This window comes from Methylomonas sp. LW13 (genome assembly GCF_016865255.1).
GTDB lineage: Bacteria > Pseudomonadota > Gammaproteobacteria > Methylococcales > Methylomonadaceae > Methylomonas.
In genome coordinates, this window is sequence record NZ_CP033381.1 from 1,614,187 (window position 1) to 1,729,529 (window position 115,343).

105 protein-coding genes, 3 tRNA genes and 3 rRNA genes (2 of these 111 only partly in view) are annotated in these 115,343 nt (G+C 51.2%); 68 read left to right on the forward strand and 43 right to left on the reverse strand.

The genetic code is table 11. From position 1 onward, the window contains the following. On the reverse strand, window positions 1-1,073 hold the 5' portion of the coding sequence (gene queG, locus JL719_RS07235) for a tRNA epoxyqueuosine(34) reductase QueG (protein ID WP_033158942.1). It extends 28 nt beyond the left edge of the window; 1,073 of the gene's 1,101 nt are visible here — the first part of the coding sequence; its start codon is at window positions 1,071-1,073; the stop codon falls past the left edge of the window. A 238-nt stretch (window positions 1,074-1,311) separates the two neighbouring features. Here queG and JL719_RS07240 point away from each other — a divergent pair, with 238 nt between their 5' ends. The 6 genes from JL719_RS07240 to JL719_RS07265 all read left to right on the forward strand — a co-directional run bounded on the left by JL719_RS07240 (window position 1,312) and on the right by JL719_RS07265 (window position 7,090). Beyond that, entirely contained in the window at window positions 1,312-2,007 is a 696-nt protein-coding gene (locus JL719_RS07240) for a DUF3047 domain-containing protein (RefSeq protein WP_084153484.1), read from the forward strand. A gap of 2 nt (window positions 2,008-2,009) precedes the next feature. After that, window positions 2,010-2,972 (forward strand): arsenosugar biosynthesis radical SAM (seleno)protein ArsS, encoded by a 963-nt coding sequence (arsS, locus tag JL719_RS07245; protein ID WP_033158943.1) that lies wholly within the window; start codon window positions 2,010-2,012, stop codon window positions 2,970-2,972. Between the two features lie 22 nt (window positions 2,973-2,994). After that, window positions 2,995-5,145 carry a dihydrolipoyl dehydrogenase family protein gene (locus JL719_RS07250; protein WP_033158944.1) on the forward strand — a complete coding sequence of 717 codons (2,151 nt, stop codon included), beginning with the start codon at window positions 2,995-2,997 and terminating at the stop codon, window positions 5,143-5,145. A gap of 3 nt (window positions 5,146-5,148) precedes the next feature. Beyond that, window positions 5,149-5,766, forward strand: a complete 618-nt coding sequence (locus tag JL719_RS07255) for a TIGR04282 family arsenosugar biosynthesis glycosyltransferase (RefSeq protein ID WP_033158945.1) — start codon at window positions 5,149-5,151, stop codon at window positions 5,764-5,766. Window positions 5,767-6,080: 314 nt separating this feature from the next. Next, entirely contained in the window at window positions 6,081-6,416 is a 336-nt protein-coding gene (locus tag JL719_RS07260) for a DUF1508 domain-containing protein (protein ID WP_033158946.1), read from the forward strand. 56 nt (window positions 6,417-6,472) lie between these two features. Then, window positions 6,473-7,090 carry a hypothetical protein gene (locus tag JL719_RS07265; RefSeq protein WP_033158947.1) on the forward strand — a complete coding sequence of 206 codons (618 nt, stop codon included), beginning with the start codon at window positions 6,473-6,475 and terminating at the stop codon, window positions 7,088-7,090. 57 nt (window positions 7,091-7,147) lie between these two features. Here JL719_RS07265 and JL719_RS07270 read toward each other — a convergent pair whose 3' ends face one another. Beyond that, the gene (locus JL719_RS07270) at window positions 7,148-7,660 is read right to left on the reverse strand and encodes a YgjV family protein (protein WP_033158948.1); all 513 of its coding nucleotides are present in this window, start codon (window positions 7,658-7,660) and stop codon (window positions 7,148-7,150) included. Between the two features lie 43 nt (window positions 7,661-7,703). Beyond that, the gene (locus JL719_RS07275; protein ID WP_033158949.1) at window positions 7,704-9,446 is read right to left on the reverse strand and encodes an NAD-dependent malic enzyme; all 1,743 of its coding nucleotides are present in this window, start codon (window positions 9,444-9,446) and stop codon (window positions 7,704-7,706) included. Window positions 9,447-9,714: 268 nt separating this feature from the next. On the opposite strand from JL719_RS07275, the gene JL719_RS07280 reads away from it, so the two are divergent. Further along, a complete protein-coding gene (locus JL719_RS07280; RefSeq protein WP_033158950.1) occupies window positions 9,715-11,061 on the forward strand; it encodes a peptide MFS transporter in 1,347 nt (448 codons plus the stop codon). Between the two features lie 223 nt (window positions 11,062-11,284). On the opposite strand, the gene JL719_RS07285 is transcribed toward JL719_RS07280, so the two are convergent. The 3 genes from JL719_RS07285 to JL719_RS07295 all read right to left on the reverse strand — a co-directional run bounded on the left by JL719_RS07285 (window position 11,285) and on the right by JL719_RS07295 (window position 13,560). Beyond that, on the reverse strand, window positions 11,285-12,328 hold the full coding sequence (locus JL719_RS07285; protein WP_033158951.1) for a methyltransferase domain-containing protein: 1,044 nt from the start codon (window positions 12,326-12,328) through the stop codon (window positions 11,285-11,287). A 35-nt stretch (window positions 12,329-12,363) separates the two neighbouring features. Next, complete coding sequence (locus JL719_RS07290) at window positions 12,364-12,633, reverse strand: hypothetical protein (protein ID WP_033158952.1); 270 nt, start codon at window positions 12,631-12,633, stop codon at window positions 12,364-12,366. A gap of 486 nt (window positions 12,634-13,119) precedes the next feature. After that, a complete protein-coding gene (locus JL719_RS07295) occupies window positions 13,120-13,560 on the reverse strand; it encodes a cupin domain-containing protein (RefSeq protein ID WP_033158953.1) in 441 nt (146 codons plus the stop codon). A gap of 349 nt (window positions 13,561-13,909) precedes the next feature. Between JL719_RS07295 and JL719_RS07300 the strand changes: the two genes are divergently transcribed. Beyond that, a complete protein-coding gene (locus JL719_RS07300) occupies window positions 13,910-14,566 on the forward strand; it encodes a methyltransferase (protein ID WP_051670434.1) in 657 nt (218 codons plus the stop codon). Window positions 14,567-14,617: 51 nt separating this feature from the next. On the opposite strand, the gene ylqF is transcribed toward JL719_RS07300, so the two are convergent. Beyond that, window positions 14,618-15,538: a ribosome biogenesis GTPase YlqF gene (gene ylqF / locus JL719_RS07305; protein WP_033158954.1), complete on the reverse strand. Its 921-nt coding sequence runs from the start codon at window positions 15,536-15,538 to the stop codon at window positions 14,618-14,620. A gap of 277 nt (window positions 15,539-15,815) precedes the next feature. On the opposite strand from ylqF, the gene gap reads away from it, so the two are divergent. Both gap and pyk read left to right on the forward strand, forming a co-directional pair. Further along, the gene (gene gap / locus JL719_RS07310; RefSeq protein WP_033158955.1) at window positions 15,816-16,829 is read left to right on the forward strand and encodes a type I glyceraldehyde-3-phosphate dehydrogenase; all 1,014 of its coding nucleotides are present in this window, start codon (window positions 15,816-15,818) and stop codon (window positions 16,827-16,829) included. Window positions 16,830-16,837: 8 nt separating this feature from the next. Further along, entirely contained in the window at window positions 16,838-18,271 is a 1,434-nt protein-coding gene (pyk, locus tag JL719_RS07315; RefSeq protein ID WP_033158956.1) for a pyruvate kinase, read from the forward strand. Window positions 18,272-18,338: 67 nt separating this feature from the next. On the opposite strand, the gene uvrD is transcribed toward pyk, so the two are convergent. Then, the gene (gene uvrD, locus JL719_RS07320; protein ID WP_033158957.1) at window positions 18,339-20,504 is read right to left on the reverse strand and encodes a DNA helicase II; all 2,166 of its coding nucleotides are present in this window, start codon (window positions 20,502-20,504) and stop codon (window positions 18,339-18,341) included. Between the two features lie 101 nt (window positions 20,505-20,605). Here uvrD and JL719_RS07325 point away from each other — a divergent pair, with 101 nt between their 5' ends. Further along, window positions 20,606-20,842, forward strand: a complete 237-nt coding sequence (locus JL719_RS07325) for a YgaP family membrane protein (protein ID WP_033158958.1) — start codon at window positions 20,606-20,608, stop codon at window positions 20,840-20,842. Window positions 20,843-20,903: 61 nt separating this feature from the next. Here the strand turns inward: JL719_RS07325 and JL719_RS07330 are convergent, their stop codons facing one another. Further along, window positions 20,904-21,344, reverse strand: coding sequence for an FxsA family protein (locus JL719_RS07330; RefSeq protein WP_033158959.1), 441 nt, complete (start codon window positions 21,342-21,344; stop codon window positions 20,904-20,906). 72 nt (window positions 21,345-21,416) lie between these two features. Between JL719_RS07330 and cutA the strand changes: the two genes are divergently transcribed. From cutA to JL719_RS07375, 9 genes are all read left to right on the forward strand, one after another. Further along, the gene (gene cutA, locus JL719_RS07335; RefSeq protein WP_033158960.1) at window positions 21,417-21,734 is read left to right on the forward strand and encodes a divalent-cation tolerance protein CutA; all 318 of its coding nucleotides are present in this window, start codon (window positions 21,417-21,419) and stop codon (window positions 21,732-21,734) included. Then, window positions 21,716-23,935: a protein-disulfide reductase DsbD gene (locus JL719_RS07340; RefSeq protein WP_033158961.1), complete on the forward strand. Its 2,220-nt coding sequence runs from the start codon at window positions 21,716-21,718 to the stop codon at window positions 23,933-23,935. The genes cutA and JL719_RS07340 overlap by 19 nt, the downstream gene beginning before the upstream one ends. Next, window positions 23,932-24,459: a TlpA family protein disulfide reductase gene (locus JL719_RS07345; RefSeq protein ID WP_033158962.1), complete on the forward strand. Its 528-nt coding sequence runs from the start codon at window positions 23,932-23,934 to the stop codon at window positions 24,457-24,459. The genes JL719_RS07340 and JL719_RS07345 overlap by 4 nt, the downstream gene beginning before the upstream one ends. A 112-nt stretch (window positions 24,460-24,571) precedes the next feature. Next, entirely contained in the window at window positions 24,572-25,033 is a 462-nt protein-coding gene (aroQ, locus tag JL719_RS07350; RefSeq protein WP_033158963.1) for a type II 3-dehydroquinate dehydratase, read from the forward strand. Next, entirely contained in the window at window positions 25,023-25,457 is a 435-nt protein-coding gene (gene accB, locus JL719_RS07355) for an acetyl-CoA carboxylase biotin carboxyl carrier protein (RefSeq protein WP_033158964.1), read from the forward strand. The genes aroQ and accB overlap by 11 nt, the downstream gene beginning before the upstream one ends. A gap of 20 nt (window positions 25,458-25,477) precedes the next feature. Continuing rightward, the gene (gene accC, locus JL719_RS07360) at window positions 25,478-26,821 is read left to right on the forward strand and encodes an acetyl-CoA carboxylase biotin carboxylase subunit (RefSeq protein WP_020482567.1); all 1,344 of its coding nucleotides are present in this window, start codon (window positions 25,478-25,480) and stop codon (window positions 26,819-26,821) included. 64 nt (window positions 26,822-26,885) lie between these two features. Further along, window positions 26,886-27,770, forward strand: coding sequence for a 50S ribosomal protein L11 methyltransferase (gene prmA / locus JL719_RS07365; protein ID WP_033158965.1), 885 nt, complete (start codon window positions 26,886-26,888; stop codon window positions 27,768-27,770). 4 nt (window positions 27,771-27,774) lie between these two features. Next, window positions 27,775-28,419: a zinc-ribbon and DUF3426 domain-containing protein gene (locus tag JL719_RS07370; protein ID WP_084153477.1), complete on the forward strand. Its 645-nt coding sequence runs from the start codon at window positions 27,775-27,777 to the stop codon at window positions 28,417-28,419. A 6-nt stretch (window positions 28,420-28,425) separates the two neighbouring features. Then, window positions 28,426-29,622 (forward strand): class I SAM-dependent rRNA methyltransferase, encoded by a 1,197-nt coding sequence (locus JL719_RS07375; RefSeq protein WP_033158966.1) that lies wholly within the window; start codon window positions 28,426-28,428, stop codon window positions 29,620-29,622. Here JL719_RS07375 and JL719_RS07380 read toward each other — a convergent pair whose 3' ends face one another. Beyond that, window positions 29,623-29,760, reverse strand: coding sequence for a hypothetical protein (locus JL719_RS07380; RefSeq protein WP_165385935.1), 138 nt, complete (start codon window positions 29,758-29,760; stop codon window positions 29,623-29,625). Window positions 29,761-29,801: 41 nt separating this feature from the next. Here JL719_RS07380 and JL719_RS07385 point away from each other — a divergent pair, with 41 nt between their 5' ends. The 4 genes from JL719_RS07385 to fcl all read left to right on the forward strand — a co-directional run bounded on the left by JL719_RS07385 (window position 29,802) and on the right by fcl (window position 34,297). Next, entirely contained in the window at window positions 29,802-30,329 is a 528-nt protein-coding gene (locus JL719_RS07385; RefSeq protein ID WP_033158967.1) for a hypothetical protein, read from the forward strand. A 185-nt stretch (window positions 30,330-30,514) separates the two neighbouring features. Beyond that, the gene (xrtD, locus tag JL719_RS07390) at window positions 30,515-32,116 is read left to right on the forward strand and encodes a VPLPA-CTERM-specific exosortase XrtD (RefSeq protein ID WP_033158968.1); all 1,602 of its coding nucleotides are present in this window, start codon (window positions 30,515-30,517) and stop codon (window positions 32,114-32,116) included. An 80-nt stretch (window positions 32,117-32,196) separates the two neighbouring features. Continuing rightward, window positions 32,197-33,318 (forward strand): GDP-mannose 4,6-dehydratase, encoded by a 1,122-nt coding sequence (gene gmd, locus JL719_RS07395; RefSeq protein ID WP_033158969.1) that lies wholly within the window; start codon window positions 32,197-32,199, stop codon window positions 33,316-33,318. Between the two features lie 4 nt (window positions 33,319-33,322). Further along, complete coding sequence (gene fcl / locus JL719_RS07400) at window positions 33,323-34,297, forward strand: GDP-L-fucose synthase (protein ID WP_033158970.1); 975 nt, start codon at window positions 33,323-33,325, stop codon at window positions 34,295-34,297. Here the strand turns inward: fcl and JL719_RS07405 are convergent. Continuing rightward, on the reverse strand, window positions 34,284-34,547 hold the full coding sequence (locus tag JL719_RS07405; RefSeq protein ID WP_129871368.1) for a hypothetical protein: 264 nt from the start codon (window positions 34,545-34,547) through the stop codon (window positions 34,284-34,286). The genes fcl and JL719_RS07405 overlap by 14 nt on opposite strands. A 207-nt stretch (window positions 34,548-34,754) precedes the next feature. Here JL719_RS07405 and JL719_RS07410 point away from each other — a divergent pair. The 6 genes from JL719_RS07410 to grxD all read left to right on the forward strand — a co-directional run bounded on the left by JL719_RS07410 (window position 34,755) and on the right by grxD (window position 40,604). Then, a 16S ribosomal RNA gene (locus JL719_RS07410) occupies window positions 34,755-36,288 on the forward strand. Between the two features lie 60 nt (window positions 36,289-36,348). Next, a tRNA-Ile gene (locus JL719_RS07415) sits at window positions 36,349-36,425 on the forward strand. A gap of 116 nt (window positions 36,426-36,541) precedes the next feature. Beyond that, window positions 36,542-36,617: transfer RNA gene (locus JL719_RS07420), tRNA-Ala, on the forward strand. Window positions 36,618-36,940: 323 nt separating this feature from the next. Then, a 23S ribosomal RNA gene (locus JL719_RS07425) occupies window positions 36,941-39,835 on the forward strand. A 201-nt stretch (window positions 39,836-40,036) separates the two neighbouring features. Further along, window positions 40,037-40,152: ribosomal RNA gene (gene rrf, locus JL719_RS07430) — 5S ribosomal RNA — on the forward strand. The 16S, 23S and 5S rRNA genes sit together here with 2 tRNA genes alongside, the layout of an rRNA operon. 131 nt (window positions 40,153-40,283) lie before the next feature. Further along, on the forward strand, window positions 40,284-40,604 hold the full coding sequence (gene grxD, locus JL719_RS07435) for a Grx4 family monothiol glutaredoxin (RefSeq protein WP_033157254.1): 321 nt from the start codon (window positions 40,284-40,286) through the stop codon (window positions 40,602-40,604). Between the two features lie 122 nt (window positions 40,605-40,726). Here the strand turns inward: grxD and rnt are convergent, their stop codons facing one another. Then, on the reverse strand, window positions 40,727-41,353 hold the full coding sequence (gene rnt, locus JL719_RS07440) for a ribonuclease T (protein WP_033157255.1): 627 nt from the start codon (window positions 41,351-41,353) through the stop codon (window positions 40,727-40,729). Window positions 41,354-41,443: 90 nt separating this feature from the next. Between rnt and JL719_RS07445 the strand changes: the two genes are divergently transcribed. Continuing rightward, window positions 41,444-42,226, forward strand: coding sequence for an MlaA family lipoprotein (locus JL719_RS07445; RefSeq protein ID WP_033157256.1), 783 nt, complete (start codon window positions 41,444-41,446; stop codon window positions 42,224-42,226). Between the two features lie 65 nt (window positions 42,227-42,291). Here the strand turns inward: JL719_RS07445 and mtaB are convergent, their stop codons facing one another. The 7 genes from mtaB to JL719_RS07480 all read right to left on the reverse strand — a co-directional run bounded on the left by mtaB (window position 42,292) and on the right by JL719_RS07480 (window position 49,839). Continuing rightward, the gene (gene mtaB / locus JL719_RS07450) at window positions 42,292-43,578 is read right to left on the reverse strand and encodes a tRNA (N(6)-L-threonylcarbamoyladenosine(37)-C(2))-methylthiotransferase MtaB (RefSeq protein WP_033157457.1); all 1,287 of its coding nucleotides are present in this window, start codon (window positions 43,576-43,578) and stop codon (window positions 42,292-42,294) included. 62 nt (window positions 43,579-43,640) lie between these two features. After that, a complete protein-coding gene (locus JL719_RS07455; RefSeq protein ID WP_033157458.1) occupies window positions 43,641-44,870 on the reverse strand; it encodes a spore maturation protein in 1,230 nt (409 codons plus the stop codon). A 15-nt stretch (window positions 44,871-44,885) separates the two neighbouring features. Continuing rightward, entirely contained in the window at window positions 44,886-46,244 is a 1,359-nt protein-coding gene (gene purB, locus JL719_RS07460; protein ID WP_033157257.1) for an adenylosuccinate lyase, read from the reverse strand. Between the two features lie 50 nt (window positions 46,245-46,294). Then, window positions 46,295-46,987, reverse strand: a complete 693-nt coding sequence (locus JL719_RS07465) for an HNH endonuclease (protein WP_033157258.1) — start codon at window positions 46,985-46,987, stop codon at window positions 46,295-46,297. A 2-nt stretch (window positions 46,988-46,989) separates the two neighbouring features. Beyond that, window positions 46,990-48,300, reverse strand: a complete 1,311-nt coding sequence (locus JL719_RS07470) for an AAA family ATPase (RefSeq protein ID WP_033157259.1) — start codon at window positions 48,298-48,300, stop codon at window positions 46,990-46,992. Continuing rightward, the gene (gene mnmA / locus JL719_RS07475; RefSeq protein WP_033157260.1) at window positions 48,290-49,387 is read right to left on the reverse strand and encodes a tRNA 2-thiouridine(34) synthase MnmA; all 1,098 of its coding nucleotides are present in this window, start codon (window positions 49,385-49,387) and stop codon (window positions 48,290-48,292) included. The genes JL719_RS07470 and mnmA overlap by 11 nt, the downstream gene beginning before the upstream one ends. Further along, on the reverse strand, window positions 49,384-49,839 hold the full coding sequence (locus tag JL719_RS07480) for an NUDIX hydrolase (protein ID WP_033157261.1): 456 nt from the start codon (window positions 49,837-49,839) through the stop codon (window positions 49,384-49,386). The genes mnmA and JL719_RS07480 overlap by 4 nt, the downstream gene beginning before the upstream one ends. A gap of 125 nt (window positions 49,840-49,964) precedes the next feature. Here JL719_RS07480 and clpS point away from each other — a divergent pair, with 125 nt between their 5' ends. Beyond that, window positions 49,965-50,288 carry an ATP-dependent Clp protease adapter ClpS gene (gene clpS / locus JL719_RS07485; RefSeq protein ID WP_020482550.1) on the forward strand — a complete coding sequence of 108 codons (324 nt, stop codon included), beginning with the start codon at window positions 49,965-49,967 and terminating at the stop codon, window positions 50,286-50,288. A 9-nt stretch (window positions 50,289-50,297) separates the two neighbouring features. Further along, the gene (gene clpA / locus JL719_RS07490; RefSeq protein WP_033157262.1) at window positions 50,298-52,574 is read left to right on the forward strand and encodes an ATP-dependent Clp protease ATP-binding subunit ClpA; all 2,277 of its coding nucleotides are present in this window, start codon (window positions 50,298-50,300) and stop codon (window positions 52,572-52,574) included. A gap of 34 nt (window positions 52,575-52,608) precedes the next feature. Here the strand turns inward: clpA and infA are convergent, their stop codons facing one another. From infA to JL719_RS07505, 3 genes are all read right to left on the reverse strand, one after another. Further along, window positions 52,609-52,827 carry a translation initiation factor IF-1 gene (gene infA / locus JL719_RS07495; RefSeq protein ID WP_013819653.1) on the reverse strand — a complete coding sequence of 73 codons (219 nt, stop codon included), beginning with the start codon at window positions 52,825-52,827 and terminating at the stop codon, window positions 52,609-52,611. A 102-nt stretch (window positions 52,828-52,929) separates the two neighbouring features. After that, window positions 52,930-55,044 (reverse strand): RelA/SpoT family protein, encoded by a 2,115-nt coding sequence (locus JL719_RS07500; RefSeq protein ID WP_033157263.1) that lies wholly within the window; start codon window positions 55,042-55,044, stop codon window positions 52,930-52,932. 365 nt (window positions 55,045-55,409) lie between these two features. After that, window positions 55,410-55,883, reverse strand: a complete 474-nt coding sequence (locus JL719_RS07505; protein ID WP_033157264.1) for a hypothetical protein — start codon at window positions 55,881-55,883, stop codon at window positions 55,410-55,412. Window positions 55,884-56,243: 360 nt separating this feature from the next. Here JL719_RS07505 and JL719_RS07510 point away from each other — a divergent pair, with 360 nt between their 5' ends. The 21 genes from JL719_RS07510 (at window position 56,244) to JL719_RS07610 (ending at window position 74,113) form a co-directional block, all read left to right on the forward strand. Next, the gene (locus JL719_RS07510) at window positions 56,244-56,966 is read left to right on the forward strand and encodes an Aq_1264-related membrane protein (protein ID WP_033157266.1); all 723 of its coding nucleotides are present in this window, start codon (window positions 56,244-56,246) and stop codon (window positions 56,964-56,966) included. A gap of 4 nt (window positions 56,967-56,970) precedes the next feature. Next, on the forward strand, window positions 56,971-58,287 hold the full coding sequence (locus tag JL719_RS07515; protein WP_308441631.1) for a cobyrinic acid a,c-diamide synthase CobB: 1,317 nt from the start codon (window positions 56,971-56,973) through the stop codon (window positions 58,285-58,287). A gap of 88 nt (window positions 58,288-58,375) precedes the next feature. Continuing rightward, complete coding sequence (gene recA, locus JL719_RS07520) at window positions 58,376-59,428, forward strand: recombinase RecA (RefSeq protein ID WP_033157268.1); 1,053 nt, start codon at window positions 58,376-58,378, stop codon at window positions 59,426-59,428. Then, window positions 59,391-59,888 (forward strand): regulatory protein RecX, encoded by a 498-nt coding sequence (locus JL719_RS07525; RefSeq protein ID WP_084153322.1) that lies wholly within the window; start codon window positions 59,391-59,393, stop codon window positions 59,886-59,888. The genes recA and JL719_RS07525 overlap by 38 nt, the downstream gene beginning before the upstream one ends. A gap of 37 nt (window positions 59,889-59,925) precedes the next feature. Beyond that, a complete protein-coding gene (locus tag JL719_RS07530) occupies window positions 59,926-60,255 on the forward strand; it encodes a hypothetical protein (protein WP_033157269.1) in 330 nt (109 codons plus the stop codon). A 40-nt stretch (window positions 60,256-60,295) separates the two neighbouring features. Then, on the forward strand, window positions 60,296-60,607 hold the full coding sequence (locus JL719_RS07535; RefSeq protein ID WP_033157270.1) for a nucleotidyltransferase family protein: 312 nt from the start codon (window positions 60,296-60,298) through the stop codon (window positions 60,605-60,607). Continuing rightward, window positions 60,597-60,935 carry a HepT-like ribonuclease domain-containing protein gene (locus tag JL719_RS07540; protein ID WP_033157271.1) on the forward strand — a complete coding sequence of 113 codons (339 nt, stop codon included), beginning with the start codon at window positions 60,597-60,599 and terminating at the stop codon, window positions 60,933-60,935. Before JL719_RS07535 ends, JL719_RS07540 begins: the two co-directional genes overlap by 11 nt. A gap of 83 nt (window positions 60,936-61,018) precedes the next feature. Beyond that, window positions 61,019-63,631: an alanine--tRNA ligase gene (gene alaS / locus JL719_RS07545; protein ID WP_174843448.1), complete on the forward strand. Its 2,613-nt coding sequence runs from the start codon at window positions 61,019-61,021 to the stop codon at window positions 63,629-63,631. A gap of 693 nt (window positions 63,632-64,324) precedes the next feature. Beyond that, window positions 64,325-65,101 (forward strand): hypothetical protein, encoded by a 777-nt coding sequence (locus tag JL719_RS07550; protein ID WP_033157273.1) that lies wholly within the window; start codon window positions 64,325-64,327, stop codon window positions 65,099-65,101. Continuing rightward, window positions 65,098-65,607, forward strand: coding sequence for a type II toxin-antitoxin system VapC family toxin (locus tag JL719_RS07555; protein ID WP_033157274.1), 510 nt, complete (start codon window positions 65,098-65,100; stop codon window positions 65,605-65,607). Before JL719_RS07550 ends, JL719_RS07555 begins: the two co-directional genes overlap by 4 nt. Window positions 65,608-66,029: 422 nt before the next feature. Next, window positions 66,030-66,248 (forward strand): hypothetical protein, encoded by a 219-nt coding sequence (locus JL719_RS07560; protein WP_033157276.1) that lies wholly within the window; start codon window positions 66,030-66,032, stop codon window positions 66,246-66,248. Then, entirely contained in the window at window positions 66,245-66,667 is a 423-nt protein-coding gene (locus JL719_RS07565) for a PIN domain-containing protein (protein ID WP_033157277.1), read from the forward strand. The genes JL719_RS07560 and JL719_RS07565 overlap by 4 nt, the downstream gene beginning before the upstream one ends. Before the next feature lie 176 nt (window positions 66,668-66,843). Continuing rightward, window positions 66,844-68,064 carry an aspartate kinase gene (locus JL719_RS07570; protein WP_033157278.1) on the forward strand — a complete coding sequence of 407 codons (1,221 nt, stop codon included), beginning with the start codon at window positions 66,844-66,846 and terminating at the stop codon, window positions 68,062-68,064. 278 nt (window positions 68,065-68,342) lie between these two features. Then, window positions 68,343-68,552 (forward strand): hypothetical protein, encoded by a 210-nt coding sequence (locus JL719_RS07575; RefSeq protein ID WP_026601374.1) that lies wholly within the window; start codon window positions 68,343-68,345, stop codon window positions 68,550-68,552. Window positions 68,553-68,730: 178 nt separating this feature from the next. Next, window positions 68,731-68,916, forward strand: coding sequence for a heavy metal translocating P-type ATPase metal-binding domain-containing protein (locus JL719_RS07580; protein ID WP_033157280.1), 186 nt, complete (start codon window positions 68,731-68,733; stop codon window positions 68,914-68,916). Between the two features lie 63 nt (window positions 68,917-68,979). Then, window positions 68,980-69,231 carry a hypothetical protein gene (locus tag JL719_RS07585; RefSeq protein WP_225587427.1) on the forward strand — a complete coding sequence of 84 codons (252 nt, stop codon included), beginning with the start codon at window positions 68,980-68,982 and terminating at the stop codon, window positions 69,229-69,231. Window positions 69,232-69,321: 90 nt separating this feature from the next. Beyond that, window positions 69,322-69,936 carry a hypothetical protein gene (locus JL719_RS07590; protein ID WP_033157282.1) on the forward strand — a complete coding sequence of 205 codons (615 nt, stop codon included), beginning with the start codon at window positions 69,322-69,324 and terminating at the stop codon, window positions 69,934-69,936. Between the two features lie 69 nt (window positions 69,937-70,005). Further along, a complete protein-coding gene (locus JL719_RS07595) occupies window positions 70,006-72,456 on the forward strand; it encodes a heavy metal translocating P-type ATPase (protein WP_033157283.1) in 2,451 nt (816 codons plus the stop codon). Continuing rightward, the gene (locus tag JL719_RS07600; protein WP_225893052.1) at window positions 72,457-73,299 is read left to right on the forward strand and encodes a sulfite exporter TauE/SafE family protein; all 843 of its coding nucleotides are present in this window, start codon (window positions 72,457-72,459) and stop codon (window positions 73,297-73,299) included. It abuts the gene before it with no gap. A gap of 73 nt (window positions 73,300-73,372) precedes the next feature. Beyond that, a tRNA-Thr gene (locus tag JL719_RS07605) sits at window positions 73,373-73,448 on the forward strand. A gap of 194 nt (window positions 73,449-73,642) precedes the next feature. Next, a complete protein-coding gene (locus JL719_RS07610) occupies window positions 73,643-74,113 on the forward strand; it encodes an SHOCT domain-containing protein (protein WP_084153323.1) in 471 nt (156 codons plus the stop codon). A 56-nt stretch (window positions 74,114-74,169) separates the two neighbouring features. Here the strand turns inward: JL719_RS07610 and JL719_RS07615 are convergent, their stop codons facing one another. The 9 genes from JL719_RS07615 to JL719_RS07655 form a co-directional block, all read right to left on the reverse strand. Then, the gene (locus JL719_RS07615) at window positions 74,170-74,349 is read right to left on the reverse strand and encodes a hypothetical protein (protein ID WP_033157285.1); all 180 of its coding nucleotides are present in this window, start codon (window positions 74,347-74,349) and stop codon (window positions 74,170-74,172) included. Continuing rightward, window positions 74,346-74,564 (reverse strand): hypothetical protein, encoded by a 219-nt coding sequence (locus tag JL719_RS07620; protein ID WP_033157286.1) that lies wholly within the window; start codon window positions 74,562-74,564, stop codon window positions 74,346-74,348. Before JL719_RS07620 ends, JL719_RS07615 begins: the two co-directional genes overlap by 4 nt. Next, a complete protein-coding gene (locus JL719_RS07625) occupies window positions 74,561-74,827 on the reverse strand; it encodes a hypothetical protein (RefSeq protein WP_033157287.1) in 267 nt (88 codons plus the stop codon). Before JL719_RS07625 ends, JL719_RS07620 begins: the two co-directional genes overlap by 4 nt. Then, complete coding sequence (locus tag JL719_RS07630; protein WP_165385936.1) at window positions 74,824-75,375, reverse strand: hypothetical protein; 552 nt, start codon at window positions 75,373-75,375, stop codon at window positions 74,824-74,826. Before JL719_RS07630 ends, JL719_RS07625 begins: the two co-directional genes overlap by 4 nt. Before the next feature lie 50 nt (window positions 75,376-75,425). After that, window positions 75,426-77,855 carry a DUF3987 domain-containing protein gene (locus JL719_RS07635; RefSeq protein ID WP_033157289.1) on the reverse strand — a complete coding sequence of 810 codons (2,430 nt, stop codon included), beginning with the start codon at window positions 77,853-77,855 and terminating at the stop codon, window positions 75,426-75,428. Then, window positions 77,848-78,003, reverse strand: a complete 156-nt coding sequence (locus JL719_RS07640) for a hypothetical protein (protein WP_165385937.1) — start codon at window positions 78,001-78,003, stop codon at window positions 77,848-77,850. Before JL719_RS07640 ends, JL719_RS07635 begins: the two co-directional genes overlap by 8 nt. 4 nt (window positions 78,004-78,007) lie before the next feature. After that, the gene (locus JL719_RS07645; protein ID WP_033157290.1) at window positions 78,008-78,220 is read right to left on the reverse strand and encodes a helix-turn-helix domain-containing protein; all 213 of its coding nucleotides are present in this window, start codon (window positions 78,218-78,220) and stop codon (window positions 78,008-78,010) included. Window positions 78,221-78,289: 69 nt separating this feature from the next. Beyond that, the gene (locus JL719_RS07650) at window positions 78,290-78,958 is read right to left on the reverse strand and encodes a hypothetical protein (protein WP_033157291.1); all 669 of its coding nucleotides are present in this window, start codon (window positions 78,956-78,958) and stop codon (window positions 78,290-78,292) included. 102 nt (window positions 78,959-79,060) lie between these two features. Then, complete coding sequence (locus tag JL719_RS07655) at window positions 79,061-80,269, reverse strand: tyrosine-type recombinase/integrase (protein ID WP_033157292.1); 1,209 nt, start codon at window positions 80,267-80,269, stop codon at window positions 79,061-79,063. A gap of 912 nt (window positions 80,270-81,181) precedes the next feature. Here JL719_RS07655 and JL719_RS07660 point away from each other — a divergent pair. Then, entirely contained in the window at window positions 81,182-82,624 is a 1,443-nt protein-coding gene (locus JL719_RS07660) for an alkaline phosphatase PhoX (RefSeq protein ID WP_033157293.1), read from the forward strand. A 145-nt stretch (window positions 82,625-82,769) separates the two neighbouring features. Beyond that, complete coding sequence (locus tag JL719_RS07665) at window positions 82,770-83,495, forward strand: PEP-CTERM sorting domain-containing protein (RefSeq protein WP_033157294.1); 726 nt, start codon at window positions 82,770-82,772, stop codon at window positions 83,493-83,495. 185 nt (window positions 83,496-83,680) lie between these two features. Here the strand turns inward: JL719_RS07665 and purM are convergent, their stop codons facing one another. Then, window positions 83,681-84,724: a phosphoribosylformylglycinamidine cyclo-ligase gene (purM, locus tag JL719_RS07670; protein WP_033157295.1), complete on the reverse strand. Its 1,044-nt coding sequence runs from the start codon at window positions 84,722-84,724 to the stop codon at window positions 83,681-83,683. Between the two features lie 96 nt (window positions 84,725-84,820). On the opposite strand from purM, the gene JL719_RS07675 reads away from it, so the two are divergent. After that, window positions 84,821-85,636, forward strand: coding sequence for a DUF2066 domain-containing protein (locus JL719_RS07675; RefSeq protein WP_225893054.1), 816 nt, complete (start codon window positions 84,821-84,823; stop codon window positions 85,634-85,636). Here the strand turns inward: JL719_RS07675 and JL719_RS07680 are convergent. From JL719_RS07680 to putA, 9 genes are all read right to left on the reverse strand, one after another. Beyond that, window positions 85,622-86,122 (reverse strand): hypothetical protein, encoded by a 501-nt coding sequence (locus JL719_RS07680; protein WP_033157297.1) that lies wholly within the window; start codon window positions 86,120-86,122, stop codon window positions 85,622-85,624. The genes JL719_RS07675 and JL719_RS07680 overlap by 15 nt on opposite strands. 19 nt (window positions 86,123-86,141) lie before the next feature. Then, the gene (locus tag JL719_RS07685) at window positions 86,142-87,509 is read right to left on the reverse strand and encodes a P-loop NTPase family protein (protein WP_033157298.1); all 1,368 of its coding nucleotides are present in this window, start codon (window positions 87,507-87,509) and stop codon (window positions 86,142-86,144) included. Between the two features lie 170 nt (window positions 87,510-87,679). Next, window positions 87,680-89,101 carry a nitrogen regulation protein NR(I) gene (gene ntrC / locus JL719_RS07690; RefSeq protein ID WP_033157299.1) on the reverse strand — a complete coding sequence of 474 codons (1,422 nt, stop codon included), beginning with the start codon at window positions 89,099-89,101 and terminating at the stop codon, window positions 87,680-87,682. Beyond that, a complete protein-coding gene (glnL, locus tag JL719_RS07695; RefSeq protein ID WP_033157300.1) occupies window positions 89,088-90,143 on the reverse strand; it encodes a nitrogen regulation protein NR(II) in 1,056 nt (351 codons plus the stop codon). The genes ntrC and glnL overlap by 14 nt, the downstream gene beginning before the upstream one ends. Window positions 90,144-90,704: 561 nt before the next feature. After that, window positions 90,705-91,481 (reverse strand): exodeoxyribonuclease III, encoded by a 777-nt coding sequence (locus tag JL719_RS07700; protein WP_033157302.1) that lies wholly within the window; start codon window positions 91,479-91,481, stop codon window positions 90,705-90,707. 122 nt (window positions 91,482-91,603) lie between these two features. Then, entirely contained in the window at window positions 91,604-92,596 is a 993-nt protein-coding gene (locus JL719_RS07705) for an alpha/beta hydrolase (protein ID WP_033157462.1), read from the reverse strand. Window positions 92,597-92,799: 203 nt separating this feature from the next. Then, window positions 92,800-93,594 carry a ParB/RepB/Spo0J family partition protein gene (locus JL719_RS07710; protein WP_033157303.1) on the reverse strand — a complete coding sequence of 265 codons (795 nt, stop codon included), beginning with the start codon at window positions 93,592-93,594 and terminating at the stop codon, window positions 92,800-92,802. 165 nt (window positions 93,595-93,759) lie between these two features. Next, window positions 93,760-96,825: a hypothetical protein gene (locus tag JL719_RS07715; RefSeq protein ID WP_033157304.1), complete on the reverse strand. Its 3,066-nt coding sequence runs from the start codon at window positions 96,823-96,825 to the stop codon at window positions 93,760-93,762. A 176-nt stretch (window positions 96,826-97,001) separates the two neighbouring features. Next, window positions 97,002-100,082 (reverse strand): bifunctional proline dehydrogenase/L-glutamate gamma-semialdehyde dehydrogenase PutA, encoded by a 3,081-nt coding sequence (gene putA / locus JL719_RS07720; protein ID WP_033157305.1) that lies wholly within the window; start codon window positions 100,080-100,082, stop codon window positions 97,002-97,004. Window positions 100,083-100,205: 123 nt separating this feature from the next. On the opposite strand from putA, the gene JL719_RS07725 reads away from it, so the two are divergent. Continuing rightward, entirely contained in the window at window positions 100,206-101,561 is a 1,356-nt protein-coding gene (locus JL719_RS07725) for a type VI secretion system contractile sheath domain-containing protein (protein ID WP_033157306.1), read from the forward strand. On the opposite strand, the gene JL719_RS07730 is transcribed toward JL719_RS07725, so the two are convergent. Then, entirely contained in the window at window positions 101,544-102,854 is a 1,311-nt protein-coding gene (locus tag JL719_RS07730; RefSeq protein ID WP_033157307.1) for a C4-dicarboxylate transporter DctA, read from the reverse strand. The genes JL719_RS07725 and JL719_RS07730 overlap by 18 nt on opposite strands. Window positions 102,855-103,080: 226 nt before the next feature. After that, window positions 103,081-103,662, reverse strand: coding sequence for a hypothetical protein (locus JL719_RS07735; protein WP_033157308.1), 582 nt, complete (start codon window positions 103,660-103,662; stop codon window positions 103,081-103,083). Window positions 103,663-104,043: 381 nt separating this feature from the next. Between JL719_RS07735 and JL719_RS07740 the strand changes: the two genes are divergently transcribed. From JL719_RS07740 to JL719_RS07785, 10 genes are all read left to right on the forward strand, one after another. After that, the gene (locus JL719_RS07740) at window positions 104,044-105,330 is read left to right on the forward strand and encodes an ankyrin repeat domain-containing protein (RefSeq protein WP_033157309.1); all 1,287 of its coding nucleotides are present in this window, start codon (window positions 104,044-104,046) and stop codon (window positions 105,328-105,330) included. 217 nt (window positions 105,331-105,547) lie between these two features. Then, window positions 105,548-106,894: a S8 family peptidase gene (locus JL719_RS07745; protein WP_051670087.1), complete on the forward strand. Its 1,347-nt coding sequence runs from the start codon at window positions 105,548-105,550 to the stop codon at window positions 106,892-106,894. Between the two features lie 51 nt (window positions 106,895-106,945). Next, complete coding sequence (locus JL719_RS07750; RefSeq protein WP_051670089.1) at window positions 106,946-107,992, forward strand: hypothetical protein; 1,047 nt, start codon at window positions 106,946-106,948, stop codon at window positions 107,990-107,992. A 255-nt stretch (window positions 107,993-108,247) separates the two neighbouring features. Continuing rightward, window positions 108,248-109,711, forward strand: a complete 1,464-nt coding sequence (locus JL719_RS07755) for an NAD(P)H-hydrate dehydratase (protein ID WP_033157310.1) — start codon at window positions 108,248-108,250, stop codon at window positions 109,709-109,711. Beyond that, complete coding sequence (gene tsaE / locus JL719_RS07760; RefSeq protein WP_033157311.1) at window positions 109,711-110,181, forward strand: tRNA (adenosine(37)-N6)-threonylcarbamoyltransferase complex ATPase subunit type 1 TsaE; 471 nt, start codon at window positions 109,711-109,713, stop codon at window positions 110,179-110,181. Before JL719_RS07755 ends, tsaE begins: the two co-directional genes overlap by 1 nt. Before the next feature lie 44 nt (window positions 110,182-110,225). Further along, window positions 110,226-111,776 (forward strand): N-acetylmuramoyl-L-alanine amidase, encoded by a 1,551-nt coding sequence (locus JL719_RS07765; protein ID WP_225893056.1) that lies wholly within the window; start codon window positions 110,226-110,228, stop codon window positions 111,774-111,776. Between the two features lie 85 nt (window positions 111,777-111,861). Beyond that, a complete protein-coding gene (gene mutL / locus JL719_RS07770; RefSeq protein ID WP_033157313.1) occupies window positions 111,862-113,742 on the forward strand; it encodes a DNA mismatch repair endonuclease MutL in 1,881 nt (626 codons plus the stop codon). Continuing rightward, a complete protein-coding gene (gene miaA, locus JL719_RS07775) occupies window positions 113,743-114,681 on the forward strand; it encodes a tRNA (adenosine(37)-N6)-dimethylallyltransferase MiaA (RefSeq protein ID WP_033157314.1) in 939 nt (312 codons plus the stop codon). After that, the gene (locus JL719_RS07780; RefSeq protein ID WP_033157315.1) at window positions 114,674-115,273 is read left to right on the forward strand and encodes a 5-formyltetrahydrofolate cyclo-ligase; all 600 of its coding nucleotides are present in this window, start codon (window positions 114,674-114,676) and stop codon (window positions 115,271-115,273) included. Before miaA ends, JL719_RS07780 begins: the two co-directional genes overlap by 8 nt. Further along, window positions 115,270-115,343 carry the beginning of a type III PLP-dependent enzyme domain-containing protein gene (locus JL719_RS07785; protein ID WP_033157316.1) on the forward strand. Its footprint extends 1,066 nt past the window's final position, so the window shows 74 of its 1,140 coding nt (coding positions 1-74); its start codon is at window positions 115,270-115,272; the stop codon falls past the right edge of the window. The genes JL719_RS07780 and JL719_RS07785 overlap by 4 nt, the downstream gene beginning before the upstream one ends.

Below are 115,343 nucleotides of genomic sequence, written 5' to 3' on the forward strand. Positions count from 1 at the left end.
TGCAAACTGTCCAATTTCTGCAAAGCCCATTGTGCATGCTCGCGCACCATCTCCGATTCATCACTCAATCTGCCGGCCAATGCCGTCTTAGCCGCATCAGTGGCTTTGCCATTACCCAGCGCCACAGCGATATTGCGCAGCCAACGCTGATGACCGATGCGGCGAATCGCCGAGCCTTCGGTTTTTTGCAGAAACTCCGTTTCGGTCCAATTGAACAATTCAAGCAAAGTCGCCTGGTCCAAGCGATGGCGGGGTTTAAAATCGCTTTCCGCGCTAAGTTTGGCGAAACGGTTCCACGGGCACACCAATTGGCAATCATCGCAACCGTAAATCCGATTGCCCAGCAAGGGGCGCAATGCCACTGGAATGCTGCCGTGCAATTCGATAGTTAAATACGAGACGCAACGGCGGGCATCAACCTGATAGGGGCCGACGATGGCTTGGGTCGGGCAAATATCCAAACAAGCCCGGCATTGTCCGCAGTGGTTGCTGACGGGCTGATCGCTGGGTAAGGCCAAGTCGGTATAAATTTCCCCGAGAAAAAACCAGGAACCGGACCGGCGATTGATCAGGTTGCTGTGCTTGCCTATCCAGCCCAAGCCGGCTTTCTCGGCGATGGCTTTTTCCAAAACCGGCGCGCTGTCGACAAACGCCCGATAACCGAACGGGCCAATCTCCTCGGCGATTTTGTCCGCGAGCTTTTGCAAACGATTGCGTAACAGTTTGTGGTAATCACGTCCTAAGGCATACCGCGATACGAAGGCGGCGGCCGGGTCGTCTAATAATTGCTTGCTGATTGCCGATGGTTCCGGCAAATAATCCATCCGTGCCGAGATAATGCTGCGTGTGCCCTCCTGCAATAACGCCGGTCGGCTGCGTTTTAAACCGTGTGCGGCCATGTATTGCATCTCGCCGTTAAAGCCCTTGTCCAACCAGTCGTGCAGATGCCGTTCGGCGGCAGTTAAATCCGTGTCGCTGATACCTATCTGCTGAAAGCCCAATTCTTCGCCCCAATGCTTGATGCGTTGGACAAGTGCGTTAAGATCTTCGGCTTGGGTTAAAGGCGTGTGCAATTTACGGAACCTTGGGAAATAGTAGGGGAGATCGTCGTGGCCTAGTAAGGAATGGCTCGCGAATAGCTGGATAAGCTAACCGTATCAAACATGAAGATCAACCGTTAAGCTGTTCAAGTCACTGGTAAGAAATCCCTGCCAGTCACGAAGGATTACGTAGAAAAGCTAAGCGGGGCGTTTTATGATCGACGGCAAAAAAGCGCGACATCCTTATCAAGCAAAACTTGGACGACCGATTATGACAATTCCGCTGTATCCGGCGCATACCAGTGCCACATGGACAATAGTGAAGCATAAACTATTGCTGTGCCTGGCTATGTGGTTGCCGCATCACCCAGTGCTTGCTGATAACAAACTGCCTATCGGCGAGTTTAGGCAGAATCGTCTAGACGGTTGGGAACATAAAAGCTTCAAAGGCGAAACCCAATACCGATTGCAAGCAATCGACGGCGTGACAGCACTGGTAGCCGATAGCCGAGCAACCGGTTCCGGTCTGTTTAAGGAACAACGCATCGATCTAACCCAAACGCCATTCCTGAACTGGTCGTGGCGCATCGGCAATCGTTTATCCGGCTTGAACGAACAAAGCAAGGCTGGCGATGATTACGCGGCGAGGGTTTATGTGGTGGTCAAAGGCGGGCTGGCGTTTTGGCAAACCAAGGCTGTTAATTATGTCTGGGCCGGGAACAGCAAACGGGATAGCGTCTGGCCGAATGCTTTTGCCGGCGATCATGCGATGATGATGGCTTTACGCGATCAGGAAGCACCGTTGAATGTCTGGGAACACGAAAAACGCAATATTAGGGCCGACTTCAAGCAACTATTCGGTGAAGACATCATCGCTATCGATGCCGTCGCCATCATGACCGATACCGACAACAGCGGCGGCCAAGTTTTTGCTGTGTATGGCGATATCTGGTTTTCCAAGGATTAAGCATGCACGACACCAAACCTCTGCTGGCCAACAGCGACTTTCCGGCCATTTTTCGCAAGCCGTTGGAGATTTTGCAAATCAATCTGGGCTATCGGTGCAACTTGAGTTGTGTGCATTGCCATGTCAACGCCGGCCCCAAACGCACTGAAATGATGAGTCGGGAGACTATCGATGAAATATTGGCGCTGGCCGACACCGCCAACATTCACACGCTGGATCTGACCGGGGGCGCGCCGGAAATGCATCCGGATTTTCGCTATTTGGTGCGAGCCGCGCGGAATCGTGGCATCGAGGTGATCGACCGTTGCAATCTGACCATTTTGGAAGAACCTGAATACGCCGATCTCGCGGAATTTCTGGCCGCGCAGCAGGTGAACATCGTCGCTTCCCTGCCGTGTTATCTGGAAGAAAATGTCGACAAACAACGCGGCAAGGGCGTGTTCAAGGATAGCCTGGCGGCCTTGCAGCGTTTGAATCGGTTGGGTTATGGCCGGCCGGACAGCGGACTGGAATTGAATCTGGTGTTCAACCCGCAAGACGCGGTGTTGCCGCCCGATCAACATAATCTGGAACGGGCTTATAAGCAGCACTTGCAGCAACATTACGGCATCGTCTTCAACCGCCTGTTTGCTATCGCCAATATGCCGATTCAGCGTTTCGGCAGCACCTTGGTCAGTCACGGCTGTTTCGAATCCTATCTGGCATTACTGAAAGACAGTTTTCGCGCCGACAACCTTGAAAACCTGATGTGCCTGAATACCCTCAGTATCGACTGGCAAGGCTATGTCTACGATTGCGATTTCAATCAGATGCTTAATTTGCCCTTGGGCGCTGCAGCCAACCCCCAAACCCATATCAGCGAGTTGCGACTGGACCAACTGCAAGGCGCCCCCATCGCCACCGCCGCCCATTGTTACGGTTGCACAGCCGGCCAAGGCAGCAGTTGCGGCGGGGCTTTAGGGTAAATCAAAGGGCATGCCCCCTCGCATGAAACCGTCAAGAATCATCTTACTACTGATAATGGCGGGATTGATCGGGCTGTTTTTCAGCTTTGATCTCGAGCAGTACCTGAGTCTGGAAAACCTAAAATTACAGCAAGCAGAGATAGCTGACTATCGCCAAAGCAATCCGCTAATGGCGCTTGCTCTGTATGCCGCGTTGTATATCGCGGTCACTGCATTGTCGCTGCCAGGGGCGACGATATTGACGCTGGCCGGCGGTGCGGTGTTCGGTTTGCTCTGGGGGACGCTGATCGTCTCGTTTGCTTCCAGCATTGGTGCAACGCTGGCGTTTTTGGCTGCACGGTTTTTGTTCCGAGACTGGGTCAAATCCCGCCTCGGCAGTCGTTTGCAAACCATCGACGACGGCGTGAGACGCGACGGTGCTGTTTATTTGTTTACCTTGCGCCTGGTGCCGTTGTTCCCGTTCTTCATGATCAATCTGGCGATGGGTTTGACGCCCATCAAGACCAGGACTTTTTACTGGGTTAGCCAGTTAGGCATGCTGGCCGGCACACTGGTTTATGTTAATGCCGGCACCCAGTTGGCGAAAATCGACTCCCTATCCGCTATTCTCTCACCTGCTTTGTTGGTTTCGTTTGCCTTGCTCGGTGTATTTCCACTAGCGGCGAAGAAAATGCTCGAAGTCATTCAACAGCATAAAGTCTACGCGCGCTGGACCAAACCAGCCCGTTTCGACAACAACCTGATCGTCATCGGCGCGGGTGCCGGCGGCTTGGTGTCGGCTTATATCGCCGCAGCCGTCAAAGCTAAAGTCACGCTGATCGAAAAGCATAAAATGGGCGGCGACTGCCTGAACACCGGTTGCGTGCCGTCGAAGGCGTTGATCCGTTCGGCCAAGCTGTTGTCGCACATCAAACGCGCGCCCGAGTTCGGCATTGCCAAAGCCGAAGCCGAGTTTGATTTTGCGGAGGTGATGCAGCGAGTACAACAGGTGATCAAAACCGTAGCGCCGCACGATTCCATAGCGCGTTATGGCGAGTTGGGCGTGGATGTGATGCAAGGTAGCGCCAAAATCGTTTCGCCCTGGGCGGTGGAAGTCACCACAGCCGACGGCGTTAAAACCCTCACCAGCCGCGCCATTGTTATCGCCGCCGGTGCTAGCCCCCTAGTGCCGCCGATACCAGGACTGGAAAACATCGATTATCTGACCTCGGATAACGTCTGGGACTTGCGTGAATTACCCAAACGCCTGTTGGTGTTGGGCGGCGGTCCAATAGGCTGCGAACTGACGCAAACCTTCGCTCGCTTGGGTAGTCAGGTTACGCAGGTGGAAATGGCCCCGCGCATCATGGTACGGGAAGATCCAGTGGTATCGGACATAGTCCAGGCTCGTTTCCAGGCGGAGGGCGTGGAGGTCAAAGTTCAGCATACAGCCAAGGAATTTATCGTCGAAAACGGCGAACACATTCTGCTGGCCGAACATGTCGGCCAGATGGTCAGGATTGCCTTTGATAAGGTGCTGGTGGCGCTTGGCCGCTCGGCCAATGTGCAGGGTTACGGCGTGGAAGAAATGGGCATCGCCCTGTCGCCGCGCCGTACCTTGGACGCCAATCCATTTCAGCAAACCAATTATCCCAACATCTATGCGGTCGGCGACGTGGCCGGACCGTATCAGTTTACCCACACCGCGGCGCATCAAGCCTGGTATGCGACGGTGAATGCGCTGTTTGGCCCCTTCAAAAAGTTTCGCACCGATTACGCCGTCATCCCTTGGTCGACCTTTACCGATCCGGAAGTGGCCCGCGTGGGTTTGAACGAGCAGGAGTCGCAAGCACAGAACATCGCGTATGAAGTCTCTACCTATGGCATTGATGACCTGGATAGAGCAATAGCCGACGGCGAGGCACACGGCTTCGTCAAAGTACTGACCGTGCCCGGTAAGGACAAAATCCTCGGCGTCACCCTCGTTGGCGAACATGCCGGCGACTTACTGGCTGAATTTGTGTTGGCGATGAAATACGGTATCGGCTTGAATAAAATTCTGGGCACTATTCATATCTATCCCACCCTGGCGGAAGCCAATAAGCATGTGGCGGGCGTCTGGAAGCGCAATCATGCCCCGCAAGGTCTGCTGAAATGGCTGGGCCGTTATCACGCTTGGCGGCGCAAGGTTTAAGCCATGCCAGCGATCTATCCCGACAGTGTGCTTATGATTTTTTGCAAAGCGCCGATTCCCGGCCAAGTCAAAACCCGGCTGCAACCAGCCTTAAATGCCGAACAGGCGGCCGCAGCGCACCGGCAATTAACTTACATGACCCTGGAACGCGCCTTCCAGCAGCCCTTGTGTGCGGTTGAATTGCATTGCGCGCCAGACGCCGGCCATAGCTTTTTTCAGGATTGTGCGCGGCGTTATCCGTTGACGCTTAAAGGGCAATACGGCGCCGACTTGGGTGAACGCATGCACCACGCCTTGACTGATGCCTTAGGCCGTTACCGCCATGCCTTGCTGATGGGGTGCGATTGCCCCAGTCTGTCGAGTGACGATCTGCTTCGCGCATTAGCGGTGTTACGCGAAGGCCACGATGCGGTTATCGCACCAGCCGACGATGGCGGGTATGTGCTGATCGGCTTAAACAAAACGCAATCCGGACTGTTCAGCGACATGAGTTGGGGCCATGATCAGGTCATGGCCACCACGCGCAGTCGGGCAAATGAAATGGGTTTGAACCTTTACGAACTGGACAGCCAATGGGATGTGGACACTTACTCCGACTGGCTGCGTTATTCGGCTATGTAAACATTATGGGCAGAACCTAGCTTGATTCGCGTTATTGCCGGGAGGGGGGGCAGGCATAGGCTGGAAAGCGAGAGCCCATGATTGAAGAGAACAGTTCACTGGCGATCGGCTCGTCGTCAATGTTGTGTAGCAAACCCGACAATTGAATAGCTGTCGAGCTGTTTCTGGCTGATTCTTAAGGATTTTTTATTGGCATAACGCTTGCTTTTGGATTTATAGCCTCTGCCGGTCACGTTTTGGCTCTTCTGTAGTCGGGAGATTGAAATTTGATCGGCGATGAACTTCCATTCAACTGTTAACTTCCGGGACAGAATATGCCAGCCACTTTTCAACTTAAAACCAATGACGACAATCAATATTCCTTTTCGTTTGTGAACAGTAAGGGCGAGCTGATTCTGATCAGCGGCGATTACGACAACAAAGAAGAAGCTCTGCAGGGCATTAAAGAAGTGCGAACCGGCTCCTTAATGAGCAACCAGATTGCCGCCAGCAAGGTTCCTGAAGGCGATACTTTTTTTGTGATTAAAGATGCGGCCGGCGCCATCATTGTAAAAAGCGTTTTATTCAACTCGAACATGGTATTCGACAATGCGCTACACACGGTTAAAGACAATGCCTGCGTTGCCGAAATCGTCGATCTGACACTGTAAACTTGGGCTGAAAGCGCTGCTTTAATTTTTACATAGCGAAAATAGGTAAAGACAATATGGGTGTCGAGCTAAAAATTGTTCGAGAGTTGGCCACGGTATGCGTGACTGCAAGCGAACTGGTGGCGATTGAAAATCTGCTTAAAGGCGAACTGACCAAGCCGGCATTCATCGAGCAATTCGACAAAATGGCAAATTCCATCAAGGAATGTTACGGCATAAGCATCGAGAGTCTAGAGACTTGGCTGGCGATGACCACCGAAACCGAGTTTTGCGAACAATTCGATGCCGCCTATGCCCACCACAAAGCCACTTACCTGAGTATTACCAACCGGCCACGGGTGGCATCGGAGCGGGCTTACCTAGATTACATGCTGCTCCGGGAATTTAAGGAGACCCAAACTGCTTATCCGCTGCTAAAACTGACCTTCGCACGCCTGGATGAGTTTATCGATAAATGGATTACCAACGATGCCTGGCTGGCGATGTCCATCGAGAATTTGGTAAAAATGCTGTATCGGTTTCTGACCGAGGTATCCGAGCTTAAGCAAAAAGACCCAACCGATGCATTCACTATTTATCAAACGCTGATGGCCGCACTACGCCCGTATTGCGCCTTGCTTGAAAATAACTGGATAGTCCTGGAAGAACCCGTTGGGCAGACTGAAACGGCATAAAGCCATTTCAGAAACGCCGTTATGGGGTAGGGGACGGCATATTTAAGGGGCGCGTTGTTATTGGGCAAACAGCTTGCGTATCGTCCGCAGATTAATGCCCATCGCCACGGTCTCGGCCACCAATGCCGGCCAGGCCTGCCAGATGTAATCGTTGCTTATCCATGCAAGACTGGAAGCCAACAGCGCAACGCGCATGTGACGATTGTTCAGGTAAAACAGAGCCAGTGTGGTGTTGATCACCGCAAAGGCCGGCAATAAAGAGACCGGGCCTTGCCAAGAGCATGCCGTAAGCCCGCTAAACAAAGCCACGAAACCCGCCGCCGCCCAGTGCTTGTGCACACCTTTTTCCAAACGGCTGGACAGCAGGGTGCGCAGGGCGGTGCTGGCCATGGTCAAGCCGGCGGTCCAGGCATCCAGCAACAGGTATTGCGCGGCCCACAGCACGGCCCCGGCTGCGGACCAACGCCGAAACGCTAAGCCATCCGGCAAACAATAAGCCCGCCATTCCACCAGAATACCAATCCCGCCAATCAGGTAGGCGAGGTGCAGCAGATTCAAAGCCAATTGCAAGCGTTAAGCCTTACCGCTGAGCTTTGTAAGCGGGGAAATTCGATTAATGCGTTGCCGTTGCCCCGGCATATTTGAACGGCAGGTACTCGGCTTTCCAGAGATTGGCTTTAACGTAAGCTTCCAGATCGATACCCACTAAATCCTGCCGGGTCGCGGAGCCGTCTTCCAGCGCTTTAGCCAATACCCGATTAGCCACAAATAAACTGACTTGCTTCAGATCGCCCACCGGCGGGAAAATCAGATCGGCAGCCGAGCATTTCTCCACAATGTAATCTGCCAAGGCGTAGGCAGACTCCAAGACCATTGCGTCGCTAATTCGGCTGCACTCGCCCAACACCGCGGCAAAGCCCAAGCCCGGAAAAATAAAGGCATTATTGCCCTGACCAATCGGATAACGCCGGCCTTGATACTCGACGTCGGCGAATGGGCTGCCGGTTGCGACCATAGCCGAGCCTTGCGTCCACGCCAAGATGTCTTCCGGCGTGGCTTCGCAATTGGCGGTGGGGTTGGATAAAGGGAAAATAATGGGCTGGGCGTGGTTTGCCGCCATGGTTTTAATCACAGTCTCGGTGAACAAACCCGCTACACCGGTTAGTCCGAGCAATACCGTTGGCTTGGCGTGAGTGACCACCTCCAGTAGGTTGGGCACCCTATCATCGGGAATATCCCAGTCGTGGTAACTTTCCTGAGTATGCGATAGCGGTAATTTGTAGGCCTCGGTCGTAGCTTCCTTGACCACCAGGCCATGCGCATCCACCACGAAAATCCGCTGCAGAATTTGCTCCATGGTTAAACCTTCGCGCAGCATGCCTTTTTTAATGGTACTGGCTACGCCGAATCCGCCGGCACCGGCGCCCACCACCACCACGGTTTGTTCTGCGAGGGTTTCGCCTTTTTTATGGCAAGCCGAGAGCAGACCTGCCAAGGCCATCGCCCCGGTACCCTGGATGTCGTCGTTAAAACAGGGCAGCAGATCTTTGTATTTGGCCAACAAATCGAAGGCGATGTTTTTCGCAAAATCTTCCCATTGGATAATGGCTTTGGGCCAGACTGTTTGTACCGCGTTAACAAATTTATCGACCAATTCGAAATAAGGCTGGTCGTGCAAGCGCTTGCTATGCGCGCCCAAATAGAACGGATCGTCCAACAATTCACTGCGGTTGGTGCCCACATCCAGATTGACCGGCAAGGTTTGAAACGGGCACATGCCGCCGCCGACGGTATACAGCCCCAGTTTGCCGATGCAAATCGCCAAACCGCCCATACCTTGGTCGCCGATACCCAAAATCGACGAAGAATCGGTCACCACAATCATGCGAATATCGTGTAACGGGTAGTTTTGTAAAATCGTTTCGGCCCGATCGATATTGGCTGCGGAAAAAGTCAAACCGCGCGTGCTGGTGAAGTTGGAACTGAATTGTTGCACCGCCAAGCCTATGGTTGGGGTGTAGACAACGGGCACCATTTCCTCAAGATGCCGTTCTAACAGCGCGTAAAACAACACCTCGTTGCGGTCCTGCAGAGCTCTGAGAAATTGATACTTGGAAATATCGTTCGCTTGTTTTTGATAATTGACATACAAGCGGTCGAGTTGCTGCGCCATATCCGTGACTTGCGGCGGCAGCATGCCATCCAAGCCCAGTTCGATACGTTCCTGCACACTAAACGCGGTGCCTTTATTGGTGGCCGGTAGCCTGAGTAAGGTCACGCCCCGAATCGAAACCTCTACATATTTATTACCGTCGGCATCTAGCCGGTAGTCGAAATAATCGCTTAGCGTTGTCATTAAGTTTCCTTGAAAATATTTAATCGAAATCCAGGGGCAAACCAGGAGCTCGAATAGCACAAACGATGGCGCGTGTTCCCTTTATAACAGCCTAATCGGCGATGCGGTAGCCGAAAACACGCTGAATCGGCACTTTTTTTGTCGCTTATAGTTGCCGTGTTTCAAGGCGGTGCAATTACTGAGTGTTTACCGCAAAAATGCCCCAGATTGGCGCTTGTGAGATGATGTTCAGCAGGCTTTGCAAAGACACTTAACAAGACTTTCCCTCGTGAATCAAAAAACTCTGTTTGGTCATCCCATCGGCTTATTCGTGCTGTTTTTCACTGAAATGTGGGAGCGCTTTTCCTATTACGGCATGCGCGCTTTGCTGGTGTTGTATATGACCCAGTATTTAATTCAAGCCGCGCAAACCGATACCTTGGTATTCGGATTTGCGATGCTACGGACTGGTTTGGAAGCCTTTTTCGGGCCTTTATCCACGCAAGCCCTGGCCTCGCAGATTTACGGTTTATATACCGGCTTGGTGTACTTCACCCCGCTGTTCGGCGGCATTTTGGCCGACCGAGTGTTGGGGCCGCGCAAATGCGTGATAGTCGGCTGCGTGTTGATGGCTATCGGCCATTTTTTGATGGTTGCCGAAGCGTTTTTCTTGTTGGCGCTGTTGTTTTTGATTTTAGGTAACGGCTGTTTCAAGCCCAACATTTCGACACAGGTGGGCAATTTATATCCCCCCGGCGATCCGCGCCGCGACGGCGCGTTTACGATTTTTTATATGGGCATCAACCTGGGCGCGTTTTTCTCGCCGTTGATCTGCGGCACCTTGGGGCAACGCTACGGCTGGCATTACGGCTTCGGCGCCGCCGGCGTCGGGATGTTGCTGGGTTTGCTGGTCTATCTGTTTGGGCAGAAATATCTGGGTGCGGATCAATTTGTTAAACCTGCGGCTGAGGTGATAAAGCCCGAACCGCTGACTACTAAAGAATGGCAGGCACTAGGCGGCTTAACGGCTTTAGCAGTGCTGAATATTTTGTTCTGGGCAGTTTACGAGCAACAAGGCAACACGCTGCAACTGTTCGCCGAGCACAACACCGATTGGCATATCTTCGGCTGGGAAATGCCCTCCACCTGGTTTCAATCCCTGAATCCGGCCTTTATATTCTTGTTGGTACCGTTGCTCGACCGTGTTTCTCGCTACCGCGCCGGCCAGGGCCGGCAAAGTTCGAGTGTCGGCAAAATGGCATTCGGCTCGATATTGTTGGGTGCGTCGTTTTTGGTACTGATTTTCGCGGTCAGCGGTGTGCAATCCACCGACAGAATCAGCTTTCTATGGCTGGCATTGTGTACCTTGATTTACACGCTCGGCGAACTTTATCTGTCGCCGGTTGGCTTGTCGCTGGTCAGTAAAGTCTCGCCGCCGCGCTTGGTAGGCGTGCTAATGGGCATGTGGTTTCTGTCGACGTTTTTTGGCAATTATTTGTCTGGTTACATCGGCAGTTTTTACGAGCAAATGCCCAGACAGGATTTCTTTCTGTTATTGGCAGCGATGGGCGGCGCTACCGGCTTAGCTATATGGGCGTTCAAACCGCTATTAAAGAGGGCGGTCGGGTCGGATTAGCCATCATGTATCAGTGTAGACCGACCACTTGCGATTGACAGGTTTGGGGACTGGCTGCGTTTAGCCGCTACCTGGCAATTTTTTGATTCTTCTCAGGATTCTTTATCCAATCGGTTTTGCAGTTGTCGGTATGGCGATGCGTGGCTTTATTGCGGCAACGCGAGCGTATCACCACATGAACAACATCGCCTGTCGTTCGCCCAATTTACCGGATCAGTCCATCTCAGCAGCAGGCGCTGTCAGCCTTGGCTGATTCGCTGCCGGGTCCGGGCGAGCAGTCGAATAAGCCGAAATGCCGGGTTTTGTCTCCTAGTATTTGGAAGTGTTCGCCATAGCGGCTACCCGCCAGCATGTCGGCGGTGTTTCCGCAGACTCTTAACGGCCGGCCGGTTTCGAAATGATGATGATCGTCCAAATCAAAGCTGTGCGGGTGCTGCTCAATAGTGCCCAAATACGTTGCGACCTGGCCGAAGTCCTCGCAACGGTCTTCCAGGGGCATTTTAAAGGCGCGCACCGTCACCGAATCGAACTTGACCATGCCGATTTTGGCGAACACGTCCGGGTCGTCGATGCTGATGGCGTTTTGTTTGACCTTGCGGACATCGGGGCAGCCTAAGTCGTGCAATATGCGTCGGAAGTCTTCCCAATACAATGCGCCGCCCAGACATTCGCCTAATAGCACCGGGTCCTGGCGCAGTTTGAACGGGATGCGGCGATCGGCAAAAACATCGGAAAAATACAGCTCGCCGCCGGGCTTCAACACCCGGAATATTTCCGCCAGCACGCTGGGTTTTTCCGGCGACAGGTTGATCACGCAATTGGAGACCACCACGTCGACACTGTTGTCGGCGATACCTACGGTGTGCAGGTTTTCGATGTGACCGTGCAAAAACTCAACATTGGCAAATCCAAAGCGCTCGGCATGCCAGTTGCGATGACGCACGGCCACTTCTAGTTGCTCGGGAGTCATGTCTACGCCGATTACCCGTCCTGACGCGCCGACCAGCTTCGACAACAGATAGCAATCGCGGCCGGTGCCGCAGCCCAAATCCAGCACGGTTTTACCCGTTAATGCGGGGGGTAAGGGGGAGCCGCAGCCGTAAAACCGTTCCAACACTTCGGGATGCAGGTTGGTCAGCAAGGCTTTTAAATAGCTTGGCATGGCGTCGATGCTGCAACAGGCGCTGGTTTTCAGATCGTTGCTGGATTGCAAGACCTGACCATAATAATGGCGGACCGATTCGCTGATTTCGATACTGGTAGTCATGAAAAGCCTCGTGTTTTTATTATTGAAGATAAGTGCTAAGGGCGTTTTAAATGGCTGCGGCACAGATAGCCGCGCAGGGTAAGGCACGCAGCCAGGATAAGGCAATCGATGCAATCACTCCAGTATTGGCCTAGCCGCTGCCAAGTCGATACCGAATTGGTTTGTGTGTCCGGAAAGCTGTGACGGGGGGTCAGAATCACCGGCATTCCGGCATAAGCTCTGAAGGCAATTCTGAACGGTAATGTACGTATCAACTCGTCCGGGAAATTGGCGGTACTGCTGCTGAATAGAATACGGGAGAGCATCGGAAATTTCCTTAATCGGATCGGTCACACGCTCTAAGTTGTAAGGGTTGGCTTAAACCTTACAACAATATTCCACAATAGATAAATCGCTGCTTGGTTCTGATGATAAACGCAATGCCATTAAGTTCCGCTTGGGCATTGTTCATGCCGTATAAGCCCCATCGATCCTCTTTTTAAAAGGGGAAGAGCTTAAATTTGATGTTATTGATGATGACGCCCCTGTGAACGGAAAGACTGATTCTTCCAGGCACTGCTTGACAAATAATCATAGAATCTCAGCCCCAACGGCATACCCACGATAAATAGGGTTGGGTTAATAAATAGTTAAAGCCCTAGTCATGAATAGACGGCCGAGCTGAGATGATAGTAGTAAAGTCTGGCGCTACTGGATAGTGCCGTTACAGCTCAATTCCTGAGCAAATAGTAACGGAGCGGAGAGCGAGGTTTTCATTGCACCCGTTCAAAATGACCGGGATTGCGTGATTTTTATCCGGTTTGCCCGGACTGCGCTTGGTGTAGTGCCACGAAGTCGGACATTGCCAGGCTACCAATAACGTTGGTATCGTTGTCCAGTATGTCGTAAAGCACCCCCGTGCTGCGGATGCTGAATAACAGGATGACGTCAATGTCGCCGCCGCCTTCCCGGTGCGGCACCTCGCTGGCTGGGCTGACGGTGTAGCTGCCGACTGGTCTGATCTCCTTCAAGGTGCCGTCGGCGTGGTAGATTCTATGTTCGCCTTGAATGACGAAAATGTGGTTTGGCGCTTTGTGTCGGTGCAGCACTATTTGTTGGCCGGCGGCAAATTTGAACAAGACGTCGACAATGTTGGCGTCGGTGTCAATGTTCAAAATGAAATAGCGTAAATGCTCGAACCCCTCCAGGGTTTGCCAATCGATACGGCGGTCGTCGAAAAGATATGTGTTCATGGTGTGTTCTCTGCTTGATGGTGGCTAGGTATGCAGGCTGATGTTTGGGCTCTGAATATCGCGGACAGTTGCAGTGTAGGTGAGGCGGTGGCCTGGGTAAGCTGATATTTGCCCGAAAATGGCGGGCAAATTGCCCGCTCTCACGTGGTGGTCGAACCGCGTGGCCGACATCAAAGGCAGGCAGTTGGTCAATGATGCAGGCCTGGCACGGTGGGCAATAACTGCACAGGGTTTGGTTGCCCGCCGCTGTTTGTTGTAGGATTCAAGTATGAACCGGCCAGCCGATTATGGCGGGCTCCTGAAACAATCGCGTCCAAAAGCGTGGCGCCACTCAACTCTATCGCAAATTATGAAACAGCCGGATATGAGCATCGATGCTCGCAAGCAGGAATTGGCCCACTATTTGGAAAAACAACCCTATATGACGGAGTTGGATGGCATCACTTTGAAGATTGCGAAAAATGTGTTTCCGTCCGATTTTGGGTTGACCAGCTCATTTTTTGGGAATTTCATTCTGCAACAACCGCCCGCCGAAATGGCTTTGGATATGGGCTGTGGCAGCGGCTATTTCGCGTTTTTGTTAAAAAAAATAGGCTGTGAAAGCGTCATGGGTGTCGATTTTAATCGGGACGCGGTAGATTGCACCCTGGAAAACTCGCGCTTGAATCCTGACTTGGCACCTATCGATTTTCTGCATAGCGATTTATTTGCCGATGTGCCGCACACGCTGTTCGACCTGATCGTTTTTAATTTCAATTATTACCCGTCCGACGGCACCTTCGGGCTGAACAAAGACGGCGGGCGCGATATATTGAAACGGTTTTTCCATCAAGTGAAAGACTATATTACCGAGCACACGCGGATTTATATTCCCTACTCGGATTTTGTCGGCGAGGAACACGATCCGAAAAACATTGGCCCGGATTTCGGTTTTTCGGTTACCGTGGAAGAAAGCACCGTTAATCATGCCGGCGCGCACCATATTTATAAGGTTATGAAAGCGTAATAGCTGACGCGCTTGGGATTTGGGATGAGATGAACTCTAGTCTGGCGACTTTTAATTCTGTGGGTTGCCGCCGCGCCGTCTGGCTGCTTGTTTAGCGGCCTTTTGCTCGCGGATGGCGGCCAGTTCCAGCATTTCCGCTTCTATCATCTCGGGGGTTTCCAGGGTGATTTGACCCAAGGTGCCGGCGCGCAATTCATTCATTAGTAGCTTGGCGGCTTTGTCCAATTCGACGATGCCGCCGCTACGCAAACAGCCGCGTTTCGCGCCGATGGCTTGTAATAGCGCGAGCGGTTCTTCTGGCAAAGGTGCCAAACGATAGCGTTGGCTTAACTGCTCCGGGTAGGCTGTACGCAGATACTCCAAGGCATACAGTGCTATGTCGTCGTGTTGGAAAGCCGTATCCTTGATGGCGCCGCTTACTGCCAGTCGGTAGCCGCTGTGGCGGTTTTCCACATTTGGCCAGAGTACGCCAGGGGTGTCGGATAGTACGATGTTATTGGCCAAATTGATGCGTTGCTGCTGTTTGGTAACGGCAGGTTCGTTGCCGGTCTTGGCGATGGTACGGCCGGCCAGCACATTAATAATGGTGGATTTGCCGACGTTGGGTATGCCCATGATCATGGTGCGGATGACCTTGTTGGCGGCGGTTTTCTCCGGCAGCATCTTGGCGCACAAGTCGATAATCTGTTTGATTTTTTCCGGTTGTTGAGTAGTGACGGCCAGGGTTTTGACCGCCTGTTCCCGTTCCAGATAAGCTTGCCAGGTTTTAGTCATTTCCGGATCGGCTAAATCGGTTTTGCTGAGGACGCGGATGGTGGGTTTGTCGCCGCGCAGACTCGCCAGCATGGGGTTTTGGCTACTGTAAGGAATGCGGGCGTCGAGTATTTCGATCAGCAAATCGATGTCGGGCAAGGCGTACTTGATCTCCTTGCTGGCCTTGTGCATGTGGCCGGGATACCATTGAATTTGCATGGGTTGTGCTGCGGTAAGTGGAAAAAATAGAATTGTACCTTTTATCCGGCCGGCGCTATTGATTACTGGTTTGTCTTTAGGGCCTATAGGTGCAGGATGGTAAGCGCCCTTCAACAGGGGTAGAGCCCCGACATGTTTAAAAAGCCGGATTTCTGTACGCCGCAACGCGCCGCGGCGGTAGACGTAGAGGGCTGCTTGTTGCTACAATCCAGTCTATTTTTGGTGCTTTTGGCACATCTCGACGCAAGTCTTTCACACTCATCCCGGAGAAAACTCTATGGCAATTAAAGTTGCAATTAACGGTTATGGTCGTATCGGTCGCAATGTCATGCGCGCTTTGTACGAATCAGGTCGCACCAACGAGATCCAAGTGGTCGCTATCAACGATTTGGGCGATTCCAAAACCAACGCACACTTGACCAAATACGACACCGTACATGGTAAATTTCCGTTTGATGTGTCTGTAGACGGTGATTACATCGTGATCAATGGCGATAAAATCCGGGTATTTGCTGAAAGAGATCCCGCTAAATTGCCTTGGGCTGAGTTGGGAATTGATGTGGTTCACGAGTGCACCGGCTTCTTCACCAGCAAAGCCAAAGCGTCTGCGCATATCACTGCCGGTGCAAAAAAAGTCATTATCTCCGCACCTGGCGGCAACGATGTCGATGCCACGATTGTTTACGGTGTTAACCACCAAACCTTGAAAGCGTCCGACACCGTTATCTCTAATGCTTCTTGCACCACCAACTGCTTGGCGCCTTTGGTTAAACCTTTGATGGACAGCATTGGTGTCGATCACGGTTTGATGACCACCATTCACTCTTACACTAACGACCAAGTATTGACCGACGTGTACCACAGCGACTTGCACCGCGCCCGTTCCGCGACGCAATCCATGATCCCCACCAAAACCGGTGCGGCTGCTGCAGTAGGTTTGGTATTGCCGGAAATGAAAGGCAAACTGGACGGCTTCGCGATGCGCGTGCCTACCATCAACGTATCGGTTGTTGACTTGTGCTTCCAAGCTTCACGCAACACCACCAAGGAAGAAATCGACAGCATCCTGCGCGAAGCGGCTGCCGGCCCATTGAAAGGCATTTTGGCCATCAACGACGAGCCTTTGGTATCCATGGACTTTAACCACAACCCACATTCTTCTATCTACGAAGCGGGCCTGACCAAAGTCACCGGTGGCAATTTCGTGAAAGTCTTGTCCTGGTATGACAACGAGTGGGGTTTCTCAAACCGTATGCTCGATACCACGGTTGCTTTGTTTAACGCTAAATAAGGGTTTACATGCTGTTACGAAGAACGAAAATCCTGGCTACGCTGGGACCTGCTACGGACAAGCCCGGTGTACTTGAAGAGTTGTTCGAGGCTGGAATCGACGTTGTCAGGCTTAATTTCTCGCACGGTTCGGCGCAGGATCATATCGACCGCGCCAACCGGGTTCGCGAGCTGAGTAAAAAAACCGGGCGTCGCGTCGGTATTCTGGCCGATTTGCAAGGTCCGAAAATCCGTATCGAGCGGTTTAAAGAGAACAAAGTTTGGTTGGAAGAAGGTCAAGCTTTTGCTTTGGACATTAATCTAGGCAAACTGGATGGCGACAACACCCAAGTCGGCATCAGCTACGAGCCGTTGGCGCGTGAAGTGAAACCGGGTACACGGTTGTTGCTGGACGACGGACGGGTTGTATTGGACGTGGTCAATGTTGAAAACAACACCCGCGTCAATACCACGGTAGTAGTTGGCGGCGATTTGTCCAACAATAAAGGCATCAATTTGTTGGGTGGCGGTTTGTCCGCGGCAGCTTTGACTGACAAAGACAAGGAAGACATCAAAACCATCGCGGTGATTCAAGCCGATTACGTGGCGATTTCCTTCCCGCGTACGGCAGCCGATATGAACGAAGCCCGTGAGCTGTTGCAAGCAGCTGGTTCTTACGCCGGATTGGTTGCCAAGGTAGAGCGCGCGGAAGCGATGGAAGTTATCGACGAAATCATCCTGGCCTCGGACGCGATCATGGTCGCGCGTGGCGACTTGGGTGTGGAAATCGGCGACGCCAATTTGCCGGCTGCGCAAAAACTGCTGATCAGCCGTTCGCGCGAGTTGAACCGGGCGGTGATCACGGCTACGCAAATGATGGAGTCGATGATCGAGAATCCAATCCCGACCCGTGCGGAAGTATTCGATGTGGCCAACGCCATTGTCGATGGTACCGATGCGATCATGTTGTCCGCGGAAACCGCCTCAGGCAAGCATCCGGTGAAAACCGTGCAAGCCATGGTTCGCATTTGTTTGGAAACTGAAAAGCAACCTAGCGTGACCAAATCCATGCACAGGATGACCGACAAGTTCGAACGGATGGACGAAGCGATTGCGATGTCTGCGATGTATATGGCCAACCATACCAAAATTGCCGGTATAGCGTCTTTGACCGAGTCGGGTTCTACTCCGCTTTGGATGTCGCGGATCAGCTCGGATATTCCTATCTTTGCCTTCAGCAGTCAGGAGCGCACTTTGGGGCGTGTGACTCTTTACAAAGGTGTGTTTCCGATTCCGTTTGCTAAGGAGAAAATGGAGTCGGCCAGCGTGACCGATAGCCTGATCAAGGCTTTGAAAGTCCGTGGTGTCGTAAAAGCGGGCGATGCACTGATCCGCACCAAAGGCGACTTGACCGGCGCCAGCGGCGGGACTAACTCCCTGAAGGTCATTACTGTCACCGACTAATCCTCTTAGTCGGATTGGCTTGTTTCGCGGCGTTCGGTTGATCCGCACGCCGCGTTTTTAATATATTCTAAGCAGCATCCAGTTTGGCGTAAGCCAGCATCAGCCATTTGATGCCCGCATTGCGGAAATTGATTTGCACCCGCTCTTGTTCGCCTTCGCCTTCCATTTGTAGTACCACGCCTTCGCCGAATTTTTCGTGCCTGACAGGCTGTCCGAGTTTGTAAGTACCCTTGCTGCCCAAGCCTTTGGACTGCGATGCGCTATTGGTAGTCGGTCTGCTGACATTGGCGCGTAACCTGATTTCCTGAATCGATTCCGGCGGCAGTTCGCGCAAAAACCTAGAGGCGCGGGGATAACTGTCTTTACCATATAGGCGCCGCGACTCGGCGTGCGTCAAGTAAAGTTGTTGCATGGCCCGAGTGATGCCGACGTAGCAAAGTCGGCGTTCTTCCTGTAAGCGGCCCGCATCGTCCAGCGCTTGTTGCGAGGGAAACAGGCCTTCTTCCAAGCCGACCAGAAACACCAGTTTGAATTCCAAGCCTTTAGCCGAATGCAGCGTCATCAACTGTACGCAATCTTCATCGACTTCGCCTTGCATTTCGCCGGCTTCCAATGCGGCGTGCGCTAAGAACATGTCCAACTCGCCCAGGTTTTCGGCGTTTTCGCTGTCGTAATCAAATAGTCTGGCGGCGTTGACTAACTCCTCCAGGTTTTCCACTCTGGCTTCGCCTTTGTCCTGTTTTTCTTTCTTATACAGTTCGATTAAGCCGCTGGTTTCGACGACTTGTTTGACCGTTTCGTGCAGACTCAATTCTTTCGTCGTTTCGCCGAGCGCGATAATCAGATTTAAAAAGCCACGCAGGGCATTGCTGGCGCGGGCAGGTAGTTGATTGCTTTCCAACATAGCCAACGCGGCTTGCCACAGTGATAGCTGTTGTTCGCGGGCCAAAATGCGCATGTCGTCCAGGGTTTTGGCCCCAATACCGCGTGTTGGCGTATTCACTACCCGTTCAAACGAAGGGTCATCGTGCGGGTTGGTAGACAGTCGTAAATAGGCGAGGGCATTTTTGATTTCCATACGCTCGAAAAATCGCAGGCCGCCGTATACCCTGTAAGGTGTGGCGGTGGTCATCAAGCGTTCTTCAAACTGTCGCGATTGGGCGTTGGATCGATACAGAATTGCGGTCTCGCTGCGTAAGCCACCATCTCTAACCCATTGCCGAATTTTCTCGACCACGAAATACGCTTCATCTTGCTCGTTAAACGCCGAATACAAGGAAATGGCCTGACCTTCGCCGGCAGCAGTCCATAATTCCTTGCCCATTCGATTGTCATTATTGGCGATCAGGGTGTTGGCGGCTTTCAGTATGTGGCCGGTGGAGCGGTAGTTTTGCTCGAGACGGACGATGCCGTGCTCCGGATAGTGCTTTTGGAAATTGAAAATATTTTCGATTTTGGCGCCGCGCCAGCCGTAAATTGATTGATCGTCGTCGCCGACCACGAACAGATTATTGTTGCCTTCGGTAAGCAGGCGCAGCCAGGCGTATTGGATGGTGTTGGTGTCTTGAAATTCGTCGACATGGACTTGTTGGAAACGCTGCCGGTAAAAGGCCAATAAGTCCTCGTTATCGCGCAACAGTTCATGAGCTCTCAGTAATAGCTCGGCAAAATCCACCAAGCCGGAGCGTTGGCACACGTCTTCATATGCCAGGTAAATATCCTTCATCTGCCGGTTATAAAAATCGCCGTTGTCGTGCATATGCTTGGCGCGGATGCCTTCGTCTTTTTGGGCATTGATAAACCATTGCGCCTGCTTGGGCGGCCATTTGCTGTCGTCCAGATTCAGGTTTTTCATCAGCCGCTTGATGATGCGCAATTGGTCGTCGCTATCCATCACTTGAAAGGTGTCGGGCAATTTGGCTTGCTTGGCGTGTTGCCTCAATAAGCGGTGGGCCAGGCCGTGGAAAGTGCCTATCCACATGGCGCGGGCTGGGGTTTCGAGCAACTCTTCGATACGGTTGCGCATTTCGTTGGCGGCCTTGTTGGTAAAGGTCACCGCCAAGATGTTATAGGGCGAAATGTGGTTGACTTGAATATGCCAGGCGATGCGATGCACCAATACCCGGGTTTTGCCGCTACCGGCCCCGGCCAATACCAGCATGGCTTGCATGGGAGCGGAAACGGCCAGACGCTGGTCGTCGTTTAAGGAGGTGATGATAGAAGAGACGTCCATTTTTTATAGCTTGCAGATTTTGAGGAGCTGTGTATATTTGCTTGCCTTTAAGGGAAAGCCGTGCGTCGGGACTAATAACTACAACACAGAGAGGATTGGAAATGAGCTTCGATTATAAACGTTTGATCAAATTTGAGCACAACATCGGCGAGAAAGATAAGAAAGTTCGCATAGTTTCTGGCGTGGTGTTGCTCAGCGTATCGCTGTTTACCGCCAGCATCCTGATGTTGTTGGTTGGCTTGGTCTTGGTTGCGACCAGTTATTCCGGCTGGTGCCCGGTATATTCCGGTATGGACAAAAATACCTTGGGTGCTGATGCAGGGTCTACCGGTCAATAACTGCTAGTGGCCAGCTCCGAATCTGCGCCTTTGGCGCGGATTCGGATTCAAAAAAACCTTATTAATCTTGTTTGTTGTACTCGCCTTCGATAATGGTTTGCGAGTCTCGTGCCTGTTTAAACACAGAGCCCATCTGAGTTTGCAGCAAATGATGCTCGATGATGTACTGGGCAATCTTTCTGCGTAAGGTTGGAATCAGACAAGCGAAACCCAACAGGTCGGTGAAAAATCCCGGCGTCAATAACAGCGCTCCGCCTACCAGCAATATCGGGCCCTCGATCATTTCATAAGCAGGAATTTCCCCTTGTGCCAACCCGGACTGGAAGCGCTGCCAGGTGGTGAAACCTTGCCGACGTAGTAGCCAAGCGCCCAAAACCGCAGTAAAAACCACCAGTAAAATAGTGGGAAAGGCGCCGATCAAGCCGCCGACTTGCAATAGCACGTATATTTCCACAAACGGCACGATCAAAAAAGCGATAAACAGAATTTGCATGGTTTTCATGGTGAGTCCGGTTGCGGTAAAAAGCCGCTAATACTAAGAGCATCTTGGTGCAAATTCCAGGATAATATCGCGATGTATCAATTGATTCTTTGTACCTGCCCGGACCTAGAGGTTGCTGACAAACTGGCCGGCACTCTGATAACCCAAAAATTAGCGGCCTGCGTGAACATCTTGCCAGGTGTGTGCTCGGTTTATGAATGGCAAGGTGAAATTGAAACCGCTCAGGAACATTTGCTGCTCATCAAAAGTCATCAAGACCGCTATGCGGCCATTGAAGCGACGCTGAAAAGCCTACACCCTTACCAACTCCCGGAAATTATTGCGGTCGCGATAGCAAGCGGCTCGCTGGATTATTTGAAATGGATAGACTCATGCCTTGGCATCGACTGATTTTATTATGTTTATTCGCTGTTTTTTGGCGCACTGCGGCGGCGCTGGAAAGTCAGGATTTTTTGCCCCCGGAGCAGGCGTTCAAATTAACTGCCACGGCCGAAACCGCCGATAAAGTTGAATTGCACTGGCAGATAGTCGAAGGCTATCACCTGTATCGGGATAAGACCAAGTTCCAGTCGCAAACTGAAGTGATTCAGCTGGGCCAGGCAAGTATGCCGGAAGGCGTTACCGAGCATGACCCGAGTCTGGGTGACGTGGTGGTGTATCGCAATACCTTGGATGTCGTGTTGCCGCTGATTAATCAAGGTCGTGAAACCCAATTAAAGCTGCTGGTTAAATACCAAGGTTGTGCGGATGCCGGGGTTTGTTATCCGCCGCAAAAAGTACTGCTGGATGTGGCGCTCCCTGCAGCTTCGGCCGCTGCAAACAATGGGGCGCTCAATCAGTTTGTCAAAGGTCTAAAGGGTTTGTCGCCCGGCTTGTTTTCTGAGGAGTTATTGCCGGCGGAACAAGCCTTTCAGTTTTTCGCGACTTTGAAAGATCCGCATACTGTGCAAGCAACCTGGCAAATTGCCGAGGGTTATTACCTCTATAAGGATAAGTTGTCGGTCAAAGCGGAGGGCTCTACCCAGACGCGGTTGTCGCCCTTGCAACTTCCGGAAGGGGCTGCTTACCACGACGCTGAGTTCGGTCAGGTGCAAATCTACCGGAACCAGATCAGCGTCGATATACCGCTGTTACGAGATAGCAAGGCCGCCGAAACCATTGAGTTGCTGGCAAAGTTTCAAGGCTGTGCCGACCGCGGTGTGTGCTATCCACCCATGCAAACCAAGGTCAGCCTTGACTTGCCGCCCACTGATGTATTGCCGCAAGCCAAGCCTGCCGCGGTTGCCGAATTATCGGAGCAGGACAAAATCGTCAATGCTTTGCGGCATGATAGCTTGGCGCTGACTTTATTCAGCTTCTTCGGATTCGGCTTGTTGCTGGCCTTTACCCCGTGCGTGTTTCCGATGATTCCGATTCTGTCCGGCATCATCGTCGGTCATGGTGACCAAATCGGTACGCGCAAGGCCTTTTTGCTGTCTTTGAGTTATGTGTTCGCTTCGGCGTTGATGTATACGCTGTTCGGTATCTTGGCGGCTTTGTTCGGCAGCAATCTGCAAGCGACCTTTCAAGAGCCTTGGGTAATCGCCGTATTTTCAGGATTATTCGTGTTGTTATCGCTTTCGATGTTTGGTTTTTACCATTTGGAGCTGCCTAAATCGCTGCAATCCGCCTTGCATCACTCCAGTGATAAGCATCGCGATGGGTCTTACCTTGGTGCCGGTATTATGGGGGCTCTGTCGTCGCTGATCGTCGGGCCTTGCGTGGCAGCCCCGCTGGCAGCGGCATTGATTTACATCGGTCAAACCGGTGATGTGGTGTTGGGTGGTTTGGCGTTGTTCATGATGGGCCTTGGTATGGGTGCACCGTTATTACTGTTGGGCGCATCAGCTGGAAAACTGCTGCCCAAGGCCGGTGATTGGCTGAATGCCACCAAAGCCGTATTCGGCGTGGCGATGCTGGCCGTGGCGGTGTGGATGTTATCGCGGATTCTGCCGGCTGCGGTGACGATGTTTTTGTGGTCTTTATTGCTGGTTATTCCCGCTATATTTCTTGGCGCCATCGATCCGCTGCCTGAATCGGCTAAGGGTTGGCGCAAGCTTTGGAAAGGGCTAGGTATCATCATGCTGGTATTCGGCATATTGCAATTGATCGGCTTGAGCGCCGGAAACGACAATCCCCTACAGCCCCTGCAAGGCATGGGTTTCAATGCGCAAGCGCAGGAACCGGTTCAGGGGCTTAGTTTTCAGAGGGTGGCATCGGTGGCGGAATTGGAGCAACGCATCCAGCAGGCAACGGCCAGCGGCAAGCTGGTGATGCTGGATTTCTATGCCGATTGGTGTATTTCCTGTAAAGAGATGGAGGCTTACACCTTCACCGATCCGCAGGTTAAGCGACAATTGGCTGATTTCGTCCTGCTCCAGGCCGATGTGACCGATAACAATGAAGCAGATAAAGCCTTGTTAAAACGCTTCGAACTGGTTGGGCCGCCGGGCATCATATTTTTCGGTGCCGATGGCCGTGAACAGGCTGCGCAGCGCGTGATCGGCTACCAAGATGCCGCTACTTTTTTAAGAACCTTGCAACAACTATGAATAAAAAAATCATACTGATAGTCGCCGCTATTGCCTTTATTGCGCTGGCGGCCGGCCTGTTTGTCAGACAATATTTCGCAGCCCCTGAAGCCGGTAAACCGACTCCGCAAATCAATTTCAGCTTGCCTGACCTGGCGGATACGCCGCAGTCGGTCACGCAATGGCAAGGCAAAATATTGATTATCAATTTCTGGGCAACCTGGTGTCCGCCATGTTTGAAGGAAATTCCCGAGTTCATCAAGCTTCAGGACGAGTATAAAGACCAAGGTGTGCAGTTTGTCGGCATAGCCATTGAAGAGAAGCAGCCGGTAGAAGATTACCTGAAGCGCGTCAAGATCAATTATCCAGTTTTGATTGGCGGCGAAGGTGCAACGATGTTGGCTCAACAACTGGGTAATGTAATCAATACCGTGCCGTTCACGGTCATCATTAATCAACAAGGGCAAATCGTGCATCATCAGTTAGGCGAATTGACGCGAGAGAAAGTGTTGGAAGTGATTGCGCCGTTGTTGGCGGCAAAATGACTGAAAAATCGCTAAAACGCGGGCTAATGAAGTGAAAAGCGGTTTATCTGGACAAAAACCTACAAATTAGGCAGAATTCCTCTTTATTTAGTATTTTTGTTCAGCACCGGCAATGGCAAACCTCACTGTTCTCAATGGACCCAATTTAAATTTGTTAGGTGTTCGAGAACCAGGGCTATACGGGAATAGAACATTGCAGAGCATTCAACAGGCAATGGAGCAATTGGCCCGAACGCTTGGGCATCAATTAAGCTTTTTGCAAAGCAATGCAGAGCACGAAATTATTGAACACATACATCAAGCGTATCGGCAGGGTGTCGATTTTATCATTATCAATCCTGCCGCATTTACTCATACCAGCGTGGCTATTCGCGATGCCTTGCTGGCAACCAAGATTGCATTCATAGAAGTACATTTATCGAACGTGCATGCCCGTGAGCCTTTCAGGAAGCATTCGTATTTTTCGGATATCGCCGTTGGCGTTATCTGTGGATTGGGGGCGAACGGTTACGAATTGGCTTTGCAAGCCGCTCATCAGATATTACTAGAGAGAACTCAGAACAATGGATATTAGAAAAATAAAAAAACTGATTGATCTTATCGAGGAATCCGATATTGCTGAAATAGAGATTCGCGAAGGCGAAGAATCAGTGAAAATCAGCCGTTATTCAGCGGCGGCGCCTGTGCAATACGCAGCGCCTGTTGCTGCGCCCGTGGCGGCGGCACCAATTGTCAATGCCGCTCCAGTTGAAGAAAAAGTCAGTGGTCATGTCGTGAAGTCACCCATGGTCGGGACTTTTTACCGATCTGCATCTCCCGGTTCAGCGGCATTTGTCGAGATTGGACAGTCGGTTAGCAACGGTCAAACCTTATGCATTATCGAAGCGATGAAAATTTTGAATCAGATCGAAGCCGATAAAAGCGGCAAAATCAAACAAATTCTGGTTGAAAACGGCCATCCGGTCGAATACGGCCAACCTTTGTTCATCATCGAATAACCGACAAAGGGGCTGGACTAATGTTTGAGAAAATTGTTATCGCCAATCGCGGCGAGATTGCTTTGCGCATTTTGCGGGCATGTCGCGAATTGGGCATTAAAACCGTGGCTGTGTATTCCGAAGCGGACCGCGACTTAAAACACGTCAGACTGGCCGATGAAGCAGTCTGTATCGGTCCCGCGGCATCCGCCGGCAGCTATCTAAATATTCCGGCGATTATCAGCGCCGCCGAAGTGACGGATGCCGAAGCCATCCACCCCGGTTACGGATTCTTATCCGAAAACGCCGATTTTTCCGAAAAAGTCAGCCAAAGCGGCTTTGTATTCATCGGTCCCAGACCTGAAACCATAAGGATGATGGGTGACAAAATCGCCGCGAAAAAAGCCATGCAGGCGGCGGGGATTCCTTGTGTGCCGGGTAATGGCGATCCTTTGGGTGAAGACGAGGAAACTAATCTTAAAATGGCGCGGGAAATTGGTTACCCGGTCATTATCAAAGCGGCTGGCGGCGGCGGCGGTCGCGGCATGCGCACCGTGCATACCGAAAGCGCGCTGCTGAATGCCATTGCGATGACCAAGGCCGAAGCCGGTACAGCGTTCGGCAATAGCACCGTCTACATGGAAAAGTTTCTGGAAGATCCGCGCCATATCGAATTTCAGGTGTTAGCCGATTCCCACGGCAACGCGATACATTTAGGTGAACGCGATTGCTCTATGCAGCGTCGCCATCAAAAAGTGGTGGAGGAAGCTCCCGCTCCAGGCATTACCGAAGAGCAACGCAAACAGATGGGCGAGCGTTGCGCATTGGCTTGTCAGGAAATCGGTTATTTAGGTGCGGGTACTTTCGAGTTTCTGTATGAAAAGGGCCAGTTTTATTTCATAGAAATGAATACGCGGGTCCAGGTCGAGCACCCGGTCACTGAGATGATTACCGGCTTCGATATTGTGAAGGAACAGCTGCGTATCGCCGCCGGCGAGCCTTTGTCGATCACGCAAGAGCAGGTGAAGTTTACCGGTCATGCGATCGAGTGCCGTTTGAATGCGGAAGACCCGAAAACCTTTATGCCTAGTCCTGGTGTGATCGATCAATTCCATATGCCGGGCGGACCTGGCATCCGTTGCGAAACGCATATCTATAACGGCTATAAAGTCCCGCCGTATTACGATTCCATGATTGGCAAGCTGATTGCGCACGGCGACGATAGGGCGAGTGCGATTGCCCGGATGAAGACCGCGCTGAGCGAAATGGTGATAGACGGCATCAAAACTAATATCCCCTTGCAACAAAGTATTATGGCTGACGCGGCGTTCGCCCAGGGTGGGCAAAATATCCACTATCTGGAAAAGAAATTGGGTATCCATTAATCGGCTTGGGGGAGGGTATTGCGAAAATGGCGTCTCCTTTCCCAGCTAAAAGCTTTATATAACTATGGCCTGGCATCAGCTTTCCGTTATCACCGACGAAACCACCGCTCCTGATATATCGGAGTTTTTCAGCGAATTGGGCGCGGTTTCGGTGACTTACAGCGACGCCGATGATGAGCCGGTTTACGAGCCGGCCATCGATCAAACCAAAATCTGGACCCGTACCCGGGTCACCGCCTTGTTCGAGCTCGATACCGATCCGGATATCGTACGCAACTTGCTGTTCAATCAATTCATAGGTCAGCCTTTGCAGGAATGGGTAGCCGAGGTCTTGCAGGATCAGGCTTGGGAACGGGCGTGGATGGAGCATTTCCAGGCGATGAAGTTTGCCAATCGTTTGTGGATTTGTCCCAGCGGCCAGGAACAACACGAGCCGGGCACGGTTTGCATGACTTTGGATCCGGGCTTGGCGTTTGGCACTGGAACTCATCCGACTACTGCATTATGTTTGGAGTGGTTGGCCGGTAACGATATTAAAGACAAAGTATTAATCGACTACGGTTGTGGCTCGGGGATTCTTGCCGTGGCCGCGCTCTTATTGGGCGCCAAGCAGGCGCATGCGGTGGATATCGATCCGCAAGCGTTGACTGCCAGTCAATACAACGCCGAAAAAAACCAGGTACAGCAACGAATCGATTATTATCTTCCTGAACAGTTTTCCGCGTTTGCAGCTGATCTGGTCCTTGCCAATATTCTCGCTAAACCGCTGATTGAGCTGGCCGCAACTATTGGCGCATTGGTCAGGCCTGGCGGGCAGTTGGTTTTGTCGGGAATTTTGAACGAACAAGCCGAATCTGTAGCAGCAGCTTATCGCGAGCAGGGCTTCTTTGTTGCGCCGCCGGTCAGTCAGGAAGACTGGTGTCGATTGGACGCCTATAAAACTGACTGAATAGATGTATAGCCGATGTCCACATTGCGCTAAGCAGCACGAAGTTACCGTCGAGCATTTACGGCAAGCGCGTGGGTTGTTGGATTGTTCGGTATGCGGCAAATCTTTCGATGCGTTGCGATTCCTTAGTGAAGATGAGGATGCGGTGCTAGCGGATGAGTCACCGTATCCGGATGATCAAATTTCAGAAAAGCGGCCGCAGACTCCGGCGGTTTGGTTTGGCGCAACCGGTTTGGTGTTATTGTTGCTGGTGGCGCAAATCCTGTATTTCGAAGGCTATCGATTAACTATGCAGCCGCAGCTCAGGACGCGTTTGGATAAAGTCTGTGCGGCCTTAGCTTGCCGGTTACCGACGTATAAAAATCTTGAAGAATTGAGCGTTTCGCATAGCGATTTGCGGGTTCGGAGCGATAGCAGTTATTTGTTTAGCGCCGTGCTCAGTAATCAAGCGCCATTTGCGCAAGCGGCGCCGGATTTAAAGCTGAGCGTGTTGAATTTTAATGGACAGGCAATTGCGGAACGGGTGTTTAGTTCTGCCGAGTACCTGCCGAGACCAACAAGTCTAGCCCCAGAGCAAACGGTCGAAATCCGTTTGGCTATTGTGGCGCCTGCCGCGCCAATTGGCGGTTACACCTTTACCTTACTTTAGGGCAATATGAGCTACCCCGAACTGTTTCTGAAAAAAAACGAAGACAAACGCCTGCGGCAAGGGCATTTGTGGGTGTTCAGTAATGAGGTTGATAGCCAGCGCAGCCCATTGGAGCATTTTACGGCTGGAGACCTAGTCCTGGTCCACGATTCCGGCGGTAAGGCTTTGGGCATAGCTTATGTCAATCCTCATGCACTCATTTGCGCGCGCTTGTTGACGCGTAAAACCAATATCAAAATCAGTGAAAGTTTTTTTAAAGCGCGATTGACCCAAGCTTTGAGTTTGCGCGAGCGCTTGTTTGATAAACCCTATTATCGCTTGGTGTTCGGTGAAAGCGATGGCCTGCCTGGTCTGGTGATCGACCGCTTCGGTGTCGTGCTTTCCGTGCAAATTACTACTGCAGGAATGGAGCGGTATAAGGATGTGCTGGTCAAGATCCTACTTGAGCTGCTGGCGCCAACGGCTATTTTGCTGAAAAACGATAATAGTCAGCGCCAGTTGGAAAGTCTCTCTTTGGAGCCTGAGCTGGTTTACGGCGAGTTGCCTGAGCAATTGCTGATTGAAGAAAACAACGTGCGTTTTCTCGTTAATGTGGCAGAGGGTCAAAAAACCGGTTGGTTTTACGATCATCGCAACAGTAGGGCGCAGTTTGCTCAAGCTTGCCATGGTTTAAGGGTGCTTGATTTATTCAGCTATGCCGGTGCTTGGGGTATACCTGCCGCAGTGGCGGGCGCTGCGGAAGTGTGTTGTGTGGATAGCTCCGAGAGTGCGTTGGCTTTAGCTTCCACTAGTGCTGAATTGAATCAGGTGCAGGGCAAAATGCAATTCGTGCGCAATGACGTGTTCGAGTTTTTGAAGCAAGCCCGTGAACAGCAACAGCATTACGACGCGATTATCCTGGATCCGCCCGCGCTGATTAAACGTAAAAAAGATTTCAAAGCAGGGTACGAAGCCTATCGGCGCTTGAATCATTTGGCGCTACAGGTTTTGTCGAATAATGGTATTTTGGTCTCGGCATCATGCTCGCATCATTTGAGTAGAGATAATTTGCATGAAATATTGCGTTCTTCGGCGCGGCACATTGACCGGCACTTGGTGTTTTTCGGTGCCGGTACTCAAGGCCCGGATCATCCGATTCATCCGGCCTTGCCTGAGACCGATTATTTGAAAACCTTTTTTTGTGCAGTATCGAGCCGGCTATAGTCAATTATGGTGGATTCCAAGCCCCAATGCGGTCTGTGCGGTCAGCGGGTGTTGATTCCCGGATTTGAGCTCAACACTTTGCTGGGCGAAAAAAAATTCTGTTGCGAAGGTTGTCGCAGCATTTTTCAACTGCTCCATAGCGAGCAAATAATAATAACGACTCCAGAGGAGAAATAAACATGAAAGCCTGCGAATCTTGTGCAGACCGCGTCAATATCGGTTGCCATCATAAACAAATGCCGGTTATATCCAGAGCTATCGGTTTGCTGTTTATCTATTTGCCGATTTTGACCTTGCCGTTTGTGATTACCAGCGCTTATTTGACTTATTTCAGCCTGAAATTGGTCGGTGCGGAAAATGTTAAAAAATGGAGTGATTTTCTGCCGGCCAGGGCGAGCCATCGGTATGATTTAAAAAATCAGATTACGATGGACGGGTCATTCAAATTCAGCATGGCGCAATCGAAATTATTCTGGATTTTGAATTGCACCTGGTATTGTCCGGTGAGTGTGGGCTTATTCGAATGGCATGCTTACATGGTGAAAGTGGTGGAAAACTGGTGGTGTCCATTTACCCATGATCGTAAAAACAGCTATACCGACGGTGCTATCGATCAATCTTTTTGGCATATTTATCCTGAAGAAAAAGCTAAATTGCATGAAGACGACAAAACAAACCCGATTTTTACTGCCGATCCCGAAGCCTAAAAGTGTTATTTGTCTGTCATGATGTGTCACTCGGCTTTAATAAAGCTCGGGGATAATGGTTAGATTTACCGGTTAGGGCTATTGCGATTGATCGGGTTAGTAAGTAGGACAAAATTTCCATACCGCATAACAAACAGTGCCGGTATGGGGGAAATTTAAACATCAATTCTTATTTTCGACACGGAATGAATACAGAGAATACGAAACCGGCCATTGTCTGGTCATTATGGGGTGCGGCTTTATTGCTGCTGTGCGTGGTGTTCAGAGATAGCCTTATCGAAATGGCGACGACATGGACGAATGTCGAGGAATACAGTCACGGGTTTTTTATACCTATCATCACTATTTACCTGCTTTGGGTGCGGCGCGGCGAGCTAGTCTTGGTTCAAGGATTTAAAGCGTCGCTGCCCGGTATCATCATTATCTGCTTAGGGTTGATTCTTTTTATTCTGGGCGGGTTGGCAACCATAAAAACCATGGAGCAGTATGCTTTTCTGGTGGTGTTGACGGGGATGTTTGGCAGTGCTTTCGGGCTGCGCGGGTTGCGGGTTGGGGCTGTCCCTCTGTTGTTTTTAGTCTTCATGGTGCCGTTTCCATCTTTCATACTGAATAACCTGTCGTCAAAGCTGCAATTGATTTCTTCCTGGTTGGGCGTGGAATTTATACGAGCTTGCGACATCATGGTTTACCTGGAAGGGAATGTTATCGATCTAGGCAGCTATAAGTTGCAAGTGGTTGATGCCTGTAGCGGATTGCGTTATTTGTTTCCTTTGGCCAGTCTGGCTTTCCTATGCGCTTATCTGTTTAAAGGTCCATTCTGGCAGAAGTTGCTGATTTTTCTGTCGTCGATGCCCCTGACCATTTTTATGAACAGCTTTCGGATTGGTGTCATCGGGGTCCTGGTCGATAACTGGGGCACTGAGATGGCTGAAGGCTTTTTGCATGATTTTGAAGGCTGGGCGGTATTTTTGCTTTGCATGTTTCTGTTATTTATCGAGATGTGGGTTTTTAGCCGAATCAGCGGTAGGAAACTGGCAATGGGCGAACTGGTGCAGATTCCGGAAGAATGGAGCCACACGGCGCGTCGAGATATTGTCGCAATATTGAACAAATCGGTTTTCGCGGTGTTGCTATTGCTTTGTATAGGTGCAGGCGCTTCAGAGGTCTTTAAGGGGCGGGAAGACATTATTCCAGCGCGAAAAGCGTTTTTAACATTTCCGACGACGTTGGGAAGTTGGCAGGGACGTAATGACTATTTAACGCAATTTTATCTAAACGAGTTGAAATTGACGGATTATGTTATTGTCAATTTTGCTCAGCCTGAAACTCGGAACAGCGTTAATTTTTACAGCGCGTACTACCAATCGCAACGCAAGGGCGCCGTAGTACATTCGCCCCGCAGTTGTATTCCTGGGGATGGTTGGCAGATCAGCAGTTTCGAGCAACGCGAGTTCACAGATTTGCAACTGGACGGGCAGGCATTGCAGGTAAATCGGGCCATTATCCAAAAAGGCGAAAGCAGACAATTAGTGTATTTTTGGTTCCAGCAGCGCGGCCGGATGATAACTAACGAATATATGGTCAAATGGTATTTATTTTATGATGCCATCACTATGAATCGCACCGATGGGGCCTTGATTCGCTTGGTGACTCCTGTGGATAAGGTGGAAGATATTGCCGTTGCCGACAAACGCCTGCATCTATTTTTAAAAGATTTATTGCCTGAGTTACCCGCCTATTTGCCGGGTAAGATCATTGAGCCTGTTTATTCGGCTTTACCGGGTTAATCAATTAAGACGTCGGCTTCATTGCCTGACGAATTTATGCGGTTTTACGTCGATTTGACTCAAAAGAAAAGGAGCTGTAAATGAGTAGAAAAAAAGCATTGATCACTGGCATAACCGGGCAAGACGGATCCTATCTTGCCGAATTTCTGTTGGAAAAAGGCTATGAAGTGCATGGCATCAAACGGCGTTCGTCATTATTTAATACCGAACGCGTTGATCATATCTATCAAGACCCGCATATTAAGGATCCCCAATTCTTTCTTCATTACGGTGATTTGACGGATAGTTCGAACCTCACCCGTATCCTTAGCGAAATTCGTCCGGATGAAGTCTACAACTTGGGCGCGATGAGCCATGTTGCTGTATCGTTTGAGTCTCCTGAATATACGGCCGATGTAGACGGTATGGGGACATTAAGGCTTTTGGAAGCCATTCGTTTCCTCGGTATGGAGAAAACTACGCGTTTTTACCAGGCATCCACTTCTGAGTTGTATGGTCTGGTCCAAGAAATTCCGCAGAGAGAAACCACGCCGTTTTATCCCCGTTCGCCTTATGCGGTAGCCAAGCTCTACGCCTATTGGATCACCGTTAATTATCGTGAAGCTTATGGCATGTATGCCTGCAACGGTATTCTGTTCAACCACGAATCGCCGCGCCGAGGCGAAACTTTTGTGACGCGCAAAATCACTCGAGGCCTCAGTAATATCGCAATTGGTCTGGATAAATGTCTATATATGGGCAATATGGATTCTCTTCGAGACTGGGGGCATGCGAAGGACTACGTGCGGATGCAATGGATGATGTTGCAGCAAGATCAGCCTGAAGATTTTGTGATTGCTACAGGTGTGCAGTATTCGGTGAGACAATTTATCGAAATGTCGGCTAAAGAATTGGGTGTGACTATTCGTTGGGAAGGTGCGGGCGTTGAAGAAAAAGGTTATGTCGATGCTATTAACGGTGACAAAGCGCCTGGTATGGCGGTTGGACAAAACATCGTCGCTATCGATCCGCGCTATTTTAGACCTGCCGAAGTGGAAACGCTGTTGGGCGATCCGACTAATGCCAAGAACAAATTGGGTTGGGTGCCGCAAATTACTTTGCAAGAAATGGTATCCGAAATGGTGGCCTATGATCTTGAGCAAGCGCAAAAACATGCTCTGCTGAAAGAACAAGGTTATAACGTGGCGGTTAGCCGGGAGTAACAGCATGGTAGATAAGAAAGATAAGATTTATCTGGCGGGCCACAGAGGTATGGTAGGCTCGGCGATTTATCGGCAATTGACTGAGGCGGGTTATCAAAACATTGTAGTGCGTACGCATGCTGAATTGGATTTGACCGATCAAACGGCTGTGCAGGACTTTATGCAACAAGAGCGTCCGAATCAGGTGATTCTCGCGGCGGCCAAGGTTGGCGGCATTCATGCCAATAATGAATATCCGGCGGAATTTATCTATCAAAATCTGATGATGGAAGCCAATGTGGTTCATCAGGCTTGGCGGATTGGATGCAAACAACTGCTGTTCTTGGGCAGTTCTTGTATCTATCCGAAATTCGCTGAGCAGCCGATGCGAGAAAGCGCGCTGTTGACAGGCGTTTTAGAGTCGACCAATGAGCCGTATGCAATTTCCAAGATTGCCGGAATTAAGTTGTGTGAGTCATATAACCGGCAGTACGGCGTAGATTATCGGTCTGTGATGCCGACCAATTTGTATGGCGAAAATGATAATTTTCACTTGCAAAATAGCCATGTTATCCCGGCATTAATTAGAAAGTTTCATGATGCCAAGGTTAGTAATTCTCCGACTGTCAGTGTGTGGGGAACTGGTAAGGCTATGCGCGAGTTTTTGCACGTCGAGGATATGGCTGCTGCTTGTCTGCATGTGATGGCCTTGGACAAAGAGCAATATCAATCTTGCACTGAACCCATGCTGTCGCATTTAAATGTTGGGACTGGTGAAGATGTAACGGTGTGTGAATTGGCTGAAATCATCCAAGACGTCGTTGGTTTTCAAGGGCAAATTAACTGGGATAGTACCAAGCCGGATGGTACTCCGCGAAAACTGATGGATGTCTCAAAGCTTAAGTCTTTGGGGTGGCAACCAAAGATACCGCTTAAAACAGGTCTGGAGCTTACCTATCGTTGGTTTTTAGAGCATCAAGGCCAGTTTAAAGCAGAATAGTTTTGCCCAAATCCCGGCGCGCCTGCGAGGCATGTTTATCAAGTAGGGAAAAGAAAGTTTGCGCGAATAGAAATAATTTCTTGACGCGAGGATGTTGGGTGATTAGAATGAGCGGCTCTTCACTGCTCTGGCTTTTAAGTTTTGGTGGTGAAGCGGTCGGCTTAGTTCGGCGGGTTTGAGGTTGTTGATTGGCGGGTTTGTTTTTTGGTTTCGGTTTTTGAAATGGCTTAAAAATAAATTTGACAAACACTGAAAACGCTGTAGAATATGTCGGCTCAACAGGGCGAAATGCTCTGGCTCTTTAACAAACGAAATCGAAATAATTTGTGTGGGTATGTGTAGCGACTATGTGCCGTTAGAAATAGTCGACACAGAAACCACGTCAATTCGCAAGAAAAGATGTTCTGTAGTCGAGCCAAGATTGGTCACTAATCTTATTTAGTGGCAAGTTAAAATTAAACTGAAGAGTTTGATCATGGCTCAGATTGAACGCTGGCGGTATGCTTAACACATGCAAGTCGAACGGTAGCAGGCCTTCGGGCGCTGACGAGTGGCGGACGGGTGAGTAATGCATAGGAATCTGCCTATTAGTGGGGGACAACGTGGGGAAACTCACGCTAATACCGCATACGCCCTACGGGGGAAAGCTGGGGACCTTCGGGCCTGGCGCTAATAGATGAGCCTATGTCGGATTAGCTAGTTGGTGGGGTAAAGGCCTACCAAGGCGACGATCCGTAGCTGGTCTGAGAGGATGATCAGCCACACTGGGACTGAGACACGGCCCAGACTCCTACGGGAGGCAGCAGTGGGGAATATTGGACAATGGGCGAAAGCCTGATCCAGCAATACCGCGTGTGTGAAGAAGGCCTGAGGGTTGTAAAGCACTTTCAATAGGAAGGAATACCTATCGGTTAATACCCGGTAGACTGACATTACCTATACAAGAAGCACCGGCTAACTCCGTGCCAGCAGCCGCGGTAATACGGAGGGTGCAAGCGTTAATCGGAATTACTGGGCGTAAAGCGTGCGTAGGCGGTTGTTTAAGTCAGATGTGAAAGCCCTGGGCTTAACCTGGGAACTGCATTTGATACTGGGCAACTAGAGTTTAGTAGAGGGGAGTGGAATTTCAGGTGTAGCGGTGAAATGCGTAGAGATCTGAAGGAACACCAGTGGCGAAGGCGGCTCCCTGGACTAAAACTGACGCTGAGGTACGAAAGCGTGGGTAGCAAACAGGATTAGATACCCTGGTAGTCCACGCCGTAAACGATGTCAACTAACTGTTGGGTTCTTAAAGAACTTAGTAGTGGAGCTAACGTATTAAGTTGACCGCCTGGGGAGTACGGCCGCAAGGCTAAAACTCAAATGAATTGACGGGGGCCCGCACAAGCGGTGGAGCATGTGGTTTAATTCGATGCAACGCGAAGAACCTTACCTACCCTTGACATCCAGAGAATCTGTTAGAGATAGCGGAGTGCCTTCGGGAACTCTGAGACAGGTGCTGCATGGCTGTCGTCAGCTCGTGTTGTGAAATGTTGGGTTAAGTCCCGTAACGAGCGCAACCCTTATCCTTAGTTGCCAGCGGGTCATGCCGGGAACTCTAGGGAGACTGCCGGTGATAAACCGGAGGAAGGTGGGGACGACGTCAAGTCATCATGGCCCTTATGGGTAGGGCTACACACGTGCTACAATGGCCGGTACAGAGGGCTGCGAACTCGCGAGAGTAAGCGAATCCCAAAAAGCCGGTCCCAGTCCGGATCGCAGTCTGCAACTCGACTGCGTGAAGTCGGAATCGCTAGTAATCGCGGATCAGAATGCCGCGGTGAATACGTTCCCGGGCCTTGTACACACCGCCCGTCACACCATGGGAGTGGGTTGCAAAAGAAGTAGGTAGTTTAACCTTCGGGAGGGCGCTTACCACTTTGTGATTCATGACTGGGGTGAAGTCGTAACAAGGTAGCCCTAGGGGAACCTGGGGCTGGATCACCTCCTTACAAAGACGGCACACCGTTACACGTACTCACAACAAATTATTTCGATTGAAAGACGCACCTGGGTCTGTAGCTCAGTTGGTTAGAGCGCACCCCTGATAAGGGTGAGGTCGGAGGTTCAACTCCTCCCAGACCCACCAACGCATAAAAGGCGAAAGCAATAAGGCGAAACACAATCAGACCACACGCCTGGTTAGAATAACTGGCGCTGTGCTTAGTCACGTTTCGGCTTGAGTCTTGGCTTTAGTCTGCTTTAGGGGCCATAGCTCAGCTGGGAGAGCGCCTGCCTTGCACGCAGGAGGTCGGGAGTTCGATCCTCCCTGGCTCCACCATCATGCTGAACGCTGAGGGTCAACCAGTTCGTCAAACGTAAGAAAAATAGTGGATGAACATCAACGCTATAGGGTTTTATCGGCGGCAACAGATAAAGACTTTATAGCATTGGTATTCGTACCGATAGCTCTTTAACAATATGGAAATCTGTAACTATAGTAATGATCAGCAATGATCAACACTAAAACGAGTTGCGGTTTGAATAACGTCAGTCTCGAAAGAGAAAGGCTGAAAGCAAACGGCATGTCGTTCTCAAGCAGAAAAAATCAGCGAAAATGTCAGCTGACAGTATAACCAAAGTACAGACGTATTCGGGTTATATGGTCAAGTGAATAAGCGCATACGGTGAATGCCTAGGCAGTAAGAGGCGATGAAGGACGTTGTAGCATGCGAAAAGCTTTGGGGAGCCTGCAAACCGGCTGTGATCCAGAGATGTCCGAATGGGGAAACCCGGCGCGCATAAGCGCGTCATCTTTGAGTGAATACATAGCTCACTGAAGCGAACCCGGAGAACTGAAACATCTAAGTACCCGGAGGAAAAGAAATCAACCGAGATTCCCTAAGTAGTGGCGAGCGAACGGGGACTAGCCCTTAAGCTAGGATAAGGTTAGTGGAACGGTCTGGAAAGTCCGGCGATACAGGGTGATAGCCCCGTACACGAAAACCTTTTTCTAGTGAAATCGAGTAGGTCGGAGCACGTGAAACTTTGACTGAATATGGGGGGACCATCCTCCAAGGCTAAATACTCCTTACTGACCGATAGTGAACTAGTACCGTGAGGGAAAGGCGAAAAGAACCGCGGAGAGCGGAGTGAAATAGAACCTGAAACCGTATGCGTACAAGCAGTGGGAGCCCCTTCGTGGGGTGACTGCGTACCTTTTGTATAATGGGTCAGCGACTTACATTTTGTGGCAAGCTTAACCGAATAGGGGAGGCGTAGCGAAAGCGAGTCTTAATAGGGCGTTTAGTCGCAAGGTGTAGACCCGAAACCGGGCGATCTATCCATGGCCAGGCTGAAGGTTGGGTAATACTAACTGGAGGGCCGAACCCACGTCTGTTGAAAAAGACGGGGATGAGCTGTGGATCGGAGTGAAAGGCTAATCAAGCTCGGAGATAGCTGGTTCTCCTCGAAAGCTATTTAGGTAGCGCCTCGTGTATCACTGCTGGGGGTAGAGCACTGTTTCGGCTAGGGGGTCATCCCGACTTACCAACCCGATGCAAACTCCGAATACCAGCAAGTGCCAGCACGGGAGACACACGGCGGGTGATAAGGTCCGTCGTGAAAAGGGAAACAGCCCAGACCGTCAGCTAAGGTCCCCAAATCTATGCTCAGTGGGAAACGATGTGGAAAGGCACAGACAGCCAGGAGGTTGGCTTAGAAGCAGCCATCCTTTAAAGAAAGCGTAATAGCTCACTGGTCGAGTCGGTCTGCGCGGAAGATTTACCGGGGCTAAGCATAGTACCGAAGCTACGGATTTACACGTAAGTGTGAGTGGTAGAGGAGCGTTCCGTACGCCTGCGAAGGTCGATTGAGAAGTCGGCTGGAGGTATCGGAAGTGCGAATGCTGACATAAGTAACGATAAAGGGGGTGAAAAACCCCCTCGCCGAAAACCCAAGGTTTCCTGCGCAACGTTAATCGACGCAGGGTTAGTCGGCACCTAAGGCGAGGCTGAAAAGCGTAGTCGATGGAAAACAGGTTAATATTCCTGTACCAGTAGTAACTGCGATGGGGTGACGGAGAAGGCTATATCAGCGGTCGGTTGGAAGTGGCCGTTTAAGCAGGTAGGCATGCATCTTAGGCAAATCCGGGGTGCTCTATGCCGAGACGTGATGACGAGCGGTTCGAAAGAACAGCGAAGTGATAGATGCCCTGCTTCCAGGAAAAACCTCTAAGCTTCAGGTTACTAGTGGCCGTACCCTAAACCGACACAGGTGGGTGGGATGAAAATTCTAAGGCGCTTGAGAGAACCCAGGTGAAGGAACTAGGCAAAATGATACCGTAACTTCGGGAGAAGGTATGCCCTCATTACGTGAAGGTCCTCGCGACTGGAGCGGAAGGGGGTTGCAAAAAATCGGTGGCTGCGACTGTTTAGCAAAAACATAGCACTCTGCAAACACGAAAGTGGACGTATAGGGTGTGACGCCTGCCCGGTGCTGGAAGGTTAATTGATGGGGTTATCTTCGGAGAAGCTCTTGATCGAAGCCCCAGTAAACGGCGGCCGTAACTATAACGGTCCTAAGGTAGCGAAATTCCTTGTCGGGTAAGTTCCGACCTGCACGAATGGCGTAACGATGGCCACACTGTCTCCACCTGGGACTCAGTGAAATTGAAATCGCTGTGAAGATGCAGTGTACCCGCGGCTAGACGGAAAGACCCCGTGCACCTTTACTATAGCTTGACACTGGACTTTGAACCTACTTGTGTAGGATAGGTGGGAGGCTTTGAAGCGGGAACGCCAGTTCTCGTGGAGCCAACCTTGAAATACCACCCTGGTATGTTTGGAGTTCTAACCTCGATCCATTATCTGGATTAGGGACAGTGTCTGGTGGGTAGTTTGACTGGGGCGGTCTCCTCCTAAAGAGTAACGGAGGAGCACGAAGGTACCCTCAGCCTGGTCGGAAATCAGGCAATGAGTGCAAAGGCATAAGGGTGCTTGACTGCGAGACGGACAAGTCGAGCAGGTACGAAAGTAGGTCTTAGTGATCCGGTGGTTCTGTATGGAAGGGCCATCGCTCAACGGATAAAAGGTACGCCGGGGATAACAGGCTGATACCGCCCAAGAGTTCATATCGACGGCGGTGTTTGGCACCTCGATGTCGGCTCATCACATCCTGGGGCTGAAGCAGGTCCCAAGGGTATGGCTGTTCGCCATTTAAAGTGGTACGCGAGCTGGGTTCAGAACGTCGTGAGACAGTTCGGTCCCTATCTGCCGTGGGCGTTTGAGATTTGAGGGAAGCTGCTTCTAGTACGAGAGGACCGAAGTGGACGAACCTCTGGTGTTCCGGTTGTCATGCCAATGGCATTGCCGGGTAGCCACGTTCGGACAGGATAACCGCTGAAAGCATCTAAGCGGGAAGCCCCTCCCAAGATGAGATCTCACTGGGACTTTAAGTCCCCTGAAGGGCCGTCGGAGACTACGACGTTGATAGGCACGGTGTGGAAGTCCAGTAATGGGCGTAGCTAACGTGTACTAATTGCCCGTGAGGCTTGACCATATAACACCCAATGCGTTTGGGTCAGGTCAGATGACAAGCTGATAACCAACTGAGAACGATAAGCTCAATACAGATTTCCATGAAAAACAGGACCGGGAACAACCTAAGTTAAATGCGAACGCATCACCCAAAGGTTTTTCCTAAAAGCAAAAGCTTATAACCTGTTTATGAAGGCTGACTAAAAGCAGCCAAACCAGTTTGCTTGGTGAACATAGCAAGCGTGAACCACCCGATCCCATCCCGAACTCGGAAGTGAAACCGCTTAGCGCCGATGATAGTGTGGCAGGTTGCCATGTGAAAGTAGGTCATCGCCAAGCTCTTAAACCAAAAGCCCCGCTAGCTATAGCGGGGCTTTTTTTTGACTAAAAATCACCCCGCTGCTGCTCTCTTCTCTTTTGCGGACGGGGTTGTTAGAATCCCCTCTCATCAATGTTTAGCGAGAAAACGCATGAGTGCAATAGACAGAATCCAAGCCCAATTAGCCAGCCATCCTGTGGTCTTGTACATGAAAGGCACCCCGGACTTCCCCCAGTGTGGATTTTCCAGCCGGGTGGTGCAAGTCTTGCAGGCTTGCAATGCGGATTATGCCCACATCAATATCTTCGAAGACCCTGAAGTGCGTGAAGCCTTAAAAGAATACTCGCACTGGCCTACCTATCCCCAACTGTATATCAACGGCGAATTAATCGGCGGCTGCGATATCGTCATTGATCTCTTTAATAAAGGTGAGCTTAATAATTTGCTGGCAAGCGTTGGCTCCAAGCTTTAGTCGAAAAAGGTATATTAATTAAGCAGCAGCGTGCCTATTCGACCGTGTATTGCGATGGACTTTCTGCCATTCTCGCCAATATGTTTGGGTGCAATGTGTTCTAAGTCGCTAATTGGCTACATTTACGTCGCTTCGTACTCGCTTAATTTTTTCCAGCGGTTGATAATCATACAAAACAACTCGGCAGTTTGTTCGGCGTCGTAAAGCGCTGAATGTGCTTTTTCGTTATCCCAGACAATTCCGGCAGCTTGAGCAATTTTTGCTAAAACTGTTTGGCCGTACATTAGCCCTCCGAGTGTGGCGGTATCGAAACTACTGAATGGATGAAACGGGCTTCGTTTGTAGTTGGTTCGTTCAATAGCGGCGTTCAAAAAATTGATATCGAAAGCTGGGTTGTGTCCAACCAAAATGGCTCGCTTGCATTCGTTACGTTTTACAGCGGCTTTGATAGGGGTAAACAGCTTGTTAAGCGCATCCTTCTCTTCTATAGCCATGCGGAAAGGATGGTATGGATCGATACCGGTAAATTTGAGCGCTGCGTCATCCAGCTCTGAGTTTTTGAAAGGAATGATATTGCAGTGATGTTTTTCGGTGACATGCAGCCATCCATCAGTGTCTGGTTCGACTATTACGGCGGCGATTTCCAATAGTGGATTTTTTTTTGAATTAAAGCCGGCGGTCTCTATATCGACAATAACAGGAAGGTAACCTCTGAAACGGTTGCCTAACGGAATTAGGTTTATTTCCATTGAGTTTGATGGGCAAAAAAAGTCGGTTGTGCGTTATGTTACGTGAGTTTTGGATAGGTATAAACAATATTCAATTGGTGAGGTGAAGTTATGCAAGATCGGAAAAAAGGTTGGGTTATCTTAGGGTTACTGACCGTATTAAACGGTTGTGCCACGACCCGCGGTGTCGATCCTAAAGATCCTTGGGAGGGCTGGAACAGAGGCGTGCAATCATTTAATGACGGCGTGGACGATTATGTCATGAAACCGGTTGCCAAAGGCTACGATTGGGTGATGCCCGATTTTGCGGACCAAGCGGTTACTAATTTTTTCAGTAATGTCGATGACATAGGTGTTTGTACCAACGATGTTTTGCAAGGAAAACTCCTGCAATCGGGTCAGGACGGCGCGCGTTTCTTGGTGAACACCACCATCGGTGTCGCCGGGCTTATAGATGTTGGGACGATGATCGATTTGCCGAAGCATAATGAAGACTTTGATCAAACATTAGGCTATTGGGGAATACCTACCGGCCCATACTTGGTCCTGCCGTTTTTCGGACCTAGTTCGCCACGTGGCGTGTTCGGGTTGGTTGGCGATGCCGCGATGAATCCGTTTACTTATGCCGGTATCTACATAAATCCAAATTGGATTGGCGCGGCGGTTTCGATTGGTCCTGGTGCATTGAAAGTCATTGACGCGCGCTCAGATCTGCTGGGCATGGAAAAAGTCGCTACAGAGGCGGCACTGGATCGTTACGAGTTTTTTAAAAATGCCTATCTTTCCAGACGTAATTATCTGGTTCACGATGGCAAGGTTCCAGACGAAGATGTGTTGAAATTCGACGAAATGCAGGGCGGTGGGCGTGGACCGCTCGATCCGAATCCGTATTGATTTAAACTGTTCCACTCTTATGTAAAAGGCCGTAAAGCACATAACTTTGCGGCTTTTTTATTGCTTCAATCCAAGCGGACGAGCATGAAATCCGGTTTCGCTTCTATCAGTACTCCCGACATTATCTTATTTTCCAGAATAAGGTCGGGTGCCACATCGCAGGCTACCCTTAGATAGTTTGGTGTGTAGCCGAAATGGCGGACCACGCCATCTTTTTGTGCTTCTTTTTGCCCTTCCCATAAAATGTTGGCCTGTTCGCCGAGGTTTTCGGCAATGAACCTATGCTTCATTGTGTCGGCTAATTCATGCAATTGCTTGCTGCGCAGTTTCTTTGTGTTCTGATCGACTTGATCTGGCAAACCAGCGGCTTTGGTGCCTTCCCGAGGCGAATAGCTGAAAATGTGAATATGACCAAAACCCAGGCTTTTGATGTAATCAAAACTTTCCTGCCATTCCAGTTCGGTTTCGCCCGGAAAGCCGACGATGATGTCGGTAGTGATATTGAAATGCGGAATCGTCGCTCGGGCCAGTTTAACGATCTGGCCGAATTCCTCCGTTTTACAGCGCCTGGCCATGCGCCGTAGTACGCTGTCGCTGCCGCTCTGCAAGGGCAAATGCAGATGTGGCATCAGTCTTGAATTTTTGAACAACTCGAAGAAACCATCCGGCAATTCCCAAGGTTCCAGAGAGCCCATGCGCAGGCGTGGAATCTCGGTTTTAGCCAGGATTTCGCTAACCAATTCGACCAAATTACTGTTGATGTCACTGCCGTAACCGCCCAAATGCACACCGGTGATGATGGCTTCGTTGATGCCTTGAGCGTGCAGCGCGTTGATCTCGTCAATGACTGCTTGAATCGGCCGGCTGCTTTCCTCGCCGCGAGCAACGGTAACGATGCAGAAGGTGCAGCGGTAGCGGCAGCCGTCCTGTACCTTGACGAAGGCGCGCTGGCGGCCACGGCTGAACAGCGACACTTCGCCGGGTTCGGTCGACATCGTCGGCATGCTATCCAAATTCAGTTCGGCCAGGGTTTTCTCCACCAGCTGGTTTTTGTCCTGGTTGCCGACTATCAAGTCCACGCCCATCAATTGCGCGGCTTCTTCCTCGTTCAGTGTCGCGTAACAGCCGCTGACCACCAGCTTGGCTTGCGGATTATCACGGTGAATGCGGCGTATCATTTGCTTGGATTTTTTCACGGCGTCCTGAGTCACCGCGCAGGAATTGATGATCACCAATTGCGCGTCGCTCAAGTTACGGGTGATGTCGTGGCCTCTAGCCTGAAAGGCTTGTGCCCAGGTTTCCAGTTCCGCTTCGTTGAGACGGCAGCCGAGGGTTTTTAAATGTATCTGCATGTAAATATAAAACAAAATGTAGGGTGCATAAGCGTAGCGTCATACGCCGACAATCAAAATAATTAACCAAAAAACCAATAAGTCACCAAAATCGCGGTCACGATGCCGCCAAGGTCTGCAACGATGCCGCAGGCGGCAGCATGGCGAATCTGCTTGATGTTCACCGCACCGAAATACACCGCCAACACATAAAAGGTGGTCTCGGTGCTGCCTTGCACCACCGATGCCAGCCGGCCGGCAAAGGAATCGGCACCGTGGGTCTGCATGGTGTCTATCATCATCGCCCGCGCGCCGCTGCCGCTGAACGGTTTCATCAGTGCAGTCGGCAGGCCGTCGATGAAACGGTTGTCGATGCCGGCAGCATTGACCAATAGCCTTACACCGTCGGTAATCAATTCCAACGCGCCGCTGGCCCGGCACACTCCGAAAGCCACCAGCATCGCCACCAGATAAGGAATGATGGTGATCGCGGTCTGGAAACCGTGCTTGGCGCCTTCGACGAACAATTCGTAGGCGTTCAGACCTTTGTAGGCAGCGGCGGCGATGAACGACACCACCAAGCCGAACAAAATCACATGGCTGACCAGAGCCGATTGCTTGAGCATTTCTGCCTGATCCAAGCCCGCGAAATAAGCCAGTATGCCGCCGACCAAGATGGTGATGCCGCCCAGATAAGCCATCACCACCTTGTCCAGCAAATTGATCTTCTGCACGGCGGCGACGGCCAGCAGGCCGGTCAGCGTCGACATATAGGTGGCGATCAATATCGGAATGAACACGTCGGTCGGATTGGCGGCACCCAGTTGAGCCCGGTAAGCGAAGATCGTTACCGGAAACAGCGTCACCGAGGAGGTGTTGATCACTAGAAATAAAATCTGCGCATCGCTGGCCCGCTCGGGATGCGGATTCAAGGTTTGCATTTCCTGCATGGCCTTGATGCCCATCGGCGTCGCGGCATTGTCCAGCCCCAACATATTGGCGGCGATGTTCATCACCATTGCCCCCTGCGCCGGATGACCTTTGGGAATCTCCGGCATCAACCGGCTGAATAGAGGATTCAGTGCCTTGGTCAATAGATCGATGAAACCGCTATGCTCGCCGACTTTCATGATGCCCAGCCACAAGGCCAGCACGCCGCTAAGCCCCAGCGAAATCTCGAACGCGGTCTTGGATAGGCTGAACATCGCATTCATCAACTCGGAAAACACCTGGGTATCGCCCAGCACCAGCAGCTTGAAGGCGGCGGTGGCGAAGGCGGTCAGGAAGAAGAATATCCAGATGAAGTTCAGCAACAACCGGTCCCGTGATTAGCCGATTTTCTTGGCCAAATCTGCCGCGTAGCCGGTGTAGCTGTGCGGCGTGAGTTTCAGCAACTCGGCCTTGGCTTCCGTAGGAATTTCCAGCTTCTCGACGAAGGCACGCATGCCGTCGCCGGTGACGCGATTGCCGCGGGTCAGCTCTTTCAATTTTTCGTAAGGCTTTTCGATACCGTAGCGGCGCATCACGGTTTGGATGGGCTCGGCCAACACTTCCCAGTTTTGGTCCAGGTCTTGATCGAGTAACGCCGGATTGATTTCCAATTTGGAAATACCTTTCAAGGTCGATTGTATGGCGATGCTGGTGTGGGCGATGCCGACGCCGATGTTGCGCAAAACTGTGGAATCGGTCAAATCGCGCTGCCAGCGCGAGACCGGCAGTTTGTCGGCCAGGAAGCCAAAAATCGCATTCGCCAATCCCAGATTGCCTTCGGAGTTTTCGAAGTCGATCGGGTTGACCTTGTGCGGCATGGTCGAGGAGCCGACTTCGCCGGCCACGGTTTTTTGCTTGAAATAACCCAGCGAAATATAGCCCCAGACGTCGCGGTCGAAGTCCAGCAGAATAGTGTTGAAACGGGACAGGGCGTGAAAAAACTCGGCCATGTAATCGTGCGGCTCGATCTGGATAGTGTATGGGTTGAAAGTCAGGCCCAGCGACTCGACAAAGTTTTGCGCAAAAGCAGCCCAATCCACATCCGGATAGGCGACGCTGTGTGCGTTGTAATTGCCGACCGCGCCGTTGATTTTGCCCAGCAGTTCGACGTTCGCCAGTTGTTGGCGCTGGCGTTGCATGCGGGCGACGACATTGGCGAATTCCTTGCCAACCGTGGTCGGTGTCGCCGACTGGCCGTGGGTACGCGACAGCATCGGTTGTTCGGCGCTATTCAGTGCCAATTGCTTGATCGCGTCTATCGTCGCATCGACTTCCGCCAGCATCAGGCCGCGGCCTTCCTTCAGCATCAGCGCATAAGACAGATTATTGATGTCTTCAGAGGTGCAGGCGAAGTGGAAAAACTCGTTGATGGCGTGCAGTTCGGTGTTGCCTTCGATCTTTTTCTTCAGGAAATACTCGACTGCCTTAACGTCGTGGTTGGTGGTTTTCTCAATGTCCTTAACAGCCAGGGCGTCGGCTTCGGAAAAATCGCTGACGATGTTATTCAGCACGGCGGTCGCTTCGGCGGACAAGGCTGGCACTTCGGCGATCTTGGCTTCGGCGGCCAAGGCTTGCAGCCAGCGCACTTCGACTTCGACCCGGTAACGGATCAAGCCGTATTCGCTGAAGATGGGGCGCAAGGCGTCGACTTTGCCGGCGTAGCGGCCGTCGATGGGGGAGATGGCGGTGAGTGTCATGTTATGTGTTTCCTAAATTTCTAAAACGTAAAACGGTTTACCTGCGACAGCTAGATTTGTCCACCAGGACGTTGGGTCGGTCGGATATTTTCGTCGAAGCAAGCCTTGGCTGTGCCGGGAAACGCTTCGATCAAGCGGCGGCGCATGTCTACATCATCCTGGAAGACCGTCATCCAGACGGACCAGAAGCCTCGTTGTAATGCCATTTCGACAATTTCGGCTCTGCGTTCCTCGCTATCGAAGACGGCAAGTTGCGATTTTCGCTTTGAGGCATTTTGCCAAGCTTGCTGCCGATGCAGCCAACGTTTGTCTTTGCTTGTTGGAACTTGTTGACCATTAATCTGGCGATCAGGATGTTTATTTAGGCCTAATGCCAACCAGGTCTTTTCGATTTTTCGGTTGATAGGCTCGGCATGTATTTTATTCGGCAATACCCGGCCTTGCGAATCGTAGCTAAAGGCTAGCAAGGTATTGTCACTGTCGGGCCAAACATAATCGTCAAGGTTCAATTGGCTATGGCCTTTGCCTGAATTGCAATTGCCGCAGGCTAACAAAAAATTGTTCCAAAGAAATTTGGTTTCCGGGTATTCATTTTTTGGTTTTTTATGCTCTACATGAATACCGCTGGCAATCCAGCGTTCGCAATATGAACAATATTCGCCGAGTCGTTCTCTTAACGGCTGTTGAGCATTTTCATAGGGTTTAATTTCGCCCAGGTCTGTTCCTTTATTAACCGGACGCATGGTTATTTATCTTTTGAGGCTAATACGGAATCGCGTTCGAATTTTAATTGTGCTGCGAATGCCGGATCGTCACTGAAAGGAATGGATAATTCGTCCAATTTCGAGCGTAACTGCATGACTTCCATATCCGATTCGTTATTTACTTCGTGCAGTTTTCGATAGTAAGCTTCGGCAGCCTCCATCATGTCCAGATAGCGTTTGCTCTTTTGCGGAATTTCGACATGCTGCTGATCTTCGGCAATATCTTCGATACTTTCGCTTTCAATCGCGACCGGCTGGGCTTTCTCCAAATCCCATAATAAACAATCTTCGCGTCCATATAACGATTGAATAATAAATGGCGAATGACTACTAGCAACAAATTGTACTTTCGGAAAGGTTTTCAATAATCGCCCGACCACTTCCCGTTGCCATTTGGGATGCAAATGCAGGTCGATTTCATCGATCAGCACGATGCCTTCGGTTTGTTTGATGACGTCAGCTTCCAGTTGAGGATTCAGGGTCGCCATGCGGTAGGCAATATCGGCAACCATGCCTATCATGTTGCGGTAGCCGTCGCTGAGCAGGTGGAAGGGGATGGTTTGGTTTTTGCCTTGAATCACCATCTCGATCAATATTTCGTCCCATTCAAAAGCCCACCAAGCTCGTTTCGCATCTGGAATCATTGCGACTATGGCTTCACGCACAGCTTCTAAAACATGTTGAGGCTCTTGTTTTTGTAAGAAAATTATTTCCTGTTTTTTAAACCAACTAAATAATTGTTTTAGGTTAACAAATGGATCTAAACAGTATCTATAGCCAATAAGTCTAGAACTAGGGCCAGATGTATCAATATTTTCCAAGGTGTCGGCCGAAAGCCGTGCAGTACCGTAGTTGCAGATGACAGGAAATACGGTTTTTGAATCCGATGCGTTTAGTTCAGCAGCGAAAGATACGATGGGCTCAAGAAGTGAGCTTATTGAGTCTAAATTGCTAGTTAAAGTCCAATCAATTTTGCAATTATTTAATATGCCTTTCAAATAGACTGACGTTGGAGATATAGCTTGTTTAATAAGTGTTTGGCCTAAAGTAGAAAACTCGTAACGTTTGTCATAATCCGAAATGGCGCCACAGTCAGCTTTGAGTCCGTATTCAACGTGTAAAAAGTCCTTGAGCCCTAAAATAAATGGATTGATCGCCAGTTTTAGAGCGTCCAATACAGCAGTTTTACCGCTGCCATTGTCGCCGATCAATAGTGTAAATCGGTCAGAAAAATCGATTTCATAATTTTCGAAACAGCGAAAATTACTCAGATTTAACTTATTAATTTTCATTGTATTTAACCTCGATAATGCCGCCGCCCAAGCAAATTTCGCCGTTATAAAATACGACGGACTGGCCTGGTGTAATAGCCCTTTGCGGTTGGTCAAAACTTACTTTTACACGTAAACCGTTGTCCAGCGGTTCGATCAAGCAATCTTGATCCGGTTGGCGGTAGCGAGTCTTGGCGGCACAGTGGATCGTTTCGGTCAAGGGTTGGTCGCCGCACCAATCGAGTTGGCCGGCTTCCAGGGTGTTGTGCAGCATTAACGGGTGGTTGTGGCCCTGGCCGACAATCAGCACGTTATTGTCCAGGTCTTTTTCCAGTACGAACCATGGTTCATCCGGCGCATCCTTGACCCCACCTATGCCGAGGCCCTGGCGCTGGCCCAGCGTGTAATACATCAAGCCATGATGTTTGCCGATATATTGCCCTTCCGGTGTGCGCATTTCACCAGGTTGGTGCGGCAGGTATCGTTGCAGAAATTCCTTGAATTTGCGTTCGCCGATGAAGCAAATGCCGGTGCTGTCTTTCTTGCGGCTGTTGGCAAAACCGGCTCTATCCGCCATCGCACGGATTTCCGGCTTGTGTAGGTGGCCTATTGGAAACAGGGTACGAGACAGGGCTTTCTGCCCCATTGCGTAGAGAAAATAGCTTTGCTCTTTGTTGGGATCTAAGCCTTTTAATAGCTGGAATTCGCCGTCTTGTTCGCGAACGCGGGCATAGTGGCCGGTGGCAATATATTCGGCGCCCAAGTCTTCGATGGCGTAATCCAGAAACGCTTTGAATTTGACGTGTTTGTTACAAAGTATGTCGGGATTGGGAGTGCGGCCGGCCTTAAACTCTGACAAAAACACTTCAAATACCTCGTCCCAATATTCGGCGGCGAAGTTGACGGTCTTAAGCTCTATGCCGAGTTTGTCGCAAACTTGCTGTGCGTCGGCTAAGTCTTGCATCGCCGTGCAATATTCGGTGCCGTCGTCTTCCTCCCAATTTTTCATGAACAAGCCTGTGACTTTGTGGCCTTGTTCTTGCAGGGCTAGAGCGGTAACGGAAGAATCGACGCCGCCGGACATGCCGACGATGATGTGTTTGCTCATTCTAAATCGATAAAAGACTGTAAGATGCTAAGCGGAAAGCGGTGACCTTTCAGGTATTCGTCCACAGTGGTTAATACCAAAGGGCTGCGCAATTGCTGGCGTTTTGCGTAAATTTCATTGCGGCTTAACCAGTGAGTGTCGATAATGCCGTCGTCGAGAGCTTGTTCTGGATTGTGGTTGTTGACTGTGCCGGAAAAACAGAAGCGAACAAAGCTGGGCATATGCGGATTTCTGCGCCATAACTGTGTGGCGATTAAAGCCTCCGGTTCAAATTGCCAAGCTGTTTCCTCGCAAACTTCGCGTTTGACGGCACTGATTAAATCTTCACCTTCTTCCAAATGACCAGCGGGCTGATTGAACGCAAGGCCTCGTGCCGTTGTCTCCTCAACCAGCAGAAAGCGACCGTCTTTTTCGATCACGGCGGCGACGGTGACGTGAGGTTTCCAAACCATGATATTGATAGAAAACGGTAAAAGGCGCGCATTTTACTAGAAATGTTTTTTATGTGCCTAAAGATTGAAATTTAATGTTTAAGACGCTATTTTTAAGACCACAATGATTCACAGCACCAAAGATTATGTCAGATTTTGAACCCTTGAAAGATGGTGACGGTAACACCGCGCTGCAAGAAGCCAAACCGCAGCTGAAAAGACCGCCACTGTATAAGGTTATGTTGCTTAATGACGACTTTACGCCGATGGATTTTGTCGTCGAGATATTGACTGATTTTTTTAACATGAGCCAAGAGAAAGCAACGCAGGTGATGTTGCAAGTGCATACACAGGGTGTCGGGGTTTGCGGTACCTATACCAAAGACGTAGCTGAAACCAAAGTACATATTGTTAATGAATATTCCCGTGAGCACCATCACCCGCTGATGTGCACGATGGAAGAGGCGTGAGGGCTAACCATGCTAAGTAAAGAACTTGAAGTGACATTGAATGCTGCTTTTACCGGAGCTCATGCCAAAAGACACGAATTCATCACGGTCGAGCATTTATTGCTAGCCTTGTTGGACAATGTCACGACGATACCGATTTTGATCGCTTGCGGCTGCAATGTTAATGCACTGCGGGCCGAACTAACCCGGTTTATAGATGAAACCATTTCCTTGATTCCGGAAGGCATACAGCGCGAAACGCAACCCACTTTGGGTTTCCAGCGCGTTTTACAGCGCGCCGTATTTCATGTCCAGGCTTCCGACAAAAAAGAAGTCACCGGCGCGAACTTATTTGTCGCCTTGTTCAGTGAGCAGGATTCGCACGCGGTTTATCTGTTGAACAAACAAGACATTACCCGTTTGGATGTGGTCAATTATCTGGCGCACGGGGTTTCCAAAATCGAGCAGTTCAGAAAAGAAAATAACGAAGAGCCGGAATCCGAGCGCGGCAGCAATGAAGCTTTGTCCAGCCCATTGGAAAAATACGCAACCAACTTGAACGAAGAAGCCCTGAAAGGCAACATCGATCCTTTAATCGGCCGCGAGCTGGAAGTGGAAAGAACCATTCAGGTGCTTTGCCGCCGCCGCAAAAATAATCCGCTATTGGTAGGGGAGGCTGGTGTCGGTAAAACCGCTATAGCCGAAGGTTTGGCGAAACGAATTGTTGAAGAACAAGTGCCGGATATTTTGTTGAATAGTGTGATTTATTCGCTAGATATGGGCGCACTGGTGGCCGGTACCAAGTATCGCGGTGACTTTGAAAAACGACTCAAGGCTTTAATTAGCCAACTAAAAAAAGAACCGGACTCGATTTTATTTATAGACGAAATTCATACCATTATTGGTGCGGGTTCCGCTTCCGGTGGGGTGATGGATGCCTCTAACTTGATCAAACCGGTGTTGGCATCCGGACAATTGCGTTGTATTGGGTCCACTACTTATCAAGAATATCGGGGTATTTTCGAAAAAGACCACGCTCTGGCGCGGCGCTTCCAGAAAATCGATGTGATAGAGCCATCAATAGAAGATACTGTATTAATCTTGAAGGGCTTGAAGTCGCGCTTTGAAGAGCATCATGGCCTGAAATACACCCAAGAAGCATTGCGACTGGCGGTGGAATTATCAGCGCGCTATATCACAGACAGGCATTTGCCCGACAAAGCCATTGATGTGATCGACGAAGCCGGGGCCAGGCAGCGGTTGTTTGCCGGTATTGATCGCAAGGATCTGATCGATACTGCCGAGATAGAAGAAATCGTCGCCAAAATTGCCAGGGTTCCGGCACAATCGGTATCGTCAAACGACATTGATAAATTGTCGAGCTTGGAAAAAAACCTGAAGATGCTGGTGTTTGGCCAAGACGAAGCCATTTCAGAGCTGGCGTCGGCAATTAAGCTATCGCGAGCGGGTTTGCGCGATACCACTAAAACGATCGGTTCGTTCCTGTTTGCCGGTCCTACTGGTGTCGGTAAAACCGAAGTGACTCGGCAGCTAGCCAAAGTATTGGGCATAGAGTTGATTCGCTTCGATATGTCTGAGTACATGGAGCGGCATACTGTATCACGCTTGATCGGAGCGCCTCCGGGGTATGTCGGGTTCGATCAAGGTGGATTGCTGACCGAAGCGGTGACCAAACATCCCCATGCCGTGTTGTTGCTGGACGAGTTGGAAAAAGCGCACCCGGATGTGTTCAACCTGTTACTACAGGTGATGGATCACGGCACATTGACCGACAACAACGGTCGCAAAGCGGATTTTAGAAATATCATTTTGATCATGACGACCAATGCCGGCGCGGAAGAAAGCAGTCGGGCATCTATCGGCTTTACCCAGCAAAATCATGCTTCCGATAGTATGAAAGTGATCGAGCGAGGGTTTTCGCCGGAATTTAGAAATCGTCTGGACGCAATTGTGCAATTCAAACCGCTGGATTTGGCGGTGGTGGGCAGTGTGGTCGATAAGTTTATTTTCGAGCTGGAAGCCATATTGGCGGACAAAAATGTCACATTGACTTTAGAACCTGCGGCGAGAGCGTGGCTGGCCGAACATGGTTGCGATCCAAAAATGGGCGCGCGGCCAATGGCGCGATTGATTCAGGAAAAGATCAAAAAACCGCTGGCAGAAGATTTATTGTTCGGTCGTTTAGCGAATGGCGGTCACGTGCGAGTGCATGTCGAGAACGATGCGTTGGCTTTTGCCATCGAGAGCAAACAACTAATCGTTTCGGAATTGAATCAAGTCGTATAAAGCGAGGGAAGCAATCGCTTTCCCGAAAGACGGGTTAGCGATTGCGGAAAGTAATGCGGCCTTTGGTCAAGTCGTAAGGTGTCATTTCTACGCGGACTTTATCGCCAGTCAGGATGCGGATGTAGTGTTTGCGCATTTTGCCGGAGATGTGGGCGGTAACGATGTGACCATTTTCCAGTTCGACGCGAAACATAGTGTTGGGTAGGGTATCGATAACCTTGCCATCCATTTCAATCTGATCTTCTTTTGCCATAGTCAAAGCTCTAAATTTAAAACGCCTATGTTAGCATGAATCCTCTGCCGAGCCGCTAAAAAAGTCTCCCGGATAGTTGAATTAGTGCTGATACAGGGCGTGTCAGACTTTCCTTCTCACTTCAATAATATTTGGCAAATGGCTGATACGTGCCAGCACCAAACTAAGTTGCTCGGTATTTTCGATTTGAATTGTCATATTCAGAATGGCCGATAAATCGTCGTGGGTCTTCAACGAGGCGTTGCTGATATGTACTTTCCCGGCGGCTAGTACCTGAGAAACGTCGTTCAGCAAATTTTGCGCGTTAAAGGCATGAATCAAAATCGGTACGCTGTGATGTACAGTTTGTTGACCACTCCAATCGGCTTTCAACAATTGCAATTGCTGCTCGGGCGACAGATGCCGAATATTCTCGCAGTCGCGGCGATGAATAGTGATACCGCGTTTATGCGAGATAAAGCCGATAATCTCGTCACCCTTTACCGGTGAGCAGCAATGGGCCAGCGTGGTCACTACATTATCAATATCATCGATAGTAATCGCTGATTGCGTCGAGGATTTGCTTGGCACCAACTTAATCGGCGTAGGCTCCAATTCCGGAATTTTCAGCGCACCGGCCAATTGTCGGTTGTTGATGTCGCCGTGGCCTAGCGCTTCATAAAAATGTTCTGTATCCGCGAATTTAAAATGCCTTAACAATTCGTTGATATCGACGGTTTTCAAGCCTAGCCGCTTGCTTTCCTTATCCAGCAGCAATTTGCCGGCCGCAATATTTTCGGCTTGCTGTTGTTGTTTGAACCAGCTTTTTACCTTGCTGATGGCTCGCGGGGTTTTTAGGTAACCGAGGTTGGGATTCAGCCAATTGTGATTGGGTTGACCGTTTTTAACGGTGATGATTTCCACCTGCTCCCCAGAGCACAGCTTGTAAGTCAAGGGCTTGATTTGGCCGTTAACTTTGGCGCCGCGGCAACTGTGACCCACCTCGGTATGGATCGCATAAGCAAAATCCAACGGCGTAGCGCCCTTGATCAGGTCGATCAATTTGCCGGCAGGGGTCAGCACGAATACCCGGTCGGAGAACAGCTCGGTATGAAAGTTTTCCAGCAAGCCGTCAGTGTTATCTTTGTCTTCCAGCAATTGTCGGAGCGAGGCGATGTTCTTCTCGGTGGCGGCGTTGAACTTGCTGCCCTCTTTATAACGCCAGTGCGCCGCCACACCCAGCTCTGCAAAGTCGTGCATGGCTTTGGTACGGATTTGAATTTCGATACGGTTGCCGTCTTCATCCAAAACTACGGTATGCAGGGACTGATAGCCGTTTTCCTTAGGGTTGGCGATGTAGTCGTCGAATTCCCGCGGAATATGCTGCCAATGGCTGTGCGCCAAGCCTAGCACCATGTAGCAGGCCGACAAACTGTCCACCACCACGCGCACTGCCAATAAGTCGTAAAGTTCGTTTATCGCCAGTTGCTTGCGGCGCATCTTGTTCCAGATGCTATAGATATGCTTGGGCCTACCGTAGACCTTGGCCTGTATGCCTTCCTGGTTTAAACGGTCTTGAAGTGCCGCTAAAAACCGCTCAATAAAGGCTTGGCGTTGTTCCCGATTGACAGCCAATGAGTCGGTGACAAAGCGGTAATGCTCAGGATCGGCATAACGAAACGCCAGGTCTTCCAATTCCCATTTGAATTGATTAATACCCAGGCGATTGGCGAGTGGCGCATAAATATCCAGGGTTTCCCTGGCAATGAAGCGGCGGATATTGTCTTGCTCGTGTTGGAGTCCGCGCAGCCGCTGAATACGAAAAGCCAATTTAATCAGCACCGCCCGCACGTCATGGGTCATTGCCAGCAGCATGCGTCGCAATATCTCGGCTTGATTGGGCTGGTTTGCCATGTCGGTACTGTAAATGCTGACATTATTCAGCCAGCTCACGTCTTTAACCAAGTCGGCGACTACCGGTCCGAATTGCTCGCGTATTGTCGGGTCGCTGAGTTTCCCGGCAACACGTGAATCGCTGAGCAGCGCCGCCAGAATAGTTTCCAGATCGATATGCACACTCATTAAAATTGAGGCGACATCGACGCCTTTGGGGCGGAGAGTGTCCTTGCAGTTTGCCGAAAGTTGCTCGACCAGCTTCAGCGCTTGGCTGATCTGTAAGCTATCGGCGTCTGAAAACCCGGGAAACAGTTCGGTGACGGAAGAATTATTTTGAGTCATACCAATATTGTAAGACTAGCGAGGTGGGGCGGAAAATAGGGAATTTCCTGAAACTTGGGGTTCGAATCCAGGCGTCAGAGTAAACGGCTAGCGACGCGCTGTAACTGTCCGCGCTCCCCGAGTGTCTATACGGGCAAAGCTATTGGGCAAAATTCAGGAAATTCTCAAGCAGTAAGAAAACCACTCAAGTATGGCCGGATTTATTAAACCGGCCCTCAATAAAGTCGCTCACGCTTATGCTAAGGCCGAGTTTTCAAGATGGATTCCCGCTTACGCGGGAATGACGGAGCAGGGAAATTTAAGTGCCCGATTAACAGGCAGGAAATTCTAAGATTCTTAGCATTAAGTGCCTGGGGAGACAGCCATTAATAAGCATCTTTATCCGTGATTTTGCCCTTGTCGTTGACCGCCACCTTCCATTTGCTGCCACCCACCTCAATAAACAATTCGTATTCTTCGCCCACGCCGTTCGGGTTAATCACCAATTCCGCCTTATGCAGCTTATAGCCAGGGAAGTTATCGGCCAGCACTTTGGTCACGTCAGGTGATATTTCTAGACCGTTGTCCAGCAGGATTTCGTTCGCAAACAACGCGCCGTCGGTTCTAAATAACTCATGCTTCAATTCGTCTTCCGTATCCTTAAAGCTGACTTCCAGTAGCTGTTGACCAAAGTGGGTTTCCTGAGTCGCTTTCAGGTCCTGCGCTTGCGGGTGTCGTTTCAAAATATTGGCCCTGACTTTATCCGGGATTGCCACGCTAGCGGAATCTTGGGCTTGAGCGGTTGATAAGCTGCTGTAAAAGGTGGTAGCGGCAAGTAAGGAAAGTAATAAAGTACGCATATGTTCTCCTGCTGTGTTGGATCCCCCAATGACTTAAAGCGCTGGGGATGGTTTCATCGTTGTTTTTGCGGTATTAGCAAAAGGTGGACGTTGGAAAAATTCATTCAAAACCAGAACGTGCTCTTCTGAGAGCTTGAAGCACTCTTGGCGCTTAACTATGGTCGATTATGCGATAAAAATAAAAATCGCCGGTAGGATTTTTCCGCGAACTTGGCATAGATCAATATTTGCATATCGATTATTCTAAAAGCAGTTTGATGCCATTGAGCCGCTGGGGAGCCGATTTGGCTTGCCGGAAGCTTCCGCAGCACCAGTCTAGCGCCATGGATCGTGCCCACTTTGCCTTTTTCTAAATTGCCTATGCCGAAGCAATATCGCCGTTTTCGAGATATTTCCACCAGTGAGAAGATTTTATATACCGTGTTTCTGTTGACCATCGGTTTGGGTTATCTGATGGCCCTCGTGAATTTGTATTACACCCATCAGGGCCGCGATGGTAAGCGCGGTTTGTCGATAGACGACATTGTCATCATGTACCACGGTTCGACCACTCAGTCCAGGCTTGGCGCGGCAGTCAACGGCATCATGGAGCCGAATCTGAAATACAAAAGCGATAAGGAAGTGATCTTGAAATGGATTCAGGATGGCGCGGAGCAACCGGCTTACGAGCAACAGATCGCGCCGATTTTGAACCGCGATTGCATCCACTGTCATAACCCGGCCGCCAACCCGAGCCTGCCCAATCTGACGCATTACGAAGGTGTCGCGGAAGTGGCGCATAAAGGCGGGGCGTCGACGCCGGCGCTGGTCAGGGTGTCGCATATTCATTTATTCGGCATTGCCTTCATCCTGTTTTTCATTGGCAAAATTTTTCTGCTCTGCGATATGAATATCTACGTCAAGCGGGTGGCGCTGGTGATTCCGTTTTTTGCAATGCTATTGGACGTAGTGTCCTGGTTTGTCACCAAGCATATTTCCGAATTTGCCTATGTGGTAGTGCTTAGCGGTGCGTTGATGGGCTTATCGATGGGCGTACAAATACTAATGAGTGTTTATCAAATGTGGTTTTACCAAAAGGACTGATGTTTTGACTGTTTCTCCCGTTTCATCCATGACGACCAACCCGCGCTGTTGTCCGGCCATGTTAATCAGCGCCCCGGCTTCCGGGCAAGGCAAAACCACCGTCACCGCCGCGCTGGCTTACTATCATAGACAGCAAGGCCGTCGGGTTCGGGTATTCAAGACCGGCCCGGATTTCATCGATCCGCAGATTTTGGCTTACGCCAGCGGGCAGCCGGTTTATCAACTGGATTTATGGATGATGGGCGAGGCCCATTGCCGTGACTTGTTGTACCGCGCCGCCGGCGAAGCCGATTTGATTTTGATCGAAGGCGTGATGGGCTTGTTCGACGGCGACAGCAGCAGCGCTGATTTAGCCCAGGCGTTGGCGGTACCGGTCGCGGCGGTGATTGATGCGCAGGGCATGGCGCAAACCTTTGCAGCCGTGGCCTACGGCTTGGCCAATTATCGACCGGGTTTGGCATTTGCCGGTGTGATAGCCAACAAGATCGGCAGCGCCGGGCATGCAAAATTGTTGCAAGAAGCCTTGCCGGCGCAAACGCCACTGATTGCTGCAGTGGCCAGAGATGACGCCGTCGGTCTGCCATCGCGGCATTTGGGCTTGTGGCAGGCTGATGAAATTGGCGATCTGGACACGCGGCTCGCTAGGGCCGCCGAATTGCTGAACAGTTATACACCTTGCCAGTTGCCGGCCCCCGTGTCGTTTGTCGGAGTGTCGATCGATCCCCCGCCCCATTTGTTAGCGGGAAAGCGCATTGCCGTGGCCCGTGATGCGGCGTTTTCATTTATCTACCAAGCCAACCTGGATTGCCTGCAAGCGATGGGCGCCGAACTGGTGTTTTTCTCACCGTTGAAGGACTGTGCTTTACCGGAGGCTGACAGCGTCTACTTGCCGGGCGGCTATCCGGAGTTGCATCTGCAAGCCCTGGCCGACAATACGGCGATGAAGCAGGCATTAATCAGGCATCATCAAGCCGACAAAGCAATCTACGCCGAGTGCGGCGGCTTCCTATACTTGCTGCAGACCTTGGCCGATATAGATGGCAATCAGGCGGCGATGGCGGGTTTGTTGCCAGGTCGTGCGCGGATGCAAACCCGCTTGGCCAATTTGGGCATGCATAGTCTCCAACTGGAGCGCGGTGAGATTCGCGGTCACAGTTTTCATTTCTCCACGCTGGAAACCACGTTAGAACCGGTTGCTTCGTCCGTCGCGCAACGCAGCTTTGGCCACGGCGAAGGATTTTTTCGCAGTGGCTCGCTTCAAGCCTCGTATCTGCATTTATATTTTCCTTTCAATCCGCGGCTTGCCGCCGGCTTTTTCTGAACTTTGAATGGATATAAAAACTGTTTCACAGCCAGGGTCTATGGGATAATGCGCGGCTTTCACCGGCCAGACAACAGCAGGTACTCAAATGGACGAAAACAAGAAAAAGGCGCTGGGCGCCGCGTTGATGCAGATCGAAAAACAATTCGGCAAGGGCTCCGTGATGCGGATGGGCGATGTCGCCGCCAGCCGCGACATTGAAGTCGTATCAACCGGCTCGCTGTCTTTGGATATTGCGCTGGGTGTCGGCGGTTTGCCGCGCGGCCGGATTATCGAAATCTACGGCCCGGAGTCGTCCGGTAAAACCACCTTGACGCTGCAAACCATCGCCCAGATGCAAAAGTTGGGCGGCACGGCGGCATTCGTCGACGCCGAACACGCGCTGGATCCAATCTATGCGCAAAAAATCGGCGTCAATATCGACGATTTGTTGGTTTCGCAACCGGATACCGGCGAACAAGCCCTGGAAATCACCGATATGCTAGTGCGCTCCGGCGCGGTCGACATCGTGGTGGTCGACTCGGTGGCCGCTTTAACACCCAAGGCCGAAATCGAAGGCGACATGGGCGACTCGCACATGGGCTTGCAAGCGCGCTTGATGTCGCAAGCCTTGCGCAAACTGACCGCCAACATCAAACGTTCCAACACATTGGTGATTTTCATCAACCAGTTGCGGATGAAAATTGGGGTGATGTTCGGCAACCCGGAAACCACTACCGGCGGTAATGCGCTGAAGTTTTATGCCTCGGTGCGTCTGGATATTCGCCGCATCGGCGCGATCAAGAAAGGCGACGAGGTGATCGGCAACGAGACTCGCGTCAAAGTGGTTAAAAACAAAGTGGCGCCGCCGTTCAAGCAAGCCGATTTCGAAATCCTCTATGGCGAAGGCGTGTCATTCTTCGGTGAACTGGTCGACTTGGGCGTGGAATTCGGTTTCGTGCAAAAGTCCGGTTCCTGGTATGCCTACAACAACGAGAAAATCGGCCAAGGCAAGGACAACGCCAAGCAGTTTTTACGCGATAACCCGGATAAGGCCGCCGAATTGGAAAAGGCTATCCGCGAGAAGGCCTTTGCCAAATTAGCCAGCGCGCCGGCTGCAGTCAGTGAAGACGACGACGCCGAGTTTGTCGACGGCGATTGAACGCCGGCAGCAGATCGAAGCGGTCTGTCTGAGACTATTGGCCCGGCGCGAACATAGCCGCCGGGAATTGCTGGATAAATTGGCACTACGCGGCTTTAACCGCGACGACGTTGAACCGGTTATCGATCAGATAGCCGAGCAGAACTGGCAAAACGACGCACGCTATACCGAAGCCTATGTTCGCCAACGTATCCGAAGCGGTTACGGTCCGATGCGAATTCGTTATGAACTGCAGCAGCGCGGTATCAACGACGCCAATCTCGATGCGCAGGCCGAGGAGCAGGGCGGCTGGCAAAATCTGCTGCTGGACGTGTATTTGGGTAAATACGACGGCGAAAAATCGCTGACCCAAAACGAATGGCTGAAGCGCAGCCGCTTTTTACAGCAACGCGGCTTCAGTGGCGAAATGATCAAGCGCTTGTTTGCGGAATTGAAAATCAAACTATGTAGGTCGGAATAAGCGGTACCGTTTTCGACAAACTTTTAAGGCCAATTAGATGAAGTTCAGTAGAGTTGCAACCGGATATACAAGATCTAAAGCACGGCGAGACAACCTTCAAGTAGTTGAAATTGATGGTCCGAACATTAGTTGGGATTCCGGCAAGAAAGTTATAGTTCTGAGTAAGCAAGCGGTCCCTGATTTTGCACCAAGCTCAACGTCAACTTATAACTGCGACATTGAAATTTCCTTATCGGAAATTGCTGAAATGATAAAAGTGGTTGGGGATTCCTTAGTAAAAGTAACTCCCAACCCACCAAAGATTTCATTCCCTAAATTGAAGTCTGAGCTCGTAGCTCCGAATAGCGAAGCGTATTCGGAGAAATAGTTGAAATAAGGTTCAAGCAAATCGAAGCTAAGAGCTATTTATGCATCCTCTGATTCAGCAAAATAAATCCGCAATCGTCGACTTATGCAGGCGCTATCGGGTTAAGCGTCTGGAGGTCTTTGGCTCGGCCGCGCGGGCTACCGACTTCGATTTGGAACACAGCGATGCGGACTTTTTGGTCGAATTTGCCGAGGACGGTCAGTCGTCTTCGTTGCAGGTATTTTTTGCCCTACGGCAAGAACTGGAGAGCCTAATTGGGCGGCATGTGGATTTAGCGGAGACTGCAGCGTTGCAAAACCCTTATTTGCTAGCCAGCATAGAACAAAGTCGCGAATTGGTCTATGCAGCGTGATCCTCGGGTCTTTCTGTGGGACGCTCATTTCGCTGCTGAAGCGATTCTGGAATTTGTTGCCGGTAAAACTGTTGCGGATTACAGATCAGACCGTTTATTACGCTCTGCTGTGGAGCGCCAATTTGAGATTATTGGCGAAGCTTTAAACCAGTTATGCAAAATAGAACCTGCTTGGGCCGAACGCATTCCGGATTTGCCACAAATCGTGGCTTTTCGCAATCTGTTGATTCACGGATATGCGTCGGTTAACGATTTAACGGTTTGGAATACCATCGAATCATCTTTGCCAGCATTGCACGAAACGCTGGCGAATTTGTTAAATGGCTGAAAATTCTATAGATGAGCTCTTATCATCAGCATATGTAACGTAAATTTACTTTCTGAAGTATCAAATCAACCGAAGTAACCACAATGAAAAAAATGACCAGCGCCGAATTGCGGGCCGCCTTTTTGGAATTCTTTCGTCAACACGGCCATGCCGTGCGTCCCTCCAGTTCGCTGGTGCCGGGTAACGATCCCACCCTGTTGTTTACCAATGCTGGGATGGTGCAGTTCAAGGATGTATTTCTGGGGCGGGAAAAGCTTGACTTCACCCGCGCTGCCACCAGTCAACGCTGCGTGCGGGCCGGCGGCAAGCATAACGACCTGGAAAACGTCGGTTATACGGCGCGCCACCATACCTTTTTCGAGATGCTCGGTAATTTCAGTTTCGGCGATTATTTCAAGCGCGATGCGATTCATTTTGCCTGGGACTTCCTGACCAAGGAGCTGGGCATTCCCAAAGAAAGGCTGTGGGTGACGGTATTTGATGAAGATTCCGAAGCCGAAGCGATCTGGTTGGAAGACGTCAAACACGATCCCAAGCGCTTCTCACGCATCGGCGCCAAGGACAATTTCTGGTCGATGGGCGATGTTGGCCCCTGCGGTCCTTGTACCGAGATTTTCTACGATCATGGCGAACACGTGGCCGGCGGCCCTCCCGGCAGCCCGGACGAAGACGGCGACCGTTACATCGAAATCTGGAATTTGGTGTTCATGCAATACGACCGTGACAAGGACGGTAATTTGACGCCGCTGCCCGCGCCATCGGTCGATACCGGCATGGGCCTGGAAAGGATTTCGGCGGTAATGCAGGGCGTGCACAGCAACTACGAAATCGACCTGTTCCAAAATCTGTTAAAAGTCGCCGCGCAACTGGCAGGCACCACCGACTTGGCGAATAGCTCCTTGCGGGTCATCGCCGACCACATTCGTTCTTGCGCTTTCTTGGTCGCTGACGGTGTGTTGCCGTCGAATGAAGGTCGCGGTTACGTGTTGCGCCGAATTATCCGGCGGGCGATTCGGCACGGTTACCGCTTGGGCATTCAGGATACGTTCTTCTATAAACTGGTCGCGCCGTTGGTTGCCGAGATGGGCGCGGCCTATCCGGAATTGGCGAATGCTCAGGAGCAAGTCGAACGGGTGCTGAAAAAAGAAGAAGAGCGCTTTGCGGAAACCCTCGAACAGGGCATGAAAATTCTGGAAGCCTGCGTCGCCAAAATGGACGGCCATGTCATCCCCGGCGATGTCGTGTTCTTGTTGTACGACACTTACGGCTTCCCAGTGGATTTGACCGCCGACTTTGCCCGCGAACATAAGCTCAGCGTCGATCACGCCGGTTTCGAAGTGGAAATGGCTGCGCAGCGTGACCGGGCTCGCGCCGGCGGTACGTTTGCCGCTGATTACGATCAAGACATCAAACACGACAGCAGTACCGAATTTACCGGTTATTTTCATCTGGACGGCTCGGTACAAATTCTGGGCTTGTTCAAGCAAGGCCAACCGGTCGATGCGTTGGAAGCCGGCGACGAAGGCGTGGTGATTCTTGATCAAACCCCATTTTATGCCGAGTCAGGCGGCCAAGTCGGCGATACCGGCCGAATCGAATGCGGCGATGCGCTGTTCGAGGTTCATGATACCCAGAAGCAGGGCGGTAAATTGTTCTTGCACAAAGGCAAGGTGTTGCGTGGCACGCTCAGCGAAGGTCAGGCTTGCGAAGTCAGCGTCGATGCCGAAATCCGCAAGGCCACCGAGCGCAATCACTCGGCTACCCATTTGTTGCATGCCGCATTACGGGCCACCTTGGGCGAGCATGTTCAGCAAAAAGGTTCGCAGGTTAATTCCGAACGCTTGCGTTTCGACTTTTCGCATTTCGAACCGATGACGCCAGCGGAAATTGCCACCGTCGAACGCTTGGTTAACGAACAGATTCGTTTAAACAACGCGGTCGCCGCCGAAATCATGGCCAAGGACGATGCGGTGAAAGCGGGCGCGATGGCCTTGTTCGGCGAGAAATACGGCGATGAAGTGCGCGTGCTGACGATGGGCGAATTTTCCACCGAGCTTTGCGGCGGCACCCACGTGCAACGCACCGGCGACATCGGCTTGTTCAAAATCATCGGCGAAACCGGCGTCGCGGCCGGCGTCAGACGTCTGGAAGCCGTGACCGGTCAAGGCGCGTTGGATTGGATCGATCAGCGCGAAAAAGCCTTGCTCAGCATCGCCGGTTTATTGAAAGCGGCACCGGACAAAGCCGCTGACAAAGTCCATCAGTTGATGGAAAAAACCCGCGGCCTCGAAAAAGAACTGGAAAAACTCAAAGCCAAATTGGCTAGCTCGGCCGGCGATGAAATGACCAGCCAAGCCGTCGATGTCAACGGCGTGAAAGTACTGGCCGTAAAATTGGACGACGTCGACCCGAAAGCCTTGCGCGATTTGGCCGATCAATTGAAAAACAAACTGGGCAGCGCAGCTTTGGTCTTGGCGGCGGTCGGCGGTGACAAAGTCAGTCTGATCGCCAGCGTATCCAAGGATGCAATGGACAAGGTCAAAGCCGGCGAATTGGTGAATTTCGTCGCCACCCAAGTCGGCGGCAAAGGCGGCGGTCGGCCGGACATGGCGCAGGCTGGCGGCAACGATCCTTCTAATTTGGCGGCTGCGTTGGCGGCGGTGCCGGAGTGGGTGAGGGAGAGGTTGGCTGGTTAATTTCGGAGAAGGCTATGACAAATGCAGAAACTAGGTCTCCGAATTGGCATAAGGCGATTCTAAAACAGAGAATGGACTTGCTTAAGTCAAATCAAGCTGAGTTGCTTACTTTGCAACAATTACGCGGCCTATTGAAAGCTGCCAATACCGATGATGTTCGGGATCGCAACGATAGGGTTTGTAGGCTTGAATTAGGCCGATAGGCGTTTCTGGCGGTAACGTGTCGCTATCGCGAAGGATTGTTTTGAAGTCGGTTCTCGCACCGACAGGCGAGATACTTTCTTTTGCGTCGCTAAAAGAAAGTATCCAAAGAAAAGGCGACCCGGACGCCGCTTTGATCCTGCGGTCCTCGCCTTTGAACGGGGTTGACAGAAGGGGCTTCCTAGCCCCTCCGTCAACGCGCCGGATCCCTGCGACGCCCCTAATGGGCTGATCCGTTCAAAAGCTCCGGTGCTCGGCGCGGCATACGGGACAAAACCCTCCCAGTGTAGGTTGGGTTAGCGATAGCGTAACCCAACAATTCGGAGCGGCAAGCGTTGAGGTAAGGTTAGTCTTTGTAGGCTGGGTTGAATGAAATGAAACCCAGCGTTGACGTTTTTTCTGGGTTTCGCGTTGCTCTACCCAGCCTATGGTCTTTATTGTAGGTTTGCCAAATAATCGGACATTTGTTGTGGAGGGGAGGACAATAAAGGAATGGAAGAACAAATAAAAATTAGGCTTACGGGCGAAGGCATTAGTCCGGGTTTGGTAAGATCAAGAGAACTTGCTGAAATTCTTGAGTCTGTAGAAGATATGATGGTATCTGAGTCTCTAAGAAAAGATCCCACAATAAAAAAAGACGACATTATTATAGGACTGTGTCGAATCGAAGATAAAAGTATTGGTTTAATTTTCAATGCTACGCTGACCAGTATTGTTATACCTGCGTTTATTTCGACAAGTATAGCTATTGAAGAAGGAAACTTTGATACTCTAACTCCACAAACTATTCGATCATTAGAAGTAATATCTAATTTCTCTAAAAAACATAATTGTGATGCTGAATTTTCTTCATCGAAATCGAATTTAATAATTACTAAAATTACCCCGCAGACTGAAATTCCAAAGCCTAAAGTTATAGTTGGCAATACTGAAATAACAGGAAAGATACTTAGAGTTGGAGGGAAAAAACCTAGAGCTATGCTTGAATTGATGGATGGCTCGGTTCTTTATTGCGATGTACAAGAAAACATGGCTCAAGAATTAGGTCACAGGTTATATAAAACTGCCTTGTTTTCGGGGGTGGCCACATGGAATATAAGAGACTTAGAGATTGAAGAGTTTCAGATTATGGAGTTTGAAGAGATTCAACAAGTTCCGGTTAATAAAATGCTAAAAGAGCTTTCAAAGGAAATTGGTTATTATTTTAAGGACATAGAGGACGTATCGGCTTTTGTTTCTACTCTTAGAAGAGATGGAGGCATGGAATGAAGACGGTCTGTGTTGACAACCATATTCTTCTTTGGGGGATTAGAGAGGAGGCAGGAAAAGAACAAGAAGATATGATTCCAAGAGCTAAAGCATTTTTTGACGACTGCCAAAGGTCAAAAATACAAATAATGGTTCCCTCTATTGTTGTTGGTGAATTGTTAACGGCTATAGAGCCTAAAAATCATGCAATGGTTCTAAATTTGTTGAAATCAAGTTTTTTAATTCCTTCATACGACGCGGCTGCTTCTACTGTTTTTGCCAAATTGTGGCGCGATAATAAAAGCTCAGGCTTAACAAAAGAGCTACAAAATAACCATAGTGCTACACGGCAAGAGTTGAAAGCTGATTGTATGATTGTGGCAATTGCAATTGTAAGAAAATGTAATGCCATCTATAGCCATGATGAAAAACTAAAAAAATTTGCTAATGGAAAAATTGAAGTACTTGAGATACCAAAGATTGCGTATCAAGAGGAATTGGAATTTGTAGATTCCACGGGTAATTAAACCGTTTAGCTGTAAGTCAAATAGGGTACGCACCGCGTACCTTTTAGGGTTTGGCTGGAAGTAAAGATTTTAAATGCTACGCGCTGCGTACCCTACATTTGAAATCGAAATTATCTGGTTAGCTTTAAATAGCGCGATGGTTTTTGTCCCGTATGCCGCGCCGAGCACCGGAGCTTTTGGCGGGATTAGCCCGATAGGGGCGATGCAGGGATGCATCGCGTTGACGAAGGGGCAGGAAGCCCCTTTCGTCAACCCCCGCCGAAAGCGAGGAGCGCAGGAAACAAGCGGCGTCCGGGTGTCTTTTCTTTTGGATACTTTTCTTTGGACAAGCAAAGAAAAGTATCTCGCCTGTCGGTGCGAGAACCGACGTTAAAATAATCCGTCGCGATAGCGACACATTATTTAAATCAGAGGCTCTAACTATGCTGACTTACCAAGCCACAGACAAAACAGTCAATTTAAGTTTTTCTAAAGAGTTTCTGTCGGCCCATGAATTAACAAGATTGATCGAAATGCTGCGTGTTAAAGAGCTGATTTCCAAAAGCCAAATGTCCAATGATGACGCAAGCTCGCTTGACAATGAACTGAAAGAAAATTGGTGGCGGGAAAATCAAGAAAGGTTTCTGGCAAAAATTAAATGAAACCGGTGATTGTCGATACCAATATCGTTTTTTCGGCATTGGTGAATAAAAACTCCAAAATAGCCACATTATTGTTGCGCTCGGAGCAGCCCCTATTAATGCCTAAATATGGCTTTGTCGAACTGTTCAAATACAAGGAAAAAGTCTGCGCGGTCAGTAAACACACCCAGGATGAAGTCCTAGAGCTACTTTATGAATTGATCCGACATATTGATTTCTTCGATGAAAATAGTATCTCGGCCGAAGCTTTACAAAAAGCGTGGGCATTGGTGAAAGATGTGGACGCTAAGGATTTGTTGTTTGTTGCGCTGACCATTGAAACGGGCGGCTTGTTATGGACCGGCGACAAGCAGTTGCGAATGGAGCTTGACGCACTCGGATTTGATGCGTTCTTTTTACCAACCGATGACGCCGGATAATTTTGCATCGGCTAAATCGGTATCTCGCGTTAAAATTGGCCGTTCTCTTGGCGACATCAAACAATAAATCGCCAAGTAAGCAAAAATCCTAATGAAGAGATCGCATTCGATTTTCCTCAATCCAACCCTCTCCAGCACGGCGAGGGAGTAATAAAAGCCAAAAGGTCAATAAAAACATGGCATTGTACGTCTATAAATTTGGCGGCACGTCCGTTGGTACGGTGGAACGTATCAAGGCGGTCGCCGAGAAAGTCAAAAAAGCCCGCGATGCGGGCGATCAGATTGTGGTGGTGGTGTCCGCGATGAGCGGCGAAACCAATCGCCTCGTGGCCTTGGCAAAAGAGTTGCAGCCGCAGCCGACCGACCGCGAGCTGGATGTGTTGCTGTCCACCGGCGAGCAAGTCACCATCGCGTTGCTGTCGATGGCCTTGCATCAGCTCGGTTGCGAGGCGCGTTCCTATACCGGCGCGCAAGTGCGGATTCTCACCGATAGCGCCTTCACCAAGGCCCGCATTCGCGAGATCGACGAAGCCAATATGCGTGCCGATCTCGACGCTGGTCGCGTGGTGGTGGTAGCGGGATTCCAGGGTGTGGACGAGCATGGCAATATCACCACGCTGGGTCGCGGTGGTTCGGATACCACCGGCGTGGCGTTGGCGGCGGCTCTGAAAGCCGACGAATGCCATATCTACACCGACGTGGATGGCGTCTATACCACCGATCCGCGCGTGGTGCCGAAAGCCCGCCGCCTGGACCGCATTACTTTTGAAGAAATGCTGGAAATGGCCAGCCTCGGCTCCAAAGTGTTGCAAATCCGCTCGGTCGAGTTCGCCGGCAAATACAATGTCAAATTGCGCGTGTTGTCTTCGTTTATGGAAGGCAACGGCACCCTAATTACCTACGAGGAATCAGAAATGGAAAGAGCGTTAATATCAGGCATCGCGTTTAACCGGGACGAGGCCAAGTTGACCTTGACCGGCGTGCCTGATTTGCCGGGCGTGGCGTCGAAAATCCTGGGGCCGATCGCCGCCGAGAATATCGAAGTAGATATGATTGTGCAGAACATCTCCGCGCATGGCACCACCGATTTTACCTTTACCGTCAACCGCAATGACTTCGCGCGCGCGCAAAAGGTGTTGGAAGGTTTGCGCGTCGATCTGGGCGGCAATACCACGGTGATCGGTGATAACAGTATCGTCAAAGTGTCGATTGTCGGCGTTGGTATGCGTTCGCATGCCGGTATTGCCAGCACGATGTTTAAAGTGCTGGCCGACGAGGGTATCAATATCCAAATGATCTCGACATCCGAAATCAAAATTTCCGTGGTGGTCGACGAGAAGTATCTGGAACTGGCGGTGCGTGCGTTACACAAAGCGTTTGGTCTCGATCAGGAGTAGTTCCGGCACGCTAATGTTTGCTCGTTGCGAGCGCTAGAGAGTCAATATATCCCCAGTTTTTTGTATCGTATTCAGATACAAGGCTGGGGATTTTTTTTGAATGTCCTTTGCAAAAACTATGTTAAATAACTTAAAAATAACGAGGCATTTCCCTGATTTTTTCTGGTTTTTTACAAGGCATTTACTTTTAGTCAATATAATCAAACGATTATATTTTGGCATTCTTTATGCTGTTTAGCTCCGGTGGATTTTAAATTTATTCTGCGTGAGGTATCTAAATGGCTCAAGAATTAATTGTTGTAAATCAAGAAGTCGTGGCACAGCAAATCAATACTGCCGGCTTGGTGCTGGGGGCAGGTTTGGCGGTGGCGTCGATGATTTTGGTGCCAGCCTTGGCGATGCGTCTTGGTTTGAGCGCAAGTTTGACTGGCGCTCTGAGAATTGCATTGATGAAGGCATCCAGCCGAGCCGCACACGGCAAACGATGATCGCAGTCGCTACCTCAGCGGATGTATTGATTGATCAGCTTCAGAGTGATCGATCATTTCCTGCTTGCGCTGGCCTTGTCAGCGTATGATTTTGTTTTCGCTCGTGCCGTGTTTACCAAGGTTATTTAGGCGCTATAATCCGCACATGTGCACAGGTAATAAGTGAGTTCGTGTAACAATGGATGATAATAAGAAAAGCTGCGATCTTTGCGGGCTAGCTGTTGAAGTGGAAGGGTTTAGATTAAAAACCCTGCAAGGCGACAAGCGCTTTTGCTGCGAGGGCTGCAAGGGAATCTATCAAATGTTGCACGAGGCACAGGTTTTACCTGAAGACGCCGACGATTCAACCCAGCCCCAGTCTTAACCAGCAACGAGGACGCATATGGCACATGTTCACAACCCAAAGAAGAGCTCGAACGATTCATCCATGACTAAGCAGGTGGTGGCTGGTACACTAGCCACTGCAACTGTAAACACTGGAGGAAAATTGATGACTAAATTAGCGAAACACCCTCTGTTGGTGTTCGGTGCAGGCATGGTGGCGGGCTATTTTGTGTACAAATACAGAAAGGAAATTATTTCCAGCGCCACAAAAACGATTGATGCCGGCAAGGATTTTGTATTGCATCAAAAAGAAAACCTCGAAGACATCGTTGCCGAAGCGAAAGAAGGCAATTAATCCCGTTCGATTCTTGGACATTTGGCTGTAACTTGAAACGGGTGGTCGTTGCTATGGCAGGACCGCCCGTTTTACTTTTCCCTGTTGACTATGGCTATCCAAAAAGAATTTGTACTACGTTACCGCCATGACGGTCATGTGCGTTTTCAGGTGCCCGCGCAAGCTTGTCAACCGACTGCGGCGAACTTAATCAGCACCAAGCTTGCCGCAATTAATGGCGTCCAATCAGTGAAACTTTATCGCGGGCAGGGCAAATTATCAATCCGATACGATGGGGCTGTCTGTGGCTTTACCAGTTTGGCGGCACAGCTGTTTCAAATTCTTGCCGAGCTGGAACAGCAAGGTTATTTCGACAGTAAGCCGCTAGCGGAGAAGGCTAAAAAGTCTGTTCTCGGCATTAAAAAGCGCTTGAAAGGCACCCGGATTGGTGGCTGGTTCAGTGATAAATATCAAGCCGGCAAGGAAACGGTACAGGCGGCCAAAATTATCGGCAAAGTCAGTACCAAAGGCCCGAAAGCCCTGTTTAAAGATCCCGAAAAAGCCACGATAGATTTCTTGAATGATGTGCTGGTCTTGTATTTGATAAAAACCCACTGGACCCGCATCACCCAGGAGTGGCTGGTCAAACCCATCGTGCATCGTTACGAGTGGATGGCGGTGTTTTATATGTTTTTCTTATTAGTACGTTCGCGCCGGCCCAAGTAGAGATTGTCAACGCCCATCCTATGATTTCCATAGGATGGGCTCGCTAGTCCATCAAATCCTCAGTCGCCCATGGAAACCGATACTCTAAATTACGCGCATTTTTCCGTTCGACATCAGCTAAAAAATCGAATCCGGATCATTACGCCGGTGTTGCTTAACGACCCCGAACGCGGCTATATCCTGGAAATCTTGCTGAAAAAGCGCCCGGAAATTATAAGTGTGCGCTCGGTGTTTGAAATTGGTTCGGTAGTCATCGAATTCGATTCTAATCGTTTGCCGGCAAAAAACTTGCTGATCATGTTGGACGCGGTGTTGGGCAATATCGCGTTAAAGCAGACTGAGTTAAAAAAAGACAAGAAAAAAGCATTCGACGGGCCGTTGCAAGAAGTTGATTTGGCCGTGCAAGGCATGAGTTGCGCATCCTGCGCGCTTTTGATCGAAATGGTGTTAAACCGCGACGAACGGGTTAAAAAAGCCGGCGTTAATTTTGCCACTGAAACCGTCACGGTGCAGGGCCAGATCAGCAAGGCGGAGGTGATCGATAAAATCGAAAAGCTGGGATACAGCGCCATGCCTATCGACACGCTGTCGCAGCGGAAGAAGCTCATCGAAAAGGAGTTGCAACGAATTGACGTAGCCCGGCGTCGATTTGTATGGGCAGGGCTGTTAACCACTCCGGTGGTGACGATAGCCATGACGATGGGCGGCCGCTCCTGGATGCATTGGTTGCAGTTTGCGCTGACCACGCAAGTCGTATTCGGCACAGGCTGGCAATTTTTCAGCAAGGCGTATCGGCTGGCCAAACAACGCGCGGCCAACATGGATAGCTTGATCGCGCTGGGCGTGGGTTCCGCTTACGGCTACAGTATTCCGTCTCTATTTAGACGGCGCGGCCATGTTTATTTCGAAGCGGCGGCGGCTATCATCACGTTTGTGTTGCTGGGCCGTTATCTGGAAGAACGGGCCAGAGGCAAGGCCGGCGAAGCGATCCGCAAGTTGGTGGATTTGCAACCGCAAACTGCGACCTTGTTGGCGGACGACGGTAGCGAACGCATCGTCGATGTTGACGACATCAGGATAGGCGATGTGATGCTGGTCAGGCCGGGCGAAAAAATTCCGACCGACGGCGTGGTGATTGCTGGTCTTTCCACGGTCGATGAGGCAATGATCACCGGCGAAAGCATGCCGGTGGTGAAAAGTGTCGGCCATGCCGTGATCGGCGGTTGTGTCAACGGCAATGGCGTATTGCATGTCAAGGCCACGGCGGTAGGCATGGATACGGTGCTGGCGGGTATTGTGCATATGGTCGATCAAGCCCAGGCTGCGAAACTGCCGATTCAAAAACAGGTCGATAAAATCTCGGCGGTGTTCGTGTCGGCGGTGATGGCGATTTCCGGCGCCACGTTGGTGGGCTGGCTGCTGGCTGGCGCGCCATTTGCGTTTGCTTTCGGCAATGCCATCACCGTTTTGTTGATTGCTTGTCCTTGCGCATTGGGTCTGGCGACGCCAGCGGCGATCATGGTCGGCACGGGTCAAGCTGCTAAGCAGGGCGTGTATATCCGCAACGGCGAAAGTCTTGAAATAGCCAGTAAACTGAACGCCATCGTCTTCGATAAGACCGGCACCATCACCGAAGGTAAACCCCGGGTCAGCAAGGTTTATAAAATATCCCGCCTGGCTGAAAACAAACTAGTCATGTTGGCGGCATCCGCCGAGCACAATTCCGAGCATTTTCTCGGCAAAGCCGTGGTGGCCTATGCCCGCGACGCGGGTGTCGAGTTACAGGATTGCGCCTATTTTTATAGCGAAACCGGTCACGGTATTCGCGCCGAGGTGGACGGTTATAAATTGTTACTGGGCAACCGGGCTTGGCTGGAGAATCAGCAAGTTGATGTAAGTCGCTTAGTGGAGCAGGCCGATAATTTTGCTGATCAAGGGCAAACTCCGGTTTACATGGCGATCAACGGCAAGGAAGCGGCCATATTCGCGATTGCCGATAATCCGCGCCCGGAAGCCGCCGCCGCTATTGCGCGGCTGCACGACTTGGGTATTAAAACCATGATGGTCACTGGCGATACCGAAAGAACCGCTTATTGCATCGCGGATACGGTCGGCATCGCGGATGTAGTCGCTAATGCCAAGCCCGAGCAAAAGCTGCAAATCATTCGCCAGTTGCAGGATGAAGGGCACAATGTCGGCATGATAGGCGATGGCATCAATGATGCGCCGGCGCTGGCCGCGGCCAATGTCGGCTTTGCAATAGGCAGCGGCACCGATATTGCCATCGAATCCGCTGACCTGACGCTGGTGCAGGGCGATATTGGTAAGGTCACCGCTACTATCGAACTTAGCGCATTTACCATCCGCGTCATTAAGCAAAATTTATTCTGGGCGTTCGGCTACAACACCATAGCGATTCCGGTGGCGGCGTTGGGCAAGCTCAATCCGATGATCGCGTCAGCGGCGATGGCCTTGAGCTCGGTGTCTGTCATCGTCAACTCACTTCGATTGAACAAATAAATGGAACACAATATGGAAGGTATGGATCATGCCATGCACGGCATGACCGAAATGGCTGCGGCCACGGGATTCGATTATTCCCTGGCTTTTGTGGCCGGGTTTTTAGGTAGCGGGCATTGCCTGGGGATGTGCGGGGCGCTAGTATCCGGTTACTTCATGCGAGCTGGGAAAAGCCGCAGTTATCTACCTTATATTGCCTATCAAGCCGCTCGCATTTCCGTATATACCCTGATCGGCGTCTTGGCTGCTTCTTTGGGCGTGGTACTGGTGTCCAGCGGTTTGTTCGGCAAAATCCAAAGTATCTTGCAAATGTTGATGGGTGCAGTCGTCATTGTGCTGGCGCTGGGCGTATTGGGCTGGATACCTTGGCAAGGCTCGATACGCTTGATTCCCATGCAAGTGTTACGCAAAGGCTATGCTGCGGCGAATCAAAAAGGGCCGCTGCTAGGTTCGGTTATCGCGGGTCTCTTGAATGGTTTGATGCCCTGTATGTTGACGTTTGCGATGGCTGTGAAAGCCACCACGGCTGCTACCTTGCTTGAGGGGGGCGCGTTGATGTTGGCATTTGGTGCAGGGACTTTACCGATGATGCTGTTTATCAGCGTCGCCTTCGGCAAAATGAGTGTGAAATTACGCGGTTTAATGCTGAAGGCGGCGGCGTTCATCATGTTGTTGATGGGGGCCAATACCATTAACAACGGTTTGAGTTTTTACAAAGATCAAAACTTCAACCACAGTCATTTTCTGATGTTTGTGCAGGATAAACTCGATGAATTAATTGTTTTTCTGCACGAAACCCTCAATTACATCGGCAGCATGCTGAGCAGTATTCAAGGTGTGTGATTGCAATTCGGCGAGTTGACCGAACTTAGTGCTGGAAAAGTTCGAAATTACAGGTATAATGTGCGAATAAATTGCTGGTGTAGCTCAGTTGGTAGAGCAGCTGATTTGTAATCAGCCGGTCGCGGGTTCGAGTCCCATCGCCAGCTCCATATTTATCAAAGGCTTAGGTGTTTTTTCACCTAGGCCTTTTTTATTGGTGCTACGCTAGTGCTACGGCTTCGATTAAAACACGCTGTATTTAGTTAAGCACTCGGCGACCTAAAAAAATAATATCTGCCCCGGTCAGGCAATAAAAAAGCCGGTGTTACCCGGCCTGATTGTTACATTATCACATTTGTGTTTTATGATTAGATCACTAATTATCATTATTGCCGTCTCCCTAACTGGATGTATGGCAATGGTTTTCGGCACTGCTGACCAACTAAATCAAATTTCAATCGGCATGCCTAAGCAGGAAGTGTTAGCAATACTCGGCCCGCCTAAATCAATCTCAGCGAATGAAGGGGTTGAATACATGCAATACAGTTGGGTTAAAACCGTTATTGCAGCGGATGGCAACTTTCCGCAAGATTACTATGTGGCTATTCGTGATGGCAAAGTATCGAATTTCGGACGCAAGGGGGATTTTGACACTGCTAAAAATCAGGCTCAGCGGATAGAGATTGACCAGACAATCCACCAACAGCCAAACGCAAGCCCTAAAACCAAAGACCTTTACACCGAGATTAACAAGCTAAAAGATTTAAAGGATTCAGGGGCGATAACGGAAACAGAATTCAACGCTCTGAAAAAGAAACTGTTAGCTGACCAATAAAGCACTTTGTAAAAAACATCAAAAAGCCGGTGTTACCCGGCTAGTTTGGCTAGGGGTTACGCCTCAACGATAACGCGATAGATGATGTTTTCTGGCAGCGGTTCGTCCGTATTATCCGCCAACCATTTCGCATTTGCTGTGGCCTCGCTTTCGCCCACGCCTACGATAATCCGCACCCATCCGCCGACCTGCGGCTGTTGGTTTTCCAGTTTTGCGACTCGCTGTTTAATGCTCATAGTCTATCTTTGGTTATGGCCCTAAAGGTATCTTCTAGCCATTGCTTAGGGTTGTGATAAGGGACTGTTACAGATTTAAGATTAGGCCTGCCCGCAGCGGCTAATATTTCCGCAAGCCATGCCTTTGTGTTGGCTATGGCCTCGGCTTGCCGCTTATCTGGTTCGGGCTTGGTATTCGCTTCTTCTAGTTTCGATAATCTTGTTTTGATACTCATTGCTTATTCTCCAATGCTTCTATTCGCTTCTCTAAATCGCTCCCTTCAATAACCTTGCCGACAGCCTGCAAGCACCATGTTAGTTTTGTCGCGTCTTGAACATCGACCACGCCGGAACGCGCCTCACGATATACCTTAGCCATTTCGCGCCGCACATCTTGCATCGTGTCCAGCTTGCAGCGGTAACGCTGGCCTTTCTGCGGGGGTAGGGTTTCAACCTCGCCCGTTTTGCCGTCTATCTCGACGGGAAAGTCATTGCTCATTTTCCAGCCTCCAAGGCTTGATATTTATCGCACTCGTGAACCGTATCAGCCCACCAACAAGCGCCGAAGGGTTGAACGCCAGCACCACACGCACCAGCCCCGCCGCCATGACCGTTGAAGCTCTGGAAATGGCCGCATGATTTGCAAGTAATGGTTGCCGGTGCCGTGGCATGGTCAGAACATCGCCGCCATTTATCGACGACGACGCGCCAGCCGTGCCGATTGCAGGTGTCGCCGGCCAGATGGTGACAGCCTGTGCATTGCACCAGCCCGGTATAGTCGCCGGTTTTGATCTGTAAGCAATCGCCGGCCTGCTGCAACTCCCTTGCCAGGGTTTCGGCATCCTTGCCGCACTCCGTTAGATATTCGTCGATGCTGGCTTGATCTGTTTCGCCGATAGCGTCCAGGTAGGCCAGCAGCTTTTGACTGTCTGCGATTGATAGCAGTGTGTTTTTTGATTCCTGAGGGTTTGCGACTGTGACAGTTGCGACTTTTGCGACAGTTGGCCGGGTTTCTGTGTCTTGTGTCGCAATTGTCGCAAGTGTCAACGTCGCAAGGTGTCCAGATTTGCTTTTATGAATCAAGGCAGACAGCGCCATTATTCCCCCTCGACCAGCAAAGCCGGGTTGATGAAAATCTCTTTGCGGCGACCTTCTACCACCAAACGCGCCCGGCCTAATTCGTCCAGCTCCTGCAAGGCGTGTTTCAGTGCGTCCTTATCACGAACCGGCCCGGATCGTTGCGCTTCACGGCGGGGGATAATATGCGTCCGTTCCCGCTTGCCGTACTCGATCAACCAGGCATCCAGCCGCGCCGCGTTCGCCAATTCGACCGGCAAGGCCAGTTCACCAAAAAAGCGCCTTGCTTCAGATAAGTGCCAGGCTGCAATCTGGCTTGCACCTTCAAAGCTATCAACATCGACCGCGCCGCCTATGCCATGCGTAAAGACATGAAACAGCGCCGCCAACCTTGCCGCGTTATCGGCGGTTTTACTGGCAACATCCCGCACGTCGTAAAGTTCGCCGCCGGATCGCAATTCAATTTCCAAAGCATCGTGAAAGGCTACCCAAGCCGCCTTTGCTGCCGGTGTGAATGTCAGCATGGCCGGTTCCAATGTACCTTGCTCGGTCAGTGGTGCCGGTGTATTCAGTATTTCGGCAATCCGACGATGAAACGCGGCCAGTTTCGGCCAGGTGTCCGGCGGATCAGTAAAAGGGCGAAAGCCTTGGGTTGATTCCGGCCACGCCACCAGGAAACGCGCCAGAAAGCCGGTTCCACGCGCCAGCCCGCCGGATTTATCGAAGAATGCCCGCAAGGTGGCTTCCTGAATCTGCAAAGCCACGGTGAGCCTTGCGTCTTGAACGGTAAAGGATTCCGACGACCGCCGCCCAATAGATAAAGAGCCGCCATCCCATAGCACGTTCAATAAAGCCATGTTCCGCATGACTGAATCTTTGCCCATGCCATGCGCCCCAAACACCACGCCTGCCTCACTCGATACCACGCCCGCCGACGGCCAGTTTTTAGCCAGGGTATAGGCTAGGTTTTCCGGGGTTTCATCGCCTAAAATCAATCTGGGTATTCTTGGCGGTTCCGGTTTGTGGCGTTCAAGCTCGATTAAATCGTCTTTCTGTTGTCGCGTGTCCTTGCCCTTTTTTCCGGCATCCTTGATCGCAGACAAAACGCCTTCCCGTTCCGCATTCCAGGCCGACAATTCCGCCGCATAATCTTTCAGCAATGGCTTAGCTAGCTCGGCTTGCTCGGCTTCATACTCGTGAATGGCTTTAGTAAAAAAGCCGTCGCAAGTGGTTTTCCGTTCGCCGGAATCGGCAATGCTCAACAGGAACAAGCCAGCAGGCCCGGTCAGTCGTTCGGCGCGTTTTATGTCGCAATGGGCTTGGGTCGCCAGCGACAGCGCACCCAAGGCAGAACCGGCCACCAGTGGAAACGGTGCCTTGATGAATCCGGCGACTTCTTCGACCGCCGCCAGGATCGCACCCGGCAAAGCATCAAGCGGGTAGGCTTCCGGTTCGATTTTGGCGGTTAAGGGTTGTGGTTTCGGCCAATGGCTTTCAGTGCTATCAGTCGCAGCTGTCACGGTCGCAACATCCTGAAACTTTACCAGGGCACCGCGCACGGCGTCCGCGCCGTGTTGCCGCCATAAATCCCAAAAGTCACATTTTGCGCCGTTCAGCTCTGGAATAACCACGCGCCCACCGATAGCCATAGCCGCTTCGGTAGCCGCTTTTAAGCCTGGGTTGCTGCCATCCGGTTTAACGTCATTGTCGGCCAACAGGATCAGCTCGGCATCTGGGGCCATATTACGCACGGCCAGCGCCACGGCGGATAAGTTCCCGGCATCCATCGCGGCCACGCCCGGCGCACCGTCGACCGCATGAACCGCCGCCACGGTTGCCAAGCCTTCACCAATCAGCACCCGACTAGCGCCGCGAATCTTGCCCAATGGATGGAAGCCGCCGCGCTTGCGTCCGCCTTTCAGGTAATCTTTTTCGCCGTCGGTGTTGATCGCTTCCAACGTCCACAGTTTGCCGTCTGCGCTGTAAATCGGGAGCAACAAAGCATCAGGCCAGCCGCGTTGCGTCCACTCGCCACGCTTCACCCTTGGGCCAAACGACAAGTCTTTTTTCAGTGTGTAAGAGTGTTGCGCCGGATCGCCACCAGCCACCGCCAGAATTTCAGCGGCTTTTGCTGCCGTGGCTTCATGCTGTTGCAACTGTTCGGCATCCCGCGCCTTGCGTTCGGCTTCACAGTGTTGGCGAAAAGCTTGCCGTTCCTCGGTACTGTAGGTGCGTTCAGTTTCTGCTTGCCAGTGTTCATCTAATCCGGCGGAAAAGTCGCCAAACACGCCGCCGCGCCCATCATCGAATAACTTGCACCATCCGGCATCATCGCCGCTTTTTTTGTCGATACCGGGGAAACGGTGAAACTTGCCCGGCTGGATGGCGTCCGGCGGTTGCAGGCCGTGAGCCTGTATCGCTGTTTTAAACGATTCGACAGCATTAACCATGCAGCACCCCCATGAAAAACAACCAAGGGGCCAGCTTGTAAATTGCCGCTTTTACGCGGCGCGAGACCTGGGTAAAATGGCATTCGCAGAATGATTTTGAAGCCGTTCCCAGTTGCCAGACCGGGGCGGCTTTTTTGTTGTCCGTCATCGGCTCAAACCTCCACGCCGACAGTGCGAGACTCAAGGAAAGCATCCAGCGCCGATTTACGGTATTTCACCAATCGACCGACTTTGATAAACGGGATTTGATAACGCTTGGTGCAGCGCCATACTTCTAAGGTGCGTGGTGTGACGCCGATATAATCCGCCGCGTCAGTGTTGCCTAAAATCTCGTCTTTTGGTTGGTTGGGTGTAGATATTGCCATGCTAAGAAACTCCTTTGTGTTTCGTTAAATTTCATGGCAATTAAAAACTTCGATTTTCCCGAATAGCTGCTATTCGGATTTTTTAGGTTCCCTTATTTGTCTAATGAGTTTTTGCAGGCGCTTATCATCGACCGGTGATTTTTGTTTATCGGGTGCGCGTCGATCAAAGTAGGACAATGTCCCTGTGTCACGGTCATACTCTATTACTTCAATCGGGCAGATTTCGCCGGGGTGGTAAATCTCAAGCTCTGCGCTATCCTCAAATAATTTGGCAATCCTTGCCGCCGCTTGTTTGACGGGTAATTTATCAAGACAAAGTTGTTCGCAAGCCCTTCTGACATATTGCTTAATCGGGCCTTCGTAGCCAAGCTTGTTACCGCCACCGTTTCTTGATTGTTCTATTTTCTGCTCTGAGCTGAAATATTCCTCCAATAAAACACCGCGATTAAAATTGACCTTGGCAATAAGCTCATAAGCTCCAACCATATCATCCCAATTGTTTACGAGACCTTTTGCCAACTCAATATCTCGCACGGACTTAGCGCAAAGCTCCTTTTGAAAGCTGTTTAGATACTCCGTGTCATTAGCATGAACGGCAGCGATTAACTTAGGCTTGTCTAGTTTTCCAAAGATAAAGATAGCTATTTCGTCCAATAGACTTTCAACACTTCCCAGTTCATCCAAAACACGCTGCTTTGGCTGTACAGGAGAAAATAGTTCAGATATTGATTTTGCCATTAACACCCCGTCAAAAGTGCAAGCCGTCAATGAAAGGATTAACCCGCAACTGGTTGACGATTCCAGTTTTCAGCCGCTAAGCCTAGCGGGTTAAATTCGGTTTTATTTTGCTTTTGCCTTTAGCTCTACTACTTCGCCAGCCGGTTTTAGTCCAGCAGCGGCCAACATTGCGCCGGTTGCCCGGTCTACTGACTCTCGCACGGGGTCAAGGTCAAGCCGTGCATAAATCGCCGTTGTCGATGGTGATTTGTGGTTAAGGCTTTTGCCGACTATCGCCAGCGATGCGCCGGTTTTAGCTTGCCAGCTTCCAAGGGTGCGGCGTAAGTCGTGAATCCTCAAATTGTCAATCCCCGCTCGATCTAAGACGCGCCGCCATGCTTTCTTAGGCTCGACTAAATGACCAGTTGAGCCAGTGCCAGGAAAAACCCAAACAGGGTCGCAGCTTTGCCGATTGCGTAGTATTTCCAGCGCCTCGGCGGATAAGGTTACGGTTTGCGGTTCGCCGTTTTTGGTTGTTGGTATCCGCCACTCTGCCCGGCCAAAGTTGATCTGGCTCCACTCCATTTCTTGTACATTGGAACGCCTAGCACCTGTTAGCAGCGATATTAAAAAGTAATCTCGTAGCGTGTCGTTGGGTTCCTCGGCTAGTGCGGTAAAAAAAGCCGGTAATTCGTCGGATTGTAAAAAGCGGTCGCGCTTGGTTTCTGGGTATTTCTTGATACCGTGGGCAGGGTTCGCCCCTTTGAATAGCTTACGCTCGGCGGCATAGCCAAACAGACTAGACGCCATTGCTATTACTCGGTTTGCCGTGGTGGGGTGTTCTTTGCCGATCTCTGAATGTAACTTGCCGAAGTCGGTATCTTTGAACTGTGACAGCTTGCGCCCGCTCCACTTGCCAAGGTACAGCCCGAAGTCGTAGCGGTAACTCCGTTTGGTTTTCTCCGAAAGAAACGCGCCGCGTTTGTTTCGACGATGCTGTAAAAAGCTGTCGAATAGTTCTTGTAAGGTGGTTTCAGTTTTTAAGGCTCTGGCGTCGTTGTTGGGGTTGATTCCCTCGGCAATCAGCGCGCTAAGTCTCGCCGCTTCCTTTCTGGCGTTTTCAATCGAATAGTCCGGAAACTTGCCAACGGTGACGCGCTCCGGCTTGCCGTCCACTCGCTTTTGAATGAAAAAGGTTTTGCTGGTGCTGGTAACTCGAAGTTGCAAGCCTGCGGCGTTTTTGTGGGTGTCGTGATAAATGACACGTTCGCCGGGCGCAGGTTCTGCCAGTGCTTCAAGTTGTGGCTTGGTAAAGCTGAAATGCGTTTCCATATCATGCCCTCGTTTTCTGGTGCTACGCTGGTGCTACGCTTTCGGTTAAATTTTAGCGTTTTTGGTGTAGCACCGTTAAGGCTATGATAGGCTGTAGGCCGCGGTTTGTAAAGGTTCGTTAAGGTTGAGTAATCAGCAGGAAATAGCGGGCCTTCAAATTTGTAATCAGCCGGTCGCGGGTTCGAGTCCCATCGCCAGCTCCATATATATCAAAGGCTTAGGTTTTTTCACCTAGGCCTTTTTTATTGCTTGTACAAAATACCGTCCAAAATCGTTTGTGTAATCGGTAAAACCCCTGGTGACAAATTTTCACCCGGTTCTTAATTTCCCTGTCACCGATAGGGACTGCCGTTAAATCTCCCTTTCCTCCGAAACGTGCGTGCGGTTTTCTGTGCGCAGTTCTCCAGTTGATGCTTTTCTCATGTTGGGTGTCTTTCGGTGTTACTGAAGCAATTCTGTATTCTGGAAATATTTGATGATGTGCCGTTCTGCACATGCCAATTCGCTGAGGTTTCTTGAGCAAAACAGAGAAAATAAGCAGTTTTCGTCCATTCGGACTTATTTCGCCAAACTTTTTTTAGGGACAGGAGTGCAATATCCGCTCTTGAGCGTCTTGTAGCCTAATGGCCATGCTGAGTCCCTGATGGGCACGACGTTTGTCGCCAGACATCGTCGGGGATTCAAATTCTTCTGGGTTGAAGGGCAGGAGTGGCTGCCAGTGGGAGTAGATAAGGTGATTTTAGTCGCAACATAATGAGTACTAGCGGCGTATTACATGTCACGAAAACTTAACAGAACTGCAACTTTAATTTCTTGAGCGCTGGTTAACATTCTTTCTGCAAATTCTGTGAGGCAGATTTTTGCGGAAGACCAAAAACAATTAACCGACTTTGCTTTAGGAATGACTTTTTTATGAAAGCTTTTAAATTAACTCTGATTGCCGCAGCTGTTACCGCTGGCGTTTCACCTTTGACTGCGCAAGCGGCTTCTACCGAATTCGACAATTTTACGCCAATGACAGGCAACACGGTTCCTGTTAACCCAGGTTCAGCGACACCTTATAAATTGTCTTCGCCCAATTTTACTCAACAAACCATCGCCGACCGTAAGACCCAAAACACCTTGGTGCCAGGTTCCAATTCAGGTAGCTGGGATATGATAGCCGCCAACGAAACCGGTCCTGACGCCGGTCGTTATTTGTTCATGCCGTTCGAAACCGGTTCCGCGGGCGTGCAACGTATCGATCTTTGGAATAACGACTACAACTCGCGCACCACCACTATCGTTGCGCCAGGTACGCAAGGTTTTGTTTCCGGCGATGCTTCTTTGTGGACACCATGGGGCGGCTATTTGACGGCTGAAGAATCTTGGGGTGCAGGTAGCAGTAAGGGTCGTTTGTTTGAAGTGATCAATGCCACCAGTGCGGCGGCGAATGGCGGCACATTTATCCAACGTTCCATTCTGCCGCGCGTTTCTCACGAAGGTTTGGCGTTCGACAAAAACAACAACTTGTATTTTGTCGATGAATTGAACGGTGGTTCTGTATACAAATACGTATCGGCCAATCCATTTGCCACTAGCGGCGACAGCTTTTTTGCCGCTGGGCAAACATTTGCTTTAAAAGTCGGTGCAGGAGCCCAGTTTGAAGGCACTACCGGTGCTGCTATCACCGGTGCATCAACATGGGAAGCTATTACCGATGTCAACGGTGGCGTTTTAGCCGGTATTTCCGCACAGCTTAGCGACGGCACGATCGACGGCCGCGTCAGCGCCGATAATGCCGCTGTAAAAGGCACAGGTTTTAATCGCCCTGAAGACATGGAAATTCAAAACTTGGCTAACGGTAACCAGTTTTTGTACTTCACGACTACCGATTCAGACACCGACGGCAACCAAGGCACCGGCCGTAGCCGCGTTTATTCTATTGATCTTGGCACTAGCGAAGTCAAACTGTTTGCCGACAGCAACACCATCGATTTGGCGACTGGTTTGGCGGCAGGCGGTGAATTCAAAAATGCCGATAACTTGGCTATTGATGCTGAAGGCAATATCTACATCGTTGAAGATCAAGATGGTGGTGTGGAAGATGTATGGTTTGCCAAGGATGCAGATCGTGACGGGGTTGCCGAGTCTCTCTCCAAATGGATCAGTTTGACTACTCAAGGTGCTGAAAGCACCGGTTTGTATTTCGACAAATTCAATCCAAACAAAGCGTATATCAACGTGCAGCATCCAGCTGATGGCATTGATCGCACCATTGAGTTGACTGCTGCGCCAGTACCGGTACCTGGGGCGGTTTGGTTGTTCGGTTCAGCAATTGCCGGCATGATCGGCCTGCGCCGCCGTGAAGCCTGATTGCTTAAGGGGCAGGGCGTGTTCCCAAATTGATTGATCGAAAGCCCGACTTTATGTCGGGCTTTTTTGTGATGGATAGTCTTCCGGGCCCGATAAGCAGTCCGGAAATGTCTTCTTGACCACCAATAATTAAGAGAATCCAAACATGAACAAAAAAATGATGATGGCTAGCGCGCTAGTGGTTCTATCTGTAAGCGCCGGCGCGGAAGCGGCTGTAATTACGCAATGGAATTTCAACTCGAATCCTGCTGATTCAGCCACCGGTACCGGCACAGGCGCCCCTAGCATCGGTAGCGGCTCGGCTTCGCTGGTAGGAGGCACCACAGCAACTTTTGCTAGCGGCGATGCGAGTGGCGGTTCATCCGACCCGGCGATAGGCGATGACAGTGGTTGGAATACCACCAGTTATGCGGCTCAAGGTGCCGGCAATAAAACCCGCGGTACGCGGTATCTGGTTAGCACGGTGGGTTTCAATAACATTCAGGTTAGTTACGACTTACGCCACAGCAATACGTCTTCTAAATATGAGCAAGTGCAATACACTACGGACGGTAGTACCTGGACTGATTTTGCCTTGTTTAGCGGCGCAGCAGGCGATACTTGGTTCAACGGCCGTTCAGTCGATTTCAGCAGTATCGCCGGGGTAGCCAACAATGCTAATTTCGGCTTTCGTGTCTTAGCGGCATTCGCGCCTTCAACAAGCGCATACGCGGCATCTTCTCCAACCGGTACTTATGGTTCTACCGGCACCTGGCGTTTTGATATGGTAACGGTATCAGGCACTGCGTTAGCAGCCGTACCAGTCCCTGGCGCAGTTTGGTTGTTCGGTTCCGCATTGTTAGGTTTTTTGGGCGTTCGCCGCAAAGCTTAATCACCGTAGTTCAAGATATTGGCAATTTCTTTAGGAATGGCGACATGAGGTGGCTTGCTTCAAAGCCGTTGGCAACTCACTGATCAGGAAATGACCTTCTTGGTGTTGAATTGATCGCAGATGAAACTGAAGATCTTTTAACGCCATGCCTGTGGATTTCAGGCATGGCGGAGATATTTTCAGAGTCAGGAGTAGATTACGTGTGGTTTGCCGTCGCCGAGGACTATGTCGCCGATGCTGAAGGCGGTTTCGCCTTGCTGTGCCAATATTTCCAAGGTAGCGGCTTCGTCTTCTGCCGCGACGCAGACTATCATGCCGATGCCGCAGTTGAAGGTAACCAGCATGTCGGCTAATTCGACATTGCCTTGTTCTTGCAGCCAGGCAAAAATCTCCGGCAATTGCCAGGCGGATAGCTGAACGCTCGCGTTCAAACCATCGGGCAGCACACGCGGCAGATTTTCGGTGATGCCGCCGCCGGTGATATGGGCCATTGCGTGTACCGGTACGGTCTTCAGCAATTCCAGCAAGGGTTTGACGTAGATGCGGGTCGGGGTCAGCAGGGTTTCGCCTAGTGGTTTGCCGTTGACATTGTCGGACCAACCCAGACCACTACGGGCGACGATTTTGCGAATCAAGGAATAGCCGTTGGAATGCGGGCCGGACGAGGCCAGGGCGATCAGTTTGTCGCCGGCTTTGACTTGGCTGCCGTCGATGATGCGATCTTTTTCGACGATGCCGACGCAAAAGCCTGCCAAGTCGTAATCGCCATCGGCATACATGCCGGGCATTTCCGCCGTTTCACCACCAACCAAAGCCGCGCCGGATTGCTCGCAGCCTTTGCCTATGCCTTCGATGACGTTGGCGGCGGTATCGACTTCCAGTTTGCCGGTGGCGAAATAATCCAGGAAAAACAGCGGTTCAGCGCCCTGGACGATGATGTCGTTCACGCACATCGCTACCAGGTCGATGCCGACGCTGTTGTGGATGTTTAAATCCAAAGCCAGTTTCAATTTGGTGCCGACGCCGTCGGTGCCGGAGACCAATACCGGCTGTTTATAGCGATCCAGCGGTAATTCGAACAGCGAACCGAAGCCGCCTAAACCGGCCATGACGCCCGCATTACGGGTTTTGGCCGCGATGGGTTTGATGCGTTCGACTAAAGCGTTGCCGGCTTCAATATCGACGCCCGCGCTTTTATAATTCAGGCGGTCTTGTTGTTGTTCGCTCAATGTCAGTCTCTCGTTAAAGTTAAGGTTGAAACGGGCGATATTGTACTATAGTTCCCATTAATGCACTGTCAGGGTAGGCTTGTGGTCAAGGTTTTTATGAAGGGTAAATCGGGGTTTTTCAGCCTATGTATGTGGGGATTGTTGTGCAATTGCCCAATAGCGGAGGCTGTCGAAGTAAAAGGTTTGTATGAGATTGAACTGATCGCCAACAGTCAATCCGCAGAGGATAGGACGCAAGCAATCAAGCAGGCCATGTATGCCGTTTTGAGTCGGGTCTTGGTGTCTGAGGATATTTCCAAAATTCCGGTAGTGCAGCAGGCGTTGTCCAGTGCGCAGAACTATGTCAAGCAATCGCAATTTTCCTTGATTTCCGCCGATGAACTGCCTGATACCGACGCGCGCTTGCTTAGAGTGCAGTTTGATGAAGATCAATTGATGGAAGTCATGCGCAAAAGCCAAGTGGGTATCTGGAGTGAAATCCGGCCGGAAACCCTGGTGTGGCTGGTTGTCGATGACGAAGAGGGGCGGCGGTTTTACAACGCTGACAGCATGCCGGAGTTGGAAAGTGCATTGGCGTTTGCGTCCAAAATTAAGGGCGTGCCGATGATATTTCCGATGCTGGATTTGGAAGAACAGCAAAAAATTTCGCTAAGCGAAGTGCTGGGAGCTGATTCCCGCAATTTGTTGGCAGTATCCGCTCGCTACGAAGTGACCTCCGTGATGGCGGGTCGCATCGCCAAAAAAGGCGATTGCTGGCAGGGCGAATGGGCGTTTTATTTCGATGGCAAGATCAAGCAATGGAGCGGGGCTTGTTTACCTTTGAAAGCGGCAGCGGTTGCGGGCGTGCAAGGCGCCTATGATGTGCTGTCGAATTATTACGGCGTTAAACCGGAGTCCTCAGCCGCCCACTAAGCTGTAGATGCCGTAGGCCCCGCCGTAAGTGGTTAGAAAATAGAATAAAGACACCACCAAACTGGCCGGAGTATTAACCTGCAATACGTCTTTAAATATCCGCGCAATAATCGCCATGTCCCACATCAAAAACAACGCCAAGGTTGCATAGCTGGGCGTATCTTCCGCTACGGTCACCCAAAATACGATAGGAATCAGAAAGATCGCGACGACATTTTCACAAAACAAAATAGCCGACGCGACTTGTATGAAGGTGTTAAAAGTTCTATTCAGCAGTAAAACCAGCGCGATAAAGCCCAGCGTTAGCAAGGTCTCCAGCAGCACTTCGAAGGCTGAATCAATGTCGTCCGACATGTTGAATTGAATAAAAAACACCGCGATAAAATAAAAAATCGCATTGTTTTTAAAAAAGCGCGTCGATCTGGGCAGATCCAATACCGAGACATTGAACCAGCACAGCGGGAAATAATGTCTGAAAATTTCCATCACGACGCACGCTACTTAATCAGTTTTCCTCTGAGTCGGCATAAGAATATGCGTCGTATTGGCTGCGATATTCCGGTTGCTGACCGTGGCTGAACTGGTCGTTCAATGCTTGTACCAGATCTTTGGTTTGTTCTATGAGACCGTTCAGTTTTTTGCGGTTTTTCTTGTTTTTACCGACTGGGTCGGTGATGGGCATTAAAATTCGCCAGAAACTCAGGCTTTTTTCAAACAAACCCGCCAAGTCTTCACTGAGATTCAATTGTTTCTGCCGCTTGTGCAAGTGCTTGATCAGGAATTTGGCATGCACGCGGCTGACGATTATATGTAGCGGCGTCAATAAGGCAATCAGTGTTGCGAGGATGGCCGGGCCGATAATCGGGTCGATCAGTAGTTCGAGTATCCCCACCGCAATTTCCGCAAATAACATCAGCATTACGATAAAGCCCAGCACAATGAGGGTGGAGGCGTTGCATCTGTCCTTCCAGGTGGTTAACGCTTCTTCCACTTCCGAAAAAATGGTGTCGTCGATGGCGCGGATGCTGTTTTCCAGCGTACCGAGTATGCGGTAAGAGCGATCGTTATTGATGTTGTTGAAGCGCTGGTCGAACAGCGAAGTATCGCCCGATTGCGATAACACAATAAATTGGCCGGTGTGGATGCCCAGTTCGGCCAAGCGGCGTTGCCAGGATGCGGCGATTTCTTGGCTTTTCAGCGCATCGATAGTTATTTCCGAATGGTCGATCACGAAAATGAATTTATTGGCATCCTGGTGAGCAACGATCTCGGCCAGGGTGTCCTTAATCAAATCGGCATCGGCCTCGAACAAGTCGTTAAATACCAATACCAAATCGGAGATGCCTATCACGTATTTTCGCAACAGGCCGGAGACTGGATTTTCCGCGGCCGGATTTAATACCGGGGTGTCAATCAACAGCTTGTTTTTTAATTTGCTGCTATTGACCGTGACCAGTTCCAGATAGCCGTTGAGTTTGCTGCCTTCGCCGTTGGCGACCAAATCGATTTGACGGCTGATTTGATAGAAAGGTAAGCGGTGGTCGGCGTCCAGTGCGGTGCCGGGTAGCGTCGCGGTATTGGTTTGTGGCGTATATTGCAGTACGGTGAATTTATGGCGGGCGGTGTGTAGTTGCACGCCCAGGTAACGATTAACAAAGTCTGATTTGGCGGGCGAGTAACCGCCCAGCGTGCTGACGATGGGCCACCAACTTGTCTTGCGTGCGGTGGTCTCGTCGTTATCGATCAACCCCAGTTCAAACTCGATTTCATCCAGGTCCTGGAATATCTTGGCGGTTTTTTGCAAAACCGGATCGTTCGCCGCGAACTGCCGTTCAAGATTGCTCAGGTGTTTACTTACCGTTTTATCCGCCATTAGATATGAACCTTCTCTGCTTGTTATTGAGGTTAATCAGACGGCGGGAGTATACACCGATGGCATTTAAACGGATAAAAAACCTGCCGGTTTTTGCCGGTCAAAATGCCCCGGCAAACGGCTGACGCAAATACCAAGCTGCGCCGGAAATGGCGGCTTTCCGGCTGCGCTTATTCTCTAATATCCAGCTCCTTGATTTTGCGGGTCAAGGTATTACGGCCATAGCCCAATAACAGTGCTGCTTCGTGTTTGCGGCCATGCGTATGATTCAAAGCCGCCTCGATCAACAGGGTTTCCAAGGTGGGGATAGCCTGCTTGGCGATGTCCACTTTACCGGTCGATAATTGCTGCTTGACCCAATTTTTAAACTGGCTTTCCCAATCTCCCGGTGTTGTGTCGCCGGATGCGGAATCGCCGCTATTGTGCGTCAGTTCCGGCGGTAAATCTTCCAGATGAATTTCCCGGCCCGAGGCCATCACCGTCAGCCAGCGGCAGATATTCTCCAATTGCCGCACGTTGCCTGGCCACCTCAAGCCGCTTAAAAATGCCTCGGTTTCCGGTTTTAACAGTTTGATTTCGGTATTCAGTTCCTTCGCGCTTTGATAGAGATAATGCCGCATCAACAAGCCTATATCCTGCCGGCGTTCGCGCAAGGGCGGGATATGAATCCGAATCACGTTCAGGCGGTGAAACAAATCTTCGCGAAACCGGCCTTGCGCCACCAAGGCTTCCAGGTCCTGGTGGGTGGCGGCAATGATCCGCACGTTGACTCGCACTGAGGTATGCGCGCCCACCGGATAAAACTCGTTATCTGCCAGCACCCGCAGCAAGCGGGTTTGCAATTCGGCGGGCATGTCGCCGATTTCATCCAGAAACAATGTGCCATTGTTGGCCTGCTCGAAACGGCCGATCCGTCTGGCTTGGGCGCCGGTAAAAGCGCCTTTTTCGTGGCCGAACAGTTCCGATTCCATCAAGTCTTTGGGGATGGCCGCCATATTCAAGGCAATGAATGGCTGGTCCGCGCGCGGACTGTGACGATGCAGGGCCTTGGCGACCAGTTCTTTGCCGGTACCCGATTCTCCATTAATTAACACTGTGATATGCGAGCGGGCCAGACGGCCTATCGCCCGAAACACTTCCTGCATGGCCGGCGCTTCGCCTATGATCTCCGGGGTTTCCTCGACGGTAGGCGGGGCTTGCACAAGGTCGCTTTGCCGCTGTTTGCTGTGCGCGCAGGCGCGTTGTACGGTTTCGACCACTTCGGTGACGTCAAAGGGTTTGGGCAGGTATTCGAAAGCGCCGCCGTGAAATGCCGACACCGCGCTTTCCAGATCGGAATGCGCGGTCATCACGATCACCGGTAAATCCGGATAACTGTTTTGAATATTGCGCAGTAACTCGAAGCCGTCCATGCCCGGCATGCGAATATCGGTGATCAGCACTTGCGGTAAGCCGCCGGGTAGCGATTTCAGCAATTCGTTGGCGCTGGCGAAGCTTTGCGTATGCACGCCGGCTTTTTGCAAGGCTTTTTCAAGTACCCAGCGGATGGATTTGTCATCATCGACAATCCAGACCTTGTCAGGTATTTGCATGATTCGTCTCCAAAGGTAGGTAGATGGAAAATACGGTATTGCCCGGCTCGCTTTCGCATTCAATCAAGCCGTTATGCTGGTTGATCAAAGATTGAGCAATCGACAGGCCAAGTCCGGTACCCTCGGCGCGGCCGGTGATCATCGGATAAAAAATCTGTCCCATCAGCTCGGGTTTGATGCCCGGGCCGTTATCGATAATGTCGATTTTGACGGTCAGCTTGTAGCGTTTGCGGCCTATAGTCATATGCCGCTGCACCCGGGTTTTTATCGTAATCACGCCATGGTTTTGCACGGCTTGTACGGCGTTGCGGACGATATTGAGTATGGCCTGGATCAGCTGGTTTTTGTCGGCGAAAATCTCCGGGATGCTCGGATCGTAATTGGTCTGCAGCATAATGCCGTGGGCGGCCTCCACCGTAACCAGGTGCCGGACGCGCTCCAGTACTTCGTGAATATTCAGCTGGCTTTTATGCGCGGGTTTGTTGGGGCCGAGCATTTTGTCCATCAGATCCTGCAAGCGGTCCGATTCGGCGATAATGATTTGCGTATATTCCTTTAATTCAGGATCTTGCAATTCCAGGTCCAACAATTGTGCTGCGCCGCGCAAACCACCTAGCGGGTTCTTGATTTCATGCGCCAGGCCGCGCACCAGCATGCGGCTGGTGTTTTGCTGGGCCAGCAATTGTTCTTCTTTGGTGATCCGCAAATGCCGGTCTACCTGTTGCAGTTCGATCAGGATTTCGCTTAATTTCCCATCCTCGAGCAAGGGCGTGGCGCTGAGGTTAACCGTAATCGATTGGCTGAGCCGTTCTAGGATTAATTCTCTATCGACCAGCGGCTCGAGCAAATACAAGCGGGGTAATAAATCGTTAAATAGCGTGTTGTGCGCGGTTTTGAACAGTTTGTGCGCCGTTTGGCCGAGCAAATGCTTGGCGCTGTCGGCAAGCAGCATTTCGCCGGCGGGATTGATATAGGTCAGGCGCAAGTCCTTGTCGAACAGCAGGATTGCTTCGTTTAAATGATCCAGTATCTTTTTGTGCACGGGTTAATTTAAGTGTTAAGAGTTGTAGTGAATAAGCAATTTGTGCGCCAAGCGTAAAGTTGCCTTATTGCTTCATTAGTCTGATAAAAAACGGCTCTAATGCACAATATTAGTGCGTTTGCCCAATTTGATGGTTCATGTTAGTGCAAGGGTGGATGCGGAGTGAGATTTTTATCGCTATCCAGGCTTTAAGCCTTATGCTTAGGAATACGATCAATATCGATTAAGGCGGCTAAAATGTTTGGGAACCCTAGCAGCAGCTCGAATACGTGGTTATGTGTCATATGGTTGCACAATGTTGGTGCATATAAGATTGAATTGAGTCTAGCGAAGTTCCGGGGTGATAGTGATCCATTCAAGCTGTTTGCATCGTGTATCCTGGTCGCTGTTCCCGCGGAGATGAAGGTGTCATGGGTTGAAAGGCTAGTGAATAAACCGGTAGGTGATCTCTGGCAATGGCACACTTTGATCTGAATTGGTGCGCCTTTCGGCATCGGTAACCAGGCTGGTGCGTCAGTCGAATAGCTGCTTCGCTAATTCGGTGCGTTTGTCGATTGGCGGCTAGTCTGCGTAATCAACGATCAATGGCGCATGGTCGCTGAAGCGTTGCTCTTTAAAAATGCTGGTTGACTGTGCACGATTGGCGATACCCGGCGTGGCGACTTGGTAATCGATTCGCCAACCGACATTTTTGGCCCAAGCCTGGCCACGATTGCTCCACCACGTGTAGCAGGCGTCGGTAGCGTCGGGATGTAGTCTGCGATAAACATCTACCCAGCCGAGCTCATCATATATTTGGGTCATCCAGGACCGTTCAGCCGGTAAAAACCCGGAGTTTTTCTGGTTGCCGCGCCAGTTTTTCAAATCGGCTTCCGTATGGGCGATATTCCAGTCGCCGCAAATGACCACTTCCCGGCCGCTGGCTTTCAAGTCGGCAAGATGCGGATAGAAGCGTTCCATCACGCTGTATTTGACGGTTTGTCGCTCTTCGCTACTGGAGCCGGAAGGCAGATACAGGGAAATGACCGATAGATTGCCGACTTGCACTTCCAGATAGCGGCCTTCGCTATCGATGTCCGCATGGCCCAAGCCCTCAATGACGTTATCGGCCGGCTGTTTGCTGTAGATACCGACGCCGCTGTAGCCTTTCTTTTCGGCATAATGAAAATAGCCGTGCAGGCCTTTCGGTGTCAGCATCTCGGCTGTCATATCGCCGGCCTGGGCTTTAAGTTCTTGTAGGCAGACGAAGTCTGGATTTTGGGTGTCTAACCAGTCGTAAAAACCTTTTCTGGTTGCCGACCGAATGCCGTTTAGATTGGCGGAGATGATGCGGAGCATGGACTTTGGTTGGGGAATAGGTTAATAAACTGCGTCGCAGTTTAACAGTTTCGATGCCATCGTCCCAAAGCGCTTACGGCCGCTTGGCCGACACTCCGCGCACGTCTGTCGGGAATGAGGCTTTAGCCCTTACTCAACAATTGCCGGGCGCGTGCGTCCGCACCGGAAGGCAGCTGGTTCGGGCCGATTTTTATCCAGGCCACGATGTCCTGCCAGGCGGTGGGGGCTTGTAGGTCGCGGAGCAGCATGTGGTAACCGTTCTGGTAAATGGCCACGGTTTTTTCCGTGGTATCGGTGGTTAGCATTTGTTGCAAAAAAGCGTAGGTCGGTTCTTTGGGGATGACTTCGTCTTTCTCGCCGTACAGCATCAAGGTATGAGCCCTTAGCGAGTTTGCACTATCGAACGCCGCATCCATCAGGTTGGTCAAGCCGTAGACCGTTTCCACGCGGGTGGCCTTGATCACCATCGGATCGCGGCCCATCGCCCGCAACATATCGATATTATCCGACGGTAGAATTTCCAGGCCGCTGCCGGTCAAGGTCAGCCAGGGCATGCTATGCGCCAGTGTCCATAGTAAGCTGGTTTGATACCAGGGCATGGTCGATCTAGCCCATAGCGCCGGCGCGGCCAGGATGATGCCGGCGACGTCCGGCATGTTTTCCTGCTGCAACGCCGTAATCACAATCGCGCCGCCCATGCTTTCGCCCAACAGGTAAAGCGGTTTATCTGGGTAACGCTGTTTCAGCAGTCGGGTTAATTGTTTTAAATCCTGCGCGTAAGCGTCACTGCCGGCCCACAAGCCGCGCTGCGGTGCCGCGCCGAAACCGCGTTGATCATAGGCGAAACAGGCGATGCCGAGTTTGCTGAAATAATTGCCCGGCGCATCGAAAAAGTGGCTGTAATCGTTAAAACCGTGCAGCGCAATGATCACTGCATTGGGTTCTGCCTCGGGCAGCCACCGCCGTAGTGGCAGACTTGCGCCGTCTTCGGTTAGGAAAGCATTGTCGCCTAACTGCGCGGTATTGGTTTTGGCACCGGGTGGATAGCTCATCGGCATGCAGCCGCTCAGTGAGAGCAGCACTAACAAGCCGGCCAGTTTGCCGGCGTGTGGCATGCGTTGTCGATAGGTTCTGCGAGCGTTCACTATTTTAAAAACAAGATTGTTCATCGCTAACACATTATTTCAGTATTGAATTTCCCAAAATATCCCGGCGTGTGATGCGCAAAACGGGGCATTGTTCCGGTCAAACTTATCTTAGCTGAAGTGGATGCCCAATTTTATGACAATTCAGGAATGGCTCGTTTCCTGTTATCGAACTATTCATCATCCCACAACACGGGAAATGCTTTACGCACCCGCTCGATGGCCTCTTGATCGACGTTTTTACCACGCAAAGCCAGTACCAGCGCGTAAACATCCTGAGTGCTGACTTTAAACGTGCGTTTGGGATCAGCTTTAACGGCGCTCGATAGGTGTTTGATGGCCGTGCGGAACGGCAAAGGCTTGGCGGCCGGTTGCGCTGGCCGAGACAGTTCGCTTTCGATAATCGCTTTTTCGTTGCCGGGCGGTGCGTTTAAGGCTTTACGCAAGATGTCGCGGGCCCTGGCCCAGGATAGCTCTCCACCCGCCAGTTTTTCGCGCATGGCTTCCGTCGTCAGTGGCGCGTAGCGAATGATGTCGTCAATCCAGCTGACGCTTTTGTCGAAGAATTCGGCGATGCGCTCCCTGGACCAGTTGGCATTGTTCAAGTAAATCACCGTTTGAAAATAATCGGTGATGCGGGTATCGACCCGGTCGGAATTCAGCTTCAGATTCAGTGCCTTGATCTCGTCCGGATCGCCGGTGACGATTCTGACGTCCACTCTGTCGAAATAGCCGGGATTGGCGCGGCGGATACCTTGAATGGCTTCCATGCGGTGAAAGCCGCCGACCAGATAATATTCGCGGTTGTTGCGCTCCCACACCACTAACGGTTCGAACAAGCCATTGACCACGATGTCTTTTTCCAAATGCGCGACTTTCGCCCGATCCAGTTCTCTGTGGTTGGTGAGGGTGTGGTGAAATTCGATTTGGTCGATGGGAAGATATTCATAGCGTTTGGTGGCTAGCATATTCGATTCTCCGAGAAAGCGGGATCCGCCTCGGGGTGTGTCGGCCTGGTGCCTATTCCCTTGTCCGGGCAGATAAGCAGCCACCATCGCATTTTTTCTAACGAAATTCAATCGTTTGGCATTGGCGATACGCGGCTCCTGCGGACGGTGGACGGCTTTGCGAGGCTAACCGAGTACTTTCATCATGATGGATAAGTAGTCTGTATAACCGATGGCGGCGGCCATGATAATTAGCAGCATGCCCTGAAAAATCGGGCGCTGCACAAACGGTTTATAGGTATCTTCGGCGTAGCGTTCCGCCAACTCGGAGAGGCTGGTCAGTTTGCCGGCGAGGGATGAATCTTTCACGTTGCCATGATTGGCTATCGATAATCGGCGCAGGTTTTTCATGGCGTTTTGCTCGGTTTCATCCGCTAACGCTTTCAGGCGGAAGTCGCAATAGAACAAGTATGCGATGCAAACGCCGATCACGATCAGCAGACCGGCCGGCGTATGCCAGTTATCGAAATAACTCATGCGCGCCAAAACCATCAGAGCGGCGGCGAATAGCGGATACGAGATCAGGCGGCTTGTCTGTTGCGTCATATCGCCGACCAAACGTATCGTCACCCAGTCCTGAAGGTACGCTGCATCGATATTCAATGTGTCGCTGTATTCCTTCGTCATGGACGCCGGCCAGGGCGCCGCGCGCGGAATGGTGCGGATAAACTGGATGATCGCTTGCGCTGCCTCGGTGACGCTGATCATCAAAAACAGGAATGCCGGCACCAAGATCGCCTTCAGCAGGATTAAATCGAGGTAATAGACTAAAGGGCCGCGATACGGCGTAAAAGGCACGCCCAAGGACAAAATCACCACAAACGATAAGATCCACGCTAAAAATGTCAAAATGCTGATTCGCCTAACATGCATATTTCGTTTCAGTCGCCTGTCCAAATATCTATCGTGCGCGTAACAGCGATTGTCGGCGGATACGCCGAACTTACCGCTGAAGTTCAGCTGTTCCCAAAGCAATAGCGGAAACTTGGCGGTTTCGATAACCCAATACACTGTGACAACCAGTGCGGCGAAGCGGATTGCCTCCGTCGACCACATGCTTACGCCTTCGATTAAGGCCAATGGTTCGGGTTGTGGGTTATTGAGCACGAAAGCCGCTAGTCCGCAGCCAATGGCGAAAGCGATTAGCAACCAGACTCTTTGCCGGCGCAGCACGGCGGCTTTCACCGGGAGTTTGGCGGCGGTCGCGATTTTGATTTTGCGCCGAAAATACAGCCCGAGCCCGATCAATACGAATGCGCCGATTAACATTTTCAATGCCAGGCGCGGAAATCTTGAAAACGATTGCGCGGTTGCCGAATCCGGTGTCGGCGCGGTGTCGCTGAGATCGCCTCCGGATTGTATCAGGGTCTCCATAGGCCCTAAGGCATCACATTTTTGCCGGTCGGTTTTGCCGGTGTCCGTGTTGAGAGGGAAAGCTTTGCTACGGCCGATTTCATGCAAGGCGGGTTGATTGAATACCTCGCTGTCCAGCAATTGTTGGCGCGTGGTCGTATCGCACCCGGTTGCTGCGCCAGTCGCTTCCGAGGGCTCATGGTTGGAATCCCACAAGGCCATTTGCGCGGCTAAAAAATATGCAGTTTGATAGCTGTCGCGGAACGGCGGGATACGAGTTTGTAATGCCGGCGGTAATTGCAAACCGAAACTCGAGACAACAATCAGGTTACGAGCCCACTCGTTTTGCTCCGGGTGTAGAAGTCGGGCATCCATCACGTTTGTGAAATACCAAACATCCGGAAATTTGGCATGCAGCGCTTGCAGCACCAGTAGTTTGTCGTAGACATCGCTGCCGAGGATACCGATGGCACCTATGGCTTGGTCGTGGTCTTCCAGTTCCTGTTCCAGTTCTTCAACCCTGTCGGTTAACCGGCGCATGTAATCAAACTGACTGTCGCCGTCGGCATGCTCCATGGCTTTGGAAGCCTCGGCGGCACTGTTGGTATCATTGTTGCCGGATTTGTTGCCGGTGCTGGTACTACTTTGGCCGCGCAGGGTTTTGCCGTCCAAGCCTCGGAAATAGGTGTATTGGTGTACGTATTTTTGCAAGTAATTCGCGCAACCCGCTGTTGAAATCATGGGGTCGCGGCATGCGCCAAACGAGTGTTTTCCGTTCATGGCGGTTTCGACTAACGCATCGGCAAATGTGGTGCCAATATGGTAGGCGTACAGTGATTCGGTTTCGGAGATCAATACCACGTGTTTAGTGGGCTTAGCCAGCTCGGCTTGGTCGCCGATCCGTACGCCGCGGAGTTCCAGTTCCTGGCTCAGCGCGCCCGCCAGCTGGCTGTCGGTCGCCGTGGTGCGGAGGAACGACAGGTGATTTTTGAAGTGCTCGGCCAAGTTGCTCGGTTGATGGGCCGTTGCCGCTTGGTTGCCGTACATTAATTTACCTTCATCGACCGTTGCTCGGGGCGAATACATTCGAAACAACGGCGCGTCCTTGGGCTTGCCGACTTTCAGTGCCTCGCTCGCCATGGCTTGCAGATCGTCCGAAGTTGCCGGTCCCAGTACGTTGAGCTCTAGCTTGTTGTTTTTCTCGTAAAGTTTGCGCAAATTTTTGAAAAGATCTTTTAGCGGCTCATAGCCGAAGGCTTTGCTGTCAAGGTATAGCAGCAAAATAGGCGGATGTTTCTCCGCTTCCGGACTCCGGGCCATCGGTTGGGCTTTCCAAACCAAATGTTCGAATGCGATCAAGGTACTCGATTTGTTCAGCAGGTAATTGACGTAACCGATATGCTCCTCGTCGCTTGGGCCGTACTCTTGTTTGGAATTGCCGATTAACCCTGATAATACCGCGTAGCGGATACGGCGCCGGGTTTCCACGTCTTCTTGATAATGACCATTGGGCATTAGTGTGGCGATGACGATTTGCCGCCCGTCGGGAATGTCTTCCAAGTGGGACTGAAGGGTTTTTATCAATTCCTTCTGGTCTTTATATTGCTGATACCCCTGACTATTCACATTTTGGTTGGCGATGGCTTCGAATGGGTCTTGCCACAAACGCGCGTCTATGTCGGACTTAAAGCCGGCTTGTTGCAATTGCGATAAGGACGCTTTATTGGGTCTGGAATCGTTGAAGGGGCTTTGGCCTACGAACAGGCTGCCGCCCAAAATGATCAATAGCACGCTTAATAAGTTAGGCGAGATCGCTGTGGATTTGTTTTCTTTAGACATAAGCGCCAATCTCTGATTGCGATGGAGAGTAGTGGGGCATACCCGGTTGTGCAACTAGACTAACACTAGAGGTTTTCGGCTTCAAAGGCAGAAACTAACAACGTTTTTTGTAAAATTGCACTATCGAGCAGGGCGCGGATTTCAAATTTCGCGAACCCAGACCATGAAATCCATGTTTATTTTCGCAACAACCAAGGATTGCCGCCGATAGCGGTGAGGTTGGTGGTCAGGGTTTGTTCGTTGGCAAAGCGTTGCAAGTAATGGGGGCCGCCGGCTTTCGGGCCGGTGCCGGACAGGCCCATGCCGCCGAACGGCTGCACACCCACCACCGCGCCTATCATGTTGCGGTTGATGTAAATGTTGCCGACCCGCGCGTGCTCTTGGATGTAACGCATATTGGCGTTGATGCGGCTGTGAATGCCCAGTGTCAAGCCGTAGCCGCTGGCATTGATGGCCTCGACCACTTTTGCCAGCTCGTTGGCTGGGTAACGGACTATATGCAGGATGGGGCCGAACACTTCGTGGTCAAGGAAGGATAGGGCAGGTATTTCCGCTAACGTCGGTGGAAAAAAACAGCCGTTTGTTAGATCGTCGGTCAAGGGCAGTTGATATAACAGCTTGGCGTCGTGTTCAAGCTTCTCGATGTGCTGTTGCAGGGCGGCTAACGCGCGTTGATCGATAATAGGGCCGACGTCGGTGGCAATATCCAGCGGCGAACCGACCCGCAGCACACGCATCGCGCCGATCAAGCGCGCAATGACGCTGTCGGCGATGTCGTCCGGTAGAAACAATACCCGCAATGCCGAGCAGCGTTGGCCCGCGCTGTTAAATGCTGATTGCAAGGCGTCCGTCACCAGCTGTTCCTGGTGCGCGGAGCTGTCGGCGATCATCGCGTTTTGCCCGCCGGTTTCGGCAATAAGCGTGGCGATGGCGCCGTTACGACTCGCCAGTTGCCGGTTGATATTCAGGGCGGTGGCGACGGAGCCGGTAAACGCCACGCCGGCGACGCGCTCGTCGCTCAGCAAATGACGGCCAATCTCGGCGCCCTCGCCCGGCAAAAACTGCAGTACCTGTTCCGGGACGCCGGCGCTATGTAACAGGCGCAAACAGGCCGTGGCCGTTAATGATGTTTGTAGCGCCGGTTTCGCGATTACCGTATTGCCGGCCACCAACGCGGCGGCGATTTGGCCGATGAAAATCGCAATCGGAAAATTCCACGGACTGATGCAGACAAACACGCCGCGCCCGACACTAAATAATTGATTGTCTTCACCGGTTGGACCCGGTAAGCGCAGTGGCTGAGCAAATTGTTCGACCGCGCAGGCCGCGTAATACCGGCATAGATCGACAGCTTCCCGCACTTCCGCCAGCGCGTCGCGCACGGTTCGGCCACCTTCGCGAATGCACAGCGCCACCAATTTCAGGCGCTGCTGCTCCAATAAATCTGCCGCTTTTAGCAGATACCCGGTGCGGGTTGCGACCGGGCATAAACGCCAGTCATCGAACGCGCGTGTGGCTTGTTGCAAGGCTTGTTCTATATCATTTGCGGAACTGAACACCACTTCGCCAACCAGGCTGAGCTGGTCGTGCGGACTATAAACCGGATGCGGTTCGCCATGCATTTGTTGACCAGCAATCAATGGTGCGGCTTGCCAAGTCTGGTCCGACATAGCAGCCAATTCATTTTGCAACTGCTGTAATTTCTCGGGATCGCTTAAATTCAGCCCCTGCGAGTTCTTGCGTTGCGCGCCGAATAAGTCAGTGGGAACAGTAAGAGGGTTAGTCTCGACTTCGTTTAACTGGTTCAAAGGATCGCCGGACAGCATGGCAGAGCTAATCGCCGGATTTTCGATTTGATTGATAAACGAGGTATTCGCACCGTTCTCCAGCAAGCGTCTGACCAAATAAGGCAACAAATCCCGGTAGCTGCCGACCGGCGCATAGACGCGGCAATTGATCGGGCGTTGATTGAGCAATTCATCATACAAAGCGCTCCCCATGCCATGCAGTCGCTGGAACTCAAACCCCGGATGCTCTTTGCCAAACTCGCAAATCGCCGCGACGCTGTGGGCATTATGCGTGGCAAATTGCGGATAAAAAGCTTGAGGCTTGGACAGTATCAGCCGAGCGCAAGTCAGATAAGACAAGTCGGTGGCAGGCTTTCGGGTGAACACCGGGTAGTCGTCCCAGCCGTTTTCCTGGGCGCGTTTGATCTCGCTATCCCAGTACGCGCCTTTTACCAAGCGAATGGGAATGATGCGCTTCTGGGATTCGGCCAATGCCGCCAGCCAATCGATCACCGCCAACGCGCGTTTTTGATAAGCTTGCACTGCCAGACCGAAGCCCGGCCAAGCGGCCAGCGCCGGATCGTCAAATACCGCCGCGAAAATATCCAAAGACATATCCAGCCGTTCGGCTTCTTCCGCGTCGACAGTCACGGAAATATTCGCCGCGCGGGCCAGCTTAACCAAAGCTAACAGTTTGTCGCTGATGGCCGGCACCGCATAACGCTGCTGTAATGGCTCATAACGCGGATATAACGCCGACAGCTTGATGGAAATGCCGGGGTTGGTAAATAAATCGGCTGTTGCTGATTCGGCCAGCGTTTCAATGGCATGCCGATAGGCCGCGCAATAGCGTTCCGCATCGTCTTGGGTTAAGGCCGCTTCGCCGAGCATATCGAAAGAATAGTGATAGGCCGGATTGCGGTCGGATTGTTTGATAGCCGCGTTTATGTTTTCGGCGATGACGAAATGTTCGGCCATTTGCTGCATGGCTTGCTTGATCGCTGCGCGGATCAGCGGCTCGCCCAGCCGGCTTAATAATCCATCGAAAACCCGCTGCCGAACCAGTTCTTCCATTTTGCCGCTGATCCATAAACCGCCACTAGCCAGATTGACTGCTACCGACTCGCTGTGCAACCAGTGGCTATACCAGTCGGCATCGGCGAGTTTATCGCGCAAGAACAGGTTTTGCGTGTCGCTATCCGGAATCCGCAGCAGCGCTTCGGCGATGCTCATCAAGACGATGCCTTCATCGCTGCTCAGGCTGTATTCGTGCAAGAAGGCTTCGAAAATGCCCGGCTGTTTATGCTTGGCGCGTACCGCTTCTATTAATGCCTGCGTAGAGGCGCCGATGGCCTGGCTATCGTAATCTCCCAACCTGGCGATTAGGCCGGAGATGGCTCGCGGCTCTGCTTGGGTAAATGCTTGATTGATGCGCCGGCGCAGTTCGGCTAAACGGTTGGCGTTGCTCATGGCTATCACCTGTTGGACTGACAGCCATAAGCATACCGCTATCCGGAAAAACCGGCTGGCTTGTTGGACCGGGTTTGCTCTGCTACTGTTGATGGTAAAGCACTGAACGCGCGAGGAGAAAACATGTCAGGCAGAATTGATTTTACGATGGGTTTTAATGCCGGAAAAACGGCCAAGGCCGGCGGCGACAGTAGCTACCGGGTTTATGTGTTCGGCAATTTTTCCGGTGTCGCCGTGCCCTGGGAGCAAAGCAAAATGCGCAAAATCGATGTCGATAACTTTGAGCAAGTACTGGCGCAAGTCACACCCACACTGGAAGTCAGCTCGGGCATCACGCTGCAATTTCCGGCGCTGGAGGATTTTCATCCCGATGCCTGGTTGGGAAAAGTCAAGCTGCTGGCCGATTTGCGGACTTTAAAATCGGAACTGGGCAACCCCAATACCGCCGCGCAGGCGGCGGCGAAAATTCAGGCCTTTTTTCCTGGCGTAGTCGCCAGCGAAGCAGCAGCGCCTGTGGCGGAAACGGAAAGCCAGGACGATATGCTGGAACGCCTGTTGGGGAAAAAGCCGGAAGGCGCGGTCGAGGCGTCCGATTCTCTGGATAGTTTGTTGAAACAGATTGTGGAGCCGCATGTCGCCAAAGACGCTAATCCGCAGCATGGGGTTTTAATCGATGTGATCGACGCCGCCACCGCACAGTTTGTGAAAGCCCTGTTACACCGGCAGGATTTTCAAGCCTTGGAAGCTTTGTGGCGGGCGACGTATGAATTGGTGCATGAAGAAGCGGCCGACGCGCAACAGCTCTATTTGCTGGATATTAGCCAAGCCCAATTGCTGGCGGAGCTGGAAAAAGGCGGCGAGAGCGTCGTCCAGCGTTTGCAGCAACATATTCAAACCGGTGACGGCGAGCAGGATGTGTTGATCGTGGCCGATTATCTGTTTGCCGATAATGCGGACGACAAAGCCTTGCTCGGTTATTGTGCGGATTTAGCCGCCAAATGCGGGGCGGGTTTTCTGGCGTGCGCAGGGAACGGTTTGGTGGTCGAGGCGTTGCAGAATGCCGCGGATTGGTTGGCATATCGCCAGCAGATCCAGGCCGACAGCGTGATCTTGACCTATCCGCGCGTGCTGATGCGTTTGCCTTATGGCAGCAAACGCGATCCGCTGGAGAGCTTGGCGTTTGAAGAGTGCACTAATATCCCGCAGACCAACGAGTTGTTGTGGGGAAATTCGGCCTTTTTAGCGGCCAGGGTATTGTTGAGAGCGGCTCAGGATGACGCGACACCCGAGCAATTCTTTTTTGCCGATGTGCCGGCGTTTAGCTACGAACTGGACGGCGAGCAGGTATTGCAGCCGGCGACGGAAGTGGTGTTGAACGAAGTGCAGGCGAATAATCTATTGGCGCAAAACATCATGCCGGTAGTCAGCTATCGGCAGCGGCAAGGCCTGCGCTTACTGGGGTTAGACACCCTGGCTTGACCGGTTTCGACCTAGCTGCGCCCGCATCTTTTCTGTATCCAGCTCGCCTTCCGAATGCGACACTACAATCGTGGCTACCGCATTGCCGACGATATTGGTCAAGGCCCGCGCTTCCGACATGAAACGGTCTATGCCCAGGATTAACGAAAGCGCCGCGACCGGTACTGCCGGCACTACCGCCAGTGTAGCCGCCAAGGTGATAAAGCCGGCCCCGGTGACACCGGACGCGCCCTTGCTGGTCAACATCGCGACCAACAACAGCGTTAATTGTTGCGTCAGCGTTAGATCGACATTCAAGGCCTGGGCGACGAATAGCGCGGCCATGGTCAGATAAATATTGGTGCCGTCCAGATTGAACGAGTAGCCGGACGGTATCACCAGACCCACCACCGACCGCGAGCAGCCCAGTTTTTCCAGCTTGTTCATCAAAGGCACCAGCGCCGATTCCGACGACGAGGTGCCGAGCACCAGCAACATTTCTTCCTTGATGTAGCGCAACAGCCGAAAAATATTGAAGCCGGTCAGTGCGGCTATGCTGCCTAGAATCAAGACGATGAACAAGCCGCAGGTCAGATAAAAACTACCCATCAGCGCGGCCAGCGGTTTCAATGCAGCCACACCGTATTTACCGATGGTAAACGCCATCGCCGCGCCGGCCCCGAACGGCGCCAGCTTCATGATCACGCTCATCATCGCAAAAAAGATGTGCGAGCATTCTTCGATAAACACATACACCGATCTGCCGGCGCTGCCCATTTGCTGCAAGGCAAAACCAAACAACACCGCCACCAGTAACACTTGCAGCAAATCGCCGGAACCGGTGAAGGCGTCGGTAAAGGTTTTAGGGATGATGTGCAGCAAAAAGTCGGCGGTGCTTTGCTGGCTGGCTTGTTTCACATAGCCGGACACCGCCTGCGCATCCAGCGTGGCCGGATCGACATTAAAGCCTTGGCCGGGCTTGAGCAGATTGGCCACCAGCACGCCCAACCCCAGCGCGAAAGTCGAGACGATTTCGAAATACAGCAAGGCTTTGACGCCCACCCGGCCAGCCTTTTTCATATCGTCGGCACCGGCGATGCCCAGCACAATAGTGCAAAACACCACCGGGCCTATCAGCATCTTGATTAGGCTGATGAAGCCGTCACCAATGGGTTTGAGCGAGATAGCGTGTTCGGCGTCCAGGTAACCGAAAAGGCCGCCGGCAACGATAGCCATTAGAACCCATAGATAAAGCCGGGCGGAGGAGCTGGCTGCTTGTGACGATGGCGGTTTGCTGAGGTTTTCCGAGTTCATGGTTTAGCGCGTGGCTCTTAGAATGTAGCGCGGGTGTTGAGCGCACTATCGGTTAAAAGCTGCGCGTATGGCAAGGATAAGTTACGAGGCCAACAGCCCGTCTTACGATGGTATGGAATCGTTCGTCGCCAACTTAAACCACAAGGCTATGGTGGACTCAATTATTGCAGTAAAAGGCTGCCGGAATCTTTTTGATTTAGACAAAGCGGCTGTTAGCGCCTTCCCGTTATTTGTCTTCCTTCTTGTCAAACACCCCGCTGAAGCTAAAGCCAATATCGATTTTGCCGATTTCCTCGATCACTTTCTGGCTCAATTCATCTACCGGCTTATCGGAAAACACCGCGTAGCGCATTAGATTTTCCGTGTAGGTTTGCTTGTCTTTGTATTGGCTGTAAAACGCGAACATCAACGCGGCGATGCCTGTCACCGTGGTTTGCACTATCGCCGACTTATACCATTCGCGCTCGCCCAGCCGGTCTTTCAACAACACCCCCAGCGAAGGCCACAAAAATACCGCCACCGCCGAAATCAGCGACAGCCAGAAAAACACTTTGTTTAAAATCGCATAACTCCTGGCTTTAACATACAAATCGTAAATCAACACCAGCTTGCGCTCTTCGTCTACAGTTGTAGGCTTTGCCGTGCCCGTTGCATCGGTCTTACAGACGGCGGTTTTGGCGTAATCCATCAACAACTTCGCGCTGGTTTGATTGGGGTTGAGGATGCTCACCACATCTTTATCGCAGGATTCCGACGCGCAGCCGCTCAGCGCAAGCAGTGTCATGATGATTAACAGAAATTGGTGCATGGTTTTGCTCCGTATCGATTTAGTGGGGCAATTGTGACATAAGCGGCGTGATGGATTGTCCGTAAAATAATGCCCGGCGAGATTTGGCAGAGTGTTTTTCGGTAGTGTTTTTCTGCGATGGGATGTCTCGAACTTTTGGGGATCGACAAACATTTGCCCTTTACAGTCTGTGGCATTATCTGGTTGATTGACTAAAATTTATCGTTACCAATTATTGTAACTCGAAGACATTATAAATGCGGCGAGAAATGTTGAATATTTTCTAGAAACTGCCTCATCTCTGACTAATTTCTGGAAAGTATAGGAACATCATGCAACCGCTTGTTATGCTACTCGTGATATTTCGTAATTAAATGAATTTTGGATTTGGCGGTGCAAAAGATGCGTAGCAAACACAAGGAAATAAAAAAATTTATAAAATCTAATATTTGTTTTCTATTTTTATTTTTTAGTTGCATCGCTGAAGCAAATAAGCCAGGTTATATTGGCCCTGTAATAAAAGAAATAAAATTTTCGTTAGAAGATAAAAATGTTATTTATGCGGTTATCGGAAATTCAGATAAATTCATAAGTTTCGATAAAGGCTTATCGTGGGCTTATCAGAATCGAAGGACTAAGCTATCTTTTGACATAAAAACTAGAAATACGAGCAAGAATAATATTGGCGAACTTTGTGTTGATGGAGTAGAGGCGCCTTCGTCGCCTAATATTATTTATGCAATTTGTTATAGAGACTCCAATTCAGGAGGCCATAGCAACTTCAAGAAAAGCATTGACTATGGCGAAACATGGGAAATACTAGGTGATGGTTTACCAGGCAGTTGGTTTGCCACCATTTTGGCTGTTGACCCGCGCGATCCTAACCTATTGTTCGCAGGATGGCTTGGCGGCGGACTCTTCCGGTCGCTGGATGGCGGCAAAACTTGGAAGCCGTCAGACAAGGGTTTGATCGATAAACACGATCCCTCTCGACGATATTTGATGCAACCGGACTTGCACAAGGCGGTGCTCGATAATGATTTAAAGCAGATTGAAAAATTATTAAAGAGTGGCGCCAATATTGAAGAGATGGCCGAAGGAAAATCGCCGCTATTGTTGGCTATTAACTTGGGCCTTGTAAAGGCCGCCAAAGTGCTTTTATCGCATGGCGCTAATATTCATGTCCGAGATTCTAATGGGGCGTCGGCGCTCTATTTCGCAATTAATAGTAAAAATGCTGAATTGGCAGAGCTTGTATTCAATGCTGGCCTTAAGTTAGATGAGGCGATTTCGACAGCATTTCTTTCTGATCCTCTAATGTATAGTATCGATGCGCCAATAAATATCGAATTGATTAAGCTTTTGGTAAAGAAAGGTGCTAGTTTGGATAGCCCCTATGTGATGGCGAGGGCAATAGACTATAATTTGAATTACCGAGACTCAGATGCTAAGCAACTTGAGTTGGTAAAATTTCTTTTTCAGAAAGGTGTGCCGTTGGATTATGAAAACAACGGCAATAATTTGGTCCATTATGCTGCGTGGTTATGCAAGCCCGATATCGTCCGATTTTTTCTGCAAAAAGGTCTTTCTGCCAAAATAACGAATGCATCGGACTTGCGTCATCCAGCTGATGGAAATTTGGCTTGCTATCAAGAATCAAAAGCACTAATAGATCAGTTGTCAAAATAGAGTTTTGGGGCTTTAAAATGTATTTTTCATAATAATATTATCAATTTTTTTGTTACGTAACTTTTATCGTCTGATGCATAAAATAGTTTCGCTTTACGTTTGCGCCACCTTTGCCTGTTGGTTGTCAAAAGACGTGAGAGCGGAAATAGCCTCCGAACCTACGACCAACCAAGAAGACACAATTTTACGAGTAAATCAGACGAGAACTGACTACGCTTTGAACGGAGCGGGTATTACCGTCGCCGTTATCAGCGACAGTTTCAATTGCTTGGGCGGTGCGGATATTGGGCAAGCCAGCGGCGAATTGCCACCAACAGTGACGGTAGTGAAAGAAGCCGATTGTAAAGGCGAAAAGACGCTCGACGAAGGCCGGGCGATGCTGGAAGTGATACATGATCTGGCGCCTGGCGCCAATTTGCTGTTTCATGCGATGGGCGACAATCCCGGCGATTTGATGCAAGCCTTGAATCAAGTGGCCGATCACGGTGCGAAAATTATCGTTGATGATGCGGTGTATTTTAGCGAGCCGATGTTTCAGGATGGGCCTGCATCGCAAACGATTGATCGGCTGGTAGTCGAACGCGGCATCGCTATTTTCTCTTCGGCAGGCAACGCCGGCCTTAACAGCTATCAATCGGCATTTGCCGATAGCGGTCGCTATCCTTTGGGCGAAAAACATGGCGTCGCCCACGACTTCAATCCCGATCCTAACAAAACCGACACCTGCCAAACGATTACTGTCGGCGCCGATGCGTTTACTGTATTGAGTTTGCAGTGGGACCAACCGGCCAAGTCGATTAGCGGCGGTATTGGCTCGGCTAATGATCTGGACGTTGTGGTTTACGACGATCCGGCCTGCAAGCGTGTCAGTCAAACCTGGGGCATCGGTGGTTCAACCGATAATTTGGGTGGGGACCCCGTTGAAGTGGTCGGATTCGATAATAAAGGCAACCGCCGTCGAAAAACCGTCGGTTTGAGCATTTTGAAAGTGGCCGGTCCCTCGCCTAGCTTACTGAAATACATCCTGAGCGGCAGCTCGCTACCTAGCGAACACCCAAGTATCGACGAGTACCGCAACGATCCGAAAACCATCTCTTCAGTGTTCGGTCATGCTAATGCTGCGAACGTTTTCAGCGTCGGCGCCATAGAAGCCGGCCAGGGCAAAATGCCGTCAGCGCCAAGTTACTATTCCTCGCCCGGCGGCTTGCCGGTCTTATTCGATAATCAAGGCAAGCGTTTAGCCGAGCCTGTCGTCCGGCAACATGTCGATGCCGTGGCTCCCACCAACGTCAATACCAGTTTCTTTTCCAAAACCCGTCCGGACCCTGAAAAAGACGGCAAGCCTAACTTCACCGGAACTTCTGCGGCTGCTCCCCATGCCGCCGCAGTGGCTGCTTTGGTGCTGCAGGCTACGTCGAAAAAAGGTCTGAGTTTGCAGCCTCTCGAACTTTACGACGTGTTACGGCGTAGCAGTTTGGATTTGGGAGACATCGGTTATGACTCGTCAACGGGATATGGGTTGCTCGCCGCCGACAAAGCTCTGAAGGCTTTGTCCAATGAGTAATAATCCCCGCATATCGGGGCGATAAGCTTTATTAAGCAACTAGGGATCACCATGCGTAAATTACTGAGTTCTGCCGCGTTACTGTTGATACAGGCATGTACAACAGAAAAGCCTTTAGATAATCCGATCAACGATACCCTCATTCCGTTTACTGTCGAGCAACCACTGAGTTGCAGTTTCGGAAATCTGGAGTTGAATGACAGTGTTGTTGTCCTAGCGGCTGGCGGCGGAGAGGGTAAAGAGCTTGATTTTGTCATAGAGCAAAAAAGCGGTAATGCTGCTAAAAAAATAGATGTTGCAGTCAACTCAATCGATAAACCGGTTGTATTGATGCTGGGTACTTATAACCCCACGATTTGGAATATAGGCTGGACGCCTGGCACCAAAATTTTAGCCGTTTCCGTTTTTGGTTATCACAAACAACGTGTTTCCGGATTGCCTGCCGGTACGCCGGTATTGGCAAGTAGCCATGATGAAGGTGGCCCGTGCGAATTAACGGCGCTAACAAACAATAAAACGGGTTCTGATGAAAACAAACAAGCCCAGCAACTTTTTAATCGGCCGATAGCGAGTTTTAGTCGAGTGGCGAGAGGTAAAGTGACGATTGGCGACCCTATAGCTTATGGTGTGAGTTTGGTGACTTCGAACGCAACCCCACTCGAATCATTTCGTGAGCCGAATACACCGCTAGCCGGGAGTGCCGGCTTGGAACAGGCCTTGAAGGAAAACATATTAAGAAAGGCAACATTAAACGATGTCGCGGAATGGACCAGATTGCTTACTCAAAAGTATGCGCAAATGCATAAAAAGCCACCTGATATTCCTCCGTATCTGGATAATGCATTTATGGTCTTGAAAGAATTTGTCTGTCCTGCCGGATTATATGGTAGCCATTCTGCAAATTTCTATGTCGCCAAAGGAGTTCCTTACCCGAAGGGCGATTGCGGCCATTCGAGTATTTACGATTTCAATTCCATGATGCTCGAATGTAGTGCGGGTAGTGCTTGTGGGGAAGATATCCTTAACGGAAGAATCGGCGCAGGCGCGATGCGGCGCATGACGACTATTAACTCGGGTCCTAGTAAGCCCGGCGATTAAATAGAGGAAGCGTGTCGGAAAACTATTGGGCTACAATCGTCTTTGAACTTATCCCTTTGAATGCAGATAAACGTTCGGCGTTGGATATTTGCGTTCGGTTTGTTTCGTAAACGCTGATTGCATGCTGGTCTACTTACGCTATCTGCACGTAAGCAGACGCTGAAGAACCGGAGTTAAACGGCAACTCTTGGCTGATTTTTCAGTAGTCCCGGCAAGATCAGCGAAACCCCCTTCGATTTCCCCAAGGCATAAGCTATGCAAACACCCTCAAACAAACTCTTTTGCACCGCCCAAATCCGCGAAGCCGAGCGTTATGTGATCGACGAGCTGGGGATTCCTGGTAGGGAATTGATGCGGCGGGCCGGATACGCGCTGTTCGAACAAATACAGCGGCGTTGGCCGGAACACGCCGCGATCACGGTGTTTTGCGGCGGCGGCAATAATGGCGGCGATGGTTATGAGGTGGCGACGCTGGCCTTGCAGGCTAATTATCAGGTAACCGTTTACGCCTTGACCGATCCGCATGGATTGCCGGGCGATGCGCTTGCTGCGTATCAAGATTTTTTAAAGGCTGGAGGTTGTGTCAGCGACTTCGAAGCCGGGCAATCCAGGCTGCAAGGCGTGATCGTCGATGCGTTGTTCGGGATCGGTTTGAGTCGAGAGGTCGGGCAAGATTATGCGTTAGCCATCGCTGCGATTAATGCATCAGATTGTCCGGTGATTGCCGTGGATGTGCCGTCGGGGTTGCATGCCTACACGGGCTCGGTGTTGGGTTGCGCCGTCAAGGCTGAAGTGACGGTGACTTTTATCGGTTTGAAGTGCGGCTTGTTTACCGGCGCAGCACCGGAATATTGCGGTGAGATTATTTGCAATAATTTGGATATCGACGCGGCAGTGTTGGCGGCAATGCCCCCGTTCGCGGAATTGCTGGAAAAGTTAGCGTTACCGCGCCGTCCGCGGACGGCGCACAAAGGCGATTTTGGTCACGTACTTTTGATCGGCGGCAACCTGGGTTATACCGGGGCGATTCGTTTGGCGGGTGAGGCGGCCTTGCGTTCCGGGGCTGGTCTGGTTAGTATCGCCACCCGCGCCGCGCATAGCGGGCTGATCAATATCGGCCGGCCGGAGTTGATGTGCCACGGCGTGGAATGCGGCGAAACGCTGCACGCCTTACTGGATAAAGCCAGCGTCATCGTGATCGGGCCCGGCCTTGGTCAGGACGATTGGGCCAGGGAAATGTTTGGTACCGTCATGGGTCGCGATAAGCCTTGCGTGCTTGATGCCGACGCGCTGAATTTGCTGGCGGAGCAACCGAAGCGCCACGATAACTGGGTTTTAACACCGCACCCCGGCGAAGCCGCGCGCTTGTTGGCATGTAATACCCGGCAAATCTCGGCAGACCGCTTTGCAGCCTTATCGGATATTCAGAGTCAGTACGGTGGTATCTGTTTGTTAAAAGGCGCCGGTACCTTGATTAGCAACGGTGAAACGGTATATGTCGGCACCACCGGTAATCCCGGCATGGCCAGCGGCGGCATGGGCGATGTGTTGTCCGGCTTGATCGGCGGTTTGCTGGCGCAAGGCTTGAGTTTGGAGCAGGCGACTAGGCTGGGTGTTTATGTGCATGGCGAAGCGGCTGACAGTCTGACTGCAGAATTGGGCGAGCGCGGCTTGTTGGCCGGTGATTTGCCGGAACGAATCAGGAAATTATTGAATTAATGAACATCACGCTGGAAACCCCCGAAGATACCGAAGCGCTGGGCGCCGCGCTTTGGCAAGCCTTGCCGGCAAAATGTCTGCTGTTTTTGTACGGCGATTTGGGTGCCGGCAAGACGACGCTGGTGCGCGGCTTATTGCGCGCTGCCGGCCACTCAGGCGCGGTGAAAAGCCCTACTTACACCTTGGTCGAGGAATACGAAGTCGATGGCCGGCGCTTGTTTCATTTTGATTTGTATCGGCTGAAGGACCCCGAGGAATTGGAGTGGATGGGCATGGACGATTATCTCAACCAAAACGCATTGTGCTGCATCGAATGGCCGCAAATGGGTGCCGGCTTTCTGCCCAATGCCGATGTGGAGGTTAGCTTGAATTATTTTCAGCGGCAACGTACCGCTGAAATCAATGTGTTAGCAAAAAATCGGCTTGGCGACATAAAACTAAACTGGAAAAACAATAACCTACTGCTATAATTTCAACGAAGTTGTGACTAGTGGAAATGTGGGGTATGCAGCAGATGTCTAAAATTTTCTGGATATGGGGTTTGTTATTACCCACGTTTTCGGTGCTCGCGGCTCAGACTGAACTGGGTCCGATCAGTTATTCATCCACCAATCAACTGCTGGTCAATTTGCCGAGCACGGTCAAGCATCATGCGTTTGTGTTGAAAAGTCCTAATCGTCTGGTTATGGATTTTAGCGATGCCAAAATGGCGCAGGATTTGAATCAACCGGTTGCGGATCATCCCTTGTTTGGTTTTGCCCGCAGCGCAATGCGTAACAACAAGGATTTGCGTATCGTCGTCGAATTGAAAGCTGATGCGGACGCCAAAGTCGCGATGGTCGGTAAGAATTTACAAATCGATTTGGCGGCAAAAGATCAGCCAGCGCAGCCGCAATTGACAGCCAAGCCAGCGGAAAGAGCGTTCACTCCAGTCGCAGCGGTTAAAACGGAAAGGCCGACAGCTACCCCGGAGGTTGCTACTGCTGAAAAAGCCGATAAAACCACTAAAAAATCCGAGACCACTGCCAAACCTGTCGCGGTTAAATCCGTCGCCAAAGCCAAAGGCCGTAACATCATTGTGGCCATCGACGCTGGTCACGGCGGTAAGGATGTCGGTGCGCAGGGCGCGAACGGCACGCAAGAAAAAGACGTGGTGTTTGCGATTGCCAAGAGTCTACAAGGCATGGTTAACAGCCAGCCGGGCATGAAAGCGGTGATGATTCGCGATGGTGACTATTTTGTGAAATTAAACGAACGCCGCCGTATTGCCCGCGCGGCCAAGGCCGATTTGTTTGTGTCGATCCACGCCGATGCGTTTAGCGACAGCCAGGCGCACGGTGCCTCGGTATATACGTTGGCCAATAAAGGCGCGTCAAGTGCCGGCGCCACGTGGCTGGCTAACAGCGAAAACGCGGTGGATGGCGGTGCCGCTGAGGATAGGGATGACACCTTGACCTCGGTGTTGATGGATTTATCCAATAAGGCGGCGAAGGAAGCCAGCCAAAACATCGGTAATAAGGTGTTGAGAAGTGTGAAGGGTGTTGGTCATTTGCATCGCAATACCGTGCAAAAAGCCGGATTCGTCGTGTTAAAGTCGGCGGAAATTCCGTCGATTCTGGTCGAAACCGCATTTATTTCCAATCCGGAAGAAGAGCGCCGTTTAAACACCAAGGCTTATCAAAACAAAATGGCCTCGGCGGTATTTAGCGGGATCGTCGGTCACTTTAAACAATATGCGCCGGCCGATACGATGATGGCGCAGTTGAATCGTTCCGGCAAATCCAAAGCCGTGCAATTGGCGGCAGTGGATGTGGATGACAATGAACCGGTGGCTAAAGCAAAACCGGAACAAAAACCGGTGTTGGCTGCTAGAGAGTTGGATGCGGCTCCAGCCACAATCGCGAGCAATAGTGCCGGCACGCATCATGTGATTAATCGCGGCGAAACCCTGTCCGGCATCGCCCAGCAATACGGCATAAGCATGCGAGCCTTGCGGATGGCCAATGCGATGAATGACGGCAATGTGCGCGTTGGTCAGGTGTTGCAGATTCCGCATGACAGCTGATTAAACTATCTTAAAGCGGGGCGAATCATTTCGCCCCGTTTCATTTCCATCCGCTAAAATACGCGCTTTTGTTTGAGCGCGGCCGATGCGGATTCATGCTTTACCTACCCAATTAGTCAATCAAATCGCCGCCGGCGAGGTGGTCGAGCGGCCGGCGTCCGTGGTCAAAGAGCTGGTGGAAAATTGTTTCGACGCCGGCGCCACCCAAATTCAGATTGATGTGGAGCAGGGCGGCACCCGGCAAATTCGGATCCGCGACAACGGTTGCGGCATCGTCAAAGACGATTTGGCGTTGGCTTTATCCCGGCATGCCACCAGTAAGATTGCCTCCTTGGATGACTTGGAACATGTGATTAGCATGGGCTTTCGCGGTGAGGCCTTGCCCAGCATCAGCTCGGTGGCGCGTTTGACTTTGATTTCCCGTACTGCGGATGCCGATTGTGCCTGGCAAGTCAGTGCCGATGGCACCGAGCAAAACTTCGATCCGCAACCCGATCCACATCCGCCCGGTACCACGGTGGATGTCCGCGACCTGTTTTACAACACCCCGGCCCGGCGTAAGTTTTTAAAAGCCGAGAAGACCGAGTTTTCCCATATAGAGAGCCTGATTCAAAAATTGGCTTTGGCGCGTTTTGATGTCGGTTTTCTGTTGAATCACAATCAGCGCGAAGTGCTGAATCTCAAACCGGCTGACACCCAAGCCGCCCAGGAAAAACGCATCGCGGCAATTTGCGGCTCGGCTTTTGTCGAGAATTGCGTGACGATAGATTTTGCGGCGTCGGGCTTGCATTTACATGGTTGGGTCGGCTTGCCGACCTTTTCCCGCAGCCAGCAGGACATGCAGTTTTTCTACGTCAACGGTCGCTTAATCAAAGACCGCTTGGTCGCCCACGCCGTCAAGCAGGCCTATCAGGACGTGCTGTATCACGGTCGGCATCCGGTGTTTGTGTTGTACTTGGAACTCGACCCAGCGCTGGTTGACGTCAATGCGCATCCGACTAAATTGGAGGTGCGGTTTAGGGAAGGACGGATGGTGCACGATTTTCTGTTTCAGGCTTTGCACCGCAGCTTGGCGGATCAACGACCCGGCGCTACCGCGGTGGCGCAGCACATTGAAACTGTAGGCGAAGTTTCGCCTGCGCAAGCGCCGATGACGCAGTTGCGGACGCCTTTGAATCAGCAAACCTCTTTACCGCTGACGATGCCGGAGTCGGATGTGGACAGCATGCCGCAACGAGTTACGCCTGAAGCATTCGGCGCTTATCGCTACCCGTCCGAACGAGCCAATATGTCGGATGTGGCCGAGCAAATCACAGCCTATGCCAAACTGTATCCGCAGACCGAGCGAGCCAACTCAACCCTGCCAGTCGGCGACTCGCCGATACCGCCACTGGGTTTTGCCTTGGCGCACATCCACAATATTTACATCCTGGCGGAAACGGCCAATGGCATTATTTTGGTGGATGCCCACGCTGCCCATGAGCGGGTGACGTATGAACGGCTGAAACAGCATTACCACAATCGGGCTATCGTCTCTCAGCCCTTACTGTTGCCGATCAAATTGCAAGTCACCGCCGCCGAGGCCGATCTGGCGGAGCAAGAGCACGAATTTTTTATGAATCTGGGGTTCGAAATCAACCGTTCAGGCCCGGAAACGGTGGTGCTCAGAGCCACGCCGGCCCTGCTGGCAAAAGCTGATGTCGATCAGTTGGTGCGCGACATCCTGGCCGATCTAGCCACTCACGGCGTCAGCCATAAAGCACTGGAAAGTATTAACGCGATTCTGGCGACCATGGCTTGTCACAGCTCGGTGCGGGCCAAGCGCAAACTCAGCATCGAAGAAATGAATGCCTTGCTGCGCGACATGGAGCAAACCGAGCGCATCGGCCAATGCAACCACGGCAGACCGACCTGGGTGGCGCTGAGCCATCAGGACTTGGACCGGTTTTTCATGCGTGGGCAATAAATGAGCGAGTTGCAAAAACCGTCGGCCATTCTGTTGATGGGGCCGACCGCATCCGGCAAGACTGCGCTGGGCGTGGCGCTGGCGCAAGCCTTGGACACGGAAATCATTAGCGTCGATTCCGCCTTGGTTTACCGTGGCATGGACATTGGTACTGCCAAGCCCGACATCGTCGAGCGCGGCGGCGTGCCGCATCATTTAATCGACATTCTCGATCCCCATGAGAGTTTTTCCACCGGCCAATTCCGTGACCGCGCTTTGGCGTTGATGGCGGATATGACTGAACGTGGCAAGTTGCCGATTTTGGTGGGAGGGACGATGCTGTACTTCAGCGCCTTGACCCAAGGTTTGGCGCAATTGCCGGCAGCCGATCCGGAAATTCGCCAGCGATTGGACGACGAATTGCAAACCTTGGGGAAAGACACCTTGCATGCCCGCCTGGCGCAAGTCGATCCGCAATCGGCGGCGCGGATCCACGTCAACGACCCGCAACGTATTCAACGGGCGTTGGAGGTCTTTGAAATCAGCGGCCGGCCGTTATCCAGTTTCTTCGACACGGATCAGCAGGCCGAGCATCCGTACCGGTTTATCAAATTGATTATTGCGCCTGAGCAGCGTAGTACCTTGCATGACAAGATTGCCGAGCGCTTCGATCTGATGTTGAAACACGGTTTTCTCGACGAAGTGCAGGCTTTATGGCGACGCGGCGATCTGGACGAGAGCATGCCGTCGATACGCTGTGTTGGGTATCGGCAGGCTTGGTCCTATCTAAGCGGCGAATACGACCTGGCAACCATGCGGGAAAAAGCTATTATCGCGACCAGACAACTGGCCAAACGGCAATTTACCTGGCTACGTAAAGAACAGGATGCCCAGCATTTGATTACCGGTTCTAAAGACCTGGTCGGACAAGCCTTGACCTATTGCCGCGCCTATGAATAAAGCCGAACAACGCCAAATCGCCTACGCAGCGCGTAATGCTCAGGCAGATAAAGATGCGATCAGCGCCGACATTTGCCGGCGTGTCGTCGAGCAAGCCTGGTATCAAGAGGCTCGGACGGTGATGTGGTATTTAAATAGCCGTTCAGAGGTGCAGACTTTGCCTACCGTAGCCGCAGAACTAAATTCGGGTAAGCGCATAGTCGTACCTTATTGTACGGTCGATACCGCGGGCCATAAGCAACTGGGTTTGTGGCAGTTGGAATCACTCGACGAATTGCAAGCGGGCATGTGGAATATTCTTGAGCCGCCGCGGGCACGTTGGCTGGAGCCGGCAAAACAAGTGGTTGCTGATGAGCTGGATGTCGTCGTCGTGCCCGGCGTAGCGTTTGACAAGCAAGGCGGGCGCTTGGGCAACGGTGCCGGTTATTACGACCGGCTACTGCAAAAAGTGCGGCCCGACGCGGTGTTGGCGGCGATTTGTTATGAAGCCCAACTATTGCCGCAGGTGGCGATGGATACACATGATGTGTTCATGGACTATGTGCTTACCGAGCGCGCGATTTATTCAGGCAACAGGCATGCTCAACGATGAATTGGAGCGAGCTAAAGCAACAAATTCCCACCAGCCCCGCCTTGGTGCTGGACGAAGCGCAAATTCTCGC

What these genes read in the sequence shown, in the direction of transcription:
- JL719_RS07240 (WP_084153484.1), top strand. Translation starts at nt 1,312, where the DNA reads ATGACAATTCCGCTGTATCCGGCGCATACCAGTGCCACATGGACAATA.
- arsS (WP_033158943.1), top strand. Translation starts at nt 2,010, where the DNA reads ATGCACGACACCAAACCTCTGCTGGCCAACAGCGACTTTCCGGCCATT.
- JL719_RS07250 (WP_033158944.1), top strand. Translation starts at nt 2,995, where the DNA reads ATGAAACCGTCAAGAATCATCTTACTACTGATAATGGCGGGATTGATC.
- JL719_RS07255 (WP_033158945.1), top strand. Translation starts at nt 5,149, where the DNA reads ATGCCAGCGATCTATCCCGACAGTGTGCTTATGATTTTTTGCAAAGCG.
- JL719_RS07260 (WP_033158946.1), top strand. Translation starts at nt 6,081, where the DNA reads ATGCCAGCCACTTTTCAACTTAAAACCAATGACGACAATCAATATTCC.
- JL719_RS07265 (WP_033158947.1), top strand. Translation starts at nt 6,473, where the DNA reads ATGGGTGTCGAGCTAAAAATTGTTCGAGAGTTGGCCACGGTATGCGTG.
- JL719_RS07275 (WP_033158949.1), bottom strand. Translation starts at nt 9,446, where the DNA reads ATGACAACGCTAAGCGATTATTTCGACTACCGGCTAGATGCCGACGGT.
- JL719_RS07285 (WP_033158951.1), bottom strand. Translation starts at nt 12,328, where the DNA reads ATGACTACCAGTATCGAAATCAGCGAATCGGTCCGCCATTATTATGGT.
- JL719_RS07290 (WP_033158952.1), bottom strand. Translation starts at nt 12,633, where the DNA reads ATGCTCTCCCGTATTCTATTCAGCAGCAGTACCGCCAATTTCCCGGAC.
- JL719_RS07295 (WP_033158953.1), bottom strand. Translation starts at nt 13,560, where the DNA reads ATGAACACATATCTTTTCGACGACCGCCGTATCGATTGGCAAACCCTG.
- JL719_RS07300 (WP_051670434.1), top strand. Translation starts at nt 13,910, where the DNA reads ATGAAACAGCCGGATATGAGCATCGATGCTCGCAAGCAGGAATTGGCC.
- ylqF (WP_033158954.1), bottom strand. Translation starts at nt 15,538, where the DNA reads ATGCAAATTCAATGGTATCCCGGCCACATGCACAAGGCCAGCAAGGAG.
- gap (WP_033158955.1), top strand. Translation starts at nt 15,816, where the DNA reads ATGGCAATTAAAGTTGCAATTAACGGTTATGGTCGTATCGGTCGCAAT.
- pyk (WP_033158956.1), top strand. Translation starts at nt 16,838, where the DNA reads ATGCTGTTACGAAGAACGAAAATCCTGGCTACGCTGGGACCTGCTACG.
- uvrD (WP_033158957.1), bottom strand. Translation starts at nt 20,504, where the DNA reads ATGGACGTCTCTTCTATCATCACCTCCTTAAACGACGACCAGCGTCTG.
- JL719_RS07325 (WP_033158958.1), top strand. Translation starts at nt 20,606, where the DNA reads ATGAGCTTCGATTATAAACGTTTGATCAAATTTGAGCACAACATCGGC.
- JL719_RS07330 (WP_033158959.1), bottom strand. Translation starts at nt 21,344, where the DNA reads ATGAAAACCATGCAAATTCTGTTTATCGCTTTTTTGATCGTGCCGTTT.
- cutA (WP_033158960.1), top strand. Translation starts at nt 21,417, where the DNA reads ATGTATCAATTGATTCTTTGTACCTGCCCGGACCTAGAGGTTGCTGAC.
- JL719_RS07340 (WP_033158961.1), top strand. Translation starts at nt 21,716, where the DNA reads ATGCCTTGGCATCGACTGATTTTATTATGTTTATTCGCTGTTTTTTGG.
- JL719_RS07345 (WP_033158962.1), top strand. Translation starts at nt 23,932, where the DNA reads ATGAATAAAAAAATCATACTGATAGTCGCCGCTATTGCCTTTATTGCG.
- aroQ (WP_033158963.1), top strand. Translation starts at nt 24,572, where the DNA reads ATGGCAAACCTCACTGTTCTCAATGGACCCAATTTAAATTTGTTAGGT.
- accB (WP_033158964.1), top strand. Translation starts at nt 25,023, where the DNA reads ATGGATATTAGAAAAATAAAAAAACTGATTGATCTTATCGAGGAATCC.
- accC (WP_020482567.1), top strand. Translation starts at nt 25,478, where the DNA reads ATGTTTGAGAAAATTGTTATCGCCAATCGCGGCGAGATTGCTTTGCGC.
- prmA (WP_033158965.1), top strand. Translation starts at nt 26,886, where the DNA reads ATGGCCTGGCATCAGCTTTCCGTTATCACCGACGAAACCACCGCTCCT.
- JL719_RS07370 (WP_084153477.1), top strand. Translation starts at nt 27,775, where the DNA reads ATGTATAGCCGATGTCCACATTGCGCTAAGCAGCACGAAGTTACCGTC.
- JL719_RS07375 (WP_033158966.1), top strand. Translation starts at nt 28,426, where the DNA reads ATGAGCTACCCCGAACTGTTTCTGAAAAAAAACGAAGACAAACGCCTG.
- JL719_RS07380 (WP_165385935.1), bottom strand. Translation starts at nt 29,760, where the DNA reads ATGGAGCAGTTGAAAAATGCTGCGACAACCTTCGCAACAGAATTTTTT.
- JL719_RS07385 (WP_033158967.1), top strand. Translation starts at nt 29,802, where the DNA reads ATGAAAGCCTGCGAATCTTGTGCAGACCGCGTCAATATCGGTTGCCAT.
- xrtD (WP_033158968.1), top strand. Translation starts at nt 30,515, where the DNA reads ATGAATACAGAGAATACGAAACCGGCCATTGTCTGGTCATTATGGGGT.
- gmd (WP_033158969.1), top strand. Translation starts at nt 32,197, where the DNA reads ATGAGTAGAAAAAAAGCATTGATCACTGGCATAACCGGGCAAGACGGA.
- fcl (WP_033158970.1), top strand. Translation starts at nt 33,323, where the DNA reads ATGGTAGATAAGAAAGATAAGATTTATCTGGCGGGCCACAGAGGTATG.
- grxD (WP_033157254.1), top strand. Translation starts at nt 40,284, where the DNA reads ATGAGTGCAATAGACAGAATCCAAGCCCAATTAGCCAGCCATCCTGTG.
- rnt (WP_033157255.1), bottom strand. Translation starts at nt 41,353, where the DNA reads ATGGAAATAAACCTAATTCCGTTAGGCAACCGTTTCAGAGGTTACCTT.
- JL719_RS07445 (WP_033157256.1), top strand. Translation starts at nt 41,444, where the DNA reads ATGCAAGATCGGAAAAAAGGTTGGGTTATCTTAGGGTTACTGACCGTA.
- mtaB (WP_033157457.1), bottom strand. Translation starts at nt 43,578, where the DNA reads ATGCAGATACATTTAAAAACCCTCGGCTGCCGTCTCAACGAAGCGGAA.
- purB (WP_033157257.1), bottom strand. Translation starts at nt 46,244, where the DNA reads ATGACACTCACCGCCATCTCCCCCATCGACGGCCGCTACGCCGGCAAA.
- JL719_RS07465 (WP_033157258.1), bottom strand. Translation starts at nt 46,987, where the DNA reads ATGCGTCCGGTTAATAAAGGAACAGACCTGGGCGAAATTAAACCCTAT.
- JL719_RS07470 (WP_033157259.1), bottom strand. Translation starts at nt 48,300, where the DNA reads ATGAAAATTAATAAGTTAAATCTGAGTAATTTTCGCTGTTTCGAAAAT.
- mnmA (WP_033157260.1), bottom strand. Translation starts at nt 49,387, where the DNA reads ATGAGCAAACACATCATCGTCGGCATGTCCGGCGGCGTCGATTCTTCC.
- JL719_RS07480 (WP_033157261.1), bottom strand. Translation starts at nt 49,839, where the DNA reads ATGGTTTGGAAACCTCACGTCACCGTCGCCGCCGTGATCGAAAAAGAC.
- clpS (WP_020482550.1), top strand. Translation starts at nt 49,965, where the DNA reads ATGTCAGATTTTGAACCCTTGAAAGATGGTGACGGTAACACCGCGCTG.
- clpA (WP_033157262.1), top strand. Translation starts at nt 50,298, where the DNA reads ATGCTAAGTAAAGAACTTGAAGTGACATTGAATGCTGCTTTTACCGGA.
- infA (WP_013819653.1), bottom strand. Translation starts at nt 52,827, where the DNA reads ATGGCAAAAGAAGATCAGATTGAAATGGATGGCAAGGTTATCGATACC.
- JL719_RS07500 (WP_033157263.1), bottom strand. Translation starts at nt 55,044, where the DNA reads ATGACTCAAAATAATTCTTCCGTCACCGAACTGTTTCCCGGGTTTTCA.
- JL719_RS07505 (WP_033157264.1), bottom strand. Translation starts at nt 55,883, where the DNA reads ATGCGTACTTTATTACTTTCCTTACTTGCCGCTACCACCTTTTACAGC.
- JL719_RS07510 (WP_033157266.1), top strand. Translation starts at nt 56,244, where the DNA reads ATGCCGAAGCAATATCGCCGTTTTCGAGATATTTCCACCAGTGAGAAG.
- recA (WP_033157268.1), top strand. Translation starts at nt 58,376, where the DNA reads ATGGACGAAAACAAGAAAAAGGCGCTGGGCGCCGCGTTGATGCAGATC.
- JL719_RS07530 (WP_033157269.1), top strand. Translation starts at nt 59,926, where the DNA reads ATGAAGTTCAGTAGAGTTGCAACCGGATATACAAGATCTAAAGCACGG.
- JL719_RS07535 (WP_033157270.1), top strand. Translation starts at nt 60,296, where the DNA reads ATGCATCCTCTGATTCAGCAAAATAAATCCGCAATCGTCGACTTATGC.
- JL719_RS07540 (WP_033157271.1), top strand. Translation starts at nt 60,597, where the DNA reads ATGCAGCGTGATCCTCGGGTCTTTCTGTGGGACGCTCATTTCGCTGCT.
- alaS (WP_174843448.1), top strand. Translation starts at nt 61,019, where the DNA reads ATGAAAAAAATGACCAGCGCCGAATTGCGGGCCGCCTTTTTGGAATTC.
- JL719_RS07550 (WP_033157273.1), top strand. Translation starts at nt 64,325, where the DNA reads ATGGAAGAACAAATAAAAATTAGGCTTACGGGCGAAGGCATTAGTCCG.
- JL719_RS07555 (WP_033157274.1), top strand. Translation starts at nt 65,098, where the DNA reads ATGAAGACGGTCTGTGTTGACAACCATATTCTTCTTTGGGGGATTAGA.
- JL719_RS07560 (WP_033157276.1), top strand. Translation starts at nt 66,030, where the DNA reads ATGCTGACTTACCAAGCCACAGACAAAACAGTCAATTTAAGTTTTTCT.
- JL719_RS07565 (WP_033157277.1), top strand. Translation starts at nt 66,245, where the DNA reads ATGAAACCGGTGATTGTCGATACCAATATCGTTTTTTCGGCATTGGTG.
- JL719_RS07570 (WP_033157278.1), top strand. Translation starts at nt 66,844, where the DNA reads ATGGCATTGTACGTCTATAAATTTGGCGGCACGTCCGTTGGTACGGTG.
- JL719_RS07575 (WP_026601374.1), top strand. Translation starts at nt 68,343, where the DNA reads ATGGCTCAAGAATTAATTGTTGTAAATCAAGAAGTCGTGGCACAGCAA.
- JL719_RS07580 (WP_033157280.1), top strand. Translation starts at nt 68,731, where the DNA reads ATGGATGATAATAAGAAAAGCTGCGATCTTTGCGGGCTAGCTGTTGAA.
- JL719_RS07585 (WP_225587427.1), top strand. Translation starts at nt 68,980, where the DNA reads ATGACTAAGCAGGTGGTGGCTGGTACACTAGCCACTGCAACTGTAAAC.
- JL719_RS07590 (WP_033157282.1), top strand. Translation starts at nt 69,322, where the DNA reads ATGGCTATCCAAAAAGAATTTGTACTACGTTACCGCCATGACGGTCAT.
- JL719_RS07595 (WP_033157283.1), top strand. Translation starts at nt 70,006, where the DNA reads ATGGAAACCGATACTCTAAATTACGCGCATTTTTCCGTTCGACATCAG.
- JL719_RS07600 (WP_225893052.1), top strand. Translation starts at nt 72,457, where the DNA reads ATGGAACACAATATGGAAGGTATGGATCATGCCATGCACGGCATGACC.
- JL719_RS07610 (WP_084153323.1), top strand. Translation starts at nt 73,643, where the DNA reads ATGATTAGATCACTAATTATCATTATTGCCGTCTCCCTAACTGGATGT.
- JL719_RS07615 (WP_033157285.1), bottom strand. Translation starts at nt 74,349, where the DNA reads ATGAGCATTAAACAGCGAGTCGCAAAACTGGAAAACCAACAGCCGCAG.
- JL719_RS07620 (WP_033157286.1), bottom strand. Translation starts at nt 74,564, where the DNA reads ATGAGTATCAAAACAAGATTATCGAAACTAGAAGAAGCGAATACCAAG.
- JL719_RS07625 (WP_033157287.1), bottom strand. Translation starts at nt 74,827, where the DNA reads ATGAGCAATGACTTTCCCGTCGAGATAGACGGCAAAACGGGCGAGGTT.
- JL719_RS07635 (WP_033157289.1), bottom strand. Translation starts at nt 77,855, where the DNA reads ATGGTTAATGCTGTCGAATCGTTTAAAACAGCGATACAGGCTCACGGC.
- JL719_RS07640 (WP_165385937.1), bottom strand. Translation starts at nt 78,003, where the DNA reads ATGACGGACAACAAAAAAGCCGCCCCGGTCTGGCAACTGGGAACGGCT.
- JL719_RS07645 (WP_033157290.1), bottom strand. Translation starts at nt 78,220, where the DNA reads ATGGCAATATCTACACCCAACCAACCAAAAGACGAGATTTTAGGCAAC.
- JL719_RS07650 (WP_033157291.1), bottom strand. Translation starts at nt 78,958, where the DNA reads ATGGCAAAATCAATATCTGAACTATTTTCTCCTGTACAGCCAAAGCAG.
- JL719_RS07655 (WP_033157292.1), bottom strand. Translation starts at nt 80,269, where the DNA reads ATGGAAACGCATTTCAGCTTTACCAAGCCACAACTTGAAGCACTGGCA.
- JL719_RS07660 (WP_033157293.1), top strand. Translation starts at nt 81,182, where the DNA reads ATGAAAGCTTTTAAATTAACTCTGATTGCCGCAGCTGTTACCGCTGGC.
- JL719_RS07665 (WP_033157294.1), top strand. Translation starts at nt 82,770, where the DNA reads ATGAACAAAAAAATGATGATGGCTAGCGCGCTAGTGGTTCTATCTGTA.
- JL719_RS07675 (WP_225893054.1), top strand. Translation starts at nt 84,821, where the DNA reads ATGAAGGGTAAATCGGGGTTTTTCAGCCTATGTATGTGGGGATTGTTG.
- JL719_RS07680 (WP_033157297.1), bottom strand. Translation starts at nt 86,122, where the DNA reads ATGGAAATTTTCAGACATTATTTCCCGCTGTGCTGGTTCAATGTCTCG.
- JL719_RS07685 (WP_033157298.1), bottom strand. Translation starts at nt 87,509, where the DNA reads ATGGCGGATAAAACGGTAAGTAAACACCTGAGCAATCTTGAACGGCAG.
- ntrC (WP_033157299.1), bottom strand. Translation starts at nt 89,101, where the DNA reads ATGCAAATACCTGACAAGGTCTGGATTGTCGATGATGACAAATCCATC.
- JL719_RS07700 (WP_033157302.1), bottom strand. Translation starts at nt 91,481, where the DNA reads ATGCTCCGCATCATCTCCGCCAATCTAAACGGCATTCGGTCGGCAACC.
- JL719_RS07705 (WP_033157462.1), bottom strand. Translation starts at nt 92,596, where the DNA reads ATGCCACACGCCGGCAAACTGGCCGGCTTGTTAGTGCTGCTCTCACTG.
- JL719_RS07710 (WP_033157303.1), bottom strand. Translation starts at nt 93,594, where the DNA reads ATGCTAGCCACCAAACGCTATGAATATCTTCCCATCGACCAAATCGAA.
- JL719_RS07715 (WP_033157304.1), bottom strand. Translation starts at nt 96,825, where the DNA reads ATGTCTAAAGAAAACAAATCCACAGCGATCTCGCCTAACTTATTAAGC.
- putA (WP_033157305.1), bottom strand. Translation starts at nt 100,082, where the DNA reads ATGAGCAACGCCAACCGTTTAGCCGAACTGCGCCGGCGCATCAATCAA.
- JL719_RS07725 (WP_033157306.1), top strand. Translation starts at nt 100,206, where the DNA reads ATGTCAGGCAGAATTGATTTTACGATGGGTTTTAATGCCGGAAAAACG.
- JL719_RS07730 (WP_033157307.1), bottom strand. Translation starts at nt 102,854, where the DNA reads ATGAACTCGGAAAACCTCAGCAAACCGCCATCGTCACAAGCAGCCAGC.
- JL719_RS07735 (WP_033157308.1), bottom strand. Translation starts at nt 103,662, where the DNA reads ATGCACCAATTTCTGTTAATCATCATGACACTGCTTGCGCTGAGCGGC.
- JL719_RS07740 (WP_033157309.1), top strand. Translation starts at nt 104,044, where the DNA reads ATGCGTAGCAAACACAAGGAAATAAAAAAATTTATAAAATCTAATATT.
- JL719_RS07750 (WP_051670089.1), top strand. Translation starts at nt 106,946, where the DNA reads ATGCGTAAATTACTGAGTTCTGCCGCGTTACTGTTGATACAGGCATGT.
- JL719_RS07755 (WP_033157310.1), top strand. Translation starts at nt 108,248, where the DNA reads ATGCAAACACCCTCAAACAAACTCTTTTGCACCGCCCAAATCCGCGAA.
- tsaE (WP_033157311.1), top strand. Translation starts at nt 109,711, where the DNA reads ATGAACATCACGCTGGAAACCCCCGAAGATACCGAAGCGCTGGGCGCC.
- JL719_RS07765 (WP_225893056.1), top strand. Translation starts at nt 110,226, where the DNA reads ATGTCTAAAATTTTCTGGATATGGGGTTTGTTATTACCCACGTTTTCG.
- mutL (WP_033157313.1), top strand. Translation starts at nt 111,862, where the DNA reads ATGCGGATTCATGCTTTACCTACCCAATTAGTCAATCAAATCGCCGCC.
- miaA (WP_033157314.1), top strand. Translation starts at nt 113,743, where the DNA reads ATGAGCGAGTTGCAAAAACCGTCGGCCATTCTGTTGATGGGGCCGACC.
- JL719_RS07780 (WP_033157315.1), top strand. Translation starts at nt 114,674, where the DNA reads ATGAATAAAGCCGAACAACGCCAAATCGCCTACGCAGCGCGTAATGCT.